Annotated in this window: 109 protein-coding genes, 2 tRNA genes, 1 other RNA gene and 3 pseudogenes (1 of these 115 running past the window's edge); 64 read left to right on the forward strand and 51 right to left on the reverse strand. The window is 66.5% G+C overall.

Annotated features, from left to right (window positions below):
* Nucleotides 1-84: 84 nt before the first annotated feature.
* Nucleotides 85-169, reverse strand: a tRNA-Ser gene (locus DPM12_RS02490).
* Between the two features lie 122 nt (nt 170-291).
* On the opposite strand from DPM12_RS02490, the gene ffs reads away from it, so the two are divergent.
* The 7 genes and pseudogenes from ffs (at nt 292) to DPM12_RS02525 (ending at nt 6964) form a co-directional block, all read left to right on the forward strand.
* Nucleotides 292-389, forward strand: an RNA gene (gene ffs, locus DPM12_RS02495) — signal recognition particle sRNA small type.
* Between the two features lie 122 nt (nt 390-511).
* Nucleotides 512-2758, forward strand: coding sequence for a DNA polymerase III subunit gamma and tau (locus DPM12_RS02500; RefSeq protein ID WP_112256719.1), 2247 nt, complete (start codon nt 512-514; stop codon nt 2756-2758).
* A gap of 123 nt (nt 2759-2881) precedes the next feature.
* Nucleotides 2882-3208, forward strand: a pseudogene (locus DPM12_RS02505) (YbaB/EbfC family nucleoid-associated protein); the annotation flags it as partial.
* A 114-nt stretch (nt 3209-3322) separates the two neighbouring features.
* Entirely contained in the window at nt 3323-3922 is a 600-nt protein-coding gene (gene recR / locus DPM12_RS02510; RefSeq protein WP_112256720.1) for a recombination mediator RecR, read from the forward strand.
* A complete protein-coding gene (locus DPM12_RS02515; protein WP_112256721.1) occupies nt 3915-4514 on the forward strand; it encodes a DUF5063 domain-containing protein in 600 nt (199 codons plus the stop codon). Before recR ends, DPM12_RS02515 begins: the two co-directional genes overlap by 8 nt.
* 108 nt (nt 4515-4622) lie before the next feature.
* A complete protein-coding gene (locus DPM12_RS02520) occupies nt 4623-5900 on the forward strand; it encodes an aspartate kinase (RefSeq protein ID WP_112256722.1) in 1278 nt (425 codons plus the stop codon).
* A complete protein-coding gene (locus DPM12_RS02525) occupies nt 5897-6964 on the forward strand; it encodes an aspartate-semialdehyde dehydrogenase (RefSeq protein WP_112256723.1) in 1068 nt (355 codons plus the stop codon). The genes DPM12_RS02520 and DPM12_RS02525 overlap by 4 nt, the downstream gene beginning before the upstream one ends.
* A gap of 132 nt (nt 6965-7096) precedes the next feature.
* Here the strand turns inward: DPM12_RS02525 and DPM12_RS02530 are convergent, their stop codons facing one another.
* Nucleotides 7097-7552 carry a GatB/YqeY domain-containing protein gene (locus tag DPM12_RS02530; protein ID WP_112256724.1) on the reverse strand — a complete coding sequence of 152 codons (456 nt, stop codon included), beginning with the start codon at nt 7550-7552 and terminating at the stop codon, nt 7097-7099.
* Nucleotides 7553-7630: 78 nt separating this feature from the next.
* Here DPM12_RS02530 and DPM12_RS02535 point away from each other — a divergent pair, with 78 nt between their 5' ends.
* From DPM12_RS02535 to DPM12_RS02550, 3 genes are all read left to right on the forward strand, one after another.
* On the forward strand, nt 7631-8542 hold the full coding sequence (locus DPM12_RS02535) for a metallophosphoesterase (RefSeq protein WP_112256725.1): 912 nt from the start codon (nt 7631-7633) through the stop codon (nt 8540-8542).
* 58 nt (nt 8543-8600) lie between these two features.
* A tRNA-Pro gene (locus DPM12_RS02540) sits at nt 8601-8677 on the forward strand.
* Nucleotides 8678-9325: 648 nt separating this feature from the next.
* A complete protein-coding gene (locus tag DPM12_RS02550) occupies nt 9326-9574 on the forward strand; it encodes a hypothetical protein (protein WP_342778740.1) in 249 nt (82 codons plus the stop codon).
* A gap of 225 nt (nt 9575-9799) precedes the next feature.
* On the opposite strand, the gene DPM12_RS02555 is transcribed toward DPM12_RS02550, so the two are convergent.
* Both DPM12_RS02555 and DPM12_RS24440 read right to left on the reverse strand, forming a co-directional pair.
* Nucleotides 9800-10336, reverse strand: a complete 537-nt coding sequence (locus DPM12_RS02555; protein ID WP_112256727.1) for a GNAT family N-acetyltransferase — start codon at nt 10334-10336, stop codon at nt 9800-9802.
* Between the two features lie 203 nt (nt 10337-10539).
* Nucleotides 10540-10813: pseudogene (locus tag DPM12_RS24440) on the reverse strand (helix-turn-helix domain-containing protein); the annotation flags it as partial.
* 340 nt (nt 10814-11153) lie between these two features.
* Between DPM12_RS24440 and DPM12_RS02565 the strand changes: the two are divergent.
* The 3 genes from DPM12_RS02565 to DPM12_RS02575 all read left to right on the forward strand — a co-directional run bounded on the left by DPM12_RS02565 (nt 11154) and on the right by DPM12_RS02575 (nt 12934).
* A complete protein-coding gene (locus DPM12_RS02565; RefSeq protein ID WP_112256729.1) occupies nt 11154-11387 on the forward strand; it encodes a ribbon-helix-helix domain-containing protein in 234 nt (77 codons plus the stop codon).
* A complete protein-coding gene (locus tag DPM12_RS02570; protein ID WP_112256730.1) occupies nt 11387-11689 on the forward strand; it encodes a type II toxin-antitoxin system PemK/MazF family toxin in 303 nt (100 codons plus the stop codon). Before DPM12_RS02565 ends, DPM12_RS02570 begins: the two co-directional genes overlap by 1 nt.
* A 258-nt stretch (nt 11690-11947) precedes the next feature.
* On the forward strand, nt 11948-12934 hold the full coding sequence (locus DPM12_RS02575) for an aldo/keto reductase (protein ID WP_112256731.1): 987 nt from the start codon (nt 11948-11950) through the stop codon (nt 12932-12934).
* Nucleotides 12935-12973: 39 nt separating this feature from the next.
* Here DPM12_RS02575 and DPM12_RS02580 read toward each other — a convergent pair whose 3' ends face one another.
* Nucleotides 12974-15106, reverse strand: coding sequence for a Xaa-Pro dipeptidyl-peptidase (locus DPM12_RS02580; protein WP_112257093.1), 2133 nt, complete (start codon nt 15104-15106; stop codon nt 12974-12976).
* 315 nt (nt 15107-15421) lie between these two features.
* On the opposite strand from DPM12_RS02580, the gene DPM12_RS02585 reads away from it, so the two are divergent.
* On the forward strand, nt 15422-15943 hold the full coding sequence (locus DPM12_RS02585) for a hypothetical protein (RefSeq protein WP_112256732.1): 522 nt from the start codon (nt 15422-15424) through the stop codon (nt 15941-15943).
* A gap of 114 nt (nt 15944-16057) precedes the next feature.
* On the opposite strand, the gene DPM12_RS02590 is transcribed toward DPM12_RS02585, so the two are convergent.
* Complete coding sequence (locus tag DPM12_RS02590; RefSeq protein ID WP_112256733.1) at nt 16058-16351, reverse strand: WhiB family transcriptional regulator; 294 nt, start codon at nt 16349-16351, stop codon at nt 16058-16060.
* Nucleotides 16352-16566: 215 nt separating this feature from the next.
* On the opposite strand from DPM12_RS02590, the gene DPM12_RS02595 reads away from it, so the two are divergent.
* The gene (locus tag DPM12_RS02595) at nt 16567-18984 is read left to right on the forward strand and encodes a transglycosylase domain-containing protein (RefSeq protein ID WP_112256734.1); all 2418 of its coding nucleotides are present in this window, start codon (nt 16567-16569) and stop codon (nt 18982-18984) included.
* A 74-nt stretch (nt 18985-19058) separates the two neighbouring features.
* Here the strand turns inward: DPM12_RS02595 and bagB are convergent, their stop codons facing one another.
* The 4 genes from bagB to DPM12_RS02615 all read right to left on the reverse strand — a co-directional run bounded on the left by bagB (nt 19059) and on the right by DPM12_RS02615 (nt 23888).
* Complete coding sequence (gene bagB, locus DPM12_RS02600) at nt 19059-20201, reverse strand: ArsA family ATPase (protein WP_112256735.1); 1143 nt, start codon at nt 20199-20201, stop codon at nt 19059-19061.
* Entirely contained in the window at nt 20198-21178 is a 981-nt protein-coding gene (bagA, locus tag DPM12_RS02605) for an ATPase BagA (RefSeq protein WP_112256736.1), read from the reverse strand. Before bagA ends, bagB begins: the two co-directional genes overlap by 4 nt.
* Before the next feature lie 116 nt (nt 21179-21294).
* Nucleotides 21295-22947, reverse strand: coding sequence for an ABC transporter permease (locus DPM12_RS02610; protein WP_112256737.1), 1653 nt, complete (start codon nt 22945-22947; stop codon nt 21295-21297).
* Nucleotides 22944-23888, reverse strand: coding sequence for an ABC transporter ATP-binding protein (locus DPM12_RS02615; RefSeq protein WP_112256738.1), 945 nt, complete (start codon nt 23886-23888; stop codon nt 22944-22946). Before DPM12_RS02615 ends, DPM12_RS02610 begins: the two co-directional genes overlap by 4 nt.
* A 134-nt stretch (nt 23889-24022) precedes the next feature.
* Between DPM12_RS02615 and DPM12_RS02620 the strand changes: the two genes are divergently transcribed.
* Both DPM12_RS02620 and DPM12_RS02625 read left to right on the forward strand, forming a co-directional pair.
* Entirely contained in the window at nt 24023-24580 is a 558-nt protein-coding gene (locus tag DPM12_RS02620; protein WP_211658277.1) for a GbsR/MarR family transcriptional regulator, read from the forward strand.
* 113 nt (nt 24581-24693) lie between these two features.
* On the forward strand, nt 24694-26283 hold the full coding sequence (locus DPM12_RS02625) for a cation:proton antiporter family protein (RefSeq protein WP_112256739.1): 1590 nt from the start codon (nt 24694-24696) through the stop codon (nt 26281-26283).
* 19 nt (nt 26284-26302) lie between these two features.
* Here the strand turns inward: DPM12_RS02625 and DPM12_RS02630 are convergent, their stop codons facing one another.
* Both DPM12_RS02630 and DPM12_RS02635 read right to left on the reverse strand, forming a co-directional pair.
* Nucleotides 26303-27295: an alpha-ketoacid dehydrogenase subunit beta gene (locus DPM12_RS02630; protein ID WP_112256740.1), complete on the reverse strand. Its 993-nt coding sequence runs from the start codon at nt 27293-27295 to the stop codon at nt 26303-26305.
* Between the two features lie 12 nt (nt 27296-27307).
* A complete protein-coding gene (locus DPM12_RS02635) occupies nt 27308-28411 on the reverse strand; it encodes a thiamine pyrophosphate-dependent enzyme (protein WP_112257095.1) in 1104 nt (367 codons plus the stop codon).
* Nucleotides 28412-28664: 253 nt separating this feature from the next.
* Here DPM12_RS02635 and DPM12_RS02640 point away from each other — a divergent pair, with 253 nt between their 5' ends.
* Genes DPM12_RS02640 through DPM12_RS02660 form a run of 5 tightly spaced genes read left to right on the forward strand, consistent with a single transcriptional unit; the run spans nt 28665 to nt 31430 of the window.
* On the forward strand, nt 28665-29135 hold the full coding sequence (locus DPM12_RS02640; RefSeq protein ID WP_112256741.1) for an Lrp/AsnC family transcriptional regulator: 471 nt from the start codon (nt 28665-28667) through the stop codon (nt 29133-29135).
* Between the two features lie 56 nt (nt 29136-29191).
* Nucleotides 29192-29350: a Sp36 family protein gene (sp36, locus tag DPM12_RS02645; RefSeq protein ID WP_112256742.1), complete on the forward strand. Its 159-nt coding sequence runs from the start codon at nt 29192-29194 to the stop codon at nt 29348-29350.
* Between the two features lie 15 nt (nt 29351-29365).
* Nucleotides 29366-29851, forward strand: coding sequence for a RidA family protein (locus DPM12_RS02650; protein ID WP_112256743.1), 486 nt, complete (start codon nt 29366-29368; stop codon nt 29849-29851).
* Nucleotides 29848-30624 carry an NUDIX hydrolase gene (locus tag DPM12_RS02655; protein ID WP_211658281.1) on the forward strand — a complete coding sequence of 259 codons (777 nt, stop codon included), beginning with the start codon at nt 29848-29850 and terminating at the stop codon, nt 30622-30624. The genes DPM12_RS02650 and DPM12_RS02655 overlap by 4 nt, the downstream gene beginning before the upstream one ends.
* Before the next feature lie 2 nt (nt 30625-30626).
* Nucleotides 30627-31430 (forward strand): MBL fold metallo-hydrolase, encoded by an 804-nt coding sequence (locus DPM12_RS02660; RefSeq protein WP_112257097.1) that lies wholly within the window; start codon nt 30627-30629, stop codon nt 31428-31430.
* Between the two features lie 25 nt (nt 31431-31455).
* On the opposite strand, the gene DPM12_RS02665 is transcribed toward DPM12_RS02660, so the two are convergent.
* On the reverse strand, nt 31456-32133 hold the full coding sequence (locus tag DPM12_RS02665; RefSeq protein ID WP_281269618.1) for a Crp/Fnr family transcriptional regulator: 678 nt from the start codon (nt 32131-32133) through the stop codon (nt 31456-31458).
* Nucleotides 32134-32386: 253 nt separating this feature from the next.
* On the opposite strand from DPM12_RS02665, the gene nth reads away from it, so the two are divergent.
* From nth to mnhG, 9 genes are all read left to right on the forward strand, one after another.
* Nucleotides 32387-33097, forward strand: a complete 711-nt coding sequence (gene nth, locus DPM12_RS02670) for an endonuclease III (RefSeq protein WP_211658284.1) — start codon at nt 32387-32389, stop codon at nt 33095-33097.
* Nucleotides 33098-33120: 23 nt separating this feature from the next.
* On the forward strand, nt 33121-33711 hold the full coding sequence (locus DPM12_RS02675; protein ID WP_211658286.1) for an NUDIX hydrolase: 591 nt from the start codon (nt 33121-33123) through the stop codon (nt 33709-33711).
* A gap of 46 nt (nt 33712-33757) precedes the next feature.
* Nucleotides 33758-34951 carry a MarP family serine protease gene (locus DPM12_RS02680; RefSeq protein WP_112256745.1) on the forward strand — a complete coding sequence of 398 codons (1194 nt, stop codon included), beginning with the start codon at nt 33758-33760 and terminating at the stop codon, nt 34949-34951.
* Nucleotides 34952-35191: 240 nt separating this feature from the next.
* Nucleotides 35192-37975: a hydrogen gas-evolving membrane-bound hydrogenase subunit E gene (gene mbhE, locus DPM12_RS02685; protein ID WP_112256746.1), complete on the forward strand. Its 2784-nt coding sequence runs from the start codon at nt 35192-35194 to the stop codon at nt 37973-37975.
* A gap of 1 nt (nt 37976) precedes the next feature.
* Nucleotides 37977-38291: a sodium:proton antiporter gene (locus tag DPM12_RS02690; protein WP_112256747.1), complete on the forward strand. Its 315-nt coding sequence runs from the start codon at nt 37977-37979 to the stop codon at nt 38289-38291.
* Nucleotides 38288-39799 carry a monovalent cation/H+ antiporter subunit D family protein gene (locus tag DPM12_RS02695; protein ID WP_211658288.1) on the forward strand — a complete coding sequence of 504 codons (1512 nt, stop codon included), beginning with the start codon at nt 38288-38290 and terminating at the stop codon, nt 39797-39799. Before DPM12_RS02690 ends, DPM12_RS02695 begins: the two co-directional genes overlap by 4 nt.
* A 5-nt stretch (nt 39800-39804) precedes the next feature.
* Complete coding sequence (locus DPM12_RS02700) at nt 39805-40179, forward strand: Na+/H+ antiporter subunit E (protein ID WP_123788326.1); 375 nt, start codon at nt 39805-39807, stop codon at nt 40177-40179.
* A complete protein-coding gene (locus DPM12_RS02705; protein WP_112256750.1) occupies nt 40176-40433 on the forward strand; it encodes an MrpF/PhaF family protein in 258 nt (85 codons plus the stop codon). The genes DPM12_RS02700 and DPM12_RS02705 overlap by 4 nt, the downstream gene beginning before the upstream one ends.
* Nucleotides 40430-40780 carry a monovalent cation/H(+) antiporter subunit G gene (gene mnhG, locus DPM12_RS02710; RefSeq protein ID WP_211658290.1) on the forward strand — a complete coding sequence of 117 codons (351 nt, stop codon included), beginning with the start codon at nt 40430-40432 and terminating at the stop codon, nt 40778-40780. The genes DPM12_RS02705 and mnhG overlap by 4 nt, the downstream gene beginning before the upstream one ends.
* On the opposite strand, the gene DPM12_RS02715 is transcribed toward mnhG, so the two are convergent.
* From DPM12_RS02715 to DPM12_RS02730, 4 genes are all read right to left on the reverse strand, one after another.
* Nucleotides 40777-41676 (reverse strand): alpha/beta fold hydrolase, encoded by a 900-nt coding sequence (locus DPM12_RS02715; RefSeq protein ID WP_112257101.1) that lies wholly within the window; start codon nt 41674-41676, stop codon nt 40777-40779. The genes mnhG and DPM12_RS02715 overlap by 4 nt on opposite strands.
* A gap of 11 nt (nt 41677-41687) precedes the next feature.
* Entirely contained in the window at nt 41688-42095 is a 408-nt protein-coding gene (locus DPM12_RS02720; RefSeq protein ID WP_112256751.1) for a phage holin family protein, read from the reverse strand.
* Nucleotides 42096-42198: 103 nt separating this feature from the next.
* Nucleotides 42199-43236, reverse strand: a complete 1038-nt coding sequence (locus DPM12_RS02725) for a hypothetical protein (RefSeq protein WP_123788325.1) — start codon at nt 43234-43236, stop codon at nt 42199-42201.
* Between the two features lie 88 nt (nt 43237-43324).
* Nucleotides 43325-44002 (reverse strand): GntR family transcriptional regulator, encoded by a 678-nt coding sequence (locus tag DPM12_RS02730; protein ID WP_112257102.1) that lies wholly within the window; start codon nt 44000-44002, stop codon nt 43325-43327.
* A 197-nt stretch (nt 44003-44199) separates the two neighbouring features.
* On the opposite strand from DPM12_RS02730, the gene DPM12_RS02735 reads away from it, so the two are divergent.
* Nucleotides 44200-45237 carry an SIS domain-containing protein gene (locus DPM12_RS02735; protein WP_112257103.1) on the forward strand — a complete coding sequence of 346 codons (1038 nt, stop codon included), beginning with the start codon at nt 44200-44202 and terminating at the stop codon, nt 45235-45237.
* A gap of 1081 nt (nt 45238-46318) precedes the next feature.
* Here the strand turns inward: DPM12_RS02735 and DPM12_RS02740 are convergent.
* The 3 genes from DPM12_RS02740 to DPM12_RS02750 all read right to left on the reverse strand — a co-directional run bounded on the left by DPM12_RS02740 (nt 46319) and on the right by DPM12_RS02750 (nt 49415).
* The gene (locus tag DPM12_RS02740) at nt 46319-46957 is read right to left on the reverse strand and encodes a TrmH family RNA methyltransferase (RefSeq protein ID WP_211658431.1); all 639 of its coding nucleotides are present in this window, start codon (nt 46955-46957) and stop codon (nt 46319-46321) included.
* Nucleotides 46958-47148: 191 nt separating this feature from the next.
* A complete protein-coding gene (locus tag DPM12_RS02745; protein ID WP_112256753.1) occupies nt 47149-47622 on the reverse strand; it encodes a hypothetical protein in 474 nt (157 codons plus the stop codon).
* Nucleotides 47619-49415 carry a carbon starvation CstA family protein gene (locus DPM12_RS02750; RefSeq protein ID WP_112257105.1) on the reverse strand — a complete coding sequence of 599 codons (1797 nt, stop codon included), beginning with the start codon at nt 49413-49415 and terminating at the stop codon, nt 47619-47621. Before DPM12_RS02750 ends, DPM12_RS02745 begins: the two co-directional genes overlap by 4 nt.
* A gap of 163 nt (nt 49416-49578) precedes the next feature.
* Here DPM12_RS02750 and DPM12_RS02755 point away from each other — a divergent pair, with 163 nt between their 5' ends.
* Nucleotides 49579-50331: a hypothetical protein gene (locus DPM12_RS02755; protein ID WP_211658297.1), complete on the forward strand. Its 753-nt coding sequence runs from the start codon at nt 49579-49581 to the stop codon at nt 50329-50331.
* A gap of 14 nt (nt 50332-50345) precedes the next feature.
* On the opposite strand, the gene pyrE is transcribed toward DPM12_RS02755, so the two are convergent.
* The gene (gene pyrE, locus DPM12_RS02760) at nt 50346-50918 is read right to left on the reverse strand and encodes an orotate phosphoribosyltransferase (RefSeq protein WP_112256755.1); all 573 of its coding nucleotides are present in this window, start codon (nt 50916-50918) and stop codon (nt 50346-50348) included.
* Between the two features lie 9 nt (nt 50919-50927).
* On the opposite strand from pyrE, the gene DPM12_RS02765 reads away from it, so the two are divergent.
* Nucleotides 50928-51635 (forward strand): hypothetical protein, encoded by a 708-nt coding sequence (locus DPM12_RS02765; RefSeq protein WP_112256756.1) that lies wholly within the window; start codon nt 50928-50930, stop codon nt 51633-51635.
* A gap of 26 nt (nt 51636-51661) precedes the next feature.
* Nucleotides 51662-52426: a siderophore-interacting protein gene (locus DPM12_RS02770; protein WP_158542688.1), complete on the forward strand. Its 765-nt coding sequence runs from the start codon at nt 51662-51664 to the stop codon at nt 52424-52426.
* A gap of 43 nt (nt 52427-52469) precedes the next feature.
* On the opposite strand, the gene DPM12_RS02775 is transcribed toward DPM12_RS02770, so the two are convergent.
* Nucleotides 52470-53228, reverse strand: coding sequence for an SDR family NAD(P)-dependent oxidoreductase (locus DPM12_RS02775; protein ID WP_112256758.1), 759 nt, complete (start codon nt 53226-53228; stop codon nt 52470-52472).
* Between the two features lie 94 nt (nt 53229-53322).
* Nucleotides 53323-55905, reverse strand: coding sequence for an ATP-dependent chaperone ClpB (gene clpB / locus DPM12_RS02780; RefSeq protein WP_112256759.1), 2583 nt, complete (start codon nt 55903-55905; stop codon nt 53323-53325).
* A 311-nt stretch (nt 55906-56216) separates the two neighbouring features.
* Here clpB and DPM12_RS02785 point away from each other — a divergent pair, with 311 nt between their 5' ends.
* Nucleotides 56217-56633 carry a hypothetical protein gene (locus DPM12_RS02785; protein WP_211658299.1) on the forward strand — a complete coding sequence of 139 codons (417 nt, stop codon included), beginning with the start codon at nt 56217-56219 and terminating at the stop codon, nt 56631-56633.
* A gap of 32 nt (nt 56634-56665) precedes the next feature.
* Here the strand turns inward: DPM12_RS02785 and DPM12_RS02790 are convergent, their stop codons facing one another.
* Nucleotides 56666-57304, reverse strand: a complete 639-nt coding sequence (locus tag DPM12_RS02790) for a TetR/AcrR family transcriptional regulator (protein ID WP_112256761.1) — start codon at nt 57302-57304, stop codon at nt 56666-56668.
* 136 nt (nt 57305-57440) lie between these two features.
* Between DPM12_RS02790 and DPM12_RS02795 the strand changes: the two genes are divergently transcribed.
* Complete coding sequence (locus DPM12_RS02795) at nt 57441-57851, forward strand: hypothetical protein (protein WP_112256762.1); 411 nt, start codon at nt 57441-57443, stop codon at nt 57849-57851.
* A 133-nt stretch (nt 57852-57984) separates the two neighbouring features.
* Here DPM12_RS02795 and DPM12_RS02800 read toward each other — a convergent pair whose 3' ends face one another.
* The 7 genes from DPM12_RS02800 to DPM12_RS02830 form a co-directional block, all read right to left on the reverse strand.
* On the reverse strand, nt 57985-58383 hold the full coding sequence (locus DPM12_RS02800; RefSeq protein WP_281269619.1) for a heat shock protein transcriptional repressor HspR: 399 nt from the start codon (nt 58381-58383) through the stop codon (nt 57985-57987).
* A gap of 1 nt (nt 58384) precedes the next feature.
* Complete coding sequence (gene dnaJ / locus DPM12_RS02805) at nt 58385-59554, reverse strand: molecular chaperone DnaJ (RefSeq protein WP_112257107.1); 1170 nt, start codon at nt 59552-59554, stop codon at nt 58385-58387.
* 25 nt (nt 59555-59579) lie between these two features.
* Nucleotides 59580-60347 (reverse strand): nucleotide exchange factor GrpE, encoded by a 768-nt coding sequence (gene grpE / locus DPM12_RS02810; RefSeq protein WP_211658300.1) that lies wholly within the window; start codon nt 60345-60347, stop codon nt 59580-59582.
* Nucleotides 60344-62221 (reverse strand): molecular chaperone DnaK, encoded by a 1878-nt coding sequence (dnaK, locus tag DPM12_RS02815; protein ID WP_112256763.1) that lies wholly within the window; start codon nt 62219-62221, stop codon nt 60344-60346. The genes grpE and dnaK overlap by 4 nt, the downstream gene beginning before the upstream one ends.
* Nucleotides 62222-62423: 202 nt before the next feature.
* Entirely contained in the window at nt 62424-63626 is a 1203-nt protein-coding gene (locus DPM12_RS02820; protein ID WP_112256764.1) for a heparan-alpha-glucosaminide N-acetyltransferase domain-containing protein, read from the reverse strand.
* 193 nt (nt 63627-63819) lie between these two features.
* Complete coding sequence (locus tag DPM12_RS02825) at nt 63820-64320, reverse strand: ferritin (RefSeq protein WP_112256765.1); 501 nt, start codon at nt 64318-64320, stop codon at nt 63820-63822.
* Nucleotides 64321-64414: 94 nt separating this feature from the next.
* Nucleotides 64415-65116, reverse strand: coding sequence for a nucleotidyltransferase family protein (locus DPM12_RS02830; protein ID WP_112257109.1), 702 nt, complete (start codon nt 65114-65116; stop codon nt 64415-64417).
* Between DPM12_RS02830 and DPM12_RS02835 the strand changes: the two genes are divergently transcribed.
* Nucleotides 65115-66326, forward strand: coding sequence for a lactonase family protein (locus DPM12_RS02835; RefSeq protein ID WP_158542690.1), 1212 nt, complete (start codon nt 65115-65117; stop codon nt 66324-66326). The genes DPM12_RS02830 and DPM12_RS02835 overlap by 2 nt on opposite strands.
* Before the next feature lie 137 nt (nt 66327-66463).
* Here DPM12_RS02835 and acs read toward each other — a convergent pair whose 3' ends face one another.
* Together acs and DPM12_RS02845 are read right to left on the reverse strand one after the other, a co-directional pair.
* A complete protein-coding gene (gene acs, locus DPM12_RS02840; protein WP_112256767.1) occupies nt 66464-68428 on the reverse strand; it encodes an acetate--CoA ligase in 1965 nt (654 codons plus the stop codon).
* Nucleotides 68429-68630: 202 nt separating this feature from the next.
* Complete coding sequence (locus DPM12_RS02845; RefSeq protein ID WP_112256768.1) at nt 68631-69374, reverse strand: class I SAM-dependent methyltransferase; 744 nt, start codon at nt 69372-69374, stop codon at nt 68631-68633.
* 139 nt (nt 69375-69513) lie between these two features.
* Between DPM12_RS02845 and DPM12_RS02850 the strand changes: the two genes are divergently transcribed.
* Entirely contained in the window at nt 69514-70659 is a 1146-nt protein-coding gene (locus tag DPM12_RS02850; RefSeq protein WP_112256769.1) for a hypothetical protein, read from the forward strand.
* A 308-nt stretch (nt 70660-70967) separates the two neighbouring features.
* Here DPM12_RS02850 and DPM12_RS02855 read toward each other — a convergent pair whose 3' ends face one another.
* The 3 genes from DPM12_RS02855 to DPM12_RS02865 all read right to left on the reverse strand — a co-directional run bounded on the left by DPM12_RS02855 (nt 70968) and on the right by DPM12_RS02865 (nt 73139).
* A complete protein-coding gene (locus tag DPM12_RS02855) occupies nt 70968-71678 on the reverse strand; it encodes a Fic family protein (RefSeq protein WP_112256770.1) in 711 nt (236 codons plus the stop codon).
* Nucleotides 71679-71716: 38 nt separating this feature from the next.
* The gene (locus DPM12_RS02860; RefSeq protein WP_112256771.1) at nt 71717-72178 is read right to left on the reverse strand and encodes a DUF1707 SHOCT-like domain-containing protein; all 462 of its coding nucleotides are present in this window, start codon (nt 72176-72178) and stop codon (nt 71717-71719) included.
* Between the two features lie 139 nt (nt 72179-72317).
* The gene (locus DPM12_RS02865; RefSeq protein ID WP_112256772.1) at nt 72318-73139 is read right to left on the reverse strand and encodes an HAD family hydrolase; all 822 of its coding nucleotides are present in this window, start codon (nt 73137-73139) and stop codon (nt 72318-72320) included.
* A gap of 441 nt (nt 73140-73580) precedes the next feature.
* On the opposite strand from DPM12_RS02865, the gene ssd reads away from it, so the two are divergent.
* From ssd to DPM12_RS23045, 8 genes are all read left to right on the forward strand, one after another.
* The gene (gene ssd / locus DPM12_RS02870) at nt 73581-74735 is read left to right on the forward strand and encodes a septum site-determining protein Ssd (RefSeq protein WP_158542692.1); all 1155 of its coding nucleotides are present in this window, start codon (nt 73581-73583) and stop codon (nt 74733-74735) included.
* Entirely contained in the window at nt 74732-75922 is a 1191-nt protein-coding gene (locus DPM12_RS02875; protein WP_112256774.1) for a TadA family conjugal transfer-associated ATPase, read from the forward strand. The genes ssd and DPM12_RS02875 overlap by 4 nt, the downstream gene beginning before the upstream one ends.
* Nucleotides 75919-76785 carry a type II secretion system F family protein gene (locus tag DPM12_RS02880; RefSeq protein WP_112256775.1) on the forward strand — a complete coding sequence of 289 codons (867 nt, stop codon included), beginning with the start codon at nt 75919-75921 and terminating at the stop codon, nt 76783-76785. Before DPM12_RS02875 ends, DPM12_RS02880 begins: the two co-directional genes overlap by 4 nt.
* Nucleotides 76786-76831: 46 nt before the next feature.
* Complete coding sequence (locus tag DPM12_RS02885; RefSeq protein ID WP_112256776.1) at nt 76832-77635, forward strand: type II secretion system F family protein; 804 nt, start codon at nt 76832-76834, stop codon at nt 77633-77635.
* Between the two features lie 266 nt (nt 77636-77901).
* Nucleotides 77902-78081, forward strand: a complete 180-nt coding sequence (locus DPM12_RS02890; protein WP_112256777.1) for a DUF4244 domain-containing protein — start codon at nt 77902-77904, stop codon at nt 78079-78081.
* Nucleotides 78082-78096: 15 nt separating this feature from the next.
* Entirely contained in the window at nt 78097-78234 is a 138-nt protein-coding gene (locus tag DPM12_RS23035) for a hypothetical protein (RefSeq protein ID WP_158542694.1), read from the forward strand.
* Nucleotides 78228-78557, forward strand: coding sequence for a TadE family type IV pilus minor pilin (locus DPM12_RS23040; RefSeq protein ID WP_112256778.1), 330 nt, complete (start codon nt 78228-78230; stop codon nt 78555-78557). The genes DPM12_RS23035 and DPM12_RS23040 overlap by 7 nt, the downstream gene beginning before the upstream one ends.
* A complete protein-coding gene (locus tag DPM12_RS23045; RefSeq protein WP_112256779.1) occupies nt 78554-78949 on the forward strand; it encodes an Rv3654c family TadE-like protein in 396 nt (131 codons plus the stop codon). Before DPM12_RS23040 ends, DPM12_RS23045 begins: the two co-directional genes overlap by 4 nt.
* Before the next feature lie 5 nt (nt 78950-78954).
* On the opposite strand, the gene DPM12_RS02905 is transcribed toward DPM12_RS23045, so the two are convergent.
* Together DPM12_RS02905 and DPM12_RS02910 are read right to left on the reverse strand one after the other, a co-directional pair.
* Complete coding sequence (locus tag DPM12_RS02905) at nt 78955-79863, reverse strand: EamA family transporter (protein ID WP_112256780.1); 909 nt, start codon at nt 79861-79863, stop codon at nt 78955-78957.
* On the reverse strand, nt 79860-82133 hold the full coding sequence (locus DPM12_RS02910) for a DEAD/DEAH box helicase (protein ID WP_112256781.1): 2274 nt from the start codon (nt 82131-82133) through the stop codon (nt 79860-79862). Before DPM12_RS02910 ends, DPM12_RS02905 begins: the two co-directional genes overlap by 4 nt.
* Before the next feature lie 134 nt (nt 82134-82267).
* On the opposite strand from DPM12_RS02910, the gene DPM12_RS02915 reads away from it, so the two are divergent.
* Both DPM12_RS02915 and DPM12_RS02920 read left to right on the forward strand, forming a co-directional pair.
* Nucleotides 82268-82618, forward strand: coding sequence for an STAS domain-containing protein (locus tag DPM12_RS02915; protein ID WP_112256782.1), 351 nt, complete (start codon nt 82268-82270; stop codon nt 82616-82618).
* Between the two features lie 217 nt (nt 82619-82835).
* Nucleotides 82836-85139, forward strand: coding sequence for a sodium-translocating pyrophosphatase (locus DPM12_RS02920; RefSeq protein ID WP_112256783.1), 2304 nt, complete (start codon nt 82836-82838; stop codon nt 85137-85139).
* Between the two features lie 139 nt (nt 85140-85278).
* On the opposite strand, the gene DPM12_RS02925 is transcribed toward DPM12_RS02920, so the two are convergent.
* A complete protein-coding gene (locus DPM12_RS02925) occupies nt 85279-86556 on the reverse strand; it encodes an aminotransferase-like domain-containing protein (RefSeq protein ID WP_112256784.1) in 1278 nt (425 codons plus the stop codon).
* Between the two features lie 66 nt (nt 86557-86622).
* Between DPM12_RS02925 and DPM12_RS02930 the strand changes: the two genes are divergently transcribed.
* Nucleotides 86623-87558, forward strand: a complete 936-nt coding sequence (locus tag DPM12_RS02930) for a DMT family transporter (RefSeq protein ID WP_112256785.1) — start codon at nt 86623-86625, stop codon at nt 87556-87558.
* A gap of 12 nt (nt 87559-87570) precedes the next feature.
* Here the strand turns inward: DPM12_RS02930 and DPM12_RS02935 are convergent, their stop codons facing one another.
* Nucleotides 87571-88365 (reverse strand): ABC transporter permease, encoded by a 795-nt coding sequence (locus tag DPM12_RS02935; RefSeq protein ID WP_342778742.1) that lies wholly within the window; start codon nt 88363-88365, stop codon nt 87571-87573.
* A gap of 65 nt (nt 88366-88430) precedes the next feature.
* Nucleotides 88431-89432 carry an ATP-binding cassette domain-containing protein gene (locus DPM12_RS02940; protein ID WP_112256787.1) on the reverse strand — a complete coding sequence of 334 codons (1002 nt, stop codon included), beginning with the start codon at nt 89430-89432 and terminating at the stop codon, nt 88431-88433.
* An 86-nt stretch (nt 89433-89518) separates the two neighbouring features.
* On the opposite strand from DPM12_RS02940, the gene DPM12_RS02945 reads away from it, so the two are divergent.
* A complete protein-coding gene (locus DPM12_RS02945; RefSeq protein ID WP_112256788.1) occupies nt 89519-90286 on the forward strand; it encodes a TetR/AcrR family transcriptional regulator in 768 nt (255 codons plus the stop codon).
* 17 nt (nt 90287-90303) lie between these two features.
* Here DPM12_RS02945 and DPM12_RS02950 read toward each other — a convergent pair whose 3' ends face one another.
* Both DPM12_RS02950 and DPM12_RS02955 read right to left on the reverse strand, forming a co-directional pair.
* A complete protein-coding gene (locus DPM12_RS02950) occupies nt 90304-91308 on the reverse strand; it encodes a DUF3500 domain-containing protein (RefSeq protein ID WP_112256789.1) in 1005 nt (334 codons plus the stop codon).
* A gap of 20 nt (nt 91309-91328) precedes the next feature.
* Nucleotides 91329-92060, reverse strand: coding sequence for an SDR family NAD(P)-dependent oxidoreductase (locus DPM12_RS02955; protein WP_112256790.1), 732 nt, complete (start codon nt 92058-92060; stop codon nt 91329-91331).
* 49 nt (nt 92061-92109) lie between these two features.
* Between DPM12_RS02955 and DPM12_RS02960 the strand changes: the two genes are divergently transcribed.
* Both DPM12_RS02960 and DPM12_RS02965 read left to right on the forward strand, forming a co-directional pair.
* The gene (locus DPM12_RS02960) at nt 92110-92661 is read left to right on the forward strand and encodes a MarR family winged helix-turn-helix transcriptional regulator (protein ID WP_112256791.1); all 552 of its coding nucleotides are present in this window, start codon (nt 92110-92112) and stop codon (nt 92659-92661) included.
* A gap of 114 nt (nt 92662-92775) precedes the next feature.
* Nucleotides 92776-93246: an NUDIX domain-containing protein gene (locus DPM12_RS02965; protein ID WP_112256792.1), complete on the forward strand. Its 471-nt coding sequence runs from the start codon at nt 92776-92778 to the stop codon at nt 93244-93246.
* An 80-nt stretch (nt 93247-93326) separates the two neighbouring features.
* Here DPM12_RS02965 and DPM12_RS02970 read toward each other — a convergent pair whose 3' ends face one another.
* The 3 genes from DPM12_RS02970 to DPM12_RS02980 are packed head-to-tail and all read right to left on the reverse strand — an operon-like array spanning nt 93327 to nt 95929.
* Complete coding sequence (locus DPM12_RS02970; RefSeq protein ID WP_211658301.1) at nt 93327-93788, reverse strand: GNAT family N-acetyltransferase; 462 nt, start codon at nt 93786-93788, stop codon at nt 93327-93329.
* Nucleotides 93781-94608 carry an alpha/beta fold hydrolase gene (locus tag DPM12_RS02975; protein ID WP_211658303.1) on the reverse strand — a complete coding sequence of 276 codons (828 nt, stop codon included), beginning with the start codon at nt 94606-94608 and terminating at the stop codon, nt 93781-93783. Before DPM12_RS02975 ends, DPM12_RS02970 begins: the two co-directional genes overlap by 8 nt.
* 31 nt (nt 94609-94639) lie before the next feature.
* Nucleotides 94640-95929 carry an outer membrane protein assembly factor BamB family protein gene (locus DPM12_RS02980; RefSeq protein WP_112256793.1) on the reverse strand — a complete coding sequence of 430 codons (1290 nt, stop codon included), beginning with the start codon at nt 95927-95929 and terminating at the stop codon, nt 94640-94642.
* Nucleotides 95930-96040: 111 nt separating this feature from the next.
* Here DPM12_RS02980 and DPM12_RS02985 point away from each other — a divergent pair, with 111 nt between their 5' ends.
* The 7 genes from DPM12_RS02985 (at nt 96041) to DPM12_RS03015 (ending at nt 104903) form a co-directional block, all read left to right on the forward strand.
* The gene (locus DPM12_RS02985; protein WP_211658305.1) at nt 96041-97600 is read left to right on the forward strand and encodes a DUF7059 domain-containing protein; all 1560 of its coding nucleotides are present in this window, start codon (nt 96041-96043) and stop codon (nt 97598-97600) included.
* A gap of 126 nt (nt 97601-97726) precedes the next feature.
* Complete coding sequence (locus DPM12_RS02990) at nt 97727-98497, forward strand: CAP domain-containing protein (protein ID WP_112256794.1); 771 nt, start codon at nt 97727-97729, stop codon at nt 98495-98497.
* A gap of 566 nt (nt 98498-99063) precedes the next feature.
* The gene (locus tag DPM12_RS02995) at nt 99064-100419 is read left to right on the forward strand and encodes a GGDEF domain-containing protein (protein ID WP_211658307.1); all 1356 of its coding nucleotides are present in this window, start codon (nt 99064-99066) and stop codon (nt 100417-100419) included.
* A 185-nt stretch (nt 100420-100604) separates the two neighbouring features.
* Entirely contained in the window at nt 100605-102218 is a 1614-nt protein-coding gene (locus tag DPM12_RS03000) for an HNH endonuclease signature motif containing protein (RefSeq protein ID WP_112256795.1), read from the forward strand.
* Nucleotides 102219-102284: 66 nt separating this feature from the next.
* Nucleotides 102285-102692 (forward strand): MerR family transcriptional regulator, encoded by a 408-nt coding sequence (locus tag DPM12_RS03005; RefSeq protein WP_158542696.1) that lies wholly within the window; start codon nt 102285-102287, stop codon nt 102690-102692.
* A gap of 34 nt (nt 102693-102726) precedes the next feature.
* Nucleotides 102727-103743 carry an aldo/keto reductase gene (locus DPM12_RS03010; protein WP_112256797.1) on the forward strand — a complete coding sequence of 339 codons (1017 nt, stop codon included), beginning with the start codon at nt 102727-102729 and terminating at the stop codon, nt 103741-103743.
* A gap of 80 nt (nt 103744-103823) precedes the next feature.
* The gene (locus tag DPM12_RS03015) at nt 103824-104903 is read left to right on the forward strand and encodes a M28 family metallopeptidase (protein WP_211658309.1); all 1080 of its coding nucleotides are present in this window, start codon (nt 103824-103826) and stop codon (nt 104901-104903) included.
* Here the strand turns inward: DPM12_RS03015 and DPM12_RS03020 are convergent.
* The 3 genes from DPM12_RS03020 to DPM12_RS03030 all read right to left on the reverse strand — a co-directional run bounded on the left by DPM12_RS03020 (nt 104898) and on the right by DPM12_RS03030 (nt 109032).
* Nucleotides 104898-106109: a CapA family protein gene (locus DPM12_RS03020; protein ID WP_112256799.1), complete on the reverse strand. Its 1212-nt coding sequence runs from the start codon at nt 106107-106109 to the stop codon at nt 104898-104900. The two genes, DPM12_RS03015 and DPM12_RS03020, sit on opposite strands and share 6 nt — an antisense overlap.
* Before the next feature lie 81 nt (nt 106110-106190).
* Nucleotides 106191-108230: a YhgE/Pip domain-containing protein gene (locus DPM12_RS03025; RefSeq protein WP_112256800.1), complete on the reverse strand. Its 2040-nt coding sequence runs from the start codon at nt 108228-108230 to the stop codon at nt 106191-106193.
* Nucleotides 108231-108249: 19 nt separating this feature from the next.
* The gene (locus tag DPM12_RS03030; RefSeq protein WP_112256801.1) at nt 108250-109032 is read right to left on the reverse strand and encodes an ABC transporter ATP-binding protein; all 783 of its coding nucleotides are present in this window, start codon (nt 109030-109032) and stop codon (nt 108250-108252) included.
* A gap of 282 nt (nt 109033-109314) precedes the next feature.
* Here DPM12_RS03030 and DPM12_RS03035 point away from each other — a divergent pair, with 282 nt between their 5' ends.
* From DPM12_RS03035 to DPM12_RS24445, 3 genes and pseudogenes are all read left to right on the forward strand, one after another.
* Nucleotides 109315-110076 (forward strand): YggS family pyridoxal phosphate-dependent enzyme, encoded by a 762-nt coding sequence (locus tag DPM12_RS03035; RefSeq protein ID WP_211658311.1) that lies wholly within the window; start codon nt 109315-109317, stop codon nt 110074-110076.
* A gap of 134 nt (nt 110077-110210) precedes the next feature.
* Nucleotides 110211-112832 carry a type I DNA topoisomerase gene (topA, locus tag DPM12_RS03040; RefSeq protein WP_112256803.1) on the forward strand — a complete coding sequence of 874 codons (2622 nt, stop codon included), beginning with the start codon at nt 110211-110213 and terminating at the stop codon, nt 112830-112832.
* Nucleotides 112833-113049: 217 nt separating this feature from the next.
* Nucleotides 113050-113325 (forward strand): annotated as a pseudogene (locus tag DPM12_RS24445) (DedA family protein); the annotation flags it as partial.
* On the opposite strand, the gene DPM12_RS23390 reads toward DPM12_RS24445, so the two are convergent.
* Together DPM12_RS23390 and DPM12_RS03050 are read right to left on the reverse strand one after the other, a co-directional pair.
* Complete coding sequence (locus DPM12_RS23390; protein WP_170313659.1) at nt 113208-113495, reverse strand: hypothetical protein; 288 nt, start codon at nt 113493-113495, stop codon at nt 113208-113210. The pseudogene DPM12_RS24445 and the gene DPM12_RS23390 sit on opposite strands and share 118 nt — an antisense overlap.
* Nucleotides 113496-113605: 110 nt before the next feature.
* Nucleotides 113606-114763 (reverse strand): serpin family protein, encoded by a 1158-nt coding sequence (locus DPM12_RS03050; RefSeq protein WP_112256805.1) that lies wholly within the window; start codon nt 114761-114763, stop codon nt 113606-113608.
* Between the two features lie 53 nt (nt 114764-114816).
* Between DPM12_RS03050 and tmk the strand changes: the two genes are divergently transcribed.
* On the forward strand, nt 114817-115343 hold the 5' portion of the coding sequence (tmk, locus tag DPM12_RS03055; RefSeq protein WP_211658313.1) for a dTMP kinase. Its footprint extends 214 nt past the window's final position; only the first 527 of its 741 coding nucleotides appear in the window; its start codon is at nt 114817-114819; its stop codon lies off the right edge, out of view.

The raw sequence follows: 115343 nt of genomic DNA on the forward strand, positions 1-115343 counted from the left end.
GCCAGGATCCGAAGACCCATCATCGTCCGATGAACCCAGCACCCCGCCAGGATCCGAAGACCCCATATTGCCTGGCAATAGGAGCGGAGGATGCGGGATTCGAACCCGCGAGGGGTCTCCCCCAACACGCTTTCCAAGCGTGCGCCCTAGGCCACTAGGCGAATCCTCCGCAGGAGAGCGTAACTGACCTGAGGCCCGAGTTCGAAATCGGCGTCGCACCGCGGCACGGAGCGATTCGCACGCGTCCCCCTCGACCCATGGACGCACGGCCATATGTGAGTACACTTGAAAGCCGACCCCTCGTGTGGCGGTATTCCTGCCGAACTCCCCCAGGGCCGGAAGGCAGCAAGGGTAAGTGGGCTCTGCCGGGTACGCGAGGGGTCACCATATTCTTCCCAAGAGCAGTTGCAACCGCCCCTCGTGCCGGGCGCTTCGATGCGCCCAGCCCGTGCGAGAGCCAGCTCGCACCGGTGGATGCATGGTGTCGGTGGAGAGGACTAAGGTTCTCAAAGTGTCGTCCCTTGCCTTGTACCGCACCTACCGGCCGAGCCGGTTCGCCGAGGTCGTCGGACAGGACCATGTCACGGTGCCGCTCATGCGCGCGCTGGAGAACGACCGCATCCATCACGCGTATCTCTTCTCCGGCCCGCGCGGATGTGGCAAGACGTCGTCGGCGCGGATCCTCGCCCGCTCGCTCAACTGCGTGCAGGGGCCGACACCGGATCCCTGTGGCACCTGCCAGTCGTGCCTCGACCTGGCGCCCAACGGGTCGGGAAACATCGACGTTGTTGAGCTCGACGCCGCCACACATGGCCTCGTCGACGACGCGCGGGAGTTGCGTGAGAAGGCTCATTTCGCGCCGGTGTCCTCCAGATTCAAGATCTACGTCATCGACGAGGCACACCAGCTCGGTCCGGGAGCAGCCAATGCGTTGCTCAAGCTCATCGAAGAGCCCCCGCCGCACCTGAAGTTCATCTTCGCCACCACCGCCCCAGACAAGATCATCGGAACGATCCGGTCCCGGACGCACCACTACCCGTTCCGGCTCATTCCCAGCAAAGCGCTGCAGCAGAACCTCGCCTGGATCTGCGAGCAGGAGGGGGTGCGGATCGAACCCGGAGCACTCGCCCTGGTCGCCCGTGCGGGAGCCGGATCGGCCCGAGACTCCCAGTCGGTGCTCGGACAGCTGATCGCTGGAGCGGGGCCCGATGGCGTCACGTACGAACTCGCGGCCGAACTGCTCGGCTTCACCGACGCGGCATTGCTCGACGAGGTGATGGACGCCATCGCCGGAAACGACGGCACCTCGCTGTTCGCCGCGGTCGATCGGGTCATGGACTCGGGACACGATCCACGCCGCTTCCTGACCGACCTGCTGGAGCGGCTTCGTGACCTCGTCGTCGTACGTTCCGCTCCCGAAGCGGCCGCCCGCGGGCTGATCGACACGGCCGAAGACCAGGGCGAGCGCATGACAGCGCAGGCCGGCCGCTTCGGCCCGGCCGATCTGATCCGGCTCGCCGACATCGTTGATGACGGCATCACCGCCATGAAGGGAACCACACCAACCCGGCTGCAGCTCGAGCTGGTCTGCGCCCGGCTGCTGCTTCCCGGCGCCGACGACTCCAGTGCCGGCGTCCAGGCTCGTCTCGATCGCCTCGAACGCCGCGTCGCGGGGTCCGCTCCCGCGCCGCAGCCGGCAGCGCAACAACAGCCTTCCACCGATCCGTCCAGCGATCCCCAGCCGCCGGCTCCCACCGATCCGCAACGCCCGCCCAGCCCGGTGCCACCCCCGGAGCCATCTCCGGAGCCATCTCCACCGAACGAACCCGTCCCTCCGGGCGAGCCCACGCCCCAGCCCGAGCCGGTCCCGCCGACGGAGCCGCCACCGCCGGACGAGCCACATCCTCCCCGCGAGGCAGCCCCGGGCGGCGAGCGGGCGCCGGCTGCCGAACCGGGTGGTATGGGTGTCGCAGATGTGCGGCGGCTGTGGCCCGATGTCATGACCAGACTTCGAGAGCTCAAGCGCACGCCCTGGAGCCTGCTCTCGCAGGAGTCGGCGGTGGCCGGTCTGGCCGATGGCGTGCTCACGCTCGCGTTCCGGCAGCCCACGTTGCGCGACACGTTCCTCAGGCGCGACGATTTCCAGACCTACCTGCGCCAGGCGATCAAAGAAGTCCTGTTTGTCGACCTGCGGATCGAGGCGATCGTCGATCCCTCGGCCGATCCGTCTACCAACACGGCGGGCTCGGCCGGCGATCCCGCCGCGGGACGCTCCCCGTCGTCACGCGCAAGCGGCACGGCTGCCTCACCGGGCGGCACGGGCGATGCGGCGGGCCCCACTGCCGCTGGCGATGAGACCACCCCAACACACGGGACCGTCCCGGCTGGCTCGGCCGCTCCCGAGGAGCCTGCCGCCGCCACACCGGCCGCCTCAGCCCAGGCCACTTCTGCACAGGCCACTTCTGCACCAGCCGCCTCCATGGCGCCAGACTCGGCTTCCCCGGCGTCTGAGGTGGGCGAGCCGCCTCCTGCCACCTCGGGCTCGGATGCCGCCGACGTCGCACCCGTACACCGGTCTCAGCCCGCATCGACATCGCCGGAGAGTCCGGCGACGTCGCCCGATCCCGGCACGCACCGGGTGAACGACGACGGCGCCACGCTCGACGATGCCGACCTCGATGCTTCCGGGGAATCCCAGCAAGAGCTGCTCGCCCGCACGCTCGGTGCCACCGTCATCTCCGAAACAGAGAACACGTGAACGCCTTCTGCCAGGACACGCTCCGGTTCCGGCGCTCGCGTGACGTAGGCTCGTACCGTCGACATTGCCCGTCGTAAGGGAGTCCCATCCGTGTTTCCGTCCGGTGGTTCCGAAAACATTGACATGAGCCAGCTGCTGCAGCAGGCGCAACAGATGCAAGAACAGCTGATGGCTGCCCAGCAAGACCTCACCGAAAGCGAGGTCACCGGCACCTCCGGCGGGGGTCTCGTTCGCGCGACGATGACCGGTGGGGGCGAGCTGACCGCGATGCAGATCGACCCGTCGGTGGTCGACCCGCAAGACGTGGAGACACTGTCCGACCTGGTGGTCGCCGCTGTCCGGGACGCGCAGGCGGAGGTGCAGCGGCTAGCCAGCGAACAACTCGGCTCGGTCGGTGGCGGCGTCGAGGGTCTGCTCGGCGGTGCGGGTGGCCTCCAAGATCTGTTCGGCGGTTCGCCCGAGGTCGTCGAGTCGTCGGCCGAACCGGACGACGAGTCCGGCGAACACGGCAGCTCCCCCGGGCAGCAGGGCTAGGCCCGCACCGAGGGCGAGAAGGACACCGGCATGTACGAAGGCGTGGTCCAAGGTCTGATCGACGAGCTCGGTCGGCTTCCTGGCGTGGGACCGAAGAGCGCTCAGCGGATCGCCTTCCACATCCTTGCCGCAGACCCCGACGACGTGCACCGCCTCGCCACGGCCCTCACCGAGGTCAAGGAGAAGATCCGGTTCTGCACCGTGTGCGGGAACGTTGCCGAGGCCGAGCAGTGCCAGATCTGCCGCGATCCCCGGCGAGATCCCGCCATCGTCTGCGTCGTCGAGGAATCCAAGGACGTCGTCGCCATCGAGCGCACCAGGGAATTTCGGGGTCGCTATCACGTTCTGGGCGGGGCGATCAGCCCCATCGAAGGCATCGGCCCGGACGAGCTACGGGTGAAAGAGCTGATGACCAGGATCGCTGACGGCACGATCACCGAGCTGATCATCGCGACTGATCCAAACCTTGAGGGCGAAGCCACCGCGACCTATCTGGCCAGACTCGTCCAGCCGATGGGTTTACGTGTCACCCGATTGGCAAGTGGACTACCTGTAGGTGGCGACCTCGAGTACGCCGACGAAGTCACTCTGGGCCGAGCATTCGAGGGTAGGAGGCAGCTTGATGTCTGATGGCACGACGAAGGCACCGAACGAGAACGAAGACTACGGCGAGTTCGGCGCTGAGATCGCGGACCAGGTCGAGAGCTTCTTGCTCGCGCTTCGCGAGATAGCTCGCGGCGAGGACCCGTCGAGCACCCTCTCGCTGCTGCTGCTCGAAGTCAGCCAGCTCGCGCTCGCAGGTGGCCGGCTCGGTGCGATCGCCGACATCGTACCCAAGGAACGTTTCGAACCCGACACCGGCCCGGACGCCGACGTCGACGAGCTACGGGAGCGGCTTGCTAAGCTACTCGACCCCGTCGACACCTATGTCGAAGTGCTCGATCCGGTTGATCCAGACAGCGGTTTGACGGGTTTCCGGTTGTCCGACGAGCTGGCAAGCATTGCCGCCGATCTCCTCCACGGACTGTCTCACTACCGGGACGGTCGTACCGTCGAGGCGCTGTGGTGGTGGCAGTTCTCGTACCTGTCCTCGTGGGGCTCCAGCTGCGGAGCGGCCATGCGCACGCTTCATTCGCTTATCGCTCACACGCGTCTGGACCACGTACCAGACGATGAGGCCGAAGCGGAGGAACGCACGCTGCTGACCGAGGTCGACAACTGAGCCTCACGTAGCCTCGGTCATGTTCCGCGATCCGGACATTCACCGATCAGCGCCCATGCTCGAATAGACTGCCAGGGCACGTATGACGTTCAACCGAGGAGCTACGCCGTGGGCCTGGTCGTCCAGAAGTACGGCGGATCATCCGTCTCCGATGCTGCGGCTGTGAAGAGAGTCGCGCAGCGAATCGTCGACACGAAAAACGCAGGACACGAGGTCGTTGTGGTCGTATCGGCCATGGGCGACACGACCGACGAACTGATCGATCTCGCTCAGGAGGTCTCGCCGACGCCCTCTGCCCGTGAGCTCGACATGCTCCTGACGGCGGGCGAGCGCATCTCCATGGCGGTGCTCGCGATGGCGATCAGTGACCTTGGTCACGAGGCGAGATCGTTCACCGGCAGCCAGGCCGGAGTGATCACGGATTCCGCACATGGCAAGGCACGCATCATCGACGTCACGCCAGGGCGCATCAGAACCGCCCTCGACGGCGACGCCATCGCGATCGTGGCCGGTTTCCAGGGAGTCAGCCAGGACAGCAAGGACGTCACCACCCTCGGCCGTGGTGGCTCGGACACGACAGCCGTCGCGCTGGCCGCCGCACTCGATGCCGACGTGTGCGAGATCTACACTGACGTCGACGGTATCTTCACTGCTGATCCCCGCATCGTGCCCGCGGCACGCCGGCTTCCCCGCATCAGCTACGAGGAAACACTCGAGATGGCCGCCTGCGGGGCGAAGATCCTCCATCTGCGTTGCGTCGAGTACGCCCGCCGCTACGGCATTCCCATCCACGTGCGGTCCAGTTTCTCCACACTTGACGGCACCTGGGTGATCGACCAGAACAAAGGAAGTGACCAGACCGACATGGAGCAGCCCATCATCTCTGGGGTCGCGCACGATCGGAGTGAAGCGAAGATCACCGTCGTGGGCGTGCCGGACAAGGTCGGTGAGGCCGCGGCCATCTTCCGCGCCGTCGCCGAGGCCGGCGTCAACATCGACATGATCGTGCAGAACGTCTCCGCCGCCGACACCAACCGCACAGACATCTCGTTCACGCTGCCCGCCAAGGACGGCCGAGCCGCCATGGACGCGCTGACGGCGATGCAAGCCCAAGTCGGCTTCGAAACGCTGCGGTATGACGACGGGGTCGGCAAGGTGTCCCTCATTGGCGCCGGCATGCGAAGCCATCCCGGGATCAGCGCCAAGTTCTTCAGCTCGCTGGCTGATGCCGGCGTCAACATCGAGATGATCTCCACATCGGAAATCCGTATCTCGGTGGTGGTGCGAGCCGACGATGTGGACACTGCTGTAGGAGCCGTCCATCGAGCCTTCGACCTGGACGTGACCGAGGTCGAGGCCGTCGTGTACGGAGGAACTGGCCGATGACCAACACAGATCTCCCTACTCTGGCGATCATCGGGGCCACTGGAGCGGTCGGCACGGTGATGCGTCAGATCCTCTCCACCCGCCAGGACGTGTGGGGCGAGATCCGGCTCGTCGCATCCCCTCGGTCGGCAGGACGCAAGCTCACTGTCCGCGGCGAAGAGGTCGAAGTCCAGGCGTTGGCGCCCGAAGTGTTCGACGACGTCGATGTCGCCATGTTCGACGTTCCGGACGAGGTGTCTGCGGAGTGGGCGCCGATAGCCGCCGCACGCGGTGCGATCGCCGTCGACAACTCGGGGGCCTTCCGGATGGACCCGGATGTTCCCCTCGTCGTTCCCGAGGTCAACGCGCCCGCCGCCCGTAACCGGCCGAAGGGGATCATCGCGAATCCCAACTGCACCACACTGTCGATGATCGTCGTCCTCGGTGCGCTGCACGCCGAGCTGGAGCTCACGAGCCTGTTTGCGGCCTCGTACCAGGCGGCGTCCGGTTCCGGGCAAGGTGGCATCGATACGCTGCACGACCAGTTGAGCAAGGTTGCCGGTAACCGCGACGTCGGCTCCCAGCCCGGCGACGTCCGGCGGGTCGTGGGTGACGACCTCGGCCCCTTCCCGGCGCCGCTCGCGCTCAACGTTGTGCCCTGGGCGGGATCGGAGAAGGACGACGGCTGGAGTTCCGAAGAGCTCAAGATCCGTAACGAGTCCCGCAAGATCCTCGAACTGCCGAATCTGGCGGTGTCTGCCACGTGCGTCCGGGTCCCCGTGGTGACGACCCACTCGGTGGCTCTCCACGCCACCTTCCAGCGAGAGGTCACCACCGCGCAGGCATGGGAGATCCTCAGGGACGCGCCCGGGGTCGTCCTCTACGACGATCCCTCCCGAGCCGAGTTCCCCACTCCCGCCGATGTCGTCGGCACCGATCCCACCTGGGTCGGCCGGATCAGGCGCTCGCTCGACGACCCGCATTCCCTGGACCTGTTCGTCTGTGGTGACAACCTCCGCAAGGGAGCGGCGCTGAACACGGCGCAGATCGCCGAGCTCGTCGCCGCGGAACTCACCACCCAGTGAGCACCCGAACGTTGGTACGTTTTCTCGGACCGTGACAAGGCTGTAAGCGTGTCACGGCCCGAGAAGTCGTAGTAGGGCTCAGCCGTCTCCGACGAAACTCGCCGATTCCCTGACCCGCCAGGTCTGCGTTGCCTACGAGCCGAGCCGCGCCTTCACGGCATCGGCGACGATTCGGCCCTCCGCCCGGCCGGCCACCTTCGGCTGCAAGGTCTTCATCACCTTGCCCATGTCCCGCGGAGACTCCGCCCCGACCTCGGCAACAGCCTGCTCGACGAGTTCGGCCAGCTCCTCATCCGACAGCTGCGCAGGCAGGTACTCGGAGATGACGGCCGCCTCGGCATCCTCGCGGTCGGCATTCTCGGTGCGCCCACCGGAACGGAACGCCTCCGCTGCCTCACGCCGACGCTTGACCTCTCGGGTGAGTACCGTGACGATCTCGTCGTCGGTCAGCTCCCGGGCCGACTCTCCTGCCACCTCGGCGGTCCTGATCGCCGACAATGTCATCCGCAGCGCATCCTTGCGCAGCTGATCCCGCGCTCGCATCGCAGCGGAAAGGTCGTTCTTCACTCGTTCCTTGAGAGAGGTCATAGTGCCAAGTCTGCACCGATTTCGGGCCGTCGGGTAATGGTTTGCAGCGTCACGCGATCGGATTGACATACTGGGGCGGTGGCAGCCACCCGCACAACGCTCACTCTTGCCGGTCTTGCTGGTCTCGGGCTCGCCGGCTTCGCCTACGCGGCAGGTTACGAGGTCCGCTCCTACCGGCTTCGCCGGTTCGATGTTCCCGTCCTCGCCCCCGGAAGCCAGCCGCTTCGCGTCCTGCACATTTCGGACCTGCACCTCACACCCGGGCAGGAACGCAAGATCTCCTGGGTGCGCGGGCTCGCTGCCCTCGAACCCGATCTCGTCGTGACCACGGGCGACAACCTCGCGCATCCCGACGCCGTGCCCGGCGTCCTGCAGGCCTACGAGCCCTTCCTCGACACACCAGGCGCATTCGTATTCGGCTCGAACGACTACTACAGCCCGCGACCCAAGAATCCCGCATCGTATCTCTTGCCAGTCGGTGGGCGAGCCGTCGCGGACAAGCCCGATCTTCCCTGGACGGAGTTGCGCGATCACCTTCGTGCCGCCGGATGGCTGGATCTGACCAATTCGCGGGGCAGGCTCACCATCGACGGCCGCGACCTCCTGTTAGCCGGGGTCGACGATCCCCACCTCGGCCGGGACCGCTATGGCCACGTCACCGCACCTGTCAGGGGTCATGCTGACCTCACGATCGGCGTCACGCACGCTCCGTACCTGCGCGTCCTCGACGCCATGGCCGCCGACGGCTATCAGTTGCTGCTCGCCGGGCACACCCACGGAGGCCAGCTGTGTGTCCCCGGCTATGGTGCACTCGTGACCAACTGCGACCTGGAGCCCGCTCGGGTCAAGGGTGTCTCCCGCCACCCTGCTCACGGCGGCCCGGACGCGGCCTGGATGCACGTCTCCGCTGGACTCGGAACCTCACCGTATGCCCCGTTCCGGTTCGCCTGCCCTCCGGAGGCCACGCTCCTCACACTTGTCGCCCGCTAGGTCACCTCCCCGATTTCGAGAACGGGCCGGATCTCGGTTATGCTGGCTCGGCGAGCTTCGGGGTGTGGCGCAGGTTGGTAGCGCGCTTCGTTCGGGACGAAGAGGTCGCTGGTTCGAATCCAGTCACCCCGACCAAGGTCAGGGCTTTGTTGATCATTTTCGGTATCGGTGACCCGGGCCGGTACAGCAGCAAAGTACAGCAACGTCGTCACCTCTACAGGCTCTCGCCTAGGCGTTTCAGCCCGGCCCGGGTAGCTTCGGAGCAGATGTCTGTGTAGATCTCCATCGGACGGCGACTTGGGCGTGGCGCAGGGATACGCATTGCCACGCGTGGATGCACGTCGAGATCTGCAAGTAACGAGCCGCAGGTGCGGCGGCCGTCGTGTACTGTGATCTTCAGTACTCTAGCTTTGTGACAGCGAGCGTCCCACGAGCGGTTGACGTTGCGCGGCTCGATGGACGTGCCCCGTAACGGGTGCAGAACACCAGGCCGAACAATGGCCACGTCGAGGGCAACACCGCGCTGGCAGGGCGGGCAGACGCCGCAACCGGGGAGACTGCCGACGACGAGCAGCCGATGACCACAAACTGAGCCAGCACCACGCCTCCCCAGTCGTAAACGATTCCTTGACGCCCTCAGGAAGTAAAGGGGAATTTACACGTGGAGATCACCGACTCCGCACGCAAAACACGGAATCAACGATGACGACACCCTCCACGCCAAAGACATGACCTTCCGAGTCATCGAAACATAATAAGGTGATCAATATGGCCGACACACGATTGCGGCACGACAGCGACGTCGAACAGTGGCTCGACACCCTCGATCCCGCGACCACACCCGCGCGCGATGCCGCCCGCATGCGCCGCATCGCCACCGCCCGGCAAAACCTCACAGACGCCGAACAAGAACTACGCGACGCCGTAGCCGCAGCACGCGCCGCAGGCGACACCTGGTCAATGATCGGCATCGCCCTCGGCACCACCCGACAAGCAGCCTTCCAACGCTTCGGCAAACACGTCGGCGAATAACAGCCACCACACCGGCCCACACCCGACATGTCTTGAAGTGGTAGGTCCTTGACAGACCTGTGTCAGCACCTGCTTGACGATCGCTGCGTTGGAACCTAGAGCGCTGGTGGAGCGAACATCCGAACATGCCGAATATCGATGTCTCTCGCTTCGACTTGGCTCGTCGGATTACGCCTCACGTTTGCCGTCGCTGCTAGGAGCCGCCCTCAAGGCCAACATCGAGCGTCAGAGCTGTCTCGTGGCGAACAGAGTGGTCCCATAGACCGCGTCCACTTCCCTGCGCTCGGTCTCGGTGAACCCGACCTTGGCCAGCACCCGGCGCGAAGCGGTGTTCCACTCCCAGATCGTGGCCCACAGACGTTCGTACCCGGACGACCTCGCCCAGTCTAGGACCGCCAGCGAGGCCTCGGTCGCATAGCCCTGGCACCAGACCCGGCGTAGCAGCTCGAACGCCAGTTCCGGCTCCCCTTTCGATCCTCGCCCGCTATCGATCAGCCCGCAATAGCCGATAACGTCACCAGCGACCTTCCGCTCGACCGCCAGCAACCCGAGCGACGATGGCTGGCTAGTGCGGATCGACTCCTCGATATCCGCGACCGTGGGGCGCCCATCCGCGTCGATCTGGCGGTGCGCCGGCACTCGTGGATCACGTTCAGTCCACAGCTCACGCTGGACGACAGCCTCGGCCACCCGCCACGGTCTGAGCAGCAGCCGACACGTCTCGAGGACAACCTCGCCGCCCGGAGCCGCTCCACCTGTCATGGCAACAACCCTCTCACGGGCGAAACGCGCTCTCAGCCGCGTTCCGGGCTGTCACGCATCCCAGCGACCACGCAGTGTTAAGCAGGTACTGACACACGAGCGTCAAGCACCTACCAGGACAGGACACCTGCACACCCGACCTGTGATCGGACAGTTGATCCGCGACACATCTCCACCACCTGATGTGCAACAAACTCCAGCCGGATCCGCCGCGACCCCCACCGCGGATGTTCCCACCGCATCTCCGCCACCGCGCCCTCAACCGCCTCGACCACCTGATGCGGACACGAAGCCGGCCGATGCGATCGATCCACAAGACCCCAATCTGTCCACTCAGATAGCGCGCCCACCCAACCGATGCACCGTCGATCGATGCACCCCGACCGCAGCCGCGACCTCGGTGACCTCCACGCCCACCAACACCGCCCGGGCCGCGTCCAACCGCTGCTCCACAACCGACAACACAACCAGTGCCAATCCCGGCCCCCCTGAGACAAGGACGCCCCACAAAGACGTCTCTCGACTCACAGTGCCGATCACGGCCGGTGTCGCACTCAGCCGACGGAGCACAGTTCGAGACTGCCTGGTGACCGGCTACACCCCGCAGATTGAGGCTGTCGAGCTTCCCGATCCCGACGACCCCGACACGTCGTCGCCGCGGTGATCCGTTCCGGTGCCCAGATGATCGTCACTTACAACACCAGTGACCTTCCCGCCGATAACCTCGCCCGATGGGATGTCGAAACTACCCCGCCAGAATCCGAAGACCCGGCAGATCTCAATCCCATGATGAATCCCGATCTGGTATCATTGGGACATGACTGTACAGATCGCCGTACGATTACCCGATGATCTTGTGGAATTCCTGGACCACGAGATCGAAACTGGCGCCGCGAGCAGCCGCGCCGCAATCGTGACACGAGCCCTGGCACGCGAACGCCGCCGCCGGGCAGCGGAACGTGACGCCGCCATATATGCCGCACTCGGTGATGATGAGGACCTCGCCACATTCACCCGCCAGGCCGCTGCCCAGCCCATGGACGTCGACTGATGCGACCGATTCACATCGCCAAGGTGGACAAGAGCCGGCCAGTCGTCCTGCTCACGCGCGAAGCAGCTCGCCCATACATGACACGAATTACGGTAGCGCCGATAACCTCCACCGTTCGTGGACTGTCCACCGAGGTTCCAGTCGGAGCCGTGAACGGCCTCGACGATGAATCGGTTATCTCCCTCGACAACGTAGCAACGATCACCCAATCCGACATCGGTCGTCTCGTCGGCTATCTCACTGCCGAACAAGAAATCACCCTCGCCCATGCGATCATCGCCGCCTACGATCTTGACGTATAACGGTCGAGAACAACTCGCGCCGGGCCCGCGAACCCATCTAGAAGTGTGCACCATCATCGGAATCAAGGACCCTCTCACCGACAGCCCACTCGTCCCGGTCCGCGGCGGACAACCTCTCGCTGACACATAACCGTCAAACCGGCCACAGCGGCGCTGCGGTACAGCACGAAAGCACAGCAGCCGCTGTTGCATACCGGTCATCGATCTCGGGGCGGCGCGGCGTATCGATCCACCGCACCGACCTCGTAGGGTCGACGTGTGGAAACGCGAATCTTGGGGCGAACAGGGAAGGCAGTAGGCGTCGTCGGTTTCGGCGCCTGGCAGATCGGTGGAGCGTGGGGCGATGTCGACGAAGACACCGCCATGAGGACGCTCAATGCCGCGGTCGACGCGGGCGTGACCTTCATCGACACGGCTGACGTCTACGGGGACGGCCGGAGCGAACGGCTCATCGGGCAACTGCTGCAAGACCGCAGCGACGTGGAGCTGACGGTAGCAACCAAGATGGGCCGCCGGGCCGACCCGCATACGGTCGATGCCTATTCGCTGGACAACTTCCGCTCGTGGAACGACCGCAGCCGGGAGAACCTCGGCGTGGACACGATCGATCTTGTCCAGCTGCACTGCCCGCCAACCGAGGCGTACGAGCGCGAGGAGGTCTTCGATGCGCTCGACACCCTGGTGGACGAGAGACGGTTCCGCGCATATGGGGTCAGTGTCGAAACCTGCGACGAAGCTCTCGCGGCACTGCGGCGGCCAGGTGTCGCCACGATCCAGATCATCCTCAACTGTTTCCGCCAGAAGCCACTCGACGCGGTGCTTCCTGCCGCCGCCGAGGCCGGCGTCGGGATCATCGCCCGCGTGCCGCTCGCGAGTGGGCTGCTCACTGGGAGGTACGACGAAGCGACGACGTTCGCGGCAGATGATCACCGCACCTTCAACCGCTCTGGTGAGGTCTTCGACGTCGGCGAGACCTTCGCCGGGGTGCCGTTCGAGGACGGCGTGGCGGCGGCTCGCGATATCGCCGCGCTGGCGCCCGAGGGCGTCCCGACCGCACAACTGGCGTTGCGGTGGATCATCGACCAGCCGGGAGTAACTGTCGTCATCCCCGGCGCCCGCTCACCAGAGCAGGTTCAGGGTAACGCTGCTGCCGCACACCTCGAACCGCTAGACACGGGGACCGTCACCTCGATCCGTGACGTCTACGACGCGCGGATCCGGCCGCTCGTCCACGCCCGCTGGTAGCCGTCGACCGAACCGGCCGGCCATCGCGCGAGCCGGTGATCATCGAGAAGGCGAGCTCGCGGCAGCACGCATCAACGCCCCGCGCTCCCGGGGCTCGATGATCCCGGCGTCGCGCAGCTGCTCTGCGACCTCAGCCACATGCCGGACGAACTGGCCGTGGCTACGCCATTCCTCACCGTCGAGAATGTGATCGTTGATGGTACAGACACCCGCTAGGGTGTGGTTCGGCACTCCGCTGTCCACGCCGTTGATGACGACGGTATCCCGGGTGTCCTCGTCCTCGCAGATCGGCATCGCGAGCGGTCCGCCTACCACAGGAAGTTCCAACGACGAGGCGGCGAGGTCGACGGTGAGTTCCGTTCCGGGTTCGGGCCGCAACGTGTACTCGCGATCACTGGAGAAGATCATGAGCCCGAGTTGCTGTCCCTCACTCACGATCTTGTCCGTCGCCTGCAGGTCGAAGGTCACCTCGTAGAACGTGCCAGGCTCGAGCTCCTCGCCGGCGGTCAGCGAACTGTGATTCTGCGGGTCGGCCCAGCCCCGAGTCACCACGCTGGCGGTGCTGAGCGGCGATCCCGTCCACGGCAGGCGTACCAGCATCGCCGAAAGATTGGCCGCCGGTGCGCTGGACGACACCCGCACTGTCAGGGTCGGCGATCCGGACAGGTGCAGGTCCTCGCCGAGTTCCGGGGTGGTGTAGAGCAGACGATGATCCGAGGAATCTTCCTGGGCGAGCTCGCCAGCCAGGTGAGACCAGTCGTCTTCCAGCGTCTCGCTGGTCTCATCCGGTAGCGCGAGGGACGTCAGGCCGCCCTCGGTCTCGCCGCCCCGCTGCACGTTGAGCGTGACCGGCGACGAGTCCGGGTTCGGGTAGTCGTCGTACGGGGTCGTGTCGAACCGGTCGGAACCGTGCGCGATCTGCACCCGCGGGTCGTTCTCGACGCCGTTCTCGTGTCCCCAGAGGTATCGGGTGAACCAACGGTTCATCATCTCGTGCGGTGGTGGACCTCCATGACCTCCCTGATGAAAGTACGCCTGCACCGGCGTGCCCCGCTCGCGGAGCGCCTTGTAGAGCTGAGTCGCCTGCTCGGGCATGACGTTCCAGTCGTTGAAGCCGTGTGCGAACAGCGTCGCCGCTGTGATGTCCGCGGCGTTGCTCACGTAGCTTCGCTCACCCCAGAACTCGTTGTAGTCGCCAGTGGTGCGGTCCACGCCCGCCATCAGCTCGGCATCGCGCACGGTGTCGTTGCAGTAGTCACGACGTTCCGGAAAACCACTATTGATGAAGTCATAGAGAACATCGGCGTCCTCACCGCGCCATGTTCCTTCCGGGGAGATGCCACCGCCGGGGTGCCTGATCGCGCCGTTGGAGCGGTAATACTCATACCACTCCGAGATCGCGGCTACCGGAACGATCGCTTCGAGGCCCTCGACACCCGTCGCCGCCGCGGCGATCGGCAGGGTTCCGTTGTACGACGTCCCGGTCATTCCGACCTTGCCGGTGGTCCAGTCGGCGACGATCTCCTCGTCGCCGTCGACGCTGGTGTAGCCCTTGGCGCGGCCGTTTAACCAATCGACGACCGCCTTGGGAGCGAGCGATTCGTTAACACCACCGATCGTGGGGCATCCTTGCGACAAACCGGTACCGGGCGAATCGGAATGCACGACGGCGAAGCCACGCGGAACCCATTCCTCGACATGGCTGTTGGAGACTGACGTGCGGTCGGGACGGTGCGGAATCTCCGGTGCCGCCTTCCTGGGTGGCGGTTCCGCCCCGATCTCGTGCTGAACGTCCCAGAACCAGGTCAGCTCCGAATCGACGGACGCCGTTCCCGCGTAGTAGGGGCTCGTCTCGTACACGACGGGAACGTCCAGATCTTCGGTGTCGGTCTGCAGTGGCCGGGTCACGTCAACGTGCACGCGATCCAGTTGGCCGTCACCGTCGCTGTCCGACTCGGTCTCGACCCAGAGCTGTTCCCGGATCCACAGGTCGGGGTCGGAGAACTCGGGAACCACCTGGGCCTGACCGTCCTCGAAGATCGGCCCGGCATCGGTCGACTCCGATGCGCTCGATGTCGCATGAGCCGTTGCGACGACGGTCACGGCGAGTACACCTGCCGCGGCTCTTGCCGTGATGCGACGAACCCTCTGACGTCGGCCGTCTTCCGCCATGGCCTCCCCTTTGCTCGGTACGCGCATCCGCCCGCTAGGCACCTTTCGCTCTCGAGTCGTTGCGAGCAGCGACCCGGAGTTTGGCGAAACGTTACCGATATCCGGTTTGCCTGTCATCAGACAGTCGTAGCGGATTCTCCGCTCTTGTCCCGACATCACGACGACGGATGACCCGATGATCCGTCAACGGTGGTGGGCACATGGCCGGCCACCGTTAGCGGGCGTTCCGAAGGGGGTAACGAACAGTGACGAGAGAAAGAGTCGATCGTCTCCACTACGGAGACTTCACCACGGAGACAGGGACAGTGATCTGGTATGCCAGTGAGAGAGACCTACGTGGGACCCCCGCTGATTCGGTGGGGCGCCGTCATTGCTGGCACGGTTATCGGCCTGGCCGTCATGGTCTTGCTCTCCACACTGTGGGTGGCGTGGGGTGAAGGGGGCGACGTCAGTTCCATCGCGGACAACTTGCACTGGTACGCATTCGCGTCGGCGGTGGTCGCTCTCTTGATCGCCGGCATTCTGGCTGGAGGGCTCTCCGGCATTCCCGGGCCGGGGGCTGGCCTCCTCCATGGAATTACCGTCTGGGGGATCACGCTCGTCGTGGCCGCCATCTTTCCGATTCCGCAGACCCTCAGGCTGTTCGACACCTTTACCACGCCGCTCCCGCAGATCGGCGACGAAGCCATGTGGGCGACGTTCTGGTCACTACTCATCGGCCTCGCCGCTGCTGGCGTGGGCGGAATCATCGGCGGCGCGCTGGCAGGCCCGGACGAGACCATGCACAGGGCCGACGAGTCCCGGAGCTCGGAGACCACAAGCGCCGGTGAGTCGTGACTCGTCCGGGCCTCGCTGCGCGGACGCCAGAAGCGAAGACCGGACGAGTCACCACAGGGGAGGGGCTGGCGTACGCCGCGCTCGTCGCGGCGAGCGCGCTGTACGCCAGCCGTCCTAGCCGGCTTCGCGCATGTTCTCGTAATCGTCGCGTGCGGCTTCGAGCAGCGCATGCCACGACGTCACGTTGGGACGTCGACGCAGGAGCGCCCGGCGCTCACGCTCGGTCATGCCACCCCAAATACCGAACTCGGTCCGGTTGTCGAGTGCATCTGCAAGGCATTCAGTACGCACCGGGCAGCCGAAGCAAACGGCCTTCGCGCGATTCTGCGCGGCGCCCGGCACGAACAACTCGTCAGGCTCCGTGTCCCGGCAAGCGGCCTGAGTCAGCCAATCCTTGACCAGTGTCATACCGTAACCACCCCCGTGAACTGGGCAATGTCTGGAATCAATCGCCCGTTTACCCTCATGCGTTGACGCTATGCAAAGTTGATAGTCACAGACTAGACCTGATCGCACCGAATGGAATCATCCACATGGACCATTGCTTCCAAACGTATATATGTGATATCGCGCGAGCGTGCGAGCGTATTTGTCTTGTCGGCGACAGAGGTTAGGCTGCTCCTATGTCGTTCGATCCCTCCGCCATCGCTGCGAACATCCGTAGGCTCTTCCTCGTCATCGGCGTCAGCGCCCTGTGCGGCATTCTCATGGCCGGCCTGGCACTACCCGTCGTGGGCGCCCTCGGGCTCAGCGCCCGAGAAAGTGCCAACGCGTTTCGCAACATGGAGTTCGACTTCGAGCCGGGCCAACTGTCCGAGACATCCGAGGTCGTCGACGAATCGGGGCGGACGCTCGCGACGTTCTTCGAGGAGAATCGTGAGTACGTGGAGCTGGACGACATCGCCGACGTCGTCGTCGACGCGACGCTAGCTGTCGAGGACGATCGATTCTTCGAGCGAGGCCCCATCGACTTCCAGGGAACGCTGCGGGCCCTGGTCAGAAATCTCCAGTCAGGCGAGACCGAAGAGGGCGGCTCGACCCTGACGCAGCAGTACGTCAAGCAGGTCCGCCTCTCCCAAGCCGAAACGGCCGAGGAACGAAATGAGGTGCTGGCCAGCACCGGTGTCGAGGGGTACCGGCGCAAGCTGGAAGAGCTGCGCATGGCGGTCAGCGTGGAGAAGGAGTACACCAAGGAGGAGATCCTCGAGCGCTACCTCAACATCGCCTACTTCGGCTCGCGCGCCTACGGGATCGAAGCGGCCGCGCAGACGTACTTCTCCACCAGTGCCTCGGATCTCACCCTCGAAGAGGCTGCCTTGCTGGCGGGAATCGTGCAGAGCCCGAACCGACACGACCCAAACCGCAACCCGGAGGCCGCGCTCGGCCGCCGGAACGTCGTGCTTACTCGCATGGCCGACACTGGGATGATTTCCGAGGAGGAGGCAGCCGAGGCGCGCCAGACCGAGATCGAACTCGATCCCACCGACGTCTCGAACGGCTGCGTCGACTCCTGGGCGGGCTTCTTCTGCGACTATGTGGTCAACGAGATCCGTACCATGGAGGAACTCGGAGAGACACCGAAGGATCGTGAGTACGCACTCTACAACGGCGGCTTGACCGTGGAGACCACGATCGATCGCGACGCGCAAGAGGCTGCTGACGACGCCGTCTCCGACTACGTCGCCGCTACCGACGAGGCGGTCGGCTCGCTGGCATCGGTCGAACCCGGCACGGGATACGTGCGCGCCATCGCCAACTCGCGCGAATACGGTCTCGAGGGTGAGGGAGTCAGCAACATCAACTACGCGGTCAACCGCGACATGGGCGGCGGCGCCGGAATGCAGCCGGGCTCGTCGTTCAAAGCCTGGGTGCTCGCGGCTGCCATCAATCAGGGCATCAGTCTCGACACGTCGATCGACTCGCCGGCCCAGATGAACATTCCGGAGGACAACTTCTCCACGTGCGAGGGCACCTACCGGAGCAACGGTTCCTGGAGCGTCGGCAACTACGACGACAGCGGCGGCAGCTTCAATCTCCGCTCGGGGACCGAACGTTCTGTGAACACCTTCTATGCCCAGCTCGCCGAGCGGACCGGGCTGTGTGAACCCGCCAGAATCGCGCAGGATGCGGGGGTTACCCGTGCCGACGACGGCGGCGATCTGCAGCAAGTGCCATCATTCCCGCTCGGCGTCAACGAGGTCTCCCCCCTTGCCATGGCCGGCGGGTACGCCATGTTCGCCAACCGTGGAGTGTTCTGCGAGCCTTCTGCGGTCCTCACCGTCAAGGACCGCGACGGTGAGACGTTGGTCGACCATTCCGACCCGGATTGCGAGCGTGTCCTCGAAGAGCCCGTCGCCGATGCCGTCACCTCGGTTCTCGAGGGCGTCGTGCACAACCCCGGTGCCACGGGAAATCGCATGCAGCTCGAGGGTGGGCGCCGCGCCGCTGGAAAGACCGGAACCACGAACGATTCCGTTTCCGTCTGGTGGGTGGGGTTCGTGCCGCAGCTGTCCACTGCCGTCGCGGTCGCCGACGTCGAAGCCCCACAAGAGTCCCTGAGCGGGAACACGTTCAACGGCCAGAGCATCGATCCTTGCGGTGGCTGCATCCCGGGCCCCATCTGGAAGCAGATGATGGATGAGACGCTCGAGGGTGAATCGAATGAAGACTTCAACGAGCCCGACAGCAGCGTCATCGAAGGTGTCAGCACCAGCGTTCCGGACGTTCGTGGCATGGATGCCGACGACGCGATGGACGCATTGGGCGACGCGGGTTTTTCCGCGTCCGTAACGGAGCGGATCAATTCTGACTTACCCGAGGGCCAGGTGGTCCGAACCGATCCAGGTGCAGGCTCCGATGCCCCGTCAGGAACTGACGTTCGATTATATGTGAGCAACGGCGTGCCACCTGGCGGCGACGATGACGACGACGATGATGACGATGATGACGACGACATTCCGGGCGAACGGCCGACGTTACCACCGGATCCGCCCGGCAATGACGATGACGACGATGATGATGACGACGACGGCTGGAGCTGATCCGGCCGCCGTCAACACGCCAGAACGTTCCGGCGTATGAGGTTCAGGGAGACACATCTGCTCACCGACGCGGGTTACGCACCGGTGAGGAGATGCCCCACGTGCCGGACGTCGTCGAGATCATGCACGTCACTGGCAAGCGCGCGCACCCGGGCTACCGGAACGTCGGGATGAGCGGCGAAGAAGCGTTCGCCCAGCCAGCGGTCACGTGCGGCAGCGGCCACGTTGTCGGCATGGAGCCGTAGCAGCGCAGCGGCGAGATCGTGCCCGCCTGCCGTTTCCAGACGTTCGGCACCGGCGATCGCCTGCTCCTCGCTGATCCCGCTTCCATCACTCACGTGGAGCCGGTTCAGCACGAGTCCGGCCAGCGGCATGCCGTCATCGGAGAGGCGATCGACGAAATACGACGCCTCTCGCAGCGCGTCCGGCTCTGGTGCAGCTACGACGAAAAACGCGGTCTCTGGGCGTTTGAGCAGGGCGTACGTTTTCTCAGCTCGTTCTCGAAAGCCGCCAAACATCGTGTCGAGCGCGTTGACGAACGTCTGTACGTCACGCAGGAGCTCGCCGCCGAGCACCTTCGTCAATGCTCCGGTCACCACGTTGAATCCGGCCTGGAAAAACTTTCGGTACGCCTTGCCTCCGGCACGGGCCGGTCCCCCCAGTAGCCGGATCAACCGGCCATCAAGAAACGATCCCAACCGTTCCGGCGCGTCGAGGAAGTCGAGTGCGGAGCGGGAGGGTGGCGTGTCGACCACGATGAGGTCCCACTGGTCGCGCCGGCGCAACTGGCCGAGTTTTTCCATGGCCATGTACTCCTGCGTACCGGCGAAGGACGACGAGAGCGTCTGGTAGAAGGGGTTCGCGAAGATTTGTCGGGCACGATCCGGAGTGGTGTGAGCTTCGACGACCTCGTCGAACGTCCGCTTCATGTCCAGCATCATCGCGTCGAGCTGGCCGCCAGCGGTCGTGTCGATGTCCGGCACCTGCCGGGGGGTGTTGTCGAGCTCCGCCAGTCCGAGCGACTGCGCGAGCCGGCGCGCGGGGTCGATGGTCAGCACGACGGTCCGCCGGCCGCGTTCGGCCGCACGTAGCCCCAGAGCGGCTGCCGTCGTGGTCTTGCCAACGCCGCCGGACCCGCAGCACACGATGATGTGGGTGCGGCGGTCGTCGAGGATGTGGTCCACGTCCAGGCGTGGGCTCCGCCGGCGCGCTGTCACGCGGCCCCCTGCTCGCTCAGCGTCTCCGCGAACTCGTACAACGCCGTCGGGTCTATACCAGCAGGCAGGTGGGGCAGGTCATACATGGGCCGGTCGAGTCTCATGAGATCCTTGCGGGCGTCCTGTTCCAGGTCCAGCCGGTCCGCATGTTCGGCTGCCTCCGTACAAAGCTGATCAACGAGCGCGGCATCGTCCGGCAGCGCCGCGGCTCGCAGGCCCGCCGCCACATCGTCGCGGTCGAGTTCGCCGCGCTGTGCCGCGACACGGTGTTGCCCGGCAAGATGAGGGCGGCGCACCTGGTTCACGATCACGGCTCCGACCGGAATCTTGACTCGCTCCAACTCGCCTATCGCGTCGATGGTTTCCTGCACGGGCATCTCTTCGAGCAACGTGACCACGTGCACCGCGGTGCGCGGGCTGTGCAGCCACGCCGTGATCGAGCTAGCCTGCCGGTGGACCGGGCCGACCCGGGCAAGGGACGACACCGAGGTCGTCACGTCCAAGAACCGGGTGATTCGGCCCGTCGGGGGAGCGTCAAGAACCACCGCATCGTAGACGTACTCGCCATTCTCCCTCGTGCGCTTCACCGCCTCATAGGTCTTTCCGGTCAGCAGGACATCTCGCAATCCGGGGGCGATCGTCGTGGCGAACTCGACGAAACCGACCCGGTCGAGGGCACGGCCAGCCCGTCCGAGCCGGTAAAACATGTCGAGATATTCGTGCATCGCTTCGCGCACGTCGATCGCCAGACCGTGGACCTCGCCGCCACCGGGAGCCGTCGCAATCCGGTGCTCGGCGTAGGTCAGCGGGGCGACGTCGAAGAGCTGAGCGAGACCTTGCCGTTCCTCGACCTCCACCAGAAGAACGCGGCGCCGGTTGCTGGCCAGGGCAATGGCCAGTGACGAGGCCACCGTCGTCTTGCCAGTTCCGCCCTTGCCGGTCACCACGTGCAGCCGGACGCCTTCCCAGTCACCCATAGATGCACAAGCGTACGAAGCGATGGCGTCACGAGCGACCCACCCCTCCCATGATCATGAACACCTATCGGCCTATGTGGCCGATTTGTGTTCATGATCATGGGTAGTGGGTGGTGTTATTTGACGTCCAGGTCTCGCTGCCGGAATCCGTACAGACCCAGCGCGATCAAGACGGCGGCCACCGCCGTCAGGATCAGCAACGGCGTCAGCCTGAAGTCATCCGACGGCATCTGCGGGACGTGACCAAACGGCGACAGGTTGTTCAACCAGTCCGGGAACTGGAACAGCCCGCCCAGGTAGATCACGATGATGCCGTAGACGGGAATGACCCATGTCAATACCACCGCGCGAGGCAGCCAGCCCAGCAATGCGACGGCGACTCCGATCGTCAGCCAGAGTGCGGGCACGTAGGCGAGCGCACCTGTGGCGAGGCGACCGAACAGCTCGCCTTCACCGACCGATGCCGCACCCGCGGCACCGAAGGCCACGGCGATCGCCAGGAGCATGACGACGCTGCCGCCGATGGCCACCGCAACGTGACTGCCGAGCCAGCGGGTCCGGGACGCCGCCGTGGACAGGACCGGCTCGGCACGTCCACTCGTTTCTTCACCACGTGGACGTTGCATGGCGAGCACCACGTAGATCGACGCGATCAGCGCCATGATGGTCAGTATCGTGGCGCCGAATGCCTCGATGGCCGAGCCGGCCATGCCCTCCAGCATGTCCTGATACGCGTCGAGGTCCTCCACGAGCTGTTCCGCACTACCCAGGACCGAACCGTACGCGAGCCCCAGCAATGCGACGGCCACACCGAATCCGATCATGAGTCCCCGGTGCAAGCGCATGGCAAAGCCGATCGGGGTGACCAGGGCACGCGAGGCCACCGGCGTACCCGCGCGGCTCGCCCGCAGCCCTGAACCGACATCACGCCGGGTGGACAGGTGGTAGGCGACACCGGCGAGCACCACAGCCACGACGACGAACAATAGCGGCCACCAGCGATCCTCGACGTAGACCCGGGTCTCCTGTGCCCAGCCGAGCGGCGAGAACCAGTTCAGCACGTTCTCGCCCACGTCGCCCATGGCACGCAGGGCATACGCGGCACCGAGGACGCCGAACGCCATTCCCGCGGCCCCGCGCGAATACTCCGTGATCTGGACCGTAACGGCCGCGACAGCCGCGAACGCCATGCCGACGACGACGTGCCCCGCGCCGTACAGCCACGAGCCCGGCCAGTCGATCGTGGGAACGCCCATGGCCCCGAGCCCGACAGCCATGAGCAGGCCGATCCCGAGGTTGGCAATGCCGACGACGGTGAGCGCCGCGGTCAGATAGGCGTGCCGGCCGACAACGTTCGCCCGCACGAGCTCGGCCCGGTTGGCTTCCTCTTCGGCGCGCGTGTGCCGGACCAGCAGCAGGATACTCATGATCCCTACGGCGATAAGCGTGGACCAGAACATCTGCTGGCCCATCAACGCGCCGTACGTCGTGGCTTCGACGCCCGCGTAGTTGACCCCCGCCATGGCGATCATCGCGGGGCTGTCCAGAGTCTGGGCGATCTCCCGAAGCTCGCCGGCAGTGCCGTACGTCTCTTCCCAGCTGCCGTTGACCGAGAGGGTCAGCAGGACGATCACGGCCATCCACACCGGGATCCGGATCCGGTCCCTGCGCAGCATGAACCGGACGAGCATCCCGGTTCCGGCCAGCGTGTTCTGCCGGTCCGGCGTCCCTTGCTCCGCACCACGAGATACTGCCGTGCTCGTCGTCATGTCGTCTCTCCCGCTTTCCCACGAGATGCGGCATGCCGGCCACTGCCGTTGCTCTGGAGTTCGTCTCCGTAGTGCCGCAGCATGAGTTCCTCCAGCGTCGGCGGGTGACTGGTGAGTGCCCGGATGCCGAACCGGGTGAGCTGGCGCACGACACCGTCGAGGTGCTCGCCGTCGACGGCGAACCGCAGCCGGCCGTTCTGCGCCTCCAGGTCGTGAATGCCGGGCAGCTCCTCTAGCCCCGACGCAGGCTCGGCGGTCTCGACCTCGACCGTCGTCCGGGTGAGGTGACGCATTTCGGTGAGCGTGCCGGACTGCACGACCTCGCCCTGGCGGATGATGCTGATCTTGTCACACAGTTTCTCGACCTGGGCCAGGATGTGGCTGGACAGCAGCACGGTCCGGCCCTCGGCTTTCGCCTGCCGGATGAAGTCCTGAAAGACGGTCTCCATGAGGGGGTCGAGGCCGGCGGTGGGCTCGTCCAGGATCAGCAGCTCGACATCGGAGGCGAGCGCGGAGATGATTGCGACCTTCTGGCGGTTGCCCTTCGAGTAGGTACGCCCCTTCTTGGATGGGTCCAGCGCGAACCGCTCGATGAGTTCTTCGCGGCGAGCCTCGTTGAGCCCACCCCGAAGCCTGCCTAACAGGTCGATGGCTTCGCCACCGGTGAGGTTCGGCCACAGCTCGACATCCCCTGGCACGTACGCCAGCCGCTTGTGCAGCGCCACGGCGTCGGTCCAGGGATCGCCATCGAGCACGACGGCCCGGCCGGAGTCTGATCGGAGCAAGCCCAGCAGCACCCGGATAGTGGTCGACTTGCCAGCGCCGTTGGGTCCGAGGAAACCGTGTACTTCACCGGTCTCCACGTGCAGGTTCAACCCGTTGAGAGCGCGCGTCTGGCCGAAGGTCTTGACCAGGCCAGTCACATCGATCGCTGTAGTCATGCCGATCAATGTACACTCTATTCACAATTTCATGAAAGATATGAACCATGTTATTCTCGCTTCCTGAGACAATGGCGAAAACGGTCGTCGCCGTACGAATGTGATGAGATCGCTTCAGCATTGGGGGTTCGGGGTTGTCGTCGTCGCCAGATGACCAGCGAGCCGACACCGCGCTAGAGAACGCATCGGATGGCGCCGACAGCGATGCCGTCCTGAGGTTCGTGGAACGTTTCGCCCTCGTTCTCACCGAGGTAGGGCTGAACCGCATGGCAGCGCGCGTCTTCGCCTACGTCCTGGCCGACGACTCCGAGAGCTACACGGCGCGCGATCTGGCCGAGGGCCTTCGAGTCAGTCCAGCGGCCATCTCCGGGGCCGTACGCCCGCTCGTCCAATCCGGCCTCCTCGCCAGGGAGCGTGCCCCCGGAGCCAGAGTCGATCACTACCGCGTCTACGACGACGACATCTGGGCAGCGATCATGATGCAACGGCAGCCCGTATTCGATCGATACGAGGAAGTCCTGGTCGACGGCGTCGAGAATCTCGGCCGCGACACCCCGGGGGGTCGGCGGCTGGAGGAGACCCTGGAGTTCTTCCGGTTCGTCAAGCAGGATCAGGCCCAGTTCCTGGACCGATGGAAGGAACATCGGAGCAGGTGGCTGATGGAGAAGCGGGGCGAGGCCGGCGGACTGTGAGCGTACCGGTTCGGACCACGTCACCATCCAGCGCCAGCCACGTGCACCACCAGGAGCACCGGTTCGATCGATAGGATGACGCGGCAGACAACGCCACAGGGAGTTGCTATCTCGTGGAACCCGCCTACATCCTGATGCCGTTCCTCGGCGGTCTCCTCGCCATGGCAGTACGGTTACCCCCGCTGGTCGGGTTCCTCGCCGCCGGGTTCGCGCTCAACGTGATGGGCTACGACGCTATCCCGGCGCTGGACACCATTGCCGATCTCGGCGTCACCCTGCTGCTGTTCACCATCGGCCTCAAACTCAACGTCCGGACGCTGATCCGTGGTGAGGTGTGGGGAACCGCATCGCTGCACATGGTCACGTCCACAGCGCTGTTCGTCGGCATACTCACCGCGCTCAAGCTCGCCGGGTTCTCCGTGCTGCACGGCGCCGGCTGGCATAACCTCACCGTTCTCGCGTTCGCACTGTCGTTCTCCAGCACCGTCTTCGCCGTGAAGGTCCTCGAAGAACGCAGTGAGAGCCGCTCCCTCTACGGCCGGACAGCCATCGGCGTCCTCATCATGCAAGACATCTTCGCCGTGGTCTTCCTCACCACCTCCACCGGCGAACTTCCCAGCCCGTGGGCACTCGCGCTCCTCCTGCTGATCCCCGCCGCCCCCTTCCTGCGTGCCTTGCTGCCTCGCGTGGGCTATGGCGAGATGCAGATCCTCTACGGTGCCGTGCTGGCCCTTGTCCTCGGCTATGCCCTGTTCGAGCAAGTCGGGATCAAAGGCGACCTGGGCGCCCTGATCGTCGGGATGCTCCTTGCGCCTCATCCGGCAGCGAACGGCCTGTCCAAGGCGATGTTCAACATGAAGGAGCTCTTCCTCGTCGGCTTCTTCGTCTCGGTCGGCCTCACCGCGCTCCCCACGTGGGAAATCGCTGCCCTCGCGGTCATCCTGGTCGTCCTCGTTCCACTCAAGGGCCTCCTCTTCCTGCTGCTCTTCTCCGGCTTCCGGCTCCGCCATCGGACATCGACCCTGGCCGCACTCAGCCTGAGCAACTATTCCGAGTTCGGTCTGATCGTCGCGGTGATCGCCGCCAGCAACGGCTGGCTCGACGACGAATGGCTCATCGTGCTGTCGCTGACCGTGGCCCTCAGCTTCGTCGCGGCAGCGGTGTTGAACACGACGAGCGGCAGCATCTACGAACGTGTCCGCAAGCGGCTTCCCCAGCGGAGTGCCGATCAGCTACATCCGGACGATCGGCCCATCGAGCTCGGCGACGCGCGGGCCATCGTGCTCGGCATGGGCCGGGTCGGCCGCGGCGCCTACGACCGCCTGTCGACGCACTATGGCCTGCCGGTTCTGGGGATCGACACCGATCCGGACAAGGTTGCCGAGCTCAGGTCCCTCGGGTACACCGTGGTGGAAGGTGACGCCGTCGACACCGACTTCTGGGACAAGGTCCTGCTCTCGGACACGATCGACCTCGTGCTCCTGGCGATGCCGCATCACTCGGGCAACGTCTTCGCGCTGGAGCAGCTCCACGATCGGGCGTTCACCGGGCACATCGCGGCGGTGGTCAAGCACATGGAGGAGATGGATCTACTCACCCGCCGTGGCGCCGACGCGGTGTTTCACCTCTACGACGAAGCGGGTCTCGCCCTCGCCGACAGCGCCGCGGACGTCGCCGGCCTGCCGCCGAACGAACCGGCATAGGTGCGCCACCGGTTGACGATCACGCGGCCCGGGTGAATGGCTCCTCCCACTCGAGGTCCAGGAGCGTATCGAGGATTCGCTCCACGCTCGGGAGATAGTGATGTTCGTATGCCGGAGGGGGATATGGAATGTCGAGCCCGGTGACCCTGCGAATCGGCGCGGCCAGGGAGTAGAAACAGTGCTCGTGCGCCAGCGCGGCGATCTCGGCCGCCGGTCCGGCGAAGCTGGGAGCTTCGGTGACCACGACGCCACGACCCGTCCGGCTGATCGAGTCGATGATGCTCGCCTCGTCCAGGGGAACGAGCGTGCGAAGGTCGAGAACTTCCACGTCGAGGCCGAGTTCCGCCGTCGCGGCGTCGGCGGCTTCGAGCGCCAGCGGCACGCTCGGCCCGTAGGTCATCAGCGTGACGTCGGATCCGGGCCGCCGGATCTCTGCCCGGCCCGAACCTGGCGCACTGGCTGGAAGGTCGATCTCGGCGGTACTCCAGTACAACCGTTTCGGCTCGAAGAAGACCACGGGATCGGGATCGGCGATCGCCTCACGCAGCAACACGTAGGCGTCGGACACGGTTGCCGGCGTGCTGACTTTCAACCCCGGCACCTGGGCGTACAACCCTTCCGAGGAATCGCTGTGGTGTTCCACACCGCCGATACCGCCCCCGTAGGGGACGCGGATCACGATCGGTGTTTGCACCGCACCTCGCGTGCGGTTACGCAATTTCGCGACGTGTGACGCGACCTGCTCGAAAGCGGGGTAGGCGAAGGCGTCGAATTGCATCTCCACCACCGGCCGCAACCCCTGCATCGCCATGCCCACGGCCACGCCGACGATGCCGCTTTCGGCAAGCGGGGTGTCGAAGCATCGATCCGGACCGAATTCCTTCGTCAGCCCGTCTGTGACGCGGAAGACGCCACCCAGCGTTCCCACGTCCTCGCCGAACACCACCACGGAGGGATCCGCACGCATCGCGTCACCCAGCGCCCGATTCAGCGCCTGCACCATCGTCACCATGCGACTCACCCCTTATTCGGCCGCCAGCACGTCGGCACGCTGACGCATCAACCGCTCGGGTGGGTGGGCGTACACGTGCGCAAACACGTCGTCGGCCCCTTCACGCACATCGCCCGCGAGCCCGTCACGGATCCGCTCGGCCAGGGACTCGCTTTCTTTGGCCACCGCGTCAATGTCGTCTTGCACCAATGCACCGGTGTTCACCAGATACGACTCCAGCCGCGACACCGGATCGCGCCGCTGCCACACGTCGACCTCACTCGCCTCCCGGTATCGCCGGTCGTCGTCGGCGTTCGTGTGCGCGGCCATCCGATATGTCAACGCCTCCACCAGCACCGGAGCTCGCTCGGCCCGCGCATACCGGACGGCGTCCGCAAGCATTGCCGTGACCGCTACTGCGTCGTTGCCGTCGACCCATTCACCGCGCACGCCGTAACCGACGCCCTTCGACGCCAGCGACGGCGCATGCGTCTGGATCTCCAGGGGTACCGAGATAGCCCACCGGTTGTTCTGCACGAGGAACACCACGGGAACCCCGAACACCGCCGCGAAGTTCAAGGCTTCGTGAAAGTCACCTTCGCTCGTTCCACCGTCACCGACGAATGCCATGGCCACCACGTCCTCGCCGCGCCGTCGGGCAGCCCACGCGACGCCCACGGCGTGGGGCAGATGTGTGGCCAGTGGCGTGCACTGGGGCGCCACACGTGATGCCACGGGGTCGTATCCGCAGTGCCACTCGCCCCGCAGGAGCGACAGCGACTCGACCGGATCGATCCCGCGCACGACGAGCGAGACGGTGTCCCGGTAGGTGGGGAACAACCAGTCCTCGCTGCCGAGGGCCAAAACACCACCAACCTGACAGGCTTCCTGCCCGCGCGACGACGGATACACGGCCAGCCGGCCTTGTCGTGCGAGGGCCGACGCTTCGGTGTCGAACCTGCGCCCGATGGCCATCCAGCGATAGGTCTCCAGCAGGGCCTCATCGGTCGGTATCGCGAAGCCACCCCGCTCGTCCTCCGGCCCGAGACGCCCGTCCTCGTCGAGGAACCGCACCGGTACCGGTGACGGCAGCAGACGTGTCGTCGACGTCTCATGATGATCGGCCGACGTGCGCATGACGCTCACCACCCTCGAAATGCATCGACGGATGAGCCGATCGACGAATGATCTCGTGATTCCGGATTTCCCGTGGAGAATCCCCGAGAGATCACGAAAGATCCTCGATCTCCGCTCTTGACTTCAAATCGTGCGCTCGATGGGATGGACTTCTCTACATTCGCGGCAAATCGCTGACAAACGGCCGAGGAGATTGGTCATGGCTGACCGAAAATCTCGTGGTGAGGCACGTCACACGTGGCGAACGGGCCAAATGTCTCCGAGCAAACTCGACGACATCGACCACTCGATACTGGCCGAACTGCAGCGTGACGGGCGGATGTCCATCCGGACGCTTGCCGAACGCGTCCACGTGTCTCGCGCGAACGCTTATGCACGGGTCAACCGGCTGCTGTCCGATGGAGTGATTACCGGATTCGCCGCGATGATCGATGCCGAGCGTGCCGGCCTGGGCACCAGCGCCTACGTCTTGCTGTCCATCCAGCAGAACACGTGGCGGGAGGTGGCCGCGGCACTGAGTACGGTCCCGTACATCGAGCACTACGCATTGGTCGGGGGTGATTTCGACGTCCTCACCCTGGTGCGAGCGCCGAACAATGCCGAGTTGCGCCACGTCGTCCTCGAAAGGCTCCACGAGGTTCCCGGAGTGCGCAGTACACGCACCTGGTTGATCTTCGACGAACACGACGGCGCGGGCGCTATGTGGGACGACGAATCTCGCTGACCCCGAGTGCGCCGGGCGGCGAGACGATCCGTAGGGCGCGCCAGTAGGCTCGCGCTATGACGAAGTGGGAATACGCAACCGCACCGATTCTGATCCATGCGACCAAGCAGATCCTCGACACGTGGGGCGAAGACGGATGGGAGCTCGTCCAGGTCGTGCCGGGCGACAATCCCGAGAATCTCGTCGCGTACTTCAAGCGAGAAAAGACCGAGTGACCCCGGGAGTAGCACGTGAACGGTGAGACGACCAGTTCGGCAGCGAGTCCGGAACAGCGGCTGGAGGAGCTCGGTCTCACGCTCCCTTCGGTGGCGGCGCCGGTCGCCGCCTACGTGCCGGCTGTCCGTACCGGTCCGTATGTCTACACCGCGGGCCAGCTTCCCCTCCGAGACGGGGAGCTGGTCCGCACGGGAAAGGTGGGCGCCGAGGTCAGTCCCGAAGAGGCGTACGAATGCGCCCAGCAGTGCCTGCTCAACGCACTCGCTGCGGTGCACGCCCAGGTAGGTGACCTGTCCGCGGTGGCGCGCGTGGTGAAGATCGTCGGCTTCGTCGCCTCGGCGCCAGGGTTCACGGCGCAACCGCAGGTGATCAACGGAGCCAGTGAACTGGTCGGCCAGGTCTTCGGAGCGGCCGGCCAACATGCCCGCAGCGCGGTGGGTGTCGCAGTGTTACCCCTCGACGCTCCCGTGGAAATCGAGTTGATCGCCGAGGTCCGGTGACGTCCGCCAGGAAGCTGCCTCCCTCCTCCGCGGAGCGGGCACGGGCGTTCGTCGCCGGCCGGCTCCCACCCGTGGAGCCGCGGCCGGCGTCGACGGTCGTGCTCGTGCGCGATGCGCATGCCGGACTCGAGGTCTACGTCCAGCAGCGGGTGCACGGCATGGCGTTCGCCGGTGGCATGGTCGCGTTCCCCGGCGGCAGTGTCGATGCCGCTGACACGGCCGGACACCGGGACATCGACGCGGCCACCTGGGCACGCCGGCTGGGGACGGGCGAGGATGCCGCCCGCGGATTCGTGGGTGCCGCGCTGCGCGAGACCCGGGAGGAGACCGGCGTCGCGTTACAGCCGGACGATCTGGTGCCCTGGGCACACTGGATCACCCCGCGATTCGAACGCCGGCGTTTCGACACCTGGTTCTTCGCGGCCGAGCTTCCACGCGGGCAGGAGCCTCAAGACGTCTCCGGGGAGGCGGAAGCGGCGATGTGGGTGACGGCCCACGAGGCATTGCGGCGTGCTGACGCGGGTGAGTGGGACATGCTTCCGCCCACCCGGGTGGTTCTCGAAGAGCTCGCGGGGTTGTCCAGCGCCACGGACATCCACGCGACGCAGCGGGAGATCGCGGCAGTCATGCCGGGATGGCTCGACGACGGCGACGCCGTCATCGCCCTGCTCCCCGACGACCCCCGCTACCCGGGCGACGACCACGCCGCCACGACCCATCACCCCATGATCATGAACGATCCTCGTCCTGAGAGCGGGGGTAATCGTTCATGATCATGGGACAGGGGGCGAGTGGGGGTGCCGAGGGCCTGCCGGGCTGGTGCCATCTGATCCGGGCCGACAATCCGAGCCCGATGACGCTCGAAGGCACCAACACGTACGTCCTGTCCACCAGCGCGGGCAACGTCGTCATCGATCCTGGCCCGCTGATCGAGGATCACCTGCGGGCCGTCGCGTCGCTGGGTGCGGTGGCACTGACGGTTCTCACCCACCATCACCCCGATCACACCGAGAGTGCGCAACGCTTTCACCAGCACACCGGTGCGCCGGTCACCGCCCTGGACCCGGACCTGTGCATCGACACCGAGCCCGTGAGCGACGACGAGCAGATCGCGATACCCGACCTCGACCTACGCGTCCTCCACACCCCCGGGCACACGGCAGATTCCATCTGCCTGGAGGTCCGCCGTGGTTCCTGGCGCGGGTTGCTCTGCGGCGACACCATCCTCGGGCGTGGCACGAGCGTCGTCGCACACCCCGACGGCCAGCTCGGTGCCTACCTCGACTCGCTGGCCAGGCTTCGCGACCGGCTCAGCGGTGACTGGATGCTGCTGCCCGCCCACGGACCGGTCCGGGCCGACGCCGTCGGCGTGATCGAGCAGTACATCGCCCACCGGCACGCACGGCTCGACGAGGTACGCGCGGCACTCGCTAGCGGCGCAACGTCTGCTCGCGAGGTGGTGGAGATCGTCTACTCCGATGTGGATCGTTCCGTGTGGCCAGCAGCGGAGCGCACGGTCGCCGCCGCCCTCGATTACCTCACTGGGGCGGAGAAGCCCACGAATGCGGCGGGGGAATGAAGCCCACTGGCGCCGAGACTGCTGCTCAGCGAGCCCGGCGGCGCATCCGCTCGACATCGAGCAGGACCACCGAACGCTGTTCGAGACGCAGCCAGCCGCGCGCCACGAAGTCGGCGAGTGCCTTGTTGACCGTCTCTCGGGACGCGCCGACCAACTGGGCCAGCTCCTCCTGAGTGAGATCGTGCACCACTCGCACGCCCTCCTCGGAAGGGACGCCGAAACGCGTGGACAGATCGAGGAGCTGCTTGGCGACGCGTCCCGGAACATCGGAGAAGACCAGATCCGCGAGGGTGTCATTGGACCGGCGCAGCCGGGAGGCAAGCTGCAACAACAAGCCGCGCGCCACCTCTGGACGTCCGGTGAGCAAGGGGACAAGGTCGGAGTGTCCCAGGCCGAGCAGGCTCGTTTCCGTCACTGCCGTGGCCGTCGCCGATCGGGGTCCCGGATCGAACAGGGACAGTTCCCCGAACATCTGACCCGGTCCCAGCAGCGCGAGGAGATTCTCCCGCCCGTCTTGCGCAGTACGACCAAGCTTGATCTTGCCAGCGGTCACGACGTACACGCGGTCGCCGTCGTCGCCTTCGCGGAACACCACCTCGCCACGGTCGAGATGCACCTCGACCATCGAGGCCCGCAATGCGGCGGCCGCCTCATCGTTCAGTTCACGGAACAGCGGTGCGCTGCGTAGCGCATCATCAACCACTACCTGGCTCCTTCTCGTCAACTTGGTCGTGTTCGTCCACCCGTACCGAACTACTCGATCACGCGCCGCCGAGTGTTCCGTCTCACGTTCTACCGACAACTATTGTGCCCGGACACCATGATGGCGCATTATTCGGTCTCGCGCTTCCCAACCCGTGCTCGCCGTTGACGTCGCAACCGTCACTGCGTGCCAGCCACCAGGACGGCGACCTCTCGGCTTTCGACCTGTCGGCCGCAGAACATAAGGTAAGCGTGTGTCCTCCGCCAATACTGAGTCGCACCGGGCGCTCGTGCGCCGGGCCCGCAAGATCAACCGGGAACTCGCCACGCTCTATCCGGACGCACACTGCGAGCTGGACTTCAGCACACCGTTTCAGCTGCTCGTCGCCACCGTTCTGTCGGCACAGACCACCGATACCCGGGTGAACTCCGTAACTCCGACACTGTTCTCAGCCTATCCGGACGCTCCGGCGCTGGCCGCGGCGGACCCCGTACGGGTCGAGGACATCATCCAGCCGACCGGGTTCTTCCGGGCCAAAACCAAGTCGATCATCAACATGGCAGAAGCACTCACGGAGCGCTTCGACGGCGAGGTGCCCCGCACCATGGAGGAGCTCGTCACCCTGCCGGGCGTGGGCCGCAAGACCGCCAATGTCATCCTCGGCAATGCCTTCGACGTTCCCGGGCTCACCGTCGACACCCATTTCAGCCGGCTCGTTCGCCGCTGGCAGTGGACGCAGAGCACCGACGCGAACCAGATCGAAGCCGATGTCGCCGCCCTGTTCCCCAAACAGGAATGGACGATGCTGTCGCATCGGATCATCTGGCACGGCCGGCGGCGCTGCCACGCCCGCCGCCCCGCCTGTGGCGCCTGTCCCCTGGAGAGGCTATGTCCCGCCTATGGTGAGGGGCCGACCGATCCGACGGCGGCAGCCAAACTCGTGCGTGATGGGCCACGCCGATGACTCTCCCGGCGTGGATGAGTCACATGGTCGATGCCGTCTCGAACACCTCTGCGGCGACATTCTCCGGATTCCTGCCGCCCGCCGACGGCTCGGCCCGGCCGTCGGCCGTCTTGCTCCTCTTCGGCGAGCGGGATGGCCGGCCGGACGTGCTCTTGACCGAACGCGCACACCACCTCCGCCGGCACGCCGGCCAGGTCTCGTTTCCCGGTGGCGTGATCGACCCGGACGACGACGGCCCGGTCGCCGCGGCACTACGCGAGGGCGCCGAGGAGACCGGCCTGGACATCCACGGGGTAGACGTCGTGACCACATTACCGACACTCTGGATCCCCGTGACGAACTATGCGGTAACGCCCGTTCTTGCGTGGTGGCGCGAACCGTCCCCCGTAAGCGTCGCCGATCCCCAGGAGGTAGCGTCCGTACACCGTGTCCCGCTCGACGATCTCCTCGATCCGGTCAACCGGCTGCAATTCCGGCATCCCAGCGGCACGGTCGGCCCCGCCTTCCGGATCGGTGACCTGTGGATATGGGGTTTCACCGCGGGCGTTCTGGCGCGCCTGTTCCAGGTCGCCGGGATGGAACGACCATGGGACCGTACACGTATCCGAACATGAATAGCGGGTGTCTCGGCTGGGCCCGGTGGGAAGGGAGCGCTGACCTGTGATCTTCGGGTTGAACGCGGTGGACTTCATCATCATCGCGCTGGCCATCGTGGTGGGCTACACCGGCTGGGTGCACGGCTTCGTCGTCGGGCTGCTGTCGTTCGCCGGTTTCGTCGGCGGAGCGGTCGCGGGCCTGCTGCTCGTACCGGTTCTGCTGGGAAGTCTGGAACCCGGGCTCGGCGTGTCCATACTCGCGGCCCTGCTGGTCCTCGCCGTCGCATCGATCGGGCAAGGCGTGCTCGCGTGGACCGGCGGGTGGGTCCGATCGAAGGTTTCCTCCCAACCGGCACGGCACGTCGACGCTGCCGGGGGTGCCGCGCTCGGCATCATCGGCCTGCTGCTGGCGGCCTGGGCACTCGGACTGGCGCTCTCCACTGCTGCCATTCCGTATGCCTCCCAGGGCATCCGGGAATCCGCCATCCTGCGCACCGTCGACGACGCGGTACCCGTCTCACCGGACAATTTGCGTGATGCCTTCCAGGACGTCGTGATCGCGGAAGGGTTTCCCGAGGTCGTCGCGCCATGGGTACCCGAGCCAATCGGTGAGGTGGAGGCTCCGGACGGCAACCTGCACCGCGATCCAGATATCCAGAAAGCGGCGGAGAGCGTGGTGCACATCACCGGCCGGGCGCCCGAATGTTCCCGCGTGCTCAGCGGCAGCGGCTTCGTCGTGGCGCCGGAACGGGTCATGACCAACGCCCACGTCGTCGCCGGTGTCAACGAACCGGTCGTGACATTCGCCGATGGCGATCCCCTGGCGGCGCGCGTCGTCGACTTCGATTCCGACATCGATCTCGCTGTCCTGGCCGTACCGGATCTTCCCCACGAGCCGTTGGATCTTGCCGACGGCGCGCCGGGAACGGGCGTGGACGCAGTCGTCGTCGGGTATCCAGGCAGCGGGCCGCTCACCGCCACACCGGTTCGGGTCCGGGGCCAGCACGAGCTCGTCGGCCGGGACATCTACGGCGACGGTTCGGTCACCCGCGACGTCCTCGGATTGCGGGGCGAGGTCCGTCCCGGCAATTCCGGGGGTCCGCTCGTCTCCACCGACGGAACGGTTTACGGGACGATCTTCGCGGCGTCGCTGACCGACCCGAGCACCGGTTATGCCCTGTCCGATACCGAAGTGCGGCCGATGGCCGAGTCCGCCGCCGATGCCACCGATCCCGTGCCCACCGGCAGTTGCACCTGACGCGAATCGTCGGCGCCACTCCGTACCGGGCACCCAAGGCAGGCATCAGACAGGCATCTCCGCACGAAAACGACCCATGTAGAATCACACTCACAATTACGCGACACGCGGGCGTCAGGCCAACTGGCGCCCGTTGTCATTCTGTACTGCGATAGCGTGACGAACGACCGCAGTAGCGGGGACACATCGACCATGGAGGTACGGCCTGGTGGCCGAGGTGACGATAGCTGAGCGTAGTCCATGATCCTGGCCGTAGTACTCCTGGCCCTCGTCGTGACGGCGGTTGCCGCTCCGGCAATCGCCTCCCGTTTGGGTCGCAACGCCGGTTACCCGCTTGCTGTGGCCTTCCTTCTCATCGGCGCATTGCTGGCTACCCGCGCTCCGGACGTGCTCGACGGCGGCACGGTGTCCCTGAACTGGGAGTGGATGCCCAGCATCGGGGTGAGCTTCCACCTTCATCTCGACGGTCTCTCGCTGCTGTTCGCCTCCCTGGTACTGGGTGTCGGCGCTCTGATCTTGGCATATTGCCCTCGCTATCTGGGCACCAGTGAGCAGCACCAGCGTCTCTACATGCTCCTCACGCTGTTCGCGATGTCGATGCTCGGCCTCGTGCTGGCCCGCGATCTCGTGCTGCTCTTCGTCTTCTGGGAGCTCACGACACTGGCGTCGTTCCTGCTGATCGGAGGGGCCGGACGCACCGCCGTGCAGCCTGCTGCACGGGCCCTCGTCGTGACCGCGGGCGGCGGATTGGCGCTGCTAGCCGCTGCGGTCCTGCTGAGCATCTCCGCGGGCACCACCAACATGTCGGTCATCATGGCCGATCCGTCCGTCGTCATCGAATCGCCGCTCGCGCCTGCGATCGCCGTGCTGTTGATCATCGCCGCGATCACCAAATCGGCCCAGCTACCGTTTCACTTCTGGTTGCCCGACGCGATGGTGGCCATCACACCGGTCAGCGCCTACCTGCACGCCGCGACCCTGGTCAAGGGCGGAATCTACCTGTTGATGAGGTTCTCGCCCACGTTCGCTCACATGACCATGTGGACCGTCGTCCTCATGGTCATCGGGCTGACCACGATGATCGTGGGCGCGGCGTTCGCCCTGAAGCAGCACGATCTGAAATCGCTGCTGGCCTACTCCACCGTCAGCCAGCTCGGCTTCATCATCGCGTTGATCGGTGTGGGAACCCCCGGCGCGCTCGCCGCGGCGGCGCTACACACCTTCGCACACGCGATGTTCAAGGCGACCTTGTTCATGCTCGCCGGCATCATCGACCGCGAGGCCGGCAGCCGCGACATCCGCGAGCTCGGCGGGCTGCGCCGGGTGATGCCGGTGACTGCCACGCTCACCGGCCTGGCCGCGACGTCCATGGCCGGCATCCCGCCGTTCATCGGGTTCATCAGCAAGGAGGAGGCCTACTCCGCGCTCCTGGAGACACCGGGACCCGCGTGGACCGGATGGCTCGCGGCCCTGGCCACCGTGGCCGGCGCGGGGCTCACGTTCGCCTACGGATTCCGCATCTTCTACGGGGCGTTCGCCGGGCCCACGACGCAGCGCAAACTGTACGAGCCCAGCATGACGTTCCTGCTCCCGGCGGCGATACCGGCAGCTCTCGGGCTCGTGCTGGGACTCACGGTGGGTGTCCTCGATCCGTTGATCAGCCGGACGGTCGAGGACACGATGTTGACCGAGTCGCACGCGAAACTCAGCCTCTGGCACGGTTTCGGTTCGCCGCTGGTGCTGTCCGCCCTGACGATCATCACCGGCATGGCCCTGTTCTTCGGCCGCTACCCGGTCGATCGAGCATTGCATCGGCACCGAGTTCCGCTCACCGGGGCCGACGCCTTCAACCACACCGTCTCAGGCAGTATCCAGCTCGGCAGCTGGATCGGGCTTCCGGCGCGCTCGCACGCGATCGGGGCCCATATCGCCTGGCCGCTGGCGGCCCTTCTGGTCCTCGGTGCCACCGGAATCGCGATGCGCCCGGACGTCGCCGAACCGCCGCTCTCCACAACGCGCCCGCACGACTGGGCCGTCGTGGCCTTGCTGGCGATCGCCATCCTCGCGCTGTGCCTCACCACCACGCGTATCACCGCCATCGTGCTGCTCGGCGCCGTCGGATTCCTGGTCGGCTTCTGGTTCCTCCTGGCAGGAGCCCCCGACCTGGCACTGACCCAGCTGCTCGTCGAGATCCTCACGGTGGTCGTGGCGGTGCTCGTGCTCCGGCGCCTGCCACCAACCTTCCGGCGGATACGCCGGCCCCGGGCTATTCTCACGGCGGCCATCGCCGTGGCCGCCGGAACCGTGGCCGCGGCCGCCACCTTCCTCCTCGCCGGGCGGCGGGATCGCTCGGCCGCCGCCGACTACCTGATACACAACGCCAAGAAGGACAGCGGCGGCAGCAACGTGGTCAACACGGTCCTGGTTGACTTCCGTGGCCTGGACACGCTCGGCGAGGTAACCGTGCTCGCCATCGCCGGCATCGGGCTCATGGCCTTGTTGCGCGGCACGGCAGAGCCGAACATCCTTCCCGCCGATTCCGCCACGGCGCCACCCGACCGGCTGGGCAACATGGTCATCCCCCGGTTCGCAGCCCGCGTCCTCGTCCCGATGACCGTGGCGATCTCGGCCTACCTGTTGTTCCGGGGACACTACGAGCCAGGCGGCGGGTTCATCGCCGCGCTCGTCGCCGGCGTGGCGGTGGCCGTGCTCCAGCTTCCGCATGGCCTGGATCATCCACCCCGGCTGCGCGCGCCGTACCTCATCTACGGGGGTCTCGCACTGGCTGTCCTCACCGGCATAGGAGGACTCGCCGACGGCTCGTTCCTCCGCCCGCTCCACGGCCACCTCGGCATTGGCGGGGCCGAGATATCGATGACGTCGTCGCTCTCCTTCGATCTCGGCGTCTTCCTCATCGTGCTCGGCATGGCCGTGTCGGCCTTCGACCGGCTCGGCCGGGGCACCACCGGGGAACTCCCCGCCAGGGAGCCAGAACTCGCACGGAACGGACAGGGGGGAAGCTGAGATGACGGCAGCCCTCGTCGTCGGACTCCTCGTGGCCGGAGGCGTGTACCTCGTCCTCCAGCCGGGCCTGATCCGGGTTACGCTCGGTTTCGTCCTGATCGGCCATGCATTGAACAGCCTGCTCGTCGCCGCGGGCGGCATGGGTTTTCGGGCCGTATCGTTCATCGGCACGTCACATCCCGACGACGCCGCGGACCCGCTACCGCAGGCATTCGCGCTCACCGCCATCGTCATCACCTTTGGCGTCACGGTCTACTTGTTCGGGCTGGCCCGGGCCGGCGCGGACGACGCCCCGGACGAGGAGTCGGAATCGTGAACAACCTCCTGCCCTTCGTCTTCGCCCTGCCGCTGCTCGGTGCGGGAGTGGCGCCGTTGACTCGTCGTTCGGCATGGTTGCAGCGAGCCCTGCTCCTAGCCGTGCCGGCCGCGGTGCTGGTCTTCGCGATATCGCTGGTCGCCGAGACCCGGGACGGCGACGTCGTCACCGAGCAGGTCGCGGGCTGGGTTCCGGGTATCGCTATCCCGTTCGCTGCCGACACCTTCAGCGCCCTCGTGCTCCTGGTGATGGCGATGCTGATCCTCCTGTGTTCGGCCTTTCTCATCGCCACCGGCGACGAGCGCGATCCGTCCGTGATTCCGCTAGTTCTCGTCATGTCTGGCGGCGTCTTCGGCGCGGTGGTGACGGCGGACCTGTTCAACTTCTTCGTGATGATCGAAGTCGCGCTGATCCCCAGCTACGTGCTGATCACGAAGTCGGCGCAGAAAGCCCAGCTGGCCGCCGGCCGGATCTATCTGATGGTGAACCTGTTCGGTTCCTCGATCCTGCTCGGCGGTGTCGCACTCGTATACGCGGTCAACGGCAGTGTTCAGCTCGGTGAACTGGCCGGCGCCGGGAGCGCGAGCGGTATCGCGGCTTTCGCCGGCAGCGTCGTACTCATCGCGCTCGCGCTCAAGGGAGCGCTGGTGCCGCTGCACGGCTGGCTGCCGCGGACCTACCCCTACACCTCTCCCGCGATCACCGCGCTGTTCTCCGGACTACTCACCAAGATCGGCATCTACGGTCTGTTCCGGATCGTCAGCGTCTACTTCGACGGAGCGGAGTCGGTCCAAACGGTCGTTCTCGTGGTGTGCATCGCCACGATGGTCATCGGCGCGTTCGGCGCGCTCGGGCAGACGACGATGCGTTCCATCCTCGTCTACTCGACGGTCAGCCAGGCGGGATACATCGCCGTCGGGCTCGGCTTCTTCGGGGTGACTGGCCTGGCAGCCGCCATCTTCTACCTCCTGCACGAAATGATCGTCAAGGCGAGCCTGTTCCTGAGCGCCGGAGCCGTCGAAACCCACCATGGAACGGGCCAGATCAACCGCCTCGGGGGCATCGCCCGGCGAGAACCCTTGCTCGGAGCCGCCTTCCTGATCGCCGCCCTGTCACTCGCGGGCATACCGCCGTTCTCCGGCTTCGTCGCCAAATTCACCGTGGTCCGCGCGGCCATGGACGAGCAGCAATACATCGCGGCCGGTGTCGCCGTGGCGGTCAGCCTCATCACGCTCCTGTACATGCTCAAGATCTGGAATGCTGCCTTCTGGGGCCACGAATCCAGCGACCGTTCCGAACGGGTGGTCAGCAGCGGAGGCGGAACCGTCGCGGTCACCACGGCCAGCCAGGTCCGGATTGCCACACCATTGATCGTTCCAGGGATCGTCCTCGCCCTCGTCACGACCTCTCTGGGACTGGGCGGGGAGTTCTTGCTGTCGCTCGCGGAGACGGCCGCGCACGGTCTGGTCGATTCGAGCACCTACGTCGAGGCGTTGACGGGACGGTGATACGCATGCTGAGCCGGATCGGAGCCGAGCTCCTCAGGGTGGTGCGCCTCGTCGGCTTCGGCGCCTTCTTCGCCTACGAGCTCCTGGTGGCAAGCCTCCAAGTGGCCTGGGACGTCATCACGCCCCGGAGCCGGCTGAGCCCCGGAATCGTCGCCATTTCCATGCAGAGCACGACCCCGGCCGAGATGACCCTCATGGCCAACCTGATCTCCTTGACGCCCGGCACGCTCTCGCTCACGATCAACGAGGACCAATCCATGCTCTACGTGCACGGGATGTACGTCGGCAGCGCCGATGAGTTCCGGCACACGCTCCACGTGTTCGAGCGCCGCATGCTCTCCGCGGTACGAACGCACAACCGGCCGGGAGGTGCGTCGTGAACCCCGTCGATCTCGCCCTGGTCGTCATCGCCGTGACATACCTGCCGGTCATCTGGCGGATCTTCGTGGGACCGACCGACGCCGATCGCGCCACCGCGGGTGATTTCGCGTTCTACCTGTTCGTGGCCGCCACCGCTCTCCTGGCCGTGCGGAACGACCAGCCGATGTTCTTCGACATCGTGCTGATCGCCACGCTGATCGGATTCCTCGGCACCGTGGTACTGGCTCGACTCGTCGATCGGAGGGACCGGTGAACGTGCTGGACATCCTCGGCGGGACGCTGATCACCGTCGGCGTCTTCTTCATCGTCATGGCAGCCATCGGCCTGGTCCGGTTGGCCGACGTCTATTCCCGGCTCAGCGCCGTGACCAAAGCGGCCACACTCGGCGTCGTCCTCGTGCTCGGTGGCGCCTTCTGCCTCGAACCGTCCTGGAAATCGTTCTTCGTCGTCGGTCTTGCAGCGTTCCTGCAGTTCTTCACCGCACCCGTCGGCGGATTCGCTCTGGGGCGTGCCGCGTACCGCGCGGGGAGCCCGCTCGCGCCTCAGACGCAATACGACGAGCTCGACGATGCCATCCGGGCCACCAGCCGCGAGCCCTAGTGCTGTCCGAGCCACTCCACCAGAGCATCGTTGACGAGCTCCGGCGTTTCCTCATGCGGGAAGTGCCCGGCATCTTCGAGCTGGACCCATGTATGGCTATCGGCCACCTGCGAGCGTGACGCCGCCGCGAGCCGTGGCTCCATGTTTCGATCCTGAGCGCCGTGGACCTGCAACACCGGCATCGCGATGGGCTCCTCCAGGCGCTTGGCGAACCGCCGGCCGTCCGCGCGAAACAGGGACCGTACCGCCCATCGTTGATATTCGAGGGCGCAATGCGGCGCGGGCCAGATCCGCATGGCAGCGCGATACCGGGCACAGGCGTCCTCGTCCGGAAAGTCACTCTGCGGCGCCGCCCAACGCCGCAGGAACTGCTCGACGAAGGCGCCGTCGTCGGACACCAGTCGTCGCTCCGGAACCACGGGAATCTGCGCGCCGAGCAGGGTGCCGGATCGAAACACTCCTCCTCGTAGGAAATGGCGCCGGAGGACGAGCGGGTGTGGCATCGACAACGTCACCAGCGCACGCACGTGTGCCGGTCGAAACGCAGCAGCCATCCATGCGCCGTACGCACCCCATCCGTGTCCGACCAAGATGGCCTGGCGCTCGCCGATCGAGCGAATCACACCCGTGACGTCGGCGGCGAACGTTGCCGGGTCATATCCCCGTGGCGGTTTGTCGCTTCCACCGAATCCACGCAGGTCCATCGCGACGGCTCGCCATCCCGCCTCGGCGAGTCGGGGCAGCTGGTGCCGCCATGCCCACCAGAACTCCGGGAACCCGTGCAGCAGGAGAATCAGCGGACCGTCACCGAGCTCGGCGACATGGAACTGCGCCCCGTTCGCCGCGATTCGCCGATGGCTCCACGGGCCCGGGACCTCCACCTGATCGTGGAGCATTTCCACCCGGTTCACGTCTGTGACGTCGCACGCAACGCCTGGACGGCCTGCTGCGCCGCCTTCTTGGAACGCTTAGACCCGGATATGGCTCCGAACCTGCTCCTCGCCACCAGCACCGCGATGAGCGCCACGAGCAGGTACAAGCCCGCGACGATGAGAAACGCCCATCCGGGTGCCAGACCCAAACCGGTCAGACCATAGGCCACGGCGATGGACAGCAGGATCAATGCGAATACCGAAAGCACTCCCGCCACCGCGATGAGAGCCGCACCGAGTCCCGCCGCCCGGACATCCGCACGAAGCTCTGCCTTGGCGAGATCGATCTCGTCCCGGATCAGCCCGGACAGATCCTCTTTGATCGCAACGACGAGCCGTCCGGTGGACGGCTCGGTATCGTCGGGGGTCGACCTCGTGGTCATCCGAGTCTCCTGTCCTGCTTCTACGTCGACATCTCTAGATCCCTAAGCGACTCTAGAGCACGTGCGACCATAACGAATGCAACTCGCCCGACGAGGCGGTCACTCAACCCATGAACGGCGCGACGTGCTCCCACCGGGGATCGTAGGACCGTGCTATCGACGTCTTACCCCGACTCCATTTCTCCAATACCGGTTTGGCGACGTCGGGATCGATCTCGAGCCCGTCCACATAGAAGTGGGCGACCACCTGGCTCCCACCCGTGATGTGTCCGACGTGCACCACCTGCGGCCCTTCGCCACCGAACGCATCCACGATATGACCTTCCAGCTCTTCGATCTCGTGGGTGATCGACGGGTCCGCGGGCATGCCGTTGCCAGAGTCCTCGTATCCGAGCACCACCGCGACGTGCGTGTCCGCGAGCGGATGCGTATATCGGCTCACAGCGCGGCGCACGATCGCGAACACCGGGCCCTTCGGGCTGCGCCCTTCCATCGCCGCCCATTCGCCGCCGGAGCCTCCGAGCTGGTCGACAACACTCCCCAACGACGCGAGCGGCATCGCGTCGACTGGCGAATCGACCGTGACCTCCACCGAGCCGATCCACCGCTCGACGTCGATCTCGCCGACCGCCGCGTCAAGCCCCAGGAACGCCACGCGCAGCCGGTGGTCGTGATCGACCAGCGTGAACAAGGGATGGTGCACGGCAACGTGCACCTTTCCCGAATTGGTGTCCACCCGCGCGGCAGCAACGAGCTCGTTCAGGGCGAAGTCGAAGTCATCGACCTTCACCACGCTCGACTCCAGGGTTTCGGGATGACGCCAGCGCGTGGAGATGAACTCGACGTCGGCGTCATCCGGAGCTGCCAGGCACCAGCGCGCCGCTGTCGCCCGCAGCTCGGGCACACCGGCGCTGGTCACGAGCAAACCGAATTTCTTGTCCCGGCTGGCCGTGAATTCACAGCTCAACCGGGAGTCGATAGCCGCGATCGCCGGTTCGACCAGGCGCAGGGCAGCCTCCGTACGGTTCTCTTCGAGTGCTTCGACGATCTCCTGGCGATGAGCTCCCCACCATGACCAGAAGGCCGCGATAGCGGGACGGGGGTCAGTGGCGCGGCTCATCCTTCGTCGAAACAAACCCATGACGCCAGCTTAGATGCCGTACCCACCGTTCCCCACGCCCCGCACACTTCCGGTAAATGCGGGAACTGCCGCCCGACGACGCGCCTTCTCATCCCCCACGATGGCCCTGCAAGGTACTGTCCAGCGTCATGTGCACCTGGTAGCGATCCGCGCGATACCACGAGGTGACGTGCTCCAGTGGTCGCCCGGACGCGTATGAGGTCTTGCGGAACACCAGCAACGGCGCTGCCGCCGGGACGCGCAGCAGCCGCGCGCGCAGCGGATCGGCGCCCTCGGCCCATACCGTCTGCGCGGCGGAGTCGAGCACTCGCCCGTAATCGTGGGCGAGGATCGAGTAGACCGAGCTGGTCAGGTCCCGTTCCAGCAAGCCAGGTAGCGGAGACGCCGGCAACCACGACACTTCGTGCGCCATCGGCGCGCCGTCCGCCGAGCGCAACCGCTCGATCCGAAACGCGCGATCGGTCACATCCAGCCCCAGCGCGGCACGGGCAGGCGGCGGCGCCACCGTCTCATCCGCACCGAGAACGACGGTCGACGGCTTGTGCCCCCGGCGGCGCATGTCCTCGGTGAACGAGGACAGGTGCATCTGCGATTCGACCTTGGGAGCGGAAACGAACGTTCCCTTGCCCCGTACCCGGTAGAGCCGCCCTTCTGCGACCAGCCGACCGACAGCCTCCCGCACCGTGGCCCGGCTGACACCGAAGCGCTGGACGATCTCGCGTTCCGAGGGGATGGGTGCGTCCGGTACCAGCTCACCCTCGACCATTGCGAGGAGGATCTCTCGCAATTGGCGGTGTTTGGGCACCGGGCCGTTGACGACGTTCACTGACGAAAGGGTAATTCCAACCGGGGAATATCGTGCCCCACACGATGGTGTCGCACCCAACTGATGTCAAGATGTGATTCGGGTTCAGCACCGTACTCAGGATCATTCGTGAGGAGAGCTGCGTGACCGACACCACGATGGCCCGCGAGATCGCCGAACAGCCGGCGGCGCTCGCGCGCACCCTGCAATCACTCCGGCCGCAGCGCGCAGCCCTGAACAGGCTGGCAGGCGACACCCGTGCCGTCCTGTTCGTCGCTCGTGGCTCATCGGACAACGCCGCCGTGTACGGTCGCTACCTGCTGGAGGTGCACGCGGGCCGGCCCAGTGGCCTGGCCGCACCGAGCGTCGCCACCCACTACGCCGCCGAGCTCGATCTCTCCGGTGTGCTCGTCGTGTCGGTCTCGCAGTCAGGTGAGACGCAAGAGATCGTCGAGACGCAAGCCTGGGCCGCCACACGAGGCGCGCGCACCGTCGCGGTGACGAACGACGGCTCCAGTTCGCTGGCCAACGCTGCCGACCTCGCGCTCGTGACGGAGGCGGGTACCGAGGTCGCGGTGCCTGCCACGAAGTCCTACACCGCCCAGCTCGCCGCCATGGCCATCCTGGCGGGAGGGCTCTCGGCACGTACCGACGCTCTCGACGCGGACCTCGACCGGGTGCCTGATGAGGTCGAGCGCCTCATCACGGCCCGCGCGGGCGTCGACGCCGCCGCCACGCAGCTCGCCGCCACGAACGAGGCACTCGTCAGTGGCCGCGGGCTGACGTTCGGCACCGCGCTGGAAGCGGCCCTGAAGCTGGAGGAGACCTGCCTGCGACCGGTCCGCGGGCTCTCCTACGCCGATCTGCGGCACGGACCGATCGCCGTGGTCGACGCGGATCACGTCGCCCTCCTCGTCACTGCGGCAGACGGGCCGATGGTCCCCGGAATGACCGAACTGGCGCACGACCTTCGTCGTCGCGGCGCCGCCGGTGTGGTCGGCATTGGCGGCGATGCCGGCTTCGGGTCGGCCGTCGACGTAGCCGTCCCCGGCCCCGAACTTTCCGAACCGATCGCGCCGCTGGCTCTCATCGTGCCCGCACAGCTTATGGTCGAGACGCTCGCCCGCAAGCTCGGGCTGGATCCAGACGAGCCCCGCGGGCTGTCCAAAGTCACCCAAACCGACCCGTCAGAATGATCATGTTTGGTACGTTTTCTCGGGCGATAACACGGCTGCAGACGTGTTACGGCCCGGGAAAACCACCTGACGCTCTGACCCATGGGGCTCGCCGTCGTGCCATGCCTTGCACGCTGAGTCCACGTAAGCAAGCGCTTTCCACCGCCAATCGACGGGTAACGGGCGTGCACGGCACGGGGCTCCCGCGGGTACCGCACGGGGCTCCAGCGCGCACCGCACGGGGCTCCAGCGCGCACGGGCACGGGCACGGGGCTCCAGCGGGCACCGCACGGGGCTCCAGCGCGCACGGGCACGGGCACGGGGCTCCAGCGGGCACCGCACGGGGCTCCAGCGCGCACGGGCACGGGCACGGGGCTCCAGCGGGCACCGCACGGGGCTCCAGCGCGCACGGGCACGGGCACGGGGCTCCAGCGGGCACCGCACGGGGCTCCAGCGCGCACGGGCACGGGCACGGGGCTCCAGCGGGCACCGCACGGGGCTCCAGCGCGCACGGGCACGGGCACGGGGCTCCAGCGGGCACCGCACGGGGCTCCAGCGCGCACGGGCACGGGCACGGGGCTCCAGCGGGCACCGCACGGGGCTCCAGCGCGCACGGGCACGGGCACGGGGCTCCAGCGGGCACCGCACGGGGCTCCAGCGCGCACGGGCACGGGCACGGGGCTCCAGCGGGCACCGCACGGGGCTCCAGCGCGCACGGGCACGGGCACGGGGCTCCAGCGGGCACCGCACGGGGCTCCAGCGCGCACGGGCACGGGCACGGGGCTCCAGCGGGCACCGCACGGGGCTCCAGCGCGCACGGGCACGGGCACGGGGCTCCAGCGGGCACCGCACGGGGCTCCAGCGCGCACGGGCACGGGCACGGGGCTCCAGCGGGCACCGCACGGGGCTCCAGCGCGCACGGGCACGGGCACGGGGCTCCAGCGGGCACCGCACGGGGCTCCAGCGCGCACGGGCACGGGCACGGGGCTCGGGCGTGCACGACGCGAGGACCGGTGTGCAGGGAACGACCCCGGCAGCGGCGCGGAGCGTGAACCGGGGAACCGAGGCTTCGCGGGGGCTGCGACGGGTGGGAGGCGAACCGTCACGCCTGCGGTGGCGGAAGGGGCGCGTGCTGGCGGATCCACGTATGCATCGCGATGGCCGCGGCCGCCCCCGCATTGATCGAACGTGTCGAGCCGAACTGCGCGATCGACACGCAGCGGTCCACGTATTCCCGCGCGGAGTCCGAGAGACCCGGGCCTTCCTGCCCGAACAGCAGAACGCATCGCCGCGGAAGGTCGACGGTTTCGAGTGGAACGGCCCCGGGGAGGTTGTCGATGCCGATCACCTGGAGCTCCTGGTCATGCGCCCACGCGGTCAGCGCGGCGAGGTTCGGATGGTGCCGAATGTGCTGGTAGCGATCGGTCACCATCGCACCGCGCCGATTCCAGCGCCGCCGGCCCACGATGTGCACCTCCGCCGCCAGGAACGCATTTGCCGTGCGCACCACGGAGCCGATGTTGAAGTCGTGCTGCCAGTTCTCGATCGCGACGTGAAACGAGTGCCGCCGCCGATCCAGGTCCTCGACGATCGCCTCCCGTCGCCAGTAGCGGTAACGGTCGACGACGTTGCGCCGGTCTCCGAGAGCGAGCAACTCCGGATCATAGCGCGCGTCGTCCGGCCACGGTCCGTCCCACGGACCGACTCCCGGAAGCGGTGTACCGTCCGGTGTACCCGGCACATCTTCAGGGTCCTCTGGAACGTCCGAGTCCGCGGGCGTATCCGGTTCGCCACTCCCGCCTGGCTCGCCGCCCGTGGCCGACTGGATGCGATCGTCGTCGTTCACGTCAAACACCGTAGCGCCCTCGCACGTCGCCGGATGAGCTCGCGGCTCGACGACGCAGGCGCTACGGTCACGGATCGTTCACGATCTCAACGTCTCTGATGTTGCAATGCCTCCCGCACCGTACGCACCGCCTCGTCGGGTTCGAGCAGCTCTCCCGAGCTGATGGTGACGCCGTCGACGATGATCGCCGCGTATGCGGGTGCTCGCAACGCGGTGCGCAGCGCCGCTAGCCATCCGGCACCCCTCCGGCGAGCATCCCGGACGAGGGTGGGCACCAGATACCAGTGGTTGCGTGGATCGACGATCTCCAGGTCGGCTTCGTCGGGCAATGCCTCTCGGAGAGCGACGTAGGCTCGCGCGAAGGGTTGCCATCCCGCCCGCTCGTCGAAGCGCGTGCCGCCACGCACGGGATGGTGCTCGGGCTCGACGCACAGACCTTTCGACGATCCGCCACTGCAGCATCCGGCGCCGACGCCGTCGGACATGTCCCATGGCCGGATCATCAGGATGCGATGCCGTGCGGAACGCGCCTCGTGGGTCGGAATCTCGTCCACGTTCATGCCGTGCCATCCCCGCTTGTTTCCGAGCCCGATACCTCTCCGCTAGCCCCGGACCCCGTGTCCACGCCGGCCGACCCGCTGTCACCGGAACCACCGATCGTCGCTCCACGGCGCTCGGCCACCGTGCGGCGCAGCGCGATCGCGGCCTCGACGATGAGCCACAGCGCCAAGAACAGGATGATCACGTCGAGGGGAACCAGGACCCAGCGTTCCGGCGATTCCCAGAATTCGCCGAGCTGGACGAACAACGCCCAGGTGGTCATCACCAGCAGGAAGACCATCGGGATCAGGATCGCGATCGGGTTGCGCATTCGCTTGGTCACCCACACCGCCACAACGGCCATGGCCAGGCCGGCCGTGAGCTGGTTCGTGGTACCGAACAGCCGCCACAGGGTGCCGAAGGCGAAGCCCGCGTCGCTTCGTCCTGGCATCAACGCGAGGAACACCGGAAGTGCGATGGCAGCCAGCCCGGCCAGGGTGAGGCTCCGCGAGAGCCGCCGCCAGCCGAGGATCGTCGCGATCTCCTGCACGATGTATCGCTGCAGCCGCACGCCGGTGTCCATCGTGGTCGCGGCGAACGACACGACGACGACGGCGGCGAACACGGTCCCGAGCGTGAATTCGATGCCGAGGTTGCTGGCGAACTGCGCGATCCCGTTGACGAAGTTGCCCGTGGCACCGTCGGAGGCGTCGGCGTAGGTCGCGTAGGTCTCCTCCCACTCGACCTGGGTGGCGGCAACACCAGCGCTTACCGCCAGCACGGATGCGAGTGCCAGGCTGCCTTCTCCGAGCGCGCCCATGTACCCGACGTGTCGGGCGTCGGTCTCCTTGTCCAGCTGTTTCGACGTCGTTCCCGACGAGACCAGCGAGTGGAACCCGGAGATCGCACCACAGGCGATGGTGATGAACAAGAACGGGAAGATGTTCGGCGAATCGTCCGGCACGTCGCCCCGCACCGCCGGCGCGACGAGCTTGTCCCACCCGACGAGGACGCCGGCGAAGGTCACCGCCAGCGCGATGAACAGCTGGTGAGAGTTGATGTAGTCCCGCGGCTGGAGCAGCAGCCACACCGGAAGGCGCGAGGCGATGAACGTGTAGGCGAACATGATCACCACCCACACGTCACGCGGCTCCATGCCGAGCCAGTCCGCGAAGCCCGTGATCTCGATCGGGTAGTGGTGTCCCACCCAGATCAGGAAGTACAGCCCGATGACACCGATGAGCGACGGCACCAGCGCGGGGGTGCGCGTCCGGTAGATGTACTGGCCGATGGCGATCGCGAGCGGGATCTCGACGAAGACCGGGATCACCGCGCCCGGAAAGAGCACGAAGAGGTTGCCGATGACCACCGCGAAGACCGCGTTCACCAGCGTCAGCAGGAAGAAGATGATGCACAGGAAGAGCACCCGAGATCGGGCGCTGATGACCTCGGCGGTCAGGGTTCCGATGTTCTTCGCCTTGTGCCGCACGGACACGGCCAAGGCACCGAAGTCGTGGACGCCGGCGGCGAAGAGGGTGCCGATGGTGATCCACAAGAGTGCCGGCAGCCACCCCCAGAACACCGCGATGGCCGGGCCGACGATCGGCGCGGCACCTGCGATCGACGTGAAATGGTGCCCGAAGAGTACATGCTTGTTGGTGGGGACGAAGTCCACTCCGTCTGCCAGCTCGTGCGCTGGCGTGACGAAGGCGGGATCGAGCGCGTAGACCTTGGTGGCAAGGTAGCGCGAATAGTAGACGTAACCGAACGCGAAGAGTGCAAGGACGGCAGCTGCGACAGCGACGGCGGGCATCTGGCCTCCCGGAGCTCGGCCGGTCTCCCCCAGGACACGGGACGACAGATCTTGCGCCAGCATATGAGATCTGTCACATTTCAAGTCAATAGTTGATCGCATCGATACCGAAAGGCGTCGTCCGGGGAGGTCCACGCTGAATCTGGCTGCCGATATCCAACGCGTGATCGAGGCCGCAACCGTCAGCGAGCTCACCTGGCTTGATGCGGCCGGCCGCCCCGACGCCTGGCCCGTCACACCCCTGTGGCTTGCCGAACAGCCCGTCGTCGCATGCCCCTACGCCTCCGACGACTTCGCGCGCGGCGTCGCGGGCTCACCGACCGCCGCATTGGTGCTGTCCGACCAGCGTATGAGCGGTTCCCGGTGGAGCCCGCTGGCCATCACGGTCCGGCCTCGCCTGATCGAGGACCGGGATGGGAGCATCTTCACCGACCAGTTGCTCGTTCAAGAGCTGCGCAAGTACCCGCCTGCCCGCGCGCTCCTCGACTCCGTCATCCTCCGCCGGGAGCACTGGTGGTACGTGCCCCGGCTGCTCATCGTGCTCGAGATGGTCTCGGTGACGGCTGTCGGTCCCCGCGTTCACCCCGGCGAGCAGGTGCTGTCGGTAGCCACGGATCGCGGTCTCGTCGTCGATACCGCCAGCACCGCCGCCCTCGACGAGGATCGTCTCCAGATCACCAGCCTGCTCGGCCACCCCCTGCCGGAAGGCGATGCCGCACTGCTCGGGCACGACTTCTCGATTCCCGATCTCGAACGCTGGACGCCGTGGATCACGCGTGGCCGGCTGACGGGCGACGTGATGGACGTCGACGAGTACCCGACGCGGACCGCACTGGAACCCACCCTGGGGCTTCGGCAACGGTTACGACGCCACCGGGACCTCGAGAAGGGGTGCCGCCGCGCCCTCGAACGCTGACTCGCGAAGCTGGCTCACAGACCCAGATCCGTCCGGTGATAGGCAGCGCGGTATTCCAGCCCGGCCGCATCGATGTGCTCCCGGGCACCGGTATCCCGGTCGACGATCACGGCAACGGCGACGATCTCCGCACCGGCTCGCCGGAGTGCATCGACCGCCGTCAAGACACTCCCACCCGTGGTCGATGTGTCCTCGACAGCAAGCACGCGCCGCCCGGCGACGTCGGGCCCTTCCACTTCACGCCGCAGGCCATGTTGCTTCTCGCCCTTGCGGACCACGAACGCGTCGAGGAGCTGTCCCCGCCGGTGCGCGGCATGCAGCATCGCCGTGGCCACGGGATCCGCGCCGAGCGTTAGCCCGCCCACGGCGTCGAACTCCAGGCCGGCTGCGAGGTCGAGCATCACCTCGCCGACCAACGGCGCTGCAGCACCGTCGAGGGTCACTCGCCGCAGGTCGACGTAGTAGTCGGCCTCGGCTCCTGACGAGAGCACGACCTTGCCATGCACCACGGCCTTGTCGATGATCTGTTTCCGGAGTTCTTCGCGCACGTCCACGGTGCCCGAGCCTAAGGCATGCCCGTCAGGCATGGTGGTGGCATGAAGCCCGAAACTCTGGTCGTCGTCAGCGGGCCGGTCGATCCCCGCGACTGGTGGGAACCGCTCACTGCCGACCTGCTCGCCGCCGACCTGCCGATCACCGCGCCACGCGACGCCTGCGAGCAGGCTCCGTACGGGATCGCGTGGATCGCCTCGATCGCCCGCGTCCTGCATTCGTCGTCGCTGGACAGCCCGCTCGTCATCGCCGGCCACGGGACGGCCGGGCCACTCCTGCCGGCACTCGCAGGGACCCAACAGGTCGCGGGCCGGCACGTCGGCGGGTACGTCTTCGTCGACGCCACCCTCCCTCGCCCCGGGCCCACGAGCCACCTCGATCTCCTCCAGGCGGCGGCACCCGACGAGGGCGAGGCCGCGCACGAACACCTGCACCAGCCCGGCGCCACCTGGCCGCTCCCACCGGCGTTGCCAGACACCCCAGGTAACACACCAGGTGCTGATGGCCAGCACGGCGAGATGCACGCGCGCCCCCGCGACCACGACTTCTGGACCGAGACGCTGCCGCCTGCCACCGATTGGCCCGACGCGCCGTGCGCCTACGTCCAGACCGGCCAGGCCGCTCCCGGGTGCGGTGACATCGCGTTCTGGGCTCGCTCGGCCCAAGCCCGTGGCTGGACCGTGATCGATGACACCCACAACGCCGATCTGGGCCGGGCCATCCGCGCCGCAGTCGAGGCGCTGCCGGGTTGAGCGGGCATCTCGGTATGCTCCATGGCATGGTGGAGACGCGACGTGCCGCCAAGGCAGAGACGCGCCAGTCGAGTGGGTTGCTACGCGTCGTGGCCTCGGAGCAGGTGACTCCCAAAATGCTGCGGCTGACCGCTGCCGTCGACGTCCCCCATCTGCCCTTCGACCCGTCGTGCCCCAACCAGATCCTTCGCCTCGTGCTACCTGTGGACGTCGCGACCGGCGGCACCAGCGGCGCCCGGCCGCCCAGCCGCACGTACACGGTGCGCCGCTACCACGAGGCGTCGGGACAGGTGGAGCTCGACGTCGTGCTGCATGGCGACGGCCCGTTCGTGCGGTGGGCGCACGAAGCCGCCCCGGGAGAGACGATCGCGTTCACCGGTCCCCGCCCGCACGCGGTGCCGTCGTTCGAGGGAGACGCCCTGATCATGGTGAGCGACGAAACCGGTTTGCCCGCGGTGGCAGCACTACTCGAATCCGCTCCGGAGGGCTTCCCCATCCACGCGCGCATCGAGGTCGCCGACGCCGCCGAGGAGCAGCTCCTGTCGACGCGCGCCGCGCTCGATCTCGGCTGGCACCATCGCGACGGCGCCGCCGCAGGCACGACCGGCGCCCTGGAACGCGCGGTGAGATCGCTCCACTGGCCCGCCGGCCGCGTGGAGGTCTGGGTAGCCGGGGAGACATCCGAGGTGCGCGCCGTACGCAGGTTCGCCACCGCCGAGAAGAAGGCCGCCCGGGACGACGTCCAGGCGTACGGCTACTGGCGACGCGGCCGCGCCGGCTCGCCGAGTTGACCTGCCCGTTGTCGCCGATTGCCCGGTCACGTGCTCCCGGGGTTCACCGGCGACGTTTGCCCAGCTGGCGGTGCCCCAGTGCCGTGACCAGACGCCGCGGCAATCGCGGAATGGTCGCCGCAGCGACTTTGTAAACGGGTCCGGGCACCGACACCGCCCTCCCGCGCCGCAGATCCCGCAGCGCAGAGTCCACCAGCGAGTCGGCGTCCAACCACAGCCAGGACGGAAGGCTCGTCATGTTCATCCGGGCGCGCTCGTGGAACTCGGTGCGGGTGTAGCCCGGCGCCAGCGCCATCACCTGCACCCCCGTCCCGGCCAGCTGCGGCGCCAGACCCTCGGTGAACGCCGTCACCCACGCCTTGGCCGCGCTGTACGTGCCTCGCGGCACCCATGCGGCAACCGAACTCACGTTGATCACCGCGCCGCGACCACGCTCGATCATTCCCGGCAGCGCCGCGTGGGTCAGCCGCAACACGGCCCGGACGAGGACGTTGAGCATCCGTTCCTCGTCGTCGATGTCGTTGGCCAGGAACGGCTTGCGCAGCGTGTAGCCGGCGTTGTTGACGAGCAGGTCAACCGCGCTCCCACGTAACCGCTCCTCCACCCGGGCCGTATCCGTCGCCAGATCCGCGGGGATGACCTCCACTCCCACGCCGTGGGTGCTTCTCACCTCCGCGGCCACCGCGTCGAGCCGTGTCTCGTCGCGTGCGACCACGACGAGATCGAATCCCCGTGCTGCGAGCTTGTGCGCGAACGACAGCCCGATTCCGGCTGTCGCTCCGGTCACCATTGCCGTTGGCATACCCGGCAGCCTACCTAGCTGCGGCTACCGGCAGGTAGGGCACACCCTGCACGGACGAACTCGCCACTCGATCTCGCCGGCTCCGACGGCACGGTCAGGCCGCCCGCACCGACAGGCGACCGGCGCCATCGTCCATGTCAACGACGACGGTGTCGCCGTCGCGCACGTCGCCGGCGAGGATCTCCTTGGCGAGCTGGTCCCCGATCGCCGACTGCACCAGCCGGCGAAGCGGCCGGGCACCGTAGACCGGGTCGTACCCGGTGAGCGCCAGCCACTCCTTCGCGGCATCGGTGACGTCCAGCTCAAGGCGGCGGTCCGCCAGCCGCTCGGCGAGGCGCTCCACCTGCAGGTCGACGATGCGGGAGAGCTCGGTGCTCCCCAGGGGATTGAACAGCACGATGTCGTCGAGCCGGTTGAGGAACTCCGGCTTGAACGACGAGCGGACGACCTCCATGACGGCCTTCTGCTTCGCCTCCTCTTCCATGGACGGGTCGGCGAGATACGCCGAGCCCAGATTCGAGGTGAGGATGAGGATCGTGTTGCGGAAGTCCACGGTGCGACCCTGGCCGTCGGTCAGGCGACCGTCGTCGAACACCTGCAGCAAGATGTCGAAGACCTCCGGGTGCGCCTTCTCGATTTCATCGAGCAAGATCACCGAGTAGGGGCGGCGCCGCACCGGCTCGGTGAGCTGGCCGCCTTCCTCGTAGCCGACATAACCGGGCGGCGCGCCAACCAGCCGCGCCACGCTGTGCTTCTCGCTGTACTCGCTCATGTCGACGCGGACCATCGCCCGTTCGTCGTCGAAGAGGAAGTCGGCCAGGGCCTTGGCCAGCTCGGTCTTGCCGACACCGGTGGGACCGAGGAACAGGAACGTCCCCGTGGGCCGATCGGGGTCGGCCACGCCCGCACGTGCCCGGCGTACGGCATCGGAGACAGCCGCGACGGCGGTTTCCTGGCCGATCACGCGTCGCCCGAGCTCCTGCTCCATGCGCAAGAGCTTGCCGGTCTCGCCTTCAAGCAGCCGTCCTGCGGGGATACCGGTCCACGACGCCACGACGTCCGCGACGTCGTCCGGGCCGACCTCTTCCTTGACCATCGTCTCGGCCGTCGGGCTCTCGACGACCTCGGAGGCGGCGAGCTCTTTCTCCAGCTCGGGGATGCGCCCATAAAGGATCTCACTGGCCCCGGCGAGATCACCCTCGCGCTGCGCCCGCTCCGCCTGGCTGCGCAACTCGTCGATCTGCTCCTTCAGCGACCCGACACGGTTCAGGCTCGACTTCTCCTGCTGCCACCGTGCCTCGAGACCGCGCAACTCTTCCTCGCGGTCGGCAAGCTCGGCACGCAACGAGGCCAGCCGCTCGCGGGAGGCGTCGTCGGCCTCCTTCTCCAGGGCGAGCTCTTCCATCTTCAACCGGTCGACCTGGCGGCGCAGCGTGTCGATCTCGACCGGCGAGGAGTCAATCTCCATCCGCAGCCGGGACGCGGCCTCGTCCACGAGATCGATGGCCTTGTCCGGCAGCTGGCGGCCGGTGATGTAGCGGTTGGACAGCGACGCGGCCGCGACCAGTCCAGCATCGGAGATCTGGACCTTGTGGTGTGCCTCGTAGCGTTCCTTGAGCCCGCGCAGGATCGCGATGGTGTCCTCCACACTGGGTTCACCAACGAAGACCTGCTGGAAACGCCGTTCGAGCGCGGGATCCTTCTCGATGCGCTCGCGGTATTCGTCGAGCGTGGTGGCGCCCACCATGCGCAACTCTCCCCGGGCCAGCATGGGCTTGAGCATGTTGCCGGCGTCGATCGCAGAGTCGCCGGACGTTCCGGCACCGACGACGGTGTGCAGCTCGTCGATGAACGTAACGATCTCGCCTTCGCTGTCCTTGATCTCGTCGAGCACCGCTTTCAAGCGCTCCTCGAATTCACCCCGATACTTCGCGCCGGCAAGCATGGCTCCGATGTCGAGTGCTACCAGGCGCTTGTCTCGCAGCGACTCGGGAACGTCGCCGCCGACGATCCGCTGGGCGAGACCCTCGACGACTGCCGTCTTCCCGACACCGGGATCACCGATGAGGACCGGGTTGTTCTTCGTCCGCCTGGACAGGACCTGCACCACGCGACGGATTTCCGAGTCCCGCCCGATGACGGGGTCGACCTTGCCGTCCCGGGCACGCTCGGTGAGATCCACGCCGTACTTGTTCAGCGCGTCGTAGGTGCTCTCCGGGTCCGGACTCGTTACTCGGGCGGACCCGCGGACCTGGCTGAACGCCGCGCGGATCTTCTCGGCGGTGGCACCGTGCCGGGTGAGCAAGTCACGAACCGGTGATTCCACGTGCGCGAGACCGACGAGGAGATGCTCGGTGGAAATGTACTCGTCTTCGAGGTCCCGTGCGACCTCACCCGCGTGTGAGAGCACCGCGTACGTCGCCCGTCCCATGTTCGGCGACGCCACCGTCGAGCCCGAGGCCGACGGTAATCCGGCGAACGCGGAGTCAACGTCCTGGCGCAGGGACGCGACGTCGACGCCCACGGCCTTCAGCAACGGATCCGCCAGCCCTTCGGACTGGATGAGCAGGGCGCGCAACAGATGGATCGGCTCGACAGCAGGGTTCCCGGACGTCGCGGCGCTGCGCACGGCGACCGACAACGCCTCTTGAGCTTTGGTGGTCAGCTGATCGTTCATCGGTTGTCCCGTTCTCCCTCGATCGTCGATGGTGCTGCCAGTCAGAGCAACGCCTCGAAACTTGAGTCTATTCCACTCAAGTATACGACGACACGACGCTGCCCCGGATGCATCTGCCCGCGCGCGCACTCACGACGCACGGGCAGGCGTCGTCGTTTGTGAGCCTTGTCACCGGGTAACCGGGCACCTGAACCCGGAACCGCCCATCTCCAGGACTCGCGCCGAGCACCGCAGCGATCCTCCAGATCACGAAGGGACGAACGGCCATGGCAGCACGAGGGTCACAACGATCCGGGCAATCCGGGTTGTTCATGAGTGAGCTTCGGCTCTCACTCCGGATCAACGCAGGTGCCTACGGGTACTCGGTCATGATCACCTGCACCCTGGCAATCCTGGCGGCGATCCACGTTCCGCCGGCACCCGGACAGATCTTCCTGTTCCTCCTGGGCGCCGCCGCGAGCTTCGCGACCGTCGAGACGATCGCCACCCGTGGCTTCAGCCGGCCACCGAGCGACCAGGAGAGAAGCGACGTCGTCGCGCTGGGAAGCTCGCTGAGCCTCGTCTCGATCGCTCTCGGCGTAGCAGCTGCTGGCTTGCTGGGCACGATCCTGCCCGAGACCGCGAGCTGGATCGTCGGACCGTTCACCGCCTCGATCACGTACTTGCTGACACTGAGCGTTGAAATGAGCGTGGCCCGGCGAATCGAGGAGTCACGCGAGGTCGAGTGAGCGCACCGGCTCCGTCGTCATCGGATGCGATATCACGCGGCGCCCGGTGAGCCGGCTACATCGCTCCCCCCTCCCCGAGCAGCCCAGCCAGCGATCGTCGCCCGCACCGCCGACTCGAACACCGCTGCCGGATCTCCGGCCTGCGGAGGAAGGAACTGGCCCAGCTCCAGCGACACCAGGCCATGCACGTTGCCCCACAGAGCGGTCGCTATCGATGCAGGCGGCGGCGAGTCGGGGAACCGGCCGGCCGCAACCGCGCGGTGCACGGCATCCAGCAACGGGTCGAACGTGCGGGCCCCCATGTCGGCCGCGTCGGAGTCGAGGTCGGCGGGTCGTACCTCGTCGCCGAACATGATCCGGTATCCGTTCGGATCCGAGATGGCCACCTGCCGGTAGGCGAGTCCGAGCTGCACGAGGTCTTCCAGCGGATCATCGCTGACGCCGACACCTGCCTGGGCCTCACCGAGACGGGTGAAGACTTTCTCGTACAGGGCGGCGAGAAGTCCTGGCTTGCCGCCGAAGAGCGAATACACCGCCGCCGTCGACGTGCGCGCTTCCTTGGCCAGTGTTCGCAGGCTCAGTGCCCGGACGCCGCCAGAGGAGACGGTGTGCGCCGCCCGATCGAGAAGCCGGGTTGCCAGTGCGTCGTCGTGAACGCGTGGCCTGCCCATCCGATCACTCCTCGGGCTGTTCTGGCCGTCCCAACCGTTCCGGCCAGCAGCCTACGTTGCTCCTGGTCACTTGACGGTAGTATTCTAACAGTGTTTCATAACACCGTTAGGCAACCATCTCGACCTGGGAGTCGACATGCTAGAACTCAGCTCGGAAGCCAGCCGACTGATCGGAATCCTGCTATTGGCCCTCGTCACAGTCGAATCCGGCGGTTGGTACCTGACTCGCCTGATCCGGGGCATGAAACCCGCAACGGACTTTCAACGAGCCTTCGCGCGAGCCGGTCACGGGCATGCCGCGGTACTCCTGACACTCGGAATCGTCACCGCGGTGCTGACCGACGCGACCGACCTCGACGGGTTCCTCGCCTGGCTGGCACGCAGTGGTGTCGCCATCGCCGCGATACTCATGCCAGCCGGCTTCTTCTTCTCGTCGATGGGCTCCGAACGCACCAGCGCGAACCGCCTGATCGCCCTCGTCTGGCTGGGTGCGCTGGTACTCGCCGCCAGCCTGATCACACTCGGTGTCGGCCTGCTCGCGACATGAGCACGCTTGCCGCGCCAGGTGCGCCGCACCACGTGCGCCGCACCACCAGGATTTCTCGGGCCGTGACACGTCTGCAGGCGTGGTACGGCCCGAGAAAACGTACCATACATGATCATTCAGAGGCGGCGGTGAGTTACGGGCGGTATACGGCGAGCGCGCTGCCCTGCGGCGCCGGCACCGGCAGGTACCTGCGCTGCTCCCGTGCCTCGGCCAGCAACTCCAGCTGGTCCCGGAGCGCTTCCACCTGGGATTCGAGTTCGAGGATGCGCTTGATACCGACGAGGTTGACGCCTTCCTCCTGGGACAGCCGCTGCACCTCGCGGAGCATCTCGACATCGCGCAAGGAATAACGCCGGCCGCCGCCTCCGGTGCGGCGTGGCGAGACCAAGCCGAGACGGTCGTACTGGCGAAGGGTCTGCGGATGCATACCTGCCATCTCGGCCGCGACCGAGATGACATACAACGGCTCGTCGTCCCGCACCCGCCTGGCCGCGCCCGACATCGCTACCACGAATCTCGTACGCTCATCCATGTCAGCCTCCCTTCGCCGCCTGCCTCATCAGGTCGGCGCGGACGTCTTCCCCCGACGTCGCGGACTGGAACTCCTCCAATGCCTTCTTCGCCGACGAACTGACATTCTCCGGTACCGCGACTTCGACGGTCACCAGGAGATCGCCATGCGTGCCGTCCCGGCGCCTGGCTCCGCGTCCACGCACCCGGAAGGTGCGCCCGTTCGGGGTGCCCGGCGGTATCTTCAACGTCACCGGCGTGCCGTCGAGCGTGGGCACCTTGATCTCCGCTCCGAGAGTGACCTCGGGGAACGTGACGGGAACCGTCACCGTCAGGTGCTCGCCCCTGCGGCCGAACACCGGATGCTTGCCGACATGTACGGTCACGTACAGATCACCGCCTCGACCACCGCGTTCACCCGGCGCACCCTTGCCACGCAGCCGGATGCGCTGGCCGTCCACGACACCGGCTGGAATTCGTACCTGCATCACGGTGCTGGTGGTGCCGCGACCAGAACCATGGCACTCGGGACACGGATCGTCCACCACGAGCCCGCGGCCCTTGCAGTCACGGCACGGCTCGGCCATACCGAACCCGCCGGAATCGGTACTCGTGTATCCGGTGCCCGTACATGTGGCGCACACCCTCGGCACGGTGCCCGCCCGGGCGCCCGTTCCCGCGCACGACGTACACGCCGCCGCGCTGGTCATCCGCAGCGGCACCGTCTTGCCCTCGACGGCCTCGGAGAACGAGATGGATACCTCTGTCTCGACGTCGGCACCACGCCGCGCTCCCGCTCCCCGGGTACGCTGGCGCTGGCCGAAGAGCCCACCGAAGACGTCGCCCAGACCGCCCCCGGTGCTCGTGCCCCCCGTGCCGGAGAACAGATCTCCGAGATCGAACGTGAACGTCTCGCTACGCCCGGTGCTGCCGCCGCCGGGCACGCGCATGCCACTTCCGAACAGCGAGCGAGCTTCGTCGTACTCCTTGCGCTTCTCCGGGTCGGAAAGCACCGAGTACGCCTCCGACACCTCCTTGAACCGCTGTTCGGCGGAGGCGTCGTCCTTGTTGCGGTCAGGATGCAGCTCGCGAGCCAAGGTCCGGTAGGCCTTTTTCACCTGAGCCGTGTCGGCGTCCTTCGGCACACCGAGGATCTTGTAGTAGTCCTTCTCGATCCAGTCCTTGGTACTCACGCGCCGCACCCCTCCCTTCTCGGCATCAATTCTGCTCTTCGCTGTCCCGTTCGTCACCGCCAGCGGCGGTCTGATCATCTGCTGGCTGTTCGGCTCCCAGCGCCGAGACCGTCTCCGCGCCCTCGCCCTCGGTTTCAGGCAAAGCCGCGGTGGGTTCGGCGACGGCTACCCGGGCGGGCCGGACGATGCGCTCGCCGACCCGGTATCCCGGCTGCAGGATCTGCGTGCACATGGCCACCTGGACCTCGTCGGAGTAGCCGTGCATGAACGCCTCGTGGACGTTCGGGTCGAACTCCTCGCCGACCTCGCCGAACTGCTCCAGGCCGGCCTTGGCCACCGCAGCTTCGAGCGCCTCGCCGACGGCGCGGAACGCGCCGGTGAGGTCACCGTGTTCCCGTGCTCGCCCGATGTCATCGAGCACGGGAAGCAGCCCGGAGAAGACCTCGACCTTGGCGTTCTCGCGGACGGCTTCCCGGTCGCGTTCCACCCGCCGGCGGTAGTTGACGTATTCGGCCTGCAATCGCTTGAGGTCGTCGAGACGTTCCGTAGCCTCGGCGCGCGCCTGCGCTAGCGCCGCCTCGACATCGTCCTCGGGCGCTGCGGTGTCCGCCCCGGAGTTCACGGGATCCGGCACCTCCGCGTTCTCTTCCATGCTCGGTACCGCTTCTGGTTCTCTCACCTGCCCCGTCTCCGGATCGACCCGTCGACGATCACGGACGACTGGGGCCTCGGCATCGTCCTCCGGGACGATGCCATCCAAGATGCCCTCGTGATCGTGCCGTTCATCGGTCACTTGTCGTCCTTCTCCTCGTCAACGATCTCGGCCTCGACAACGTCCTCGTCAGCGGACGCCTCCGCACCTTCCGACGCGCCACCCGCGGCACCGGCCTGGGCACCCGCGTCGCCGGTGGGCTGCTCGCTGGAGGCGTAGATCGCGGCACCCAGCGCCTGGAACGCGGTCTGCAGCCGCTCCGAGCTGGACTTGATCGCGGCGTCGTCGGTGCCTTCGAGCGCCTTCTTGGCTTCGGCCAGGGCCGAATTCACGTCGTCACGGACCTCCGCCGAGAGTGTGTCCACCTTCTCCTGGTTGTCCGCGAGGAACTTTTCGGTCTGGTAGACCAGCGACTCGGCCTGGTTGCGGTTCTCGGCCGCCTCCCGGCGCTTGCGGTCCTCTTCGGCGTACTCCTCGGCCTCCTTGACCATGCGGTCGATGTCTTCCTTCGGCAACGCGGAGCCACCGGTGATCGTCATCGACTGCTCCTTGCCCGTGCCCAGGTCCTTCGCCGACACGTGGACGATACCGTTGGCGTCGATGTCGAAGGTGACCTCGATCTGCGGCACGCCACGTGGCGCCGGAGGCAAGCCCGTCAGGTCGAACGTGCCGAGCTTCTTGTTGTACGCGGCGATCTCGCGTTCGCCCTGGTAAACCTGGATACCGACCGTCGGCTGGTTGTCCTCGGCGGTGGTGAAGATCTCCGAGCGCTTGGTGGGGATGGTCGTGTTCCGCTCGATCAGCTTGGTCATCACGCCACCCTTGGTCTCGATACCGAGCGACAGCGGGGTGACATCGAGCAGCAGCACGTCCTTCACGTCGCCGCGCAGGACACCGGCCTGCAGCGTGGCACCGACGGCGACGACCTCGTCCGGGTTGACACCCTTGTGCGGCTCCTTGTTTCCGGCGAGCTCCTTCACCAGGTTGTAGACCGCCGGCATCCGGGTCGAGCCGCCCACGAGCACGACGTGATTGATCTGGTCGACCGAGATACCAGCATCGCGGATGACCGCCTCGAACGGCGACTTGGTGCGGTCAAGCAGGTCCGAGGTCATCTGCTCGAACTGGGCCCGCGACAGGCTCTCGTCGACGTGAATCGGGTTCTTGTCCGCGTCCTGCGCGATGTACGGCAGCGAGATGGACGTCTGCGTGCTGGACGACAGCTCGATCTTGGCGCGCTCGGCCGCTTCCCGCACGCGCTGCATCGCGATCTTGTCCTTCGACAGGTCGATGCCGTGCGAGGCCTTCACCTGACCGACGAGCCAGTCGACGATCTTCTGGTCCCAGTCGTCTCCACCGAGGTGGTTGTCACCGCTGGTGGCCTTGACCTCGACGACGCCCTCACCGATCTCGAGCAGCGAGACGTCGAACGTACCGCCCCCGAGGTCGAAGACGAGAATGGTCTGTTCCTTCTCGCCCTTGTCCAGACCATAGGCCAGCGCGGCGGCCGTGGGCTCGTTGACGATACGCAGGACGTTCATTCCCGCGATCTCACCGGCCTCCTTGGTGGCCTGGCGCTGGGAGTCGCTGAAGTACGCGGGGACGGTCACGACCGCGTCGGTGATCGTCTCACCGAGGTACGCCTCGGCGTCGCGCTTGAGCTTCTGCAAGATGAACGCCGAGATCTGCTGCGGCGTGAACTCCTTCTCATCGATCTCCGTCTTCCAGTCGGTGCCCATGTGCCGCTTGACCGACCGGATGGTGCGTTCAACGTTGGTCACGGCCTGACGCTTGGCGACCTCACCGACGAGGATCTCGCCGTTCTTCGCGAACGCCACCACCGACGGGGTGGTACGCGTACCTTCTGCGTTGGCGATGACCGTGGGTTCCCCGCCTTCGAGGACGGAGACCACGGAGTTGGTGGTACCGAGGTCGATCCCGACAGCTCGTGCCATGGTGTGTTCCTCCAGATGTCTCGCGTTGAGTATACGAAGCCTACTGAGGCCTATTCGAGTCCTGTTGAGCTACCCAGGCTCAAGTATGCTCACTACCAGTGCGCCATGCAAGCTGTGTTGAGCCCGGTTCACTCAACTTTCTCGTGGCGTGCAACACGCATCGTGCCGCGGTTGTTCCCCGAAACCTTCCCCACCGCGTCCGTTACTGCAGCGAGCGCCGGCCAGCAGAGCTCGGCTCCCGGACGGTGCGAGCCAGCGAGGCGGTGAGTGCTTCCAGCGGCCCGCGCCCGATATGTCGCCGCCAAGGAACCGCGACGGCCAGGGCGACCAGGATGTGAAACAGCCAGGAGTAGTCGAGTTCGCCGGGAATTGCCGTCGCCAGAAGCACGACATGCAGGGTGTACAAGGTGAACGTCATGCTCCCCATCGCCGCGAGCGGCGCCAGCGCGCCGCGCCACCACCGCTCCACGAGCAAGGCGAGACCGAGAACCGCCGCCGACGTACCGATCGTGTGCAACAGATCGAACGGCGTCGACGTGTGTGGTGATACGACGGTCAGCCACCACCAGCTCGTCGTCGGACTCGTGCCATAGAACGACGTGTCCAGGACCGCGTCGGTGAACGGCCGGCTCGTCGGGTGAGCTCCGACACCGGCCTCGACGAGCCGCTCCATGACACCCATATGCAGCAGCGACCACGACAGGAGATAGGTGAGTGCTGCGAGGCCAGCACCTCCGGCGAACAGCCACCCGGCCACCCGCCGCGTACGCAGGGCCAATCTGCCCACGCCGAGACCTGCGAGCATGTAGGCCATCCACGGAATGACCGGGTAGTACCCGGTCACGAAGAGCTCACTGAGCAGGGCCAGCGGGTCGGCCAGCGACGCGAACGTCGGGCTACTTCCAGGACCGGGCGGCACGTCGAGCCTGAGTAGATGGGTGACGACGGGTGCCACCAGCGCCCACACGGCCGCCAGCGGAAACAGGGTTCTGGCCCGCAGCCCGAGAAACGGCAACGCCACGATGAACAGCGCGCCATAGTACACCAGGATGACGGCCACACCGGAGTCGAGCAGGCCGACCCCGAAACCGACGCACATCAGCACCACGGCGCGGATGGCCGTCGCCCGCCACATGCGACGCAGGGACACGCCACGCGGCGGGCTCGTACCACCGCTGGCGAGCGCGAGACCCACGCCGGCCAGGAGCGCGAAGAGTGCCGCAGCTCGTCCACTGGCCAGCAGGTGCACAGCCGCGGTACCGCCATCGGGTTCCACGGACGGCGTCACGTGCACCGCGATCATGCCGACGAGCGCGAGGCCGCGCGCGGCATCGACGCCGACCAGACGGGTGGCTACCCGTGCACGCCCGTTCACCACGTCTCCGCCCTCGCCCGTGAACGTCACCGGCAGCCGCGCACCACTAGAAGATCACCGAGGCGAGGAAAGGCGCCATCGTCAGCACGAGCGCCGCCACCAAGACAATCGCAACCATACGCTTGCGCAGGTCTGGCCGGCGCGGAGTCTCGTCGATCTCAGACATACCGCCAACATTACGCGCCATGCCGACGGCGGCTCTAGACGCGCAAAGCGTGTGGTCTTACTCGGCCGACGTGCGCGCGCCGAGCTCGCTGTCGAGGCGCAGCAGGCCCGGCCCGTCGTTGCTGATCATACGCAGCCGGCCGAGGATCTCGGAGAGCGTCGCCTCCTCCTCGATCTGCTCTTCGACGAACCAGCTCAGCAGCGGCAAGCTGTCGATATCGCCTTCAGCCTGCGCCAGCCGGTACAGCGCCCGGATGGAGTCGGACACCTTCTGCTCGTGCGCGAGCGCGGCTTCGAACACCGCGTTGACGTCCGTACCCGGATCCTTCGGCGCCGACAGCTCGCCGATCTGCGGCCGATTACCCCGATCCGTCACGTGGGCGATGAACTTGGCCGCATGCGTCCGTTCCTCGTCGGACTGGATACGCATCCACGACGCCATACCGGGAAGATCGGCGTCGTCGAGCGCGATGGCCAGCTGAATGTAAGCGACCGACGATTCGATCTCGAGAGTGATCTGCTCGGAGAATGCCTTGGCAAGAGTCTCGTTCAATTTCATGAAATTGACATTAGCCCAGCTCAGAGGATATTTCCACGAAGCTGTGTCTATCCTTGCCAAGGCGTGGCGAACCTTAACGTCCCCCTGACACGCCCTACCCTTGCAAATCCTTGGCGGCTTCTTCGACGTCCTTGGCCGTGTCGATGGCACGCCAGTATCCCTCGATCGGGAACCCCGCCAGCCGGCGCTGTTTCGCCAGCATCGGAAAGGTCGACCGCTCGTGGTCTCCCCGGTCCGGAAGGAGCGCCAGCATCTCGCTCGCGAAGACGTAGATGCCACCGTTGACCGGGTATGGCGACGGCGGGGCCTCAACGAAGTCGGTCACCCTTCCGAATTCGTCGACATCGACCACGCCCCACGGGATGCGCGGGCGCGCCAATCCGATGGTCGCCGCGGCGCCGCGCTCCACGTGATAGTCCGCCATCGCCTCCAGGTCGAATCGGGTCCAGATATCTCCGTTCAGCGCGTACCAGGGGGCATCCTGGTCCGGAAGGTGCGTACCGGCGTATTTCAGCCCGCCGCCACGCCCCAGCGGCTCGTCTTCCACCACGGTCTGTATACGCAGGGAGAACGAGGTCGACGCGAGATGCTCGGCCAGCACGTCGTGAAGGTGGCCTGCGGAGACGACGACATCGGTGACCCCGGCCCGGGCGAGCCAGCCGAGCTGGTGGTCGATGATGCACTGCCCACTGATCTCCACCATCGCCTTGGGGATCGTGTTGGTCAGCGGCTTCAGCCGCGATCCCTGTCCGCCCGCCAAGATCACTGCCTGCCAGACCGTTCGATCATCGACCATGGGTCGAACCCTAGCGTGGCGCACCTCCGAGCGACATCGACGGGCCAGCACGTTTGGCCAGCTCGGCACCTCTCACATAGCCACCGAACGGCGCCGTGCCGGGCACGATCCACTGCCCAGGATCGACGCCAATCAGGCCTACCCCACCTATCGGATGATCGTGATGTCCGGCAGGATACGGACCATGCGTGCATACCTCGGAGCAGCCACTAGTGAAACACAGGGAACGCCCGCTAGCGGAATCACAGTCCTCGACATCGACGGTCCGAAGTTCACCGTGGAAGACAGCGTCGAGGCACAGGACCCGCGATATCTGGCATTGTCGCCCGACGGCAACGTGCTCTATGCCGTCGCCGAGCGCAAAGATGGGCAGGTATGCGCCTGGACCGTCGATGGCACGCGGCTCGTTCCGCTCGGCCGGCCCCAGCCGACCAAGGGCGCAAGCCCGTGCCACCTCTCCGTTCATCCGAGCGGTCGCTTCCTGTTGAGCGCCTGCTACCGCTCGGGCACCGTCACGGTGAATCCGATCCATCGGGACGGCTCACTCGGCGAACCGGTGCACACCATGCAGCACTCTGGTGTCGGGCCGAACAACGAACGACAAGAAGGACCACACGCACACATGGTCATCACCGATCCGGGCAAGGGCGCCGGACGGGGCCACGTGATCGCCGTCGATCTCGGGACCGACACCGTCTATCGCTACCACTTCGACGAGACGACCGGAGCTCTCCAGCTCGCCAGCGAGCTTCGCACGCCGCCGGGAGCCGGGCCACGCCACCTCGTGGTTCAAGATCGCTACGCCTACGTCGCCAACGAGCTCGATTCCACGGTCACCGTCATGGGGCTCGACTCCGGAACGGCCCTGTTCACCTCGTCGACGCGGCCCGCTGGCGCCCGGGAAACCAGCTATCCGTCCGCGATCCGGCTGGCTCCCAACGGCCGGTTCCTCTACGTGGCCAACCGTGTCGTCGACGAGATCGCGGTGTTCTCCGTGGACGGGCCGGAGCTCAAACTGGTGACCAACGTCCCGTGCGGTGGCGAGCATCCGCGCGATATCGCGCTCTCTCCCGACGGGCAGTACCTCTACTCCGCCAACCAGTACGACGACACGATCACGACATTCCGGATCGATCCCGTCACGGGGATTCCCGAACCCATCGGCGAGTCGTTCACCACGTTTAGCCCCACCTGCCTGGTGTTCGCCTGAGGGACATCAGGCGAACACCGGACAGCGGATCCCACGGCATGCCCCGGGGACATGCCGTGGTGGGTTCCAGCTCCACGTGCGGGTGCGCCCGGATCTGATCGAGAGAAGCGCCGGGCCGACCCTCGTATCTCGCCTGCTCAGTCCTCGTCGGAGGAACCGGAGGCCAGGCCAGAGCTGATCATGTTCATTACCGTCGGATCGGCCAGCGTGGTGACATCGCCCATCTCCCGGTTCTCCGCCACATCGCGCAGCAACCGCCGCATGATCTTTCCGGAACGGGTCTTCGGTAGCTCCGGCACCGCGAGGATCTGCCGCGGCTTGGCGATGGGACCGATCTCCTTGGCGACATGATCGCGCAGCTCCGCCGCGACCTGGTCGCCACCCTCGCCAGCATCGGCCCGGAGGATGACGAACGCGACGATTCCCTGACCCGTGGTCGGATCGGACGCACCGACGACGGCGGCCTCGGCGACCTTCGGGTGCGACACGAGGGCCGATTCGACCTCCGTGGTGGAGATCCGGTGCCCGGAGACGTTCATGACGTCGTCGACACGGCCGAGCAGCCAAATGTCGCCTTCCTCGTCCTTCTTCGCCCCGTCACCAGCGAAGTAGCGCCCAGGGAAGCGGGACCAGTAGGTGTCGATGAACCGCTGATCATCACCCCAGATCGTGCGCAGCATGGCCGGCCAGGGCTCGGGCAGCACGAGGTAGCCACCGTGGCCATCCGGGACCACGTTCCCGGCGTCGTCCACGACGTCGGCAACGATGCCCGGCAGCGGAACCTGCGCCGATCCAGGCTTCGCCGATGTCACACCCGGGAGTGGACTGATCATGATCGCGCCGGTCTCGGTCTGCCACCACGTGTCGACGATGGGCGTACGGCCCGAGCCGATCACCTGGCGATACCAGATCCACGCCTCCGGATTGATCGGCTCACCCACGCTTCCGAGCACGCGCAGCGAGGACAGGTCACGACGCCCCGGGATCTCCTCGCCTTGCTTCATGAACGTGCGGATGGCGGTGGGTGCCGTGTACAGGATGGTGACGCCGTATTTCTCGACGATGTCCCACCAGCGGCCCGGTTCCGGATAGTCCGGCGTGCCTTCGTACATGACCTGCGTGGCGCCGTTGGCCATCGGCCCGTAGACCAGGTAACTGTGCCCGGTGACCCAGCCGACGTCGGCCGTGCACCAATAGACATCGCTCTCCGGCTTGAGATCGAAGACGTTGCGGTGGGTGTAAGCGGTCTGGAGCAGGTAACCAGCGCACGTGTGCTTGATGCCCTTCGGCTTACCCGTGGTGCCCGACGTGTAGAGGATGTACAGCGTGTCCTCCGAGTCGAACGCCTCCGGGGCGTGCTCGGCTGGCTGCGCCGAGACGACATCGTGCCACCACACGTCGCGGCCCTCGTCCCAATCGACGTCCTGCTCGGTGCGCTGCACCACGAGGACCTTCTCGACCGACGGACTCGCGGCCACCGCTTCGTCGACGGCGGGCTTCAGCGACGCCGGCTTGCCTCGCCGGTAACCGCCGTCGGCCGTGATGACGAGCTTGGCCTGCGCGTCGTCGATACGGCTGCGCAAAGCCTCGGCGGAGAAGCCGCCGAAGACCACCGAGTGGATCGCACCGATCCGGGCGCATGCCAGCATGGAAATCGCGACCTCGGGAATCATCGGCATGTAGATTGCCACCCGGTCGCCATGCCCCACGCCGAGCGAGATCAAAGCATTCGCGGCCCGGCTCACCTCACCTTGCAGGTCGGCATAGGTGAGAGTCCGCGAGTCGCCGGGCTCACCTTCCCAGTAGATCGCCACGCGATCGCCGTGGCCGGCCTCGACATGCCGGTCCACGCAGTTATACGCAACGTTGAGCCGCCCGCCGACGAACCACTTCGCGAACGGAGGGTTGCTCCAGTCGAGTACGTGGCTCCACTCCGCCTCCCACGACAACAGCTCGCGTGCCTGCCGATCCCAGAACGCCAGCCGATCGGCCCGGGCTTCTTCGTAGAGCGCTTCGGTGGCGTTGGCCTGGGCGGCGAACTCCGGATCCGGTGGAAAACGGCGGTCTTCGTGCAGCAGATTGGAGAGAGCGTCGCTGGTCACCTTGTCTGCTCCTCACATCTCGTACTCGGCCGGTACCGTGGTCCAGCTCACCATGCGTGTACCCGGACGACAAGACCGGACCGCACCATTTCCGTCTGGTGCCCATCCAGACCATCAGCCTGCCGGCCGACACCTGTTTGATGTTCTGATCGTCTCAGATCCGGCAGATGAGATGGGAGTGGGTCGTGCACGATCCAGACGCTTATACGTACTCTGCGGACATTCGTGCCGCCCGGAAGCAGTACGTGACGTACGGGTCGATGATCCCGTCTGGGCCCGCGTGCGCGTCGTAGATCTCGCTGACGTCCGCCAGCAGCGGCGTACGCTCGTCGGGTGATTGCACCGCGACATAGGAACGGGACATGACGAGTTCGAGCAAGCGTTGCTTGTCCAACGTCTGAGTGTGCCGGAACGTCGCCGACTCGACTGGCCCGAACAGCGAGCCGTCAACCTCCGGCGCGACGATCTCCCGGGGTTCTTCCGGATTGATCCGGGTCCAGAGCTCGTCCACCCACGGAACGGATGCGTCACGCAAGTTCCACACCAGCGCCACGTGGCCGTCCGCTCCAAGAACCCGCGCGATCTCCGGCATCGCCACATCGTCGTCGAACCAGTGATACGCCTGCGCGACCACGACGACGTCGACGCTGGCGTCCGGCACCGGAATCTCTTCCGCGCTCCCCAGCCGGGCATCGACGTCCGGCAGCACAGCTGTCAACTGTTCCAGCATCGGTGCTGACGGATCGACCGCCACGACGTCGTGCCCGTGTTCCCGCAACGATCTGGTGAGCTTGCCCGTTCCCGCACCGAGATCCAGCACCCGCGCTGGCGCCGCACCGGCCAACCACCGGACCGCCTCGTCGGGATATCCCGGCCTGGAACGTTCGTAGATGTCCGCCACAGAGCTGAACGAGGCCGCCAGCAGCCGGTGTCGATCACTGCACACGACCAAAGACTACTGGCACCCACCATCCACCAGCTATGCGCCATCCATCTGCCGGCTAGCGCCACGTCGATGCACGCGCCAGCCCCGTACCGGACATCCGTACTGTGCAGGCGGATGTGATGCGAGGCACACTTGGTGGATGAGCTGGCGGGATTGGATCCGCGGCCACATCGGCCCAGCTGAGAACGTCCCACACACCGAGTCCGGCGACGTGACTCAGCCGCCACATCTGCACCTGGATCCGAGTTCGGACGAGACCGAGATAGACCCGTCATCGGACGATGACACGGTGCCGTTGCGACGATGGCTCGGATTCGCACTGGCACTGGCTCTCGGCGCCGCGGCAGGCGTGGTCGGCACCAACGCCCATCACGAGGCGGTCGAGCGCTCCCACGTCGAACTCATCGGAGGCCACGCGACCGTCGAGCTGAACCAATCCCTCGACGCACTGGAACCCTCGAGCGAATCCCCGAACGCGGATGCGTCCGGTCCAGGGGGTGGCGCGGACACCGACGCGGATACCGAATGGCGGGCCGAGCTCCTCGTCTTCAACGGCGGGCAACGCTCCATCGAACTGGCCGACCTAGAGATCAACGGATGGCGGCCCTCCGGGGACGCAGCGATCAGCGAACCGGTCGAGCTCCGGCCGGACACGTGGACCACGGTTCAGGCCCACGTCGCGCCCGCGTGCGATGCCGACCCGCCCGACGATTCCGCGACGACGCTGCCGGCCACCGCCGTCGTCGGCGATCCACCGGTGGACGACTCGCCACAGATCGAGTTCCGCCCGGTCCCGCGCGGGCTGCACACCGCGTGGCACGCGGTGTGCAGCCCGGACGAGCTGGAAACACCGCAGGTCTGGGCGACACAACTGCATTCCGCCGAGATCCTCTCTCGGGACGCGGAACGTGGCTCCATGCGGGTGCGCCTCGCCGTGACACCGAGCTTCGACCCACCTGTACCCGCGTCCCGGCCCGACCTCGAGCGCGGTTCTGCGCGTCCAGAGCGCGACATCGCCGTGGTGCGGATCTGGTCGCATATAGCCGGCCTCGACGCCACGGTTCCCGACCTACCCGTCGAGATCCCGGCAGGTGAGACGGGTGAACTCGAGATCGAGTGGCGGATCATCGACTGCGACGCTCTGGACGACCTTGAGAGGGCCACGCTCAGTTTGCACCTCAGCGAGAACGTCGAGACACCTCTCGCGCAGGTTCGTGACGCACCTGTGCCGAGCCCGGTCATCTACGAACTGGGCAAGTTGTCGTCCGAGGCCTGTCAACTGTAAAGATCTTGGCACTTTCCGTTGCTCACGTCGTGATGCATGCGCTATCAAGGGAGCTAGTGGACCGTATGGACGAGCCGTACGGGCCATCGCACGGCCAGTGGGTACCCACGCGGCGATCGACCCACGTAGGGTAGTCGTTCCCCGGGCCAGCCGAGGCGACGATATTGGAGCACGCACTGGTAGCCCACGTGGACGTGTCAGCGGCGGCGCTCCGAAAGGGGCGCCGCTCGCATGTGGACCCGTTCGGGTATTCGTCCGTCATTCGTGCACGACGCTGGTCTCCGTCATACACGTCAAGTACTACGCGTTCATCGGGCGTCGAGCACCGCCAACGCCTCGTCCGCGCCACGCGCGTAGGCCTCCGCACAATGGCGCAGCCACGCGCCCACACCATCCGGCGTTCCTCCGGCGTAGGCCTCCAGAAGCGGCTCGTATGCGGATTTCAAGGCCAGATGCCCCGCTTCGGGAACGCCCACAGCCTTGATGTCCACGCCACGCGCCACCAGCACCATCCGCTCGGCAGCCCGGGCCAGGAGAGCATCGGCCGAACCGAACGGGCGCATCACCGCGAGCTCACCGTGCACTATCGCCGCGACGACGACACCCGGAGCCGCCGTGGGCGCCACGGCCAACCGCATCAACTGGTCAAGACGCGCAGAGTCGGCATCGGGCACGGGCCGGCCCAGGGCGTCCGCATCACTCACGAGGTCCCGCGCCACGAGCACGTGCAGCCGCGCCAACACCTGTCCGGGCGAGCCCTCCCACTTCTTGGCGAGCTCCACCGTGTCACCAGTGGCGCGGAGCGCACCTTGCAGATACGGATCGGCGACCTCGTCCGGGTCACCGCCAGCGAGCACCGCCGAGGCCCGGGCGCCCCGTAACGCCGAGTCCGCCGCACACGCCGCAGCATCACGTCGCAGGGCGGGATGCTGGAGCACGGCATCGATGGCGTCCCGGGCGTAGGCGGCGGCCGACGCGACCCCGTGCAAGGCCGCGACGCCCGCGAAGGGATCGTTCACGACGGACGAGGGTATCGCGGACAGCAGTTACGCACGCTTCACGTGTGGTTGTGTCCCCGTCCCCGACCGCCACCGCAGCCGCCGAGACAGGCGATGGCGAGCCCGACGACGAGAAACAGCGGGAAGCTGCGGATGCCCAGGACGAAAACATAGACAAAACCGAGCATGGCCAAAGGAACCAGCCACCACAGGTGCGCGACCTTCGCCAGGCCGCGCCTCCCGTCCGGTTGCGGCTCCTGGACGGAGTGTGACTGCTGGCTCGGCTGGCTCGGTTCGGCCGGTTCGGCTGGCTGGGCCGGCTGGTCAAGCGGGCCGTGTGGCCGAGGCAGATCGGCGAAGATGGTGCGCAGGTCGACGTCGAACTTGGCCTCCCACACGGCTTGCAAGCGCTCGTCGTGCTCCTGTTTGTCCAGCCGGCCAGCCGCATAGTGCTCGGTCAACGCCGACGCGGCGGCTTCCCGCTCGGCATCTCCGATACGTACCGGCCGGTTCGGGCTCATCGCCGATCGCCTCCGTCCAGCGATTGACACCTATTGTCTCCCTCGCCGTTCCCGGATGTCGACAACGCCTCCCGGACAACGGCGGTCTCGTGGGGATCATCGCCGTACCCGCCCGCACCGGCACGCGAGGCACGGGCCCTTACCTGCCGCGGCGCCGGACCGCGTACCAGGCCAGACCGGCCGCAGCAGCACCCGCGCCGATCGCGGCGGCAGCAACCGCGGGCTTGGGCGCATCCCGGAATGGAGTGCCGCGTTGACGCAATGCCACCGGTTTGGAGAACACGAGTACCGGCCACCCTCGATCCGCGGCGCTGCGTCGCAGAGCACGATCCGGATTCACGGCGTACGGGTGCCCGACGGCCTCGAGCATCGGCCGATCCGTGACCGAATCCGAGTACGCATAGCTCCGGCTGAGATCGTATCCCTCCTGCTCAGCAAGGGCGCGAATGGCTTCCGCCTTGTTCTCCCCGTAGGCGTAGAACTCGATGTCACCGGTGAACTTGCCGTCCGCGACGATCATCCGCGTGGCCACGACTTTGTCGGCGCCCAGCATGTCACCGATCGGCTCGACGACCTCCGCACCACTGGACGAGACGACCACGACGTCGCGGCCGGCGAGGTGATGCTCCTCGATCAAGGTGACGGCTTCGTCATAGACAATCGGATCGACGATCGTGTGCAAGGTCTCCGCGACGATGTCTCGGACGGTCTGCACGTCCCATCCGGTGACGAGCCCGGACAGGTACTCTCGCATCCGCTCCATCTGATCGTGGTCCGCCCCGCCCAGCAGGTAGACGAACTGCGCGTACGCGCTGCGGAGCACGGCACGCCGGTTGATCAGACCGCCTTGATAGAAACTTCGGGAGAACGCGAGCGTGCTCGACTTCGCGATCACGGTCTTGTCGAGATCGAAAAACGCTGCTGTACGCCGGACCATCTGGTCCGTACCGGAACTAGTCATACCTGCTCGTTGCCGTGTGGCCCCGTGGGCTTCATCGTCCACGAGACCGAGGATATGGGGTCGTCCCCGTGCTTGCCCTCCCGGGCGTGACACGTCTCGCAGATCGATTGTGCGAAAAATTCTTTACCCGAGTGTTTCGAATGGCCCCGTATAGGGGAAGATGGGCGCGGCGGCACCCCCCTCGCCGCCGTGACTCGGTCCACCCCCCTGACCGAGTCCCGCGCGGTCCCCGTCTTCCCACCCGGCGGGGACCGCGCCCTCTCTGACCACTCGCGGAGCATCGTTCGGTCTCTTTACCCACCCGCGAGACATCCACCTTCTCTTCCGGTAGCGGGCCAGATGCGGCCGTGCTACATGCGTCTTCCACAAGATCCGATCGATAGCGCCGGTTGTCCACAATTTGCCTTCGGGTACTCCCGAGTGCCTCCGAGATTCGGGACTGTGGATCGGACACAGCTCGAACTCCTGGAGGCGTCCGTGACCCACACACCTGCACCGCATCCGATCCGACACTCCGCAACTCCCAGGACGCCCGCGCCTCGCCCTCTCGTCGTCACTGCCGACGACGGCATCCTCGACGACGTCCTCAGGCTCGCTGCCGCCGCAGGTGTCGAGGTCAACGTCGCTCACGATCCCGGGGCCGCCAGATCGTCGTGGGCTTCCGTGCCGATGGTGGTCATCGGGGCCGATCAGGCCGACGGACTCGCCCACCTCGCCCCGACTCGCAGGCGCGATGTGTACCTGATCGGCCAGGACCGCGACGATCCCACCATCTGGCGCCGCGGCGTCGTTCTTGGTGCGGAACAGGTCCTGTTCTTTCCTGCCGACGAGTCGTGGCTGGCCGACCGGTTCGCCGACGCCGCCGAGGGCGAGCGGGGTGATGCGCTGGTCGTCGGCGTCGTCGGTGGGCGAGGAGGCGCCGGCGCATCGGTCCTCGCTACCGCTCTCGGCATCACCGCCAGCCGCCGGAATCTCTCGGCCATGCTGATCGATCTCGACCCGTTCGGTGGTGGACTCGACCTCGTTCTCGGGGCAGAGGAAGTCACCGGCCTCCGCTGGCCAGACCTCGCCGACAGCCGCGGCCGGCTGAGCGCGCGTGCGCTGCGTGCCGAGTTGCCCGCACGGCACGGGCTCACCGTCTTGTCCTGGGATCGTGGTGACGTACTGGGCGTCTCCCCAGAATCCGTGCAGGTCGTGCTCGCTGCCGCACGGCGCGCATGTGACCTCGTCGTACTCGATCTTCCCAGGGCCTTCGATCCAACGTTCGACGGAAGCGTCAGCGCCTGCACGGTCATCCTCATGCTCGTGCCGACGGAAGTCCGCGCGGTCGCGGCCGCTTCCCGCATAGCCGCGCGGCTCGCCGCACTTGCCAGCGACGTCCGGCTCGTCTCACGCGGCACGTCGCCGGGGGTCACCGGCGACGGCATCGCCGACGCACTCGGCTTGGAGCTCGTTGCCCACATGCCGGACGAACGACGGTTGGATGGCCAGCTCGACCGTGGCGACACCCCCGGCCTGCACGAACGCGGCCACCTGGCCACGACCTCCGATCGGATCCTGGACGCCCTGCTCTTCGAACGTCAGGTGGCGGGATGACCACCATCCCCGCTCGATACGGCCAGGCTGACGACGACCTCCTCGAACGCGTACGTACCAGCTTGGCGGCCACGAACCAGAGCGTCACCCCAGGGAGGGTCGCCGCCGCGCTTCGAGCTGAGGGTGCCGTCCTCGGTGACGCCGCCGTCCTCGAGGTCACCGAGGCGTTGCGCGCCGAGATCACCGGTGCCGGCGTGCTGGAACCGCTGCTGCGCACGCCAGGCGTCACCGATGTGCTCGTCAACGGTCCTCGTGACGTCTGGATCGATCGGGGCGGCGGACTCGAACGCTCCACGGTTCGTTTTCGCGACGAGCACGCCGTGCGCCAGCTCGCCCAACGGCTGGCGTCCACAGCTGGACGACGGCTCGACGACGCGGTGCCGTTCGTCGATGCTCGCCTACCCGACGGTGTCCGGCTGCACGCCGTCCTTCCGCCCGTCGCGCCTCGCGGCACCCTCATCTCGTTGCGGGTTCCCGCAAGTACATCATTCGGACTGGACGAGCTCGTTGACCTGGGAAGTGTGCAGCCGGCGATCGCGCCGTGGTTGCGAGCCATCGTGCATGCCCGGCTCGCCTTCCTCGTGACCGGTTCCACGGGCAGCGGAAAGACGACCGTCCTCAGCGCGCTCCTGGGGCTCGTCGCTCCCGGTGAACGGATCGTGCTGGTCGAAGATTCCAGCGAGCTCCATCCCGCGCATCCGCACGTCGTGCGCCTCGAGTGCCGGTCGGCCAACGTCGAGGGTAGCGGTCACGTCGATCTCGACGACCTGCTCCGCCAGTCCCTGCGCATGCGTCCAGACCGGATCGTCGTCGGCGAGGCACGCGGAAGCGAGATGATCACCATGCTCGCCGCACTCAACACCGGTCACGAGGGAGGCTGCGGCACCTTGCACGCCAACTCCGCCGACGATGTCCCCGCTCGCCTGGAAGCGCTGGGAATCGCAGCCGGGCTGCCGCGTGCCGCCGTGCATGCTCAGGCCGGTGCCGCCCTCGACGTGCTGATCCACCTCGGCCGTGATCGGGGCGGGCTCCGCCATGTCGCGGAGATCGATCTGCTGGACCGTACGAGCGACGGGTGGGTCCAGACCGAGCGGGCTTTCACGGTCACCGCGTCTGGTGAGCTTACCCACGGCACCGGCTACGGCAGGCTGGCCCGGCTACTGGAGCGACGCGGAGTCGACCCATGACGGCGTGGCTCTCCGTCGTGCTCGCGGCGGCCGCCTCCGCGCTGCTCGCAGGTGGATGGCCAAGTCCCGGGACGATACGGCTCACGTCGATCCTCCCCACGTCAGGGCCGGTACTATGCCCAGCGCTCGAACGCGGACGCCGTCCCGTGCGTGAAAATCTCGCACGGATCGGTCACCACCGCGCCCGGCTTCTCCTCTGTGCGGTAGCGGGGGCAGCCGTCGGCGCGATCGTTGCCCCACCGGGCGGCGCAATCATGGCCGGAACGGCCTTTCCCGCTGCGATACACATCTGGAAGCGTCGCACCCTCCGATCAGCCCGGCGACGGCGAGAGGCGGACGTCGCTGCCGCATGTCTGACCCTGTCGAGTGAACTCCGGGCCGGCCGGCCACTGGAGCAGGCGATGACCACCATCGGTGACGAATGGCCCGCCCTGTTCGCCGACGCCGCCGCTCGCGTCGGCATGGGCGGCGATCCCACCGAGGCGCTGCGAGCTGCCTCGGCACAGCCCGGTGCGCAGCAGCTCGCAGCGGTGGCGGCAGCGCTGCACGTTTCGGCGACCACCGGTGCCAAACCCTCAATGGTCTTGATCTCGGCCGCCGACGCCGTACGCGCCGAGATCGCGATGCGACACGAGGCGGATACCCAGCTCGCCACGGTGCGGGCCACATCCCAGCTACTCGCCCTGCTACCCGTAGGCACGCTCGTGTTGTTCTCGGCAGGTGACAGCGCCGCCACCGAGTTCCTCGTCCGCCATCCGGTGGGAGTGGCCTGCCTCGTCGTCGCCCTGCTCGGTATCGCAACGGGGCTGGCCTGGGTGGAGCACATCTCCAAGGCTGCGGTCCGGACGCCGTGGCGCGGATAGCCACAGGCCATCGTCACAGACCCGGCATGGGCAATGGATCGATGGCATGTTCGAGCTGATGGCCGTCGGCTGCGCCGCGATCGCGGCATTCCTGGCAGCCGGTCCACCACATGCCCGTGACCGACTCACGCGCATCCTCCCTGCCCACCGCCCCCGCTACCCGTCAGCCGGCGCGCTGGCGCTCGACAATCCCGCCGGGCGCACGCCGTCAGCACTACAACACGCGCCCACCCCACGGGGCGATGGCTTCCTCTCGTCGCCGCGCGGGCGGCTGCTCGCCGCGCTCCTCGCTGCTCTCGGTGGCTGGCTCATGCTCAATGGTGCCCTCGGGCTGGTCGTCGCTCTCGTGACCGGAATCGGCGTGTGGTTCGGCTCGGGCCGTCTGGAGCCACGAGCCCGGGCACGCGAACGCGAAGAGATCATCGCTCTCCTTCCGGTGGCCGCGGATCTGCTGACCGCCGCGCTCGCCGCAGGATGCCCACCGATACGCGCCGCCGAACACGTCGGACACGCGCTGGGAGGTCCGCTGGGTCGCCTGCTCGTGACGGCCGCCACGACGGCAGCGATGGGGTGTGAACCCGCCTACGCCTGGTCCCGGCTCATGGCGGAGCCGGCGCTTCGGCCGCTGGCGCGAGCGCTCACTTCAGCATCCATGCGCGGCGTCTCGCCCGTGCCCGTGCTCGAACACATCGCCCGCGATGCGCGCCAGACTGCCCGCTGGGAGGTCGAACGGCGCATCAAGTCACTCGGCTCGCGGGCCGCCGCCCCGCTGGGCTTGTGCTTCCTGCCTGCCTTCGTCCTCGTCGGAATCGTGCCCGTCGTCGCCACCTCCGGGCTCGCCCTCTGGTAGCCAGCCTCACCCTCTGGCAGCCGCCCTCGCCGTTGGCAGCCTCCCTCGCCCTCTGGCAGCCGCCCTGACCGTTGGTAGCCTCCCTCGCCCTCTGGTAGCCGCCCTGGCCGCCCTCCTGAGAGTCCACAGGCGAGATCCGGCGCGCCGACTTGTCCACATTCGCCAATTTCGCCCTGTGCTGCACCTTCGCAGCCAGCGAGCCTGGTCTGGACACCGCAAACGGCGGCGTTCCGTACCGGCCGGATGCCGGATCAGGGAGGTATCTCATGTCCACCATCGCCAACCGACTCCGCCGCAACGAAGCTGGCATGTCGACGGCCGAATATGCGGTCGGCACGGTTGCCGCATGTGGTTTCGGGGGCGTCTTGTACAAGCTCCTCACGAGCGAGCCCGTTCAGGGGATGCTCAAAGACGTCGTCAGCAAAGCCTTCGACGCGTTCGGTTGATGGTCCGCTCGGCACGTGGCCGGCGAGTCCAGACTCGCCGGCCATACTCCCCAGATCACGTCCCCCGGCCGCGAGACCACACCCGACTACGCCGCACTCGTCGAACGCCCACTTGCCGGATTCGCTCCGGACGCCGGGAGCACGGCATGGTGACCGCAGAGCTCGCCGCGGCGCTTCCCGTGCTCGCCGTCGTCATGATCACCGCCGTTTGGGGCATTGGCCTCGCGTCGGCGCAACTAGGCTGCGCCGACGCCGCGCGCGAGGCCGCCCGGGCTGCGGCCCGAGGCGAGAGCATGACGACGGTGCGCGAGATCGCCACGGAGGTCGCTCCGCAGGAGGCCGACGTCGTCATCGACGAATCCGAGGGGTTGATCGAAATCGAGGTCCGGGCCACGGTCGCCGCGCCACCACCCATCGGATCCACGCTCGAACCAGCCGTACGCGGCCGGGCGGTCGCGATCAAGGAGCGCCCATGAGCGCCCTCGGCCGGATCCTCCCTGGAAGCGGGAGATATTCCCGCGGATACTGCCGGGAGCGCGGTGCCGGGTCCATCCTGGTGCTCGCCGCCGTCGGCATCGTCATGGTGGCGTTCACCGTCGTCGCCGTCCTGGCAACGGGCCAGTCCGCCCGACGCCAGGCGGCCGCGGCGGCCGATCTCGCCGCTCTCGCGGCAGCAGCTCGGATGGCCGACGGCTCCACGCAAGCCTGCGAGACCGCCCGCGCTGTCGCGACGGCGAACGAAGCAACACTCGTCGAGTGCCTCGTGTACGGCGTCGAGGTCGAAGTCGTCGTGCGGGTACCGGTTGCCGGAATCGGCTCCCGGTGGCTGCCCGATCAAGACCGACGCGCCCGTGCCGGGCCGGGATGAGCTCGTTACGCCTCCGGCGCGCCGCGCGCCCGTGCTCCGGTACGCGTGGCGCCCACGCAGGCCACCACGACGCATCCGATCGCCGCCCACTCTCGAAGCTCGAGAATCTCGCCGAGCAACACCAGACCGACCAACGCGGCCACGACCGGCTCGAGGCTCATGAGTATGCCGAAAACCTTCGCCGGCATCCTGCGCAGAGCTTCGAGCTCCAGCGAATACGGGATCACCGATGAAAGCAGGCCAACACCAACCGCGATCGCCAGCAAATGCGGCTCCCACAGCTGGGTTCCACCCTCGCCGAGACCGATCGGCGCGACCACCACCATGCCGACCATGCTGGCCAACGCCAGTCCGGACGTTCCTTGGAAGCGACGTCCGGTCTCGGCGCTGAGCAGGATGTACGCCGCCCAACCCATCGCCGCCACGAGCGCGTAGAGCACGCCGACGGGATCGAGCGCGGACGCATCACCGCGCGTAAGAAGAAGCACGCCGAGCGCGGCCAGGGCGACCCAGAACAAGTCCAAGCGGCGCCGGGAGAACACCACCGACACTCCCAACGGTCCCAGGAACTCGATCGTCACCGCGATCCCCAGAGGGATCCTGGAAAAGGACTGGTAGATAGCGAAGTTCATCGTCGCCAGCGCGAGGCCGAACCCGATCAGCACAAGGACATCAGCACGCGCGAGATCACGCCGTCTCGCCCAGATCAGCCGCCGCGTAATCAGGAGCAGGACCACCGCAGATGTCAGCAGCCGCATGAACACCACCGTGCTCGGCGGCAAGCTCTCGAAGAGGCCCTTGGCTATGCCAGCACCCATCTGGACGGACACGATCCCGGCAACGACCAAACCGGGAGCCGGCACGGGATGCAGCGCGGCGCTCATGGCAGCACGATCCCGAAGATGGGCGTTCATCGCAGCACCATGTCGAGAAACCGGACCGCGCCGGCCTTGTCCAGCGGCTCGTTACCGTTCCCGCACTTCGGGGACTGCACACATGTCGGGCAGCCGCTCTCGCACCGGCATTCCGCCACGATCGAGCGCGTTGCCTCGAGCCAGCTTCGCGCAGCCCGGTAGCCACGTTCCGCGAAACCCGCGCCGCCGGGATGCCCGTCATGCACGAAGACGGTCAGCACACCGGTGTCCGCGTGCCGCACGGTCGACAACCCTCCGACATCCCAGCGGTCACAGCTCGCGATCAGCGGCAACATGCCGATCGACGCATGCTCGGCACCGTGCGCGGCACCTGCGGCGTCGGCGACACCTGCTTCGTCCACTGCGTCGTCCGGTAGCGTCCACCACGTCGCCTTCGTGCGTAGCTGGCGTTCCGGAAGGTCCAGCGGCTCACTCCCGACGATCTCGCCGCTACCGAGCAGCCGCTTGGTGTAGCCGACCACCTGGCTCGTCACCTCGACGTCGCCGACGGCGAGCCGGGCCCGGCCCCAATCCTGCGACTCCGATTCGGCGATGATCCGCAACGTGCTCACTTCCTGGGCAGAGGTGGTGTAGTCCGGCGCTTCTCGTCGTACGAGCGCGATGCCCTCGTCGAGCTCCAGGGACTCGACGAGGTAGGTCTCACCCTGATGGACATAGACCGCGCCCGGATGCGTCATGAAGTGCGCCCGGGCTGCGTCGACAGTGCCCAGCACCCGCCCGGTGTCCGGTTCGACCAGCGTCACGATCCCCCCGGAGCCACGAAGATCGACGAGATCGGTCGGCCGCTCGCGCCGCGTCCAGTGCCAGCGAGGATGATGCTCGCCTCGACGCCGCAGGCGCCCCTCCTGCTCCAAGGTATGCACCACGTCGGTTGCTGCCGGTCCGAACGTATCCAGATCGGCCCCGGTCAGCGACCGTTCGGAGGCAGCGGCGCAGAGGTGCGGCGCCAGGACGTACGGATTGTTCGGATCCAGCACGGTCGCCTCGATGGGCCGGCCGAAGATGGCGTCGGGGTGATGGATGACATACGAATCCAGCGGATCATCGCTGGCGATCAACACCGCGAGTGCCTCCCGGCCAGCCCGGCCAGCCCGGCCGGCTTGCTGCCACAACGACGCCAGCGTCCCGGGCCAGCCAGCGATCAACACCGCATCCAGTCCACTGATGTCCACGCCGAGTTCCAGCGCCGTCGTCGCCGCCACTCCGCGCAACTCTCCTTCCTGCAGTGCACCTTCGAGAGAACGGCGCTCGTGCGCGAGATAGCCCGCGCGGTACGACGCCACCCGCGAGGGCAGCTCGGGATCCACCGGTCTCAGCGCTGCCCGGGCCAGGCCCGCGACGGTCTCCGCCGCGCGGCGTGACCGCACGAAGGCAACGGTGCGCGCATCGGCGATGATCATGTCGGCCAGCAGATCCGACGTCTCGGCCAGGACACTGCGACGTTCACCGCGTTCGTGCAGTGGTGGTTCCCACAACAAGAACGTCCGGGCCCCGCGCGGCGAGCCGTCGTCGGTCACCGGCTCACACGGCACCCCGGTCAGCTGGCGCGCCGACCGAGCCGGGTCCGCCGTGGTGGCCGACGCGAGCACGAACGTCGGCTCGGCACCGTGAGCCGCACAGATCCTGCGCAGCCGCCGCACCACCTGAGCCACGTGAGAGCCGAAGACGCCACGGTATTCGTGACACTCGTCGAGCACGACGAATCGCAGCGAACGCAGGAACCCCGCCCAGCGCCGATGATTGGGAAGCAGGGAGCGATGCAACATGTCCGGGTTGGTCAACACGTAGGTGGCATGCTGGCGCGCCACGTTTCGCAGCTCGGTGGGCGTGTCGCCGTCATAGGTCGTCGCCACGACATCCGGAACCGAAAGATCATCGAGCGCTCTGAGCTGGTCGGCCGCCAAGGCTTTGGTTGGTGACACGTACAGGGTCGTCCCGCCGCGCCGACGGCCTTGGCGCGCTGCCGTCAACGACGGCAACAGGTATGCCATCGATTTTCCCGAGGCCGTACCGGTTGCGACGACGACCGAGTGCCCGGACCACGCCAACGACGCAGCGGCGACTTGATGCGACCAGGGCGCGCCGACTCCCGACGCGCGGTATCGTTCCCGCACGACGGGATCGACCCACTCGGGCCATTCCGCCGTGTTGGCTGCGCGTTCCGGAATCGACTCGGTGTGCGTCACCCGGCCTTGTCGATGCGGAAGCCGCGAGAGAAGCGTTTCGACCAGGTCAGTTGAACGGACCACAGACGAAAGTCTCGCAGCCGTGGTTGAATGCCTGCAGGGCGGAACCAATCCCGCACATCGAGCGTCCAAGGGGGCACATCGACGCACCGCGGACGACCTGCGGTAATCGCCCGTGATCAAGCTGGAGGCACTAGGTGGATCTGTCGCTGTCGACTCGTGTGGAAAGTGGCCCCGCAGGTGACTCGACCGTCGTCGAGGCCGCCGGAGAGATCGACGTCTATACCGCGCCCAAGCTGCGCGAGCGGTTGGTCGACATCGTCGATGCCGGTCAATACCACCTCATCGTCGACGTACGCGGTGTCGAGTTCCTCGACTCGACGGGCTTGGGGGTTCTGGTCGGCGGCCTCAAACGGGTGCGGCAACACGACGGCTCGCTACGGCTGGTGTGCACCCAGGAGCGCATCCTGAAGATCTTCCGGATAACCGGCCTGACCAAGGTCTTCACCATTCACGACACGGTCGAGGACGCACTTAACACGCACTGAACTCTTCGGCACATCTTGACGTCGCGCCGCCTTTCATCTCCACCCCGGTGTAAGAACCACAGCAGTGGGCATTTAGACTCGCGGACCAAATCGGCCTGGCAGTAGCTCCATACCGTGCCGGGCCCGTTAGTAGTCCACGATCTCGTGGCGACTTCCTCGTCGTGCCGGGATCTTCCCGATCACTGCCTTCGCCCGAGGGCTACGTCAAGGAGGACGAATGACCGGGCCTTTATCCGCCGTGGACGGTTCCACGACCGTCGAGCTGACCGGAGCGAACCTCTCCTACATCGTCGTAGTAGCGCTCATCGCGTTGGCCGCACTGGTCATGGCAGCGCTGTTCCGTCGCGAGGTGCTCGCCGCCGGCGAGGGCACCGAGAGCATGAAGAACATCGCACACGCCGTGCAGGAAGGTGCCTCCGCGTACCTCAACCGTCAGTTCAAGACGCTGGGCATCTTCGCCGTCCTGGTGTTCGCCCTGCTGTTCCTGCTCCCCGGCGATGCCGGCGTGCGGATCGGACGCTCGATCTTCTTTCTCGTCGGTGCGGGCTTCTCAGCTGCCGTTGGCTACCTCGGCATGTGGCTGGCCACCCGCGCCAACGTTCGCGTCGCCGCGGCCGCGCAGGGCAACGAGCGCGAGTCCGCCATGCGCCTCGCCTTCCGCACCGGCGGTGTGGTCGGCATGGCCACCGTCGGCCTCGGCCTGCTAGGAGCCGCAATCGTCGTTCTGCTGTACCGAGGTGATGCTCCCTCCGTGCTCGAGGGCTTCGGATTCGGTGCGGCGCTACTGGCCATGTTCATGCGGGTCGGCGGCGGTATCTTCACCAAAGCCGCCGACGTCGGCGCCGACCTCGTTGGCAAGGTCGAGCAGCACATTCCGGAAGACGATCCCCGCAATGCCGCCACCATCGCGGACAACGTGGGTGACAACGTCGGCGACTGCGCCGGCATGGCCGCCGACCTCTTCGAGTCGTACGCGGTGGTGCTGGTCGCGGGCTTGATTCTCGGTTCGGCCGCCTTCGGTTCCGAGGGTCTCGTCTTCCCATTGATCGTTCCGGCGATCGGCGCGCTGACCGCCGTTCTCGGGATCTTCCTCACCCGGGCCCGCGCCGGTGAGAGCGGTCTGACGAGTATCAACCGAGCGTTCTACATGTCTGCCGGTATCGCGGCCGTGCTGTCGGCGATCGCCGCGTTCGCCTACCTGCCAGGCACGTTCGAAGAGCTGGAAGGCGGCATCGGGGACCACCCCGGAGATCCCCGCCTCCTGGCGACCGTCGCCGTCATCATCGGTATCGTGCTCGCGGCGATCATCCTGTGGTTGACAGGTCATTTCACGGATACCGACAAGAAGCCGACCAACGATGTCGCCCGCACTTCCCTGACCGGTCCCGCCACGGTCATACTGTCCGGCTTCGCCCTGGGCTTGGAGTCCGCCGTCTACACCGCCGTGGTGATCGGTGCAGCCGTCTACGGTGCCTTCCTTCTCGGCGGCGGCTCGCTGGTGCTCTCGTTGTTCCTCATCGCCTTGGCGGGCACCGGGCTGCTAACCACCGTCGGCGTGATCGTGGCCATGGACACGTTCGGTCCGGTGGCGGACAACGCGCAAGGGATCGCCGAGATGTCCGGAGACGTCGAGGGAGAGGGCGCCCAGCTGCTGACCGAGCTGGACGCCGTCGGGAACACGACCAAGGCCGTCACCAAGGGCATCGCCATCGCGACAGCCGTTCTCGCCGCCACGGCGCTGTTCGGCTCCTACATGGAGGTCATCGAACGGGCGCTGCGCGATGTGGGCGCCACGCTGGCCGATCACGAATCGTTCCTGTTCGATGTCTCGGCACCCAACGTGCTGGTGGGCGTGATCCTCGGTGCCTGCGTGATCTTCCTGTTCGCGGGATTGGCGATCAACGCCGTCGGCCGGGCAGCCGGTGCGGTGGTGTTCGAGGTCCGTCGCCAGTTCCGCGACGACCCGGGAATCATGGCCGGGACCAGCCGCCCGGAGTACGGCCGCGTCGTGGATATCGTCACCAAGGATTCGCTGCGTGAGCTGACGACACCCGGGCTGCTGGCGGTCATGGCGCCGATCGCCGTCGGATTCGGCCTGGGCATCGGCGCGTTGGCCGGTTACCTGGGGGGCGCCATCGCGGCCGGTGTCCTCATGGCCGTCATGCTGGCCAACTCCGGAGGTGCCTGGGACAACTCGAAGAAGATCGTCGAGGATGGACACTACGGTGGCAAGGATTCGGAGGCTCACGACGCCACCGTCATCGGCGACACGGTGGGTGACCCGTTCAAGGACACCGCGGGCCCGGCCATCAACCCGCTGATCAAGGTCATGAACCTGGTGTCGGTTTTGATCGCTCCGGCGATCGTCCTGCTGACCGTCGGCCCGGACGCCAACGACGGGTTCCGGTACACGATCTCCATCGTGGCCGCACTCATCATTGTCGTCTCCGTGTGGATCTCCAAGCGGCGGTCCACGGCCATCACGGACGAGCAGCCGGCCACGGAGGACGTCACCGTCTAGGGAACACCACCCTGCTGGACACGCAACCCACCCCCGGCCCGCCCCTCCTTCAATTCCGTGATCATGAACACTAGGCGCTCATATAGAGCGCTTAGTGTTCATGATCACGGGACAAGGGGAGGGGAGCCGGGGGTGGGTTTTATTTGCAGGCCGCGACCGAGACGAGAACGCCAGGATGGTGCTCGTCGTCGACCACAACGGTGGGGATACCCCGTCGATTCATATCGGCCACCACCGGCTCCGGTGAAGCCGTCTGGACGAACGCGTGCACGGCTCCCGGCAACCCGATCAACGGGCCGTAGGGGCGCACCAACTCCTCCAAACGTGCCCGCCGTCGTTCGTACTCCGCCCGCGCCCGCCGGATGTGCCGGTCAAGCCCACCCGACGAGATCAGCTCGGCAACGGTGAGTTGCACGAACACGGATACTCCCAGGTCGGTGCGCTGACGCGCGTCTTTGAGACGCTCGGCCACAGACGGCGGCGAGACGATCCAGCCCAGCCGGATTCCAGGAGCGATCGACTTGGACACGGAGCCAATGAGAATGACGGTCTCGGGGGCGAGCGCCTGCATGGCCGATGGCACGCTGGGCGGCGCCATCTGCGAGTCCCAGTCGTCCTCGATGACCCAGCGACCTGCCGCGCCGCTAGTCTCGACCAGCGCGCGCCGCCGGTCAGCCGGCATGAGCACGCCCGTGGGGTACTGGTGCGTGGGAGTCACGAGAACGGCACCAGCCCCGGGCGGGATGGCTTCTGGAACGAGCCCGGACGCATCGACCGGTACCTGCCGGACGTCCACCAGCTGCCGCATCATGTGCGTCGAGCCAGGCGAGCCGGGTCGTTCCAGTGCCCACGTTTCGGCACCGAGCACGTCCGCGAGCAATGCCATGGCATGGGCCACGCCAGCCGTGACGTGAACGTCGTCCGGCTCCGCGGCCACGCCCCGCGTCCGCCGTAGCCACTCTGCCAGCACTAACCGGAGGTGAGGATGTCCCGACGGGTCGGGGTAGCCCAGATCGTCCGGGCCCAGCCGGGCCAGTGCCGTGCGTGCTGCGGCCGACCACGCCCGGTGCGGGAACAAGCTCGGATCCGGGACACCCGGAGTTGGTGGCGGCGCCGCCGATGCCGGCATGCTCGGAACCGCGGGACCCGCTCCTGGCGCAGCCATGACGGCCGGCCGACGACGGGGCGCCTGCTCGATGAAGCCCTCGGCGCTGAGCTGTGAGTACACCGAATCGACCGTGCCACGAGACACGTCGAGCGCACTCGCGAGATCCCGGGCGCCGGGAATGGTGTCCCCGGCATTGAGCCAGCCCTCACGGATGGCCGCGATCAGCCGGGCGCGCAGCCACGCTCCCTTCCCGTTCCGCGGGGCCTCGCCCCACGATGCGGCCAGGCGGACTGCCTCGTCAGACGGCATTGGCCTATTAAAACACTCCAGAACTGGCCCTGTCGATATGCCAGATGATGGGTCAGAGTCACACCCGTGACCGTAGCCACGCCGCACTCGCGCCCACTGTCCAACACCGCCACGGGTTCGCTGACGTGCACCGCGGCCATGACGATCGTCGGGACGTCGATCGCCGTCGCGCCATGGCTCGCGGATTATCCCGTGCTGTCCGGCCAGGCCTGGCGCTACCTCCTCGCCGGCCTGCTCCTGCTACTCGTGCTCATCGCCCGGCCAACGCTGACCGGTGTCTCTCGCAGCACGGTGCGCCCGCTGCGGAAGGTCTCACCCGGGACGGTACTGGCGCTCGTCGCGCTCGCAGCCACCGGCCTGGCTGCCTTCAACTGGCTACTCATCGAGGGCACCCGGCATGCTGATCCGGCCTTCATGGCATCCATGGTCGGGGCGACGCCGCTGGTTCTCGCCCTGCTCGGGCCGTGGACCAGCGGCCTGCCCCTCCGGCTTCGGACCGTTATCGGAAGCGCAATCGTCATGACCGGCATCCTGCTCGTACACGGCGCCACCGCCGCGCCACTCGCCGCCCTGCCCTACGGGCTCGGGTTCCTCGCGTGTGAAGTGGCATTCACCCTTCTCGCAGTTCCCGTACTCAAGGAGCTCACACCCCTACAGCTCTCCACCGCGGTCTGCTTTCTTGCCGTGCCGATGCTGGCAGCCGTGAGCATCGCCCATCCCGCACCGAGCTTGCAGATTCCTACCGGGACCGAAGCACTGGCGCTGCTCTACATGGCCGTTCTCACCACCGCCGTAGCATTCCTCCTGTGGTACAGCGGCGTCGCTCGCCTCGGTGCGGACCGCGCCGGCCTCTTCTGCGGGGTCATGCCCATAGCCAGCTACCTGGCCGGGTTGGCGCTGGGCAGCTCGGTCTGGGCGATCCCGGCGCTCACCGGGGTCGTGCTCTGCGGCCTGGGCATCGTCACCGGGCTCTCCCCAGGTGAACGGCCGGGAACGCCCTGACCCGCTGGATCATCAGCGGCTGAGGTTCTGGAACCTGCGCACCGCCAGCGGCAAGAAGACCGCCATGATGACGAGCGGCCAGACGACTGCCATGAGCAGGGCATGCTGCTCGATCCACGTGTCTCCGACCGCAGCCGGATTCCCGAACAGCTCGCGTGCCGCCGTCACCGTCGAGGAGACCGGGTTCCACAGCGCGATCGCTCCCAGCCAATCCGGCATGAGCGCCGGGGAGACGAACACGCTGGAGATCATCGCGAAGGGGAAGGCGACGGCGAACAGGCTGCCCGCCGCTTCCTCGTTCGGCACCAGCAGGCCGAGCCAGATGCCTACCCAGATCAACGCGAATCGCAGCCACAGGAACAGCGCGAACGCCGCCAGCGTCGCCAGCAAGCCCCCGTCGGAACGCCAGCCCACGATCAGAGCCATGACGGCGAGCACGAGCAAGTCCAGGCTGGCACCCACGAGATCGCTCACGCCCCGTCCCGTGACGACCGCCGATGGCGCCATCGGCATCGACCGGAACCTGTCGGTAACACCCTTCGCCGTGTCGTACACGACGAGGTAGGCCGTGTTCATGAACGACATGGCCATCGTCATACCGAACAGCCCGGGCATGAGGTACTCGCGGTAGTCGCCGCCACCCGGCACGGACATCGCGCTGCCGAAGACGTATCCGAAGAGCAGCACCGCCACGATCGGAAAGCCCAGCTGCCAGGCGATGTTGCTCGGCTGCCGCACGTAGTGAGTCAGGCCCCGGCGCACGATCGTCCAGCAGTCCGCCATCGCCCAGTACAGCCGCTGGCCCATGCCCTCACCGGAGTCGTCGGTCACGTCCGGCACTGCCGCGGATGTCATATCGAGCGTCTGGTTGGTCATACCGCGGCTTCCTCCTTCACCGTCTCGCCCATCGCCCGTTCAGCCGTCTCCTCGCTGCGGTCCCCGGTAAAGCTCAGGAACACCTCGTCGAGCGTGGGGCGGCGCAGCCCGATGTCCTCCACGGCCACGCCCTGGTCGTGCAACGTCCGGGCGATCTCGGTGAGAGCGGCCACCCGGTCCGTCACGGGAGCGTGCAACCGGCGGTTCTCCTCGTCGATCTGCGGCTCGCCCGAAGCGACACGTGCGACGACGGTGGCCGCTGCGGGGATGTCGTCAGCGCCGTGTACCACCACCTCGATCCGGTCACCACCGATGAGGCTCTTCAGGTGCGCCGGAGCGTCGTCAGCGATCACACGCCCGTGGTCGATCACCGCGATACGCTCGGCAAGCTGGTCCGCTTCGTCGAGGTACTGCGTGGTCAGCAGGACCGTCGTTCCGCTGGTGACAAGTGCGCGAATGGCCTGCCATACCTCGTTGCGGCCACGCGGATCGAGGCCGGTGGTCGGCTCGTCGAGAAACAGGATCTCGGGCGCGAGGATCATGCTCGCGGCGAGATCGAGCCTGCGTCGCATGCCGCCGCTGTACTCCTTGAGTCCCTTGTCTGCGGCATCGACGAGGTCGAACTGTTCCAGCAGCTCGTCGGCACGGCGAGCGGCGCGCTTGGCACCGAGGTGGAAAAGGCGGCCGAACATCCGCAGGTTCTGCCGGCCGGTGAGAACTTCGTCGACCGCAGCGTATTGGCCGGTGAACCCGATTTTCTGCCGGACACGTCGTGGCTGGGTCACGACGTCATGGCCGGCAACCTCTGCCTGACCTTCGTCGAGCCGGACGAGTGTTGCCAGGATACGCACGGCGGTCGTCTTGCCCGCACCATTCGGGCCGAGCAGGCCGTAGACCATGCCCTTCGGCACCGTGAGGTCGAAACCGTCGAGGGCACGCTTCTCCTTGTAGTGCTTCCGTAGCCCTTCAGCGCGGATCGCGACTGGGGTATGCGTCACTACATCCTCCTTTCAATCGCGTACAGCATACCCCATTTTGCGTACAACGCACGCAATAAATTCTGGGAAGCTAGAGTGTGAGCATCATGACGACGGAACACGCAGGCAGCGGAAACGTCCACCGCAGCATGGAGCTGCTGTGGGATCTGTGCGAACGCCCCAGTCGCGGACCCAAACCCGGGCTCACCCTGGAGACGATCGTCACAGCTGCCGTCGAAATCGCTGATGCGGAAGGGCTGGAAGCCCTGTCGATGCGACGGGTCGCCACCCATCTTGGCGTCGGGACCATGTCCCTCTACCGGTACATCCCCGGCAAAAGCGAGCTCCTCGACCTCATGCTCGATCACGTCCTCGAGATGCCCGATGGCGTGCCCGACATGTCCCACCTGGGATGGCGGGAGTTCCTCGAGAGGACGGCGCGCGAGCAGTGGCAGCTGTGCATGTCGCACCCGTGGTACCCGTTTGTCGACCAGGCCCGTCCACTGCTCGGGCCGAATGGGCTGGAAACCGTCGAGTACGTCTTCCGCCACCTTCGCCCGATGGGTCTCAGCGATCAGGAAATGGCCGTCGTCATCACATCGCTGTCGAACTTCGTCGAGAGCACCGCGCGGGTCTACATCAACGAGAAGCAGGCCGAAGAGCGAACCGGGATCAGCAACGACGAGTTCTGGGCCGCTCAAGCACCCGCACTCGACGAGGCCATGAAGAGCGGACAGTTCCCGGTCATGGCCGATCTGGCCGGCGATACATGGGGTTTCACCAGCGAGACGGTGTTCGAGTTCGGCCTGCAGCGGTTCCTCGACGGCCTCGAATCATTCCTCGCCCGCCGCTCCTCCGCTGATCATGAACACTAGTCGACCTATGTAGTCGACTAGTGTTCATGATCAGCGGAGATTGGGGAGGCGTAGTGCGCGGCCAGGAGGTCGTCACCCCAATCGTGGCGCAAGTCCCGCCAGACCGTGTGGATGTGGTTGGCGTTGTTCTGCGTGTTGTCGTACTCGATCAAGAATGTGGGTCCCAGCACGGCGTAATAGTGTCCGTGGCCGGGATCGGTCGGCCCGGCCCAGCGGAACGACACTCGCTCCAGCCCCGCGTCGTCGATCTCCTCCCACGCCGTGTCGGCGACGGCGGGAATCACCCGGCCCAGATAGCGGCGGATCAAACGCACCAGCAACTCGCGCTGCTCACCGGACATGTGATCTCCGATCAGGCCAGATGGGATCTGGGTCACGTCGGCCACCGGGTCGGACCGGGTGATGATGTCGCGAGGCGCCAGTGGCGCGCTCACGGCCAGCTCGCGCTGCGCCGGGGTCAACGCCGTCACCAAGGCTCGTCCCAGATCCTCCTCATCGGCCAGCGTGCGCAACCCCGCGTGTGCATGGCCATCCGGCACGACAGCCGGATTCGCCCCGAAGAACTGCGGGGTCCCGGCCACCTGCTCACCCACGATCGTCATGTGCACGGCCAGGTGGTGCCCGCCGGCTTTCCACGCCCACGGTCCGGAGCCGTCCGGATATCCCAGTATCCGGAACCAGTAGTAGCGCGGATGGCGGCGCTGCCAGCCCCTGCGTCCAACCGCACGCTCGATCTCGGCGAGGATCCCTTCCAGCTGCATGATTGTCCGCGCGTTAGCCATGCCCCGCTCCGACAATCCCGTCGCCAGCAGCTCCATGGCCCGTGCCTGCTGTTCATCGGTCATCTCGTCCAGTGCGAGACCGGGACGGGGTCCGGGTAAATAAGTGAACTCCCGCCGGTCCGGCGCGTCGAACGTCGCACATGCGGTCTGGCGTTGGTCCGGCGCGAGGCCATCGATGAATGCCCGCGCCGCACGAGCCATGCGGCCGGCCGCGCTGCACCCAGACCTGGGATTCGCCATACCGGCCAGTCTGCCATCGACTAGAAGCCCGAGTACGCGCCTCCGTTGACGTGTACCACCTGGGCCGTAACGTGGCTTGCCTCGGCCGAGGCGAGAAAGGCGACGACGGCCGCGACGTCGTCCGGGGTCCCCGCTCGTTTCGTCGCCGTGGCCTCGACCAGCCTCTCCTGGCGCTCCTGCGAGAGCCCTCCCCGGAAGAACTCCGTGTCCACGGTCAGCCCCGGCGCTACCACGTTGGCCGTCATGCCCCGATCTCCGACACGTCGCGCCAAGCCCACGTTCCACGACTCCAGCGCCGCCTTGGCGGCGCCGTAACTTCCCGCCCCCTGCCGGCCGGCAATCGAGCCGATGGTGATGATTCGTCCGCCGACATCCAGCCGATCCTCCAGCGCGGAGGTGGCCAGTACCGCGGTCAGAACGTTCGCCGCGAAATTGGCCGTCCAGTCCCGCGCGATCCGGGTCAATCGGGACAGATCCTGGTCACCCTCCGGCCGTGCGTCGAGATTGGCGTTGCCACCCGCGTTGTTCACCAGGACGTCGATCCGTTCGGGAAATTGCGGCAGCGCATCGTCGATCTCCTCGGCAGACGCGAGGTCGCACACGATTGGCGTCGCACGGATCTCGGCTGCGGTCGCCTCCAGCACATTCTTCCTGCGGCCGACGATCGTCACGTCATGGCCACGGCCGGCGAACGACGCGGCGACAGCACGCCCGATGCCCGTTCCACCCCCGGTCACGACGACGTGGGACATGGCTACTCCTTTAGACCTAAAATTTTTACTATAGGTCTAAACTATAACTATGAACGGACCGCGCGACAACGTGGACGACATCCAGGAGGAATGGCTCCGGGAGCGCCCCGACACGCCCGTAGGGTCCATCGGAGTCGTCACGCGGATCTGGCGTATCGCCAAACTCCTGGCCGACGACCGCAGGCGCACCATGACCCGGCTCGGCGTCGACACCGCCACACGAGATCTGCTCGCGATACTCCGACGCTCCGGTCCGCCCTACGCGTTGACCCCGGGCGAACTCGCCCGCCGCGCCGCCGTCAGCCCGGGGGCCATCTCACAGCGCGTCGCCCGCGCGGAATCACACGGCCTCGTACGGCGACAGAAGAACGACGACGACGGGCGAGGCGTCGTCGTCATTCTCACCGACAACGGGCACGAGCTGATCGAACGCACCGTCGACGACCTGCTTTCCCATGAAGAGCAGCTGCTATCCGGCCTCACGGATAAGCAGCGTCGCGAGCTCAGCGATCTCCTGCGGATACTCCTGGCCGACCTCACCGAACGGACGTCTCTCACCGAACGAACGCCAAACCCGGACAGCGCCACTGAACTCGCGTGACGTATCTCCGCGAACAATGAGCAAGCCCGCGCCTTTCACCAGCGGGCACGATTCCTGCCGAGATACGGCGCACGCCGCGTTGCCGCAAACGAGGGTGTTGCGACAATCGAGGACATGCCTGTCTCGCCGTACATACGCCGGCTACGCGAATCCATCGGAAACGATCTCATCCTGCTCCCGTCGGTCAGCGTTCTGCCACGTGACAACACCGACCGGATCCTGCTGGTCCGCCAGGCCGATACCGGTCGGTGGGGGACCATCGGGGGCTCGGTCGAGATCGACGAAGATCCGGCGACGGCAGCCGTGCGGGAAGCTGAGGAGGAAGCAGGCGTGTCCGTCGAGCTCACGCGCCTCGTCACGGTCCTTGGCGGACCACAGTTCCGGCTGACCTATCCGAACGGCGATCAGACCGCGTACGTGAGCATCGTCTACGAAGCGCGCGTCGTCGACGGCTCACCGCGGCCGGACGCCGATGAGACGCTTGACGTCGCATGGTTCGCCCGGCACGAGCTCGGCGGCGTCGACCTCGGCAATTTCGCTCGGCAGACCTTCACGGCGCTCGGCCTCCTCCACTCGGCCTCCTGACTCCCCACCGCACCGCCGCTGATCATGAACACTAGACAGCCTATGTATGCGCGTTGTGTTCATGATCAGCGGTAGGTGGATCAGGCGAGACAGTAGACGAGTTCGCGCACGCCGTCGTCACCGGTATCGCTCCCGACCACGGTGAAACCACACTTCTCCAGCACGCGAATGCTGCCCTGGTTGTGTTCCGCCACCCGCGCATAAAGCGGCCGGTGAGCCAGCATGTCCACGAACGCGCCGACCGCCGCGGTGGCCACACCCCCACCCCAGAATTCGCGGCCGATCCAATAGCCGATCTCGCGGTCCGTGTCGACCAGGTAGCTCACCACGTTTCCGGCCACCTGTCCATCTACCACAACCGTCTTCGCGATCACGGTCTCATCCGCGACGATCTTGGCCCAGTGCGCCAGGTGAGCATCCAGATCCCGCACCGGGAAGGCAGCCATCTCGGCCGCCATCGGGTCACGCTGGTGCTCGTAGAACACCAGGAGATCGTTCTTGCGAATTTCGCGCAGTGCTACCGTTTCGATCCGATCAGCCACGCCCCCGCTCCTGCTCCGTCAACCATCGATGCATCATTGTCGCCAACGCGATAGGTGCGTCGAGTTGAATCAGGTGACCCGCGTCCGGAACGAGCTCCAACCGAGCCCCCGGAACGAGGCCAGCCAGCCGGTGTGCCCGGTCGACCGGGATCCACGTGTCTTGCGTGCCCCAGGCTACGAGAACGGGTAACGCCAACGACGAATATGCCGGCTCGATCTCGTCGGTGTACGCCTGATCTGCCTGAGCTATCTGCCGGTAGAACGCCGCCTGGCCTTCCGGCCCGAGCCAGGGCTCGGTGAGCATCCGACGTTGGTCCTCGTCGAGGCCGCCGTAGCTCGCTCCATTGATGTAAGCCCGAACGGCACCGTCGTGGACGGCAGGCGGCAACGCGGCAAAGACGTCGACGTGGTCGCGCACCAGCCGGAAGAACTCGGAACCCCATGGGGCGAGCGCAACGACGTCGACGAGAGCCAGCGACGCGTAGGCCGCACCGTGCAGCAAGTGAGCTCGCAGTGCCACGGCGCCGCCGTAGTCATGTGTGACGACGTGCGGCTCCTCCAACTCCCAGTGCTGCAGCAGATCCGCCAGCAGCTCACCTTGAACGTCGAGCGAGACCCGATGCTCCGGATCCTTGGACGACTGCCCGTACCCGGGCATGTCCCACAAAAAGACCTGGAACTCGCCCGCCAACGCCCGGGCATGTGGTTCCCAGAGTGCAGACGACCAGGGAGTTCCATGGCAGAACACGACGGGTGGCCCCTCGCCCAGGCGGCCCCAGCGGACTCGGCGCCCACGCCAGGTGAACTCAGCGTCCAGCACAGAACCCTCCAATAATCATGCCCCGGATATGTCAGGTGCCGGGATCAGCGAGAACGATGCTGCAGGCGTCGCAGTAGCCGCGATCGCGGGCGAGTATGGGGCCATCGATCGTGAGCGTGATCGTCCCGGACGAGACACCCGAGATCCGGAGTTCGACCGACGGGTAGCTGAAGCGTTCCTCGTCGACGATCGTCAGGTATTCCGCAAGATCGATCTCCACACGGTCGAGCTCGTCACCGGTGGCAGCGTCGTACACGACGAGCGCTCGCTGTTCGGTGTTCTCCGGGACGTAGCGCAGCGCGTAGACGAGATCGTCGACGACGATGGGGATGTGCTCGGGATGCCACGTACCGTCGGTTGGTATCTGCCAGGCGAGCTCGTCGTCGACACGATCCCACGCCGCATAGGCGACGTCGCCCTCGTCCGAAGCATCCGGGTTTCGACCGACCAGCAGCTCGTCGTTGCCGTCCCAGTAGAACGAGATCTCCTCCCCGGGATGAGGCACCACAGCGACCTCCTCCAGATCGTCAGGGGAAAAGACCGTTGCGTCGCCATACATCTCCGCTAACGCGAACTCACTTCCGGCCCGCACCACACGAAAACTGCCGTCCTTCGGTATCCACGTCTCGTGACCATCCGCATCGACGACGAAGGCCCCCGGGTCGTCCGACTCGCACGCCGCCTCCATGACGGCCACGTCTCCGGTGACCTGGACGTGCCGGCTCAGACCAACGCCAGCCGTGCAGGAATCCGGCAAGGACGTCGTCCACGCTTCGTCGCCGTCCTCCAGCTCATAGCCGGTGACAGTGGATTCGTCGACAACCATCACCGTCTCACCGACGACCCGGATCTCCACGTAGCGGTCATATTCCGTTTGCCGGTGCCATCGCGGCTCCGCCGTCCGCGGGTCAAGCTGGACGAGCAGGCCATCGTCCCAGAGCACATAGACCAAACCATCGGCGGCGGTAAGGATCGACGCCGCGTGCCCGGCGCGGCGGTAGGTCCAATACTCCGCATCCGTCCGCAGATCGTACGCGGCAACGACCGCATCCTCGCCCCTGCCGCCACCCGAACCGCTACCATCACCGCTGCCCGCCCGCTCGATGCGCAGGCCGTCGACGATCCACGGGTCGTCGGCCACGGCGAGCACGTCCGAAGGGTTGGCTGGCGCCTGCTCAGCAACAGCCTCCGGGTACGTCCCAGACGGGCCGCTGACCTCCTCGTCGTAGCGATCCAGGCCAAAGACCAGATACGCCCCGGCCGCCAGAACCACCACGCCCCCCGCGGCCACAGCCACGACCCGGTTTCGCGTTACCCGCATCGATCACAACTCCTTCACGCACGGCCGATGCGGCGGATGACGACGCGGATGACGTTCGGCACCACCGACGGGGTGATCGGGCTTCTGCTCACGAACGTCAGAATAGCGACCGTGACTTCCGACGAGTCCGGCAGGACAAGCACGCCCTCCGCACCAGCGCTGAACGACGACGACGTAGCCCGGCTCCGGGACGCCCTGGCCAATGCACGGTACACCGTCGACGCAGTACACGAGCTGCTCGGCGAGCGTGCCAGCAGCGCGCTCAACCGCAACGCCACGATTCCGGGTCAGCTCGCGCTCACGGGCGACACGCCACTCGAAACGCTCACCCGGCTCTGGCGGCTACAGCTTCCGGTGCCCGCCAACGCGATACGGGCAGCGCTGCCAGCCGGGTTACCGCTCGAGAAGCTCGTCGAGGGCGGTCTGCTCCGCGTCGACGGCGGCGACCGTGCCGACAGTGGCGGCGGTGGCGGCGGTGGCCTCGTCAGCGCCCTCGTCGATATCCGGCCCTACGCCGACGACACCGGTGACTGGTGGGTGGTCGCCGATCTCACACCTGGACTCGATGGACGTTCCCCAAGCATCCCCGAAGATCACGTCCTCGGTCTCAACGCCGCGTCCACCACTCTTGCCCAACTCACGGTACGGCGTCCCGCGCGACGAGCGTTCGATCTCGGGACTGGCTGCGGAGTCCAGGCACTCCATCTGGCTCGCCACTGCGATGAGGTGGTCGCCAGCGACGTGAACTCGCGAGCGCTTGCCCTCACGTCGTTGACGGCGCGACTCAACGGCATCGACGTGGACCTCCGGTCTGGCGATCTTTACGCTCCCGTTGCCGGCGAACACTTCGACCTGATCGCCACCAACCCGCCGTTCGTCGTCTCACCCGGAGGTCGCCACGTCTACCGCGACAGTGGGCTCGCAGGGGACGACGTGACCCGGCGTGTCGTCGTCGATGGCGCTCACCACCTGGCTCCCGGCGGAATCCTGCAATCCCTGGGAAACTGGATGCACGTGCGCGGCCAGGACTGGCGCGAACGTGTCGGGTCCTGGATCGACGCGACCGGCTGCGACGCCTGGGTGATCCAGCGCGAGGTGCAAGATCCCGCCGAGTACATCGAGCTCTGGCTCCGCGACTCCGGGGAGAGCAGCGGACCAGCTTACGAGCGCCGATACCGTGAATGGCTGACATGGTTCGACGAGAACGACGTTGAGGCGATCGGGTTCGGTTGGATCAACCTCCGGGCTGCTGGCACGCGAAATACCTCCGTTCGGATCGAAGAGTGGCCACACGCCGTCGAACAACCCGTCGCCCCGCATATCGCCAGATGGTTCGACCGTTCCGAGACCCTGCGCGTGGACGACGCCGAGCTGCTCACCACCCACTTGGCCGTCGCCGACGACGTCATGCTGGAACAAGTCGGCCAACCCGGCGAGGAAGATCCGGAGCACCTGGTGCTCAGGCAGCAGCACGGGTTGCGGCGTGCCCGCGCGAGCACCACAGCCGAATCGGGATTCGTCGGCGCCTGCGACGGCAGCCTTCCCGTCGGGGTCATCGTCGACGCCCTCGCACAGGTCCTGGACGTCGACGCCTCGTCATTGCGGGACGACCTCCTCCCCAGGATCCGCTCTCTCACCCAAGAAGGTTTCTTGATCTCGCATCATCGGTGATCAGCGGCATTACGAGCGATTTCACCCCCGATGGCCCTATGGCGCATTGATCGACTGCGTCGTAATCTATGCGAGGTGATCGGCCGCGACATAGATGTATGAGATCACCCCGGAGGTTTCACTCCCATGCTCGCTTGGCGTTTACGCACGCCAGCCATGCTTGCCGTCGGCATCTGCCTGAGCACCACCGCCTGTGCGGACGCAGGCGATCTCGGCGGAGTTGCCCGTCCCGCCGGCATGCCAAGCTCAACCACCTGGCCTGAGGAGAACTCGGCACTCGGCGGCCTGCCAGCGCCCGACCCGACGCAATTTCGCGTTCCAGCAGGCAAGCGATCGACGAACGAGGCAACAACCGACGAACCGACGTCAGCACCGACGTCCGACTCGCCCAGCGAGCCACCCGGCGACGACGCGTCGGATTCACCCGATGAGCCCGACTCCTCAGACGAATCCCCGGATACGTCGACGTCCGAACCACCGGACGTCGAGCCCGACGGCCCGTCATCAGATCACATCGACACGCTCGAAGCCGACGTCGTCGAGCTCACCAACGCCCAGCGGGACGCACACGGCTGTGATAATGATCTTCGGGTCGATGACCAGCTCAGCCAAGCGGCACGCGACCACAGCGAAGACATGGCCGCACGGAACTACCTGAGTCACGTGAACCCGGAGGGCGACGGACCGGCGGAACGGGCCGAAGCGGCCGGATACTCACACTGGTCCGCCGAGAACATCGCTATGGGATATCCCACAGCCGAGGCCGTCATCGACGGGTGGATGGACAGCGACGGCCACCGCCAGAACATCCTCAACTGCGACTCCAACGCCATCGGTGTGGGCGTCGCCGAGAGCTCACGAGGCATCTACTGGACGCAGAAGTTCGGCTACCAGTAGGCGAGAGCTCGTCCCAGGCACTCCATCAGCAAGAGTTCCGGTCTTGCCATAGCAAGCTCTCATCGCGCCCTCGAGCACAACCCGTTCGACCCTTCACGCTGGACGAGACCGCAAACGAACATCCGCATCAGAGATGGCGCCGCTCGGCCTCGCATCCATCGGATCTTCCCACTCCGGAACGAGACCGACGGCGACATCTCCACTCACACGAATTTGCTGGCCAAAACTAGAGGAAACAGAAATTAAAAATCTCACGTCCAGTTGTTGTCACGCATGGAAAACACCTCCTCACTCAACAGCACGTGCGAGTTCGGCACGAGCAGGACCGACACAACGCCGTATGGCCGTTATCGCAGGCCACAGTGTTGCACTCCTCTTTCCGCCTTAAGGGCGCACACCTCCTCTTCTCCTCCCCCAACCGAACACCGAAAATCCGACCTCAAGGATGAAGTGAACGGCTCGATTTATCCAATGTTGCCCGATTTGCCCGGCGACATAGCCGGAGCTTTGGACTAACATGAAGGACCACAACGCGCCAGTCCTCCGCGCATGTAAGTAGGTGAGCCGTGTCGTCCAGGCTGCGAGCGTTCATCTCCGGATGGGACGTCTGGGAACTTTCCAGGACGGTCCTCTGCTACGTTTTCGCGGTCAACGTCATCGGCATAACGGTCACCGTTGCCACTGCGTGGATGGTCCCGATCAGCAAACAGGACCTCGTACGGTTCGGTGTTCTGGCTCTTTGCGCCGTGCTGGCCGTGGGGATGACTCGTCAAATTGAGCGCAAGCGAGAGTATGTTCGCAAACCGACGAGAGCTTACATCGACACCAAGGCGGTATGGAGCTTTGCTGCTGTAATAGCACTTCCGCCCATCCTGGCATCGGTGATGGTCGTTCTTACCTATCTCGTGGCCTGGTTCTGCATATGGCCACGCACGCGACCTATACAGACGTATCGCTGGGTATTCTCGTGTTGCACGGTGTTGTGCGGAACGCAGGCTGCGGTCGCAGTCTTGGCCGCTGGATCGGTCGACTACCCGGGTATCCCGGATTCCCTGGCACTTGATGACCTCGCCCATGTTGGCGTCATCGTTCTTGCGGCAACCGTGCGATGGGTAATCAACGTCGCCCTAGTCATGGCCGCCATCGCACTCTCTAGCCCCTCTGCCAGCGCGCGCGATCTGTTCGCCAACTTCGATGAGCAATTCCTCGAAGCCGGTGCTATGAGTCTCGGACTCGTCACGGCAGCTGTAGTTGTAGAGATACCCATCGTCCTACCCGGCATAGTGTTCGCCATGGCAGCTATGCACCATGGCGTACTCGTGAACCAATACGCACAGGCATCTCGTGTTGATACCAAGACAGGTATCGCCACCGCTGGTGCTTGGCACGAATTCGCCGAACAGGCCATGGTTCGAAGTCGCGAAAACGGCAACACGGTTGGCGTACTGATTGTCGATCTAGATCACTTCAAGTTCATCAACGACACCTACGGCCATCCGTACGGAGATGATGTCCTTGGTGAAGTTGGAAAGGAGCTCGTCGCCGAGGTCCGTGACAAGGACGCTTGTGGTCGGTGGGGTGGTGAGGAGTTCGCCATAGCGCTACCCGAGATCGACGATGCGCAGGCGCTCTTTCATATTGGAGAGAGGATAAGACGGCGCATCCAAACGATTACCCTGGCAGCTCCCGCCGATGCAGCACAGACGGCGCCAGTAAGTCTGACGGCGTCGGTCGGAGGCGCCGTGTTCCCTGCAGAGGGCATAACTTCACTGGATGAGCTCATACTCGCCGCAGATACCGCCCTTTACGAGGCAAAGAACGGTGGGCGAAACACTGTCCGCCTAAGCGGCGCGGCCCCTCTCATGCCCAGCGATCCTTTTCAGCCGACCAAGATCGCTGATGACCTCGACGATCAGCGCTGAATTCTGTCGGTTGAGCATCACCATGTCTCACGCCCTCTGAAGCACCCTCGCAGTCGAGACACTGCCTACGTTACTCACCTGAGTAAAATAGTTAACAACCATTATAGATATGTTTACCTTGGCCATCCGTTGCTTACTTCCGTTTGCCACCTAACTCTGTCGGTGGTGGTTACTAGGCTTTGCTCATGGTCGAAGGAAGTGGTCAGCAGCGTCCCGCGCACCCGATGACGCGCGTAATCGACGCTGCCGAGGACGTCTTCGATCAGGCTGCCGACGTGGATGTCTACTCGGTCAGTGATGATGATCTCGCCGAGTTGCTCGCGGGCTGCCACGCGCTGGCCGCTCGGCAGTCGGAGCTGTTTTTGCGGCTAGTCGGCGAAGCCGACTCGCGTGACCTCGGCCGCCGGCAGGGGGCGTCGTCGAGCGCGGCGTGGCTGCGCGAGATGTTGAAGATCCGCCCCGCAACGGCCAAGGCATCGATTGATCTCGCCCATCGCCTCGACCCGCCGGAACCGGTCGAGGATTACGCGGCCAATGTGCGCGGCACCTCCACGGGCTCGATGCCAGCCACGCAGGGCGCTCTGGCCGCCGGGCAGGTGTCGGCCGATCACGCTCTCGTGATCGCCAAAACAATGGCCCAGCTACCCACCGACATCTCGCCCGAGGATGCCGCCCGCGCCGAGGAAGACCTCGCCGGCTTCGCACGCCAGCACGACCCGGCCACCCTGCAGCGGCTGGCCACCCACCTGCTGCACGTCCTATCCAGCGAAAGCCTCGAAGACCGCGAAGAACGTGCCCACCGCAAACGGCGGCTGCGCATCATTGACCAGGGCGACGGCACGGCGCGTATCACCGGGCTGTTGAGTAACGAGGACGCCGCCACCGTACGTACCGCACTCGACCCACTGGCCGCACCGCAACCCAGCGACGATGGCGAGCGTGACGCACGTAGCCCGGAACAACGCAGCGCCGACGCTCTCGTCGAACTCTGCCGTCGGAATTTGGCCAATGGAAGCCTACCCACCAACCATGGCCACCCCGCCCAGCTACACCTGCTCGCCGAACTCGCCACCCTCGCACCCGAAGGTACGCCCGGCAGTCATGCGCGCAACCACGACCCGGCCACACCTTCCCCTCATCCACGGTGGCTACAAGACACATGGGCGCGTCGTTTCGGTGTCGCACCCGCCGAGCTCGCCTGGGGCGGGCCGATATCTACTGAAGCACTGCGCCGCATCTCTTGTGACGCCGACGTCACCCACGTCCTGGTGGACAGCCACGGTGTACCGCTACGTGTCGGACGCACCGAACGCACCGTCACACCCGGCATCTGGACCGCCCTCATCGCCCGCGATCGCGGCTGTGCCTTCCCCGGATGCACACGGCCTCCAGCCTGGTGCCACGCCCACCATATCCACCACTGGGCCGACGGCGGAGCCACCGATCTGGAAAACCTCGTCCTGCTCTGCGGGCACCACCATCGCAGTATCCACCACGGTGGCTGGAACGTACGACTCGGACACGACGGACACCCCGAGTTTCTCCCCCCACGGTGGTTCGACCCGGACCGCGGGCCACGCCGCAACATTCGTCCCCGCCACGACCGGCAGCCTCCTCCCCGGCATGCTGGCCGAGACGGCGAAGACCGGGATCACCGCCGACCTGATCATCACGGTCAGACAAATGGACAGTCCCGCGGACAGAGCCATGAACGAGGCCGCAAACGACGTCATTCGCGTCACGCCGGAGGACGACGACCACCTCCCGACGAGGGAACGCCGTCAAAGCTCGACGGGTAAACGCCCTGCCGGGCGAATGATGCTGACCTTGACTTCGAGCACACTCGAACCTCTACTGTCATGAGCGTGCGAATCATTGACGATGCACAATCCACCGACGACGGTGAGGTTCAGAAGATTCGCGGAATTTCCGACGTCGCTCAGGAGACCGGCCTGAGTACTCACACGCTGCGGTACTACGAGCGGATCGGGCTTCTTCGAATCCAGCGCGACCACGCCGGGCATCGGGTCTACTTCCCCGAGGATCTGCGACGGATCGCCTTCATCACGCGACTAAGGCAGACGGACATGCCCATCAGGGAAATCCAGCGCTACTTCGAGCTCGTCGACCAGGGCCCGGCATCAGAACCAGAGCGACTCAACCTGCTGTTACGGCACCGAGAGGCCGTGCAAGCCCAACTGGTCACCCTACAGTCTGCTCTCGAGGCCATCGACACGAAGATCGAACTCTACGGGGGCAGCGGACAGCCATGAGCGCAAGCAAACACATCAGCGAGAGGAAACGAGCATGACACTGCCCACCCGAACCCTCGGACGTTCCGGCCTCACCGTCTCCACGCTGGGTCTCGGATGTATGGGGATGAGCGAGTTCTACGGAACTCGTGACGACGCGGAATCGATCGCCACCATCCACCATGCCCTCGACCTTGGCGTGAACTTTCTCGATACCGCCGACATGTACGGTCCGCACACCAACGAAAAGTTGGTGGGCCGGGCTATCGCCGACCGCCGTGACGACGTGATCCTGGCGACCAAGTTCGGGATCGTCCGCGACCCCGACGACCCCAACAGCCGGAGCATCAACGGACGGCCCGAGTACGTCCGATCCGCATGTGACGCTTCGCTGGCCCGGCTCGGCGTGGACCACATCGATCTGTACTACCAGCACCGTGTCGACCCGGACGTGCCCGTCGAGGACACCGTCGGCGCCATGGCCGAGCTCGTCGAGGCGGGGAAAGTCCGCTACCTCGGGCTCTCCGAGGCCGCTGCCGAGACCATTCGCCGCGCGCATGCCGTTCATCCGATCGCTGCGTTGCAGTCCGAATGGTCCCTGTGGAGCAGGGATATCGAGGGATCCATCGTCAACACGTGCCGTGAGCTCGGAGTCGGGATCGTGCCCTACAGCCCTCTCGGCCGGGGCTTTCTCACCGGAACGATCACGAGCGTCAACGATCTCGACGAGGATGATGTCCGGCGTCGCTTTCCCCGCTTCAGCCAGGAAGCCCTCGAGCGCAACTTGGAACTCGTCACGCATGTCACCAAGATCGCCAAGGACAAGGGCTGCCACCCGACGCACGTGGCGCTCGCATGGCTGCTGGCACAAGGTTCCGACGTCGTGCCCATCCCCGGTACCCGGCGCCGGCAGTATCTCGAGGCCAATATCGCTGCCCTCGAGGTCGATCTCGACGCGGACGATCTCGCTGCGCTAGATGTCATGGTCCCGGTTGGTGATCGCTACGGTGACATGACATTCGTGGCGGGCGTGACCCCTCCACGCTCGGACGAGGATCAGCACCAGAGCTGATCGGCAGCGCAGAGGGGACGTGCATCACGGCTCATACGAGCAGTGACAACGCTGAACAGGGCTAGCAGGCGGAGCGTGGCGTGGTGTTGACCACCTTGTCGACCTGCATGATCCTGCGCTCCTATGGAAGGATGCGGCTTTGGCACGTCAGCTGGGCGGCCGTCGCGGCCCTCCTCGTCGCCTGTGGTGGCGAGTCCTCGCCAGCCGATTCGCCCGATGCTGACAACGACGGATCCACGCCTCGTCCCACGTCCACCTCCGGCGCGACGTCGGCGCCTGATGCGACGGCGTCGCGCCCGGACCCGAGTCGTTCGCTACCGAGCGCGGCCGCCACCGTCGTGCCAGCCCCCGGGACGGCGGAGTTCGACCCCGAGGCTTCCTTCGACGTCATCGAGTACCTGGCCGAGGAGATCGGGCCACGCGAAGGTTCGTCGGAGGCGTTCGACGAAGCTGCTGACACCGTGCAAGGCTGGTTCGCCGAGCTCGGATACGAGGTGACGCAGGTGCCCGTACCGGTACCGGCAGGGAATTCGTGGGGCGTCGATGTGCCCAGTGGCGAGTCGGCCAACGTCATCGCGGAGCCGCCGGACTTCGACCCCACCGAGCCACACGTCATCATCGGCGCGCACCTGGATACCGTTCCGCAAGCACCGGGCGCCGAGGACAACGCGTCCGGAGTCGGAGTCATGATCGAACTGGCCCGGCTGAGCGCCACCGAACCTCCGGACCTTCCCGTGCGATTCATCGCGTTCGGAGCGGAAGAGCCCCGGGGCGACGGCGACGACCTGCACCACTTCGGCTCGCAACAGTACGTGGAAGACATGCCCGCGGAGGAGCGGGAAGCTCTGGCCGCGATGGTCTCCCTGGATCGCGTCGGCGTCCCGGCCGATCACGTGCCTGTCTGCACCGCAGGAACGGGCGGGACGGACATCCAGGACGCGTTGGTCGACGCCGCCGAGGATGCCGGCGTGCCCACGGAGACGTGTGAGAATCGGGCCAGTGACCACTGGTCGTTCGAAAAGGCCGATCTCCCGTCGGCCCGTCTGGGCAGTGTCTCGTTCGCCGGTTACCACTCGCCCGACGACGTGCCATCGGTCATCGATACCGGCCAGCTCGCGTGGGTGGGGTCCATCATGTGGGCATGGCTGAGCTCGTCATGACGGCCCGAGCGGCTCCAGATCGGTGCATTCCCGCAGTTGGGCAACATCGTCAGCCATGTCCTCCGCCTCGTCACCCGTGACGAACTCGGGAAGTCCGTCGGGCCCGATCCGTGCCGGTGCCCACGACTCCGCGCTCACCTGGCCGCCGTCGACTTCCACGGTCAGCACGCCCGTCGTCGACGCGGCCCGCGAGTTCTGCGTGTACCAGGCGAAATTGCCGAGACCATACGACACGTACGTGTCGTCCAGCATCCCGGCGCCCTGAAGGCGGTGCGCATGGCTCCCGACGACGATATCGGCGCCGGCGTCCGCGAGGGCACGGGCCAAGTCTTGCTGGGACTCGCTCGGACAGCGCTCTCCCTGGATCCCCCAGTGCATGTAGACGATCACCACATCGGCGTCCGCCCGTGCGGCGTCGACGGCCTCCACGAGTGGCTCGTGGTCGAGCGCGACCGCAATGCCCGGATCGTCCTCGGTGGCGGCCCAGTGTTCGGTCGGGTCCGCCGTCGGGTCGTCGGGTGTCGACGCGCCGAGGACCGCGACGCGCACGCCGCCGACGTCGCGCACCGCCGGGGTGAACGCGTCGTCGGTATCGGCGCCGATACCGACAACTGACAGGGGTGGCTGCGCATCGCGCGCCTGCTCGGCAGCGGCGAGGGTGTCGGCGAACCCGTCCGGGCCGAAATCCATCGCATGATTGTTCGCCATGGTCACGACGTCGACTCCGGCCGCGGAAAGCGCCTCCAGGGCCGCGGGTGGCGCCTGGAACGTATAGCGTTTCGGCTCCGGCGTGCCGCCCGACCCGACTGCGGATTCGAGATTCACCACGGTCAGGTCGGCATCCGAGAGATCCGCCGCGACGGGATCCAGCGCGTTCTCCGGATCGTCGAGCAGCGTGCGAAGCTCGCCCTCGAAGTGGATGTCGCCGGCGAACGAGACGGTGATCGGCTCGCGAACGCTGCCTCGAGGTCCACGTGGGCTCGATGATCTGGTCGTTTGCTCGGGTTGCGGATCGTCATGCGACGTCGTTCCAGGCGCCGGCTCGGGGCTCGCGTCGGCTGCGAGCGACGAATCCTCGGCGCCCCGCGAATCGTCGGCATCCGGCGACGAACGTTCGTCCTCGACGCACGCGATAAGGGTCAGCGCGAGTGCTGCCGCCGTGACCGGACCTGTCCGGCGAAATCCCCACGCGGTCCACGTGTTCATGACTCTGCCGAGCCTACTCGCGCCGCCGGGCACGATTCAGAGCATGGCGTGGCCGCAGCCACCCGTGTGCGCCGTGCCGTTTTACCCCTCCAGTACCGGATGCAGGCGGGACATCGTCCAGGTTCGCCGCGCAGCCACGACGAGGACGGTGCCGACCAGCGCGGCGACGAGGAACCCGGCCAGCACGGCAACGTCTCGTGCGACGTGTTCGGTGTTGCCTCCCGTCATGCTGACCCGGAACCCGTCGACGAGGTAGGTCATGGGCAGCACCGGGTGCAGCACCCGCAACGGTGTGGGCAGCGTCTCCACCGGATATATGCCCGCGCTCGCAGCCAGCTGGAGAACGAGCAAGACGAGCGCGATCGCGGTGCCGACCACACCGAGTGCCGTGCGCAGTACGTGTGCGAGGGCCGTGAAACACGCCGCTCCGAGCGCGACGAGCCCTACCGTCAACGCCGGGTTCACCGGGTCGAGTCCTAGCCCGATCCAGCACACCACGAGCAGCAACATGCCACCAGCGAGGGCGACCCCCAACACGGGAAGCCAGCTCGCGACAGCCACGGTAAATGCCGACGCCTGGCTGACGATGGCGCGCCCCGACAGGGGCCGTAGCACCACGAACGCCGCTATGCCGACAACCCACAAAGCGATGGCGAAGAAGAATGGTGCGAGGCCACGGCCGTACACGTCAGCATCATTGTCGGCCGTCATGGTCACGTTGGCCGGTGCTCCGAGGACCTGCGCGGCGCTCTCTCGCTGCTCGTCACTCATCGCGGGGATTCGGCTCACCATCTCACGCGTCCCCGCCTCCAGCTCGCCGGCGCCGCCGGCCAGCTCATCGGTGCCCGACTCGAGCTCGCCCGCGCCTTCGGCCAGCTCGTCGATGCCGGAGTTGAGCTCCACGGCACCGTCACGAGCGGCAACGGCGCCGTCTCGCACCTCGGCCGCTCCGGTGGCGACCTCCTCGGAACCACGGGCCAACTCCTCGATCGACTGCCCCGCCTGCGCGACGTCGTCTTGGATCTCATCCGCGCGTCCTTGGATTTCTTCGGAATCGGAGGCAAGCGCTTGCGCCGCGTCGTCGACGTCGCCGACAGCGATGGCGATCTCGCCCGCCCGTTCGTCGGCCGCCCGAGCCTCCTCAAGCACCAGTTGGAAGTCCGGATTCTCCGCCAGCTCCGGGTTCTCTTCGGCGAGAGATTCGAGCTGCCCGACGACCGTTCCCGTGCGGTCGGCGATGGTATCGCCACCCTCGGCGGCCAGCGACGTCAGCTCGGCGACGGCATCGGACACCGCCACGGCACCGTCGGCGAGGCCCGGTATCGCCGGCACGATCTCGTCGATCACGGGTAGGACCGTGTCCGCGAGCTGCTGGTTTCCTGCCGCCACCTGGGAGGCACCGTCAGCGAGTTCGGTCGAGCCGGCCACCAGATCGTCGAGTCCGGCGACCAGCGCGTCGCCACCCTCCCCGGCCTCCAGCAATCCGTCGTGAAGGGACACCGCGCCCTCGTGGGCGGTGTCGAGCCCGTCGACGAGCTCGGATGAACCCTCGTGTGCCTGTACGAGTCCGTCCCGCAAGGTGTCGAGATTCCCATAAACCGACTCGAAGTACGCGGTGGTGGCAGCGCGGTCGAGCTGGGCTTCGATCGAGGTTCGGGCCGTGTCGGCCATGATGCCGAACACGTAGCCGTTTCCGTCGTCTCTGTGCATGGCCACCGTCGCCCGCCGGGGATCGTTCTCGGCGCCGCTGGCGAGGTCGGCGCTGAAATCTGCGGGGATGGTGATCGTCATGTAGTAGCGACCGTCGTGCAGGCCCTCGGCAGCGTCGTCGGCATCGGTGAAGACCCAGTCGAACGTCGGGTCCGCCCTGAGCTCGTCGACGAATCGGCCCCCGGCGTCGACGACGACGTCCTCCCCATCGATCTCGGCCGTCACCGGCTGATCGTGGTTGACCACCGCGACCGGGATCTGGTCGAGCTTGCCGTACGGATCCCAGTTGGACCACAAGTAGAGCGCGCCGTACAGCAGCGGAATGGCAACAAGGAAACCCAGCGCGACACGTTGCAGTGGATGCCGGAACCGGGCGATCTCGTATCCGGCCAGACGGGCAGCCCTCATCATCTCTCCGATGCTCGAATGGTCAGGCCTGGGTGGACAGATCGATACGGTGAACGGCCTGGTGGTCCTCGACCGTCGCGGTGGTGGACGCCACGATCGCGGGTCCCGACGATGCCAGTGCCCGGATGGCAGCCCAGATACGCGCGTGTTCCGCAGGCATGAGACCGCGGTCGGCGTCGTCGAGGACGATCAGGTCCGGTCGGCCGAGCGCGGCCACGGCCAGATGCAGCAAGGTCGCCTCGATGGCTGAGAGCTCGTGCACCTGCTGGTGCAGCCTTCCTGTGAAGCCCACCACCTCGGAGAGCTCGGCGAACCGGTCGAATCCACCACGCCGGTTTCCGGTGAATGTCAGGTGCTCGCCCACCGCTTCGCTGACCAGCTGGGTGGCGTCGAACCCCACATGCTCATTCAGCGTAGCCACCGCGGTAACCGCCCGGACGTCACTTGCCTGCTCCGGCAGTGCCCGGCCGAAGACACGGAGCTGTCCCGTGGTGGCGGCCATCCGGCCGGTGAGCGTGAGCAGCAGAGCGGAGCGTCCGCTACCGGCCGGTCCGACGACGGCGACGACTGTGCCGGATTCGGCGCGCACACCGACATCTCGGTAGACCCATCCACGCCGGGTCAGACATCCAAGGCCACGGGCCTCGATGGCCGGCACGGCCGTTTCCCGGGCCGCGCCTTCCGTGGTCGCGTCCTGCTCCCACCGGCTCGTGAGATCGATGCCGTCACCGTGCGCCGCTCCGTCACCCCGCGCCGCTTCGTCACCGTTCCCGTCCCCGTTGTCCCGATTCGCAGGCTCGACCATCTCGTTCCCCCGACGTCATGATCCTGCTGGTCACAACATTTCCTACTTGACGGTAACTCTCGTCGTGGCTGTCTCGGAGGGCAAAAGCACGATTCGGCACGAGCGACCAAACCAGACGATCTCGCTATCTCGCCCTCGGCAGCTATCGTCATTCCCAGCTCCCGTGCGCCTCCCCGGCCTTCGTTCCCCGGTCTTCACACGTGGGGCGCGGGTATCACGGGACGGTGCGGCCGGACGACGTACGGTAGTAGCCGGCAGTGACCGGCGCCGACGGCTGGGACCGTGGCTGGAAAGGACAACATGCTCACCGACGCCGAGATCCGGGCGAACCTAACCGCCGTGCAAGGACGCATCGCCACCGCTTGCGAACGTGTCGGCCGTGATCCCGGCGACGTCGGCCTCCTGCTCGCAGCCAAGACCGTACCTGCTGACCGTGTTGCCGTCGCCGTCGCCGCTGGCGCCCGGCTGATCGGCGAGAACCGGGCCCAAGAGCTGGCCGAGAAGGACGCCGTCCTGTCTCAACTGCCGTGCGAGCGCCACTTCATCGGCCACCTGCAAACCAACAAAGTCAACCAGGTGCTGCGTTACGTCACGTGTGTCCAATCGGTGGACCGGGCGGAACTGGCGGATCGGCTCCAGCGACGCCTCGAAGCCATCGACGCCACCCTCGACGTTCTTCTCCAGGTGAACACCTCCGGCGAGTCGAGCAAGTTCGGCGTAGCGCCACACCACGCGCTGTCCCTGGCACGCGACATCGCCGATCGTGACCGCCTGCGGCTGCGCGGTCTGATGACCATCGGATTGCCGGCGAGCGATCCGGAGCTCATCCGACCGAGTTACCGTCGGTTACGCGAGGCAGCTCAGGAGATTCGCGCGGCCGCTGTTCCCGGTGTCACTATGGACGTGCTGTCCATGGGGATGAGTGCCGATTTGGACGTCGCCGTGGCCGAGGGCGCCACCATGGTGCGGGTCGGGTCAGCCGTCTTCGGTGCTCGGTCCCTTCCAGGAGACCATGAACGAGGGCCGGTGGGAGACGAACCTTAGCCCTGTGCCAGCTGGCCAGTGTGTCGTCACCCACATCACGGCGCAGTGTCCGGCCCGAAAATGGCCCTCCTGAGCATCGGAACCGGGGGAAGCCGTACTATCGCGTTTCGAGCACGACCACCCAAGGGGATGTAATGGCGCACAGTACGAACGGGGCGGAACGCCGGCTCGTCGTCGTAGAGTCGCCGGCGAAGGCACGAACCATCGCCGGCTATCTCGGCGACGACTACATCGTCGAGTCCTCCCTCGGCCACATCCGTGACTTACCGTCCAAGAAGACCGATATCCCGGCCGCCAAACGGGAACGCTACGGCGATCCCGTCGGCGTCGACGTGAACAGCAACTTCGAACCTCTCTATATCGTCCCCTCCGGTCGCGCCAAAGATCAGGTGAAGAAGCTCAAAGCACTGCTGAAGGATGCCGACGAGCTACTCCTCGCCACTGATGAGGATCGGGAAGGGGAGGCGATCGCCTGGCACCTGCGGGAAGAACTCAAGCCCAAAGTGCCAGTTCGCCGGATGGTCTTTCACGAGATCACACGCGACGCCATCACGGCTGCGGTCGAGAACCCGCGCGACATCGACGAGAACCTGGTGGATGCCCAGGAAACCCGCCGGATCGTCGATCGCCTCTACGGCTACCAGATCTCGCCGGTGCTCTGGCGCAAGGTAACTCGGGGCCTGTCCGCCGGCCGGGTGCAAAGCGTGGCTACCCGCCTGGTGGTGGACCGGGAACGCGAGCGGATGGACTTCACCGCCGCTTCGTACTGGGACCTGACAGCCACCCTGGACACGGGAACCTCGGACGACCCGAGCTCCTTCGACGCCAAGCTCCTGTCCGTCGACGGTGCCCGCGTAGCCACGGGCCGGGATTTCAACTCCCACGGCGAGATCAAGAGCAGCGGCAAGGTCGTTGTCCTCGACGAGGAACGGGCCCAGGCACTCGCGGAGGCGCTCGGCGACGCCAGCTATGCGGTCCGCTCGGTCGAAGCCAAGCCGTACACCCGCCGGCCGTACGCGCCCTTCCGCACCACCACGCTGCAACAGGAAGCGTCCCGCAAGCTCGGATACGGTGCCGCACGGACGATGCAGATCGCCCAGCGGCTCTACGAAAACGGCTACATCACCTACATGCGTACCGACTCGACGACGCTGTCGGACGCGGCTATCGCCGCCGCACGGACTCAAGTACACGAGCTGTACGGCTCGACGTACCTTCCTGAGTCTCCCCGGGTGTACTCCAGCAAGGTGAAGAACGCGCAGGAAGCCCACGAGGCCATCCGGCCGGCCGGTGACTCGTTCCGCACCCCCGCAGAGACCGGACTGCGCGACGAGGAGTTCCGCCTCTACGAACTCATCTGGATGCGCACCATCGCGTCCCAGATGCGCGATGCCAAAGGCGAGACACTCACGGTCCGCGTCAACGCGACAGCCTCCAGCGGAGAAACCGTTGAACTCGGCGCGTCCGGGCGGACCATCACGTTCTACGGCTTTCTCAAGGCCTACGTCGAGGGCGCCGACGATCCAGAGGCCGAGCTTGACGATCGGGAGAAACGCCTTCCGCACCTCACCGAAGAGCAAGCGCTCACCGCGGCCGGTGTGGAAGCCGAGGGGCACACCACGAAGCCTCCGGCCCGCTACACCGAGGCGACGCTCGTCAAAGAGCTCGAAGATCGCGAGATCGGGCGTCCCTCGACATACGCGTCCATCATCCGCACCATCCTCGACCGTGGCTACGTCTTCAAGCGGGGCAATGCGCTGGTGCCAGCGTGGCTGGCATTCGCCGTCGTGCGGCTCCTGGAGGAGCACTTCACGCGGCTGATCGACTACGAGTTCACCGCGAAGATGGAGGACGTCCTCGACGAGATCGCCACCGGTGAGGCCGACCGCGTGCGCGAGCTCGCACAGTTCTGGCACGGCGACGACGAAGTGGAAGGCCTCAAGAGCCTTGCGGACAACCTCGGCGAGATCGACGCGCGTGGTGTCTCGTCGTTCCCCGTCGGAGACGGGATCATGGTGCGAGTCGGCCGGTACGGGCCCTACGTCGAAGACGAGGACGGCAACCGCGGAAGCGTTCCCGAAGATCTCCCACCGGACGAGCTCACCGTCGACAAGGCGTGGGAGCTGATCAAGGCAGGCAACGGTGACCGCGAGCTGGGCGTCAACCCCGAAACCGGGCGGACCGTCGTGGCCAAGTCCGGACGGTACGGTCCCTACGTCACCGAGATCCTGCCCGAGGACGCCCCCAAGCGCGCCAAAGCGCCCACGGCGTCGCTGTTCAAGTCGATGGACCTGGAAACTATCACGCTCGACGACGCGCTACGGCTGCTGAGCTTGCCCCGTACCGTCGGAACCGATGCCGAGGGGCAAGAGATCATCGCCGCCAACGGACGGTACGGGCCTTATGTGAAGAAGGGCTCCGACAGCCGGTCGCTGTCCGACGAGGAGTCCCTGTTCACCATCACGGTCGAGGAAGCGGAGAAGCTGTTTGCCCAGCCCAAGGGACGCCGGGGTGCACGCCCCCAGGCGCCGCCGCTCAAGGAACTGGGCGAGGACCCCGCGACCGGAGGCCAGCTCGTCGTCAAGGACGGGCGTTTCGGCCCATACATCACCGATGGCGAGACGAACGTGACGGTCCCCAAGGGGTCGTCGGTCGAGCAGCTCACCCTGGAGCGCGCCGCCGAGCTGATCGCGGAGAAGCGAGCCAAGGGACCCGCACCCAAGAAGCGGTCCAAGAGCAGCCGCTCTCGGTCCTGAACGGCGACACCAGGGATCTCCCTGAGGTTTTCCCGATCTTCCCGGTCTCAGGGTTGTCCCGTTGGGTTGGACCCAGGAGTCTGAACGTGTGGATTTCGCAACTCTCCTGGCCACACCCGGACTGGTGTACGCCGTCATCGCCGCGCTGGTCGCCTTCGACGCCGCCGTTCCCGCCGTGCCTTCCGAGGTCGCGGTCGTCACGGCGGGGACGCTCGCGGTGGCCGGCGACATCAACCTCGCCTGGGTGCTGCTGTCGACGATCGCAGGTGCGGTCGCTGGCGATTACATCGTCCATACGATGGGCCGCCGAGCGCTTCCCGCGATACTTCGACGCTCGCGGCTGGGCCGGCGCGCGCAGCGAAACGTCGAGCACGCCTACGCGCGCATGGGATCGGCGAGCGCCGGCACCATCGTCGCGGGGCGGTTCATCCCGCTCGGCCGGACGGCAAGCGCGGCCGCTGCCGGACTCGCCGGAGTCAGCCAGCCTCGCTTTCTTGCCTTCAGCACGCTCGGCGCGACCGCGTGGGCGACCTGGATGCTCGGAATCGGGTACGTGACCGGCACGGCCACGGAGGCACCCCTGTGGCTGCAATCCGCGCTCGGAGCGTGCGTCGCACTGATCGTTGCGGTCTGGATCGCGGCCATCCGCTCTGTCATCCGCACCCGCCGGCGCCTAACTCATCGAGCACGCCTCTCGGCGATCGCTCACGCCGAATCCGCAGGCACCGAGTCCCCGGCTACCGAGTCCACTGGTGCCGGGTCCCGGGACATCGTCACTCGTCCTGCCACGGCTCCGGGTCATCAACCCACCCGGCAAACATCACCAGACCGGTCGCGCGATGCACCGCAACGAAACCGAACGGCCGGTCGATGGTCAATTGGAGCCCCCGTGCCTTATAGACCGGCATGGACACCAGGCTCAGACCCATTGCCGTGACCGCCGCTGCCTCGAAACCCGTTGCGCTGAATGTCGCCACCGCGGACTGCCGGGCCTGGCCCAGATACAACGCCACCGGTGCTATCCGGGAGAAGTGTCCCTCTCGGGACCGGCTCACCCGCTGCAGACCGAGCAGCTCGGCGTGTTCGGTCAGGTCGTGCTCCGAGCGCACGGAGAAGCGAACCGTCGTGATCGACAGGCTCGGTCGCTGCGCGGACACGATCCGCACGCCCGGCGCCGAAGGTTCGTCCCCGGCGTCGAGCAGCTGGGCACCCGTGCGGACCGGCCACTCGCCGCCGACGACGGCTATCGCCGCCGGCAGAACGTCTGACGGTGGCTGGCCTTCCTCGGCGAGTACGAGGTGGACATCGAGCCCGTTGTCCCCTTCGATCCGGGCCAGCGAGAGTGGCCCGGCATCCGTGTCCGCGACACTCAGCTCGTCGAGATCGCGCGAGGTCCGATTCAGGCCAGCGAGGCGCCGGCCCGCCCACGCCCCGTGCTTCGGTTTCAGCTGATCATCACTGAACTTCTGCACCCAGGTGGTGCGCAATGCCAGCGCCGTGGCCAGGACGAGCATGAGGTCGGGGTGAACGTCGACCGGGCAGTGCTCGATGAGCCCGCCCGTGTTGTCTCGTGCCCACCGATCCAGTTCCGGCTTGTCCACCGACGGATCTCCCGTCAGCTGTCCCACGTTCGCCGGGGGCAGCTGCGCCGCCCACTCCGGATACACCTGGGCGGCTTCCTGCGCCCAGACACCGAGCGCGGCGTCAATACCGTCGATGTCACCCAACGCCTTGAGCATCTGGCGTGCCGCTTCCATGCCGTCATCGGCTGGCACGCCGACGGCGTCGGCCAGCTCGCTGCGGCCCGGTTCGTCCGCAGACGCAGCCAGGATCGCCAGGAGTGGCCACACCCCAGCTCCGGACAGCACCGTGGTGCCGTGCACCCGCCCTGCCCATCCCGCGGTCATGGCGTTAACCTCAGCGACGTTCATAACGTCGACCCTAACCCCTCCGCCCCGTCCTCCAGAGTCACTACGCTGGCAACGTGACTCGATCCGACATCGCGGGAACGCCCGGCGACACCCAAGCAGCCGGCACAGCCAGCCGAACCGAAACGGCGAACATGTCCGAACGTTCGGAGGAACGCGCCGGGCGGGGCCGCTTCATCGCCTTCGAAGGCGGCGACGGCGTAGGCAAGTCCACACAGGTCAGGCTGCTGGCCGACTATCTGCGGGGAAAGCAGCACGAGGTCGTCGTCACTCACGAGCCGGGTGATTCCCGCATCGGAGCGCAGGTACGCTCCGTCGTGCTCGACGGCGGGGAACTCGACGCACGGGCGGAGGCCCTGCTGTTCGCTGCGGACCGGGCCGACCACGTCGCGTCGGTGATCAGTCCGGCGCTCGCACGCGGCGCGAGCGTGCTGACCGATCGTTACGTGGACTCGTCCATTGCCTACCAAGGTGTCGGCCGAGCGCTGGGTGTCAGCTCTGTCGCCGCACTCTCCGAATTCGCCACCGAGGGGCTGCGGCCCGACCTCACCGTCCTCCTCGATCTGGACCCGGCACAGCGACG

The sequence above is a fragment of the Phytoactinopolyspora halophila genome (genome assembly GCF_003287285.1).
GTDB classification, from domain to species: domain Bacteria; phylum Actinomycetota; class Actinomycetes; order Jiangellales; family Jiangellaceae; genus Phytoactinopolyspora_A; species Phytoactinopolyspora_A halophila.

Bases quoted from the DNA above. Each gene is read 5' to 3' on its own strand.
- recR (WP_112256720.1), top strand. From the start codon at position 3,323: ATGTACGAAGGCGTGGTCCAAGGTCTGATCGACGAGCTCGGTCGGCTT.
- DPM12_RS02515 (WP_112256721.1), top strand. From the start codon at position 3,915: ATGTCTGATGGCACGACGAAGGCACCGAACGAGAACGAAGACTACGGC.
- DPM12_RS02525 (WP_112256723.1), top strand. From the start codon at position 5,897: ATGACCAACACAGATCTCCCTACTCTGGCGATCATCGGGGCCACTGGA.
- DPM12_RS02530 (WP_112256724.1), bottom strand. From the start codon at position 7,552: ATGACCTCTCTCAAGGAACGAGTGAAGAACGACCTTTCCGCTGCGATG.
- DPM12_RS02555 (WP_112256727.1), bottom strand. From the start codon at position 10,336: ATGACAGGTGGAGCGGCTCCGGGCGGCGAGGTTGTCCTCGAGACGTGT.
- DPM12_RS02565 (WP_112256729.1), top strand. From the start codon at position 11,154: ATGACTGTACAGATCGCCGTACGATTACCCGATGATCTTGTGGAATTC.
- DPM12_RS02570 (WP_112256730.1), top strand. From the start codon at position 11,387: ATGCGACCGATTCACATCGCCAAGGTGGACAAGAGCCGGCCAGTCGTC.
- DPM12_RS02580 (WP_112257093.1), bottom strand. From the start codon at position 15,106: ATGGCGGAAGACGGCCGACGTCAGAGGGTTCGTCGCATCACGGCAAGA.
- DPM12_RS02585 (WP_112256732.1), top strand. From the start codon at position 15,422: ATGCCAGTGAGAGAGACCTACGTGGGACCCCCGCTGATTCGGTGGGGC.
- DPM12_RS02590 (WP_112256733.1), bottom strand. From the start codon at position 16,351: ATGACACTGGTCAAGGATTGGCTGACTCAGGCCGCTTGCCGGGACACG.
- DPM12_RS02595 (WP_112256734.1), top strand. From the start codon at position 16,567: ATGTCGTTCGATCCCTCCGCCATCGCTGCGAACATCCGTAGGCTCTTC.
- bagA (WP_112256736.1), bottom strand. From the start codon at position 21,178: ATGGGTGACTGGGAAGGCGTCCGGCTGCACGTGGTGACCGGCAAGGGC.
- DPM12_RS02610 (WP_112256737.1), bottom strand. From the start codon at position 22,947: ATGACGACGAGCACGGCAGTATCTCGTGGTGCGGAGCAAGGGACGCCG.
- DPM12_RS02615 (WP_112256738.1), bottom strand. From the start codon at position 23,888: ATGACTACAGCGATCGATGTGACTGGCCTGGTCAAGACCTTCGGCCAG.
- DPM12_RS02630 (WP_112256740.1), bottom strand. From the start codon at position 27,295: ATGGTGACGATGGTGCAGGCGCTGAATCGGGCGCTGGGTGACGCGATG.
- DPM12_RS02635 (WP_112257095.1), bottom strand. From the start codon at position 28,411: ATGCGCACGTCGGCCGATCATCATGAGACGTCGACGACACGTCTGCTG.
- DPM12_RS02640 (WP_112256741.1), top strand. From the start codon at position 28,665: ATGTCTCCGAGCAAACTCGACGACATCGACCACTCGATACTGGCCGAA.
- sp36 (WP_112256742.1), top strand. From the start codon at position 29,192: ATGACGAAGTGGGAATACGCAACCGCACCGATTCTGATCCATGCGACC.
- DPM12_RS02660 (WP_112257097.1), top strand. From the start codon at position 30,627: ATGGGACAGGGGGCGAGTGGGGGTGCCGAGGGCCTGCCGGGCTGGTGC.
- DPM12_RS02675 (WP_211658286.1), top strand. From the start codon at position 33,121: ATGGTCGATGCCGTCTCGAACACCTCTGCGGCGACATTCTCCGGATTC.
- mbhE (WP_112256746.1), top strand. From the start codon at position 35,192: ATGATCCTGGCCGTAGTACTCCTGGCCCTCGTCGTGACGGCGGTTGCC.
- DPM12_RS02690 (WP_112256747.1), top strand. From the start codon at position 37,977: ATGACGGCAGCCCTCGTCGTCGGACTCCTCGTGGCCGGAGGCGTGTAC.
- DPM12_RS02700 (WP_123788326.1), top strand. From the start codon at position 39,805: ATGCTGAGCCGGATCGGAGCCGAGCTCCTCAGGGTGGTGCGCCTCGTC.
- DPM12_RS02715 (WP_112257101.1), bottom strand. From the start codon at position 41,676: ATGCTCCACGATCAGGTGGAGGTCCCGGGCCCGTGGAGCCATCGGCGA.
- DPM12_RS02720 (WP_112256751.1), bottom strand. From the start codon at position 42,095: ATGACCACGAGGTCGACCCCCGACGATACCGAGCCGTCCACCGGACGG.
- DPM12_RS02725 (WP_123788325.1), bottom strand. From the start codon at position 43,236: ATGGGTTTGTTTCGACGAAGGATGAGCCGCGCCACTGACCCCCGTCCC.
- DPM12_RS02730 (WP_112257102.1), bottom strand. From the start codon at position 44,002: ATGGTCGAGGGTGAGCTGGTACCGGACGCACCCATCCCCTCGGAACGC.
- DPM12_RS02735 (WP_112257103.1), top strand. From the start codon at position 44,200: ATGGCCCGCGAGATCGCCGAACAGCCGGCGGCGCTCGCGCGCACCCTG.
- DPM12_RS02745 (WP_112256753.1), bottom strand. From the start codon at position 47,622: ATGAACGTGGACGAGATTCCGACCCACGAGGCGCGTTCCGCACGGCAT.
- DPM12_RS02750 (WP_112257105.1), bottom strand. From the start codon at position 49,415: ATGCCCGCCGTCGCTGTCGCAGCTGCCGTCCTTGCACTCTTCGCGTTC.
- pyrE (WP_112256755.1), bottom strand. From the start codon at position 50,918: ATGCCTGACGGGCATGCCTTAGGCTCGGGCACCGTGGACGTGCGCGAA.
- DPM12_RS02765 (WP_112256756.1), top strand. From the start codon at position 50,928: ATGAAGCCCGAAACTCTGGTCGTCGTCAGCGGGCCGGTCGATCCCCGC.
- DPM12_RS02770 (WP_158542688.1), top strand. From the start codon at position 51,662: ATGGTGGAGACGCGACGTGCCGCCAAGGCAGAGACGCGCCAGTCGAGT.
- DPM12_RS02775 (WP_112256758.1), bottom strand. From the start codon at position 53,228: ATGCCAACGGCAATGGTGACCGGAGCGACAGCCGGAATCGGGCTGTCG.
- clpB (WP_112256759.1), bottom strand. From the start codon at position 55,905: ATGAACGATCAGCTGACCACCAAAGCTCAAGAGGCGTTGTCGGTCGCC.
- DPM12_RS02785 (WP_211658299.1), top strand. From the start codon at position 56,217: ATGAGTGAGCTTCGGCTCTCACTCCGGATCAACGCAGGTGCCTACGGG.
- DPM12_RS02790 (WP_112256761.1), bottom strand. From the start codon at position 57,304: ATGGGCAGGCCACGCGTTCACGACGACGCACTGGCAACCCGGCTTCTC.
- DPM12_RS02795 (WP_112256762.1), top strand. From the start codon at position 57,441: ATGCTAGAACTCAGCTCGGAAGCCAGCCGACTGATCGGAATCCTGCTA.
- DPM12_RS02800 (WP_281269619.1), bottom strand. From the start codon at position 58,383: ATGGATGAGCGTACGAGATTCGTGGTAGCGATGTCGGGCGCGGCCAGG.
- dnaK (WP_112256763.1), bottom strand. From the start codon at position 62,221: ATGGCACGAGCTGTCGGGATCGACCTCGGTACCACCAACTCCGTGGTC.
- DPM12_RS02825 (WP_112256765.1), bottom strand. From the start codon at position 64,320: ATGAAATTGAACGAGACTCTTGCCAAGGCATTCTCCGAGCAGATCACT.
- DPM12_RS02835 (WP_158542690.1), top strand. From the start codon at position 65,115: ATGGGTCGAACCCTAGCGTGGCGCACCTCCGAGCGACATCGACGGGCC.
- DPM12_RS02830 (WP_112257109.1), bottom strand. From the start codon at position 65,116: ATGGTCGATGATCGAACGGTCTGGCAGGCAGTGATCTTGGCGGGCGGA.
- DPM12_RS02850 (WP_112256769.1), top strand. From the start codon at position 69,514: ATGAGCTGGCGGGATTGGATCCGCGGCCACATCGGCCCAGCTGAGAAC.
- DPM12_RS02860 (WP_112256771.1), bottom strand. From the start codon at position 72,178: ATGAGCCCGAACCGGCCGGTACGTATCGGAGATGCCGAGCGGGAAGCC.
- DPM12_RS02865 (WP_112256772.1), bottom strand. From the start codon at position 73,139: ATGACTAGTTCCGGTACGGACCAGATGGTCCGGCGTACAGCAGCGTTT.
- DPM12_RS02875 (WP_112256774.1), top strand. From the start codon at position 74,732: ATGACCACCATCCCCGCTCGATACGGCCAGGCTGACGACGACCTCCTC.
- DPM12_RS02880 (WP_112256775.1), top strand. From the start codon at position 75,919: ATGACGGCGTGGCTCTCCGTCGTGCTCGCGGCGGCCGCCTCCGCGCTG.
- DPM12_RS02885 (WP_112256776.1), top strand. From the start codon at position 76,832: ATGTTCGAGCTGATGGCCGTCGGCTGCGCCGCGATCGCGGCATTCCTG.
- DPM12_RS02890 (WP_112256777.1), top strand. From the start codon at position 77,902: ATGTCCACCATCGCCAACCGACTCCGCCGCAACGAAGCTGGCATGTCG.
- DPM12_RS23040 (WP_112256778.1), top strand. From the start codon at position 78,228: ATGGTGACCGCAGAGCTCGCCGCGGCGCTTCCCGTGCTCGCCGTCGTC.
- DPM12_RS23045 (WP_112256779.1), top strand. From the start codon at position 78,554: ATGAGCGCCCTCGGCCGGATCCTCCCTGGAAGCGGGAGATATTCCCGC.
- DPM12_RS02905 (WP_112256780.1), bottom strand. From the start codon at position 79,863: ATGAACGCCCATCTTCGGGATCGTGCTGCCATGAGCGCCGCGCTGCAT.
- DPM12_RS02920 (WP_112256783.1), top strand. From the start codon at position 82,836: ATGACCGGGCCTTTATCCGCCGTGGACGGTTCCACGACCGTCGAGCTG.
- DPM12_RS02925 (WP_112256784.1), bottom strand. From the start codon at position 86,556: ATGCCGTCTGACGAGGCAGTCCGCCTGGCCGCATCGTGGGGCGAGGCC.
- DPM12_RS02935 (WP_342778742.1), bottom strand. From the start codon at position 88,365: ATGGGCCAGCGGCTGTACTGGGCGATGGCGGACTGCTGGACGATCGTG.
- DPM12_RS02945 (WP_112256788.1), top strand. From the start codon at position 89,519: ATGACGACGGAACACGCAGGCAGCGGAAACGTCCACCGCAGCATGGAG.
- DPM12_RS02950 (WP_112256789.1), bottom strand. From the start codon at position 91,308: ATGGCGAATCCCAGGTCTGGGTGCAGCGCGGCCGGCCGCATGGCTCGT.
- DPM12_RS02955 (WP_112256790.1), bottom strand. From the start codon at position 92,060: ATGTCCCACGTCGTCGTGACCGGGGGTGGAACGGGCATCGGGCGTGCT.
- DPM12_RS02960 (WP_112256791.1), top strand. From the start codon at position 92,110: ATGAACGGACCGCGCGACAACGTGGACGACATCCAGGAGGAATGGCTC.
- DPM12_RS02965 (WP_112256792.1), top strand. From the start codon at position 92,776: ATGCCTGTCTCGCCGTACATACGCCGGCTACGCGAATCCATCGGAAAC.
- DPM12_RS02980 (WP_112256793.1), bottom strand. From the start codon at position 95,929: ATGCGGGTAACGCGAAACCGGGTCGTGGCTGTGGCCGCGGGGGGCGTG.
- DPM12_RS02990 (WP_112256794.1), top strand. From the start codon at position 97,727: ATGCTCGCTTGGCGTTTACGCACGCCAGCCATGCTTGCCGTCGGCATC.
- DPM12_RS03000 (WP_112256795.1), top strand. From the start codon at position 100,605: ATGGTCGAAGGAAGTGGTCAGCAGCGTCCCGCGCACCCGATGACGCGC.
- DPM12_RS03010 (WP_112256797.1), top strand. From the start codon at position 102,727: ATGACACTGCCCACCCGAACCCTCGGACGTTCCGGCCTCACCGTCTCC.
- DPM12_RS03020 (WP_112256799.1), bottom strand. From the start codon at position 106,109: ATGAACACGTGGACCGCGTGGGGATTTCGCCGGACAGGTCCGGTCACG.
- DPM12_RS03025 (WP_112256800.1), bottom strand. From the start codon at position 108,230: ATGATGAGGGCTGCCCGTCTGGCCGGATACGAGATCGCCCGGTTCCGG.
- DPM12_RS03030 (WP_112256801.1), bottom strand. From the start codon at position 109,032: ATGGTCGAGCCTGCGAATCGGGACAACGGGGACGGGAACGGTGACGAA.
- topA (WP_112256803.1), top strand. From the start codon at position 110,211: ATGGCGCACAGTACGAACGGGGCGGAACGCCGGCTCGTCGTCGTAGAG.
- DPM12_RS03050 (WP_112256805.1), bottom strand. From the start codon at position 114,763: ATGAACGTCGCTGAGGTTAACGCCATGACCGCGGGATGGGCAGGGCGG.